Origin of the sequence: Sabulicella flocculans (assembly GCF_045449635.1) — a bacterium.
GTDB lineage: Bacteria > Pseudomonadota > Alphaproteobacteria > Acetobacterales > Acetobacteraceae > Roseococcus.
Window position 1 is genome coordinate 1 of sequence record NZ_JBJJBR010000012.1, and the last position, 108,580, is coordinate 108,580.

The following is a 108,580-nucleotide window of genomic DNA, read 5'->3' on the forward strand; positions in this document are numbered from 1 at the left end:
CCCGCCCCCCGCGCCGCCCGCCCCGCCGGTGGTGCAGGCGCCCGCGCCCCCCGTGCCCGAGGTGCCGGCCCCGCCCACGCCGGCGCCGCCGGTGCAGCAGGCGCTGCCGCTGCCGCCGCCGCCCATCCCGCCGCCGCCCCTGCCCCCACGCCCCGAGCCGCCGCCGCCGATGCTGGCCGAGCGCCTGCCCGGCACGGTGGACCTGCTGCCCGAGACGCCGCTGGAACTGCCGCGCCGCTTCGAGCTGCCGCTGCCGCCCGCCGCGCCGCCGCCGCCGCCGGCCCGGCAGGCCGCCCGCCCCGTCATGCCGCCGGCCACGCTGCCGGAAGGCTTCCAGCTGGGCGGGCGCGCCGCGCCGCCGCCCGGCCGCCCGGCGGCGCGCGGGCTGGACACCACGGTGGACCCGCGCTTCCTGGAAGGCCGCCTGGCGGCGGACCCGATGGCGCGCGTCACCGGCGCCAATGTGGGCGTCGACTGGCGCGCCGCCTTCCGCCGCTGGCTGGACCAGAACATGCGCTACCCGCTGGACGCCGCGGCGCGCGGCGAGGACGGGCGGGTGCGGGTGCTGATCACCGCCAACCCGGACGGCACGGTGCGCGGGGTGCGGATGCTGATGCCCTCCAGCAGCCCCAGCCTGAACAGCGGCACCACCCGGCCCTTCGGCGGCGCCCGCCTGCCCGCCTTCCCGCCGGGGGCGGACCCCAACGGCGTCACCATCGAGCTGACGGTGGACTACGTGCTGATCCGCGGGCGCTGAGCGGCGCAACCGCCGGTGGCGCCGGGCAGTTTCCCCCGCATGCGCCGCCGCCGGAGGCCGCGCCCAGGAGAATGCCACGATGCCCCACACCCCGCCCGCACGGCCCGCCGATGGCCGCGCCGTTCCCTACGACCCCATGGTGGCCCTGCCGGAAGGCGAGCCCGCCCTGCGCTCCCGCGCGTCCTGGGGGGCCATCCTCGCCGGCGCCGTGGTGGCGGTGACGCTGGGCATCATGCTCAACACGCTGGGCGTGGCGGTGGGCGCCGGCACGGTGGACGCCGTGGCGCGCGACACCCCGGACGCCGGGGCCTTCACCCTGGGCGCCGCCGCCTGGTTCGCCGTGTCCAACATCGTGGCGCTGTTCATCGGCGGCATGGTGGCGGCCTGGCTGTCGGGCACCAGCGACCGCAAGGATTCCGCCTTCCTGGGCCTGGGCGCCTGGGCCGTCAGCTTCCTGTTCGCCGCGGTGGTGATGGGCCAGGTGGCCGGCAACGTCGCCGGCCGCGCGGCCGATGCGGCGGGTGCCGCGGTGCGCGGCGTGGCCAGCGCCGCGGCGGGCGCCACCGGCGCCGCCGCCGAGGCCGCCCAGGGCGTCGACCCGCGCGCCGCCGCCGAGCGCCTGCGCGCCACCCTGACCGCGCCGGCCGATGTGGGCCGGATGACGGCCGAGCAGCGCGCGGCGGAGATCGCGGCCATCTCGGCCGACGGGCTGCGCCAGGGCGCGCAGCTGCAGGAGGGCCAGCGCGCCCGCCTGGCCCAGCTGATCGGCGCCGAGGCCGGCATCAGCGAGGCGGAGGCCCGCCAGCGCATCCAGGCCGCCGAGACGCAGGTCCGCCAGACGGCGGAGCAGGCGGCCCAGCGCGCGCGGGAGGCGGCGGATGCCGCGGCCACCGGCGCGGCCCGCAGCGCGCTGTGGTTCTTCGCCACCATGCTGCTGTCGGCCATCGCCGCGGTGCTGGGCGCGCGCGCCGGCACCCGCGGGCTGGTGCTGGCGCACCAGCGCTGACGCCGCACCGCAGTTCCCGCCCGTCGCTGCGCGGCGGGCGGGAACCACGGCGGGGGCCCCGGGTGGCGGGTGCGCCGGTTGCTCGGGGTTGGCCGCCGGATGGGAGGCGGCCGCGCGGCTTCGCGCGCTCCGCGCCTGTCATGTGCCTGGGGGCCTGCTCCGCGCCAGGGCGAAGGCCCGGCGCGACCGCAAGGCGCAGGGCGCCGTGGGCGGGAGCGGGCGCCCGAGGGCGCCGCCGCCGTCCTGTTCGCACCATGGCGCGGCAAGTCAGCGCAACCCGCCGCCCGGAGGCCGCGCCACCCCGCCTCGGGCGGGCGGTGCGCGGCGTAGGCCCGGCGGAGCGGACGCGCCGCAAAGCCCGGGCGCTAGAGCGCCTGGAGGCGGTCGTATTGCTGGCGGCTCCAGCCCACGTTCTCGTTGTGCAGCGGCACGCAGGCGGCGCGGAAGGCGGCGCGGTCGGGCTCCTGCACCACCTTGTTCTGCGCGCGGAACCAGGCCGGCAGCTCGCCCTCCTGCGCGCGGATGCTGGCGGTGCAGCGGTCCGCCGCCTGGGCCAGCACCTCGCGGAAGATGCCGCGCTCGTTCTCGTTCAGCCGGCGCATGGTGCCGGCGCTGACGATGGTCAGCAGGCTCTCGGTGATGTGGCCGGTCAGGCTGATGTGGGTCTGCACCTCGTGGAACTTCTTGGCCTGGATGGTGGGCAGCGGGTTCTCCTGCGCGTCCACCGTGCCGTTCTGCAAGGCCAGGTACACCTCCGCGAAGGCGATGGGCGTGGCGTTCGCCCCGATGCCGCGCGCCAGCATCAGGTAGGACGGCGCCTGCGGCACCCGCAGCTTCAGCCCGCGCGTGTCGGCCGGCGTCATGATGCTCTTGTTCGCCGTCATGTGGCGGTCACCGTAATAGGTCAGCGCCACGGCGGTGTGGGTGGTCTGCCGGTCGTAGCCCGCGACCAGTTCCCGGTGCAGGTCGGAGGCGCGGTACTTCTCGAAATGCGCGAAGTCGCGCAGGGCATAGGGCGCGTGGGTGATCGCCATCGGGCGGTAGGACGCGCCGGCGAAGGCCACGCCGGTGTAGATGATGTCCACCGTGCCCAGCGTCAGCCCTTGGTTGATCTGCGGCTCGTTGCCCAGCGCCGAGGCCGCGAAGACCTCGATGTTCCAGCGGCCATTGGTGCGGCTGGCGATCTCCCGCGCCGCCCATTGCGCCTCGGTGTGGTAGGCCTCGCCCACCTCGTACACGTGGGCCCAGCGCAGGCGCTGCCCCTGGGCATGGGCGGGGCGTGAGACGAAGGGCGCGGCGAGCAGCGCCCCCAGGCCGAGGCCGCGGCGGGTGAGCATGGACGGGAACTCCCTGTGTCGTGTTCTTGTGCGCCCATGCTGGCAAGGCCGCGGCCCCTTCCGCAAGGGCCATGCGCGCGCCACCATGCGCGGCGGAGGAACCCACCATGCACGACGCACCCGTGATCCGCCTGCATGAGGGGGATGGCGTCGTCATCGCCCGCCGCGCCCTGCCGCCCGGCACGCCCGTCGCGCCCAACGTGCTGGCGCGGCAGCGCATCCCGCCCGGCCACAAGGTCGCCACCCGCGGCCACGCGCCGGGCGAGGAAATCCGCCGCTACGGCCAGGTGATCGGCTTCGCCACGCAGCCCATCGCGCCCGGCGAATGGGTGCACGTGCAGAACTGCGCCATGGGCGACTTCGCCCGCGACTACGCCTTCGGCGCCGAGCGCCGCCCCACCGACTACGCACCGGTGCCCGCGCACTTCCTGGGCTTCCGCCGCGCGCCAGGGGATGGTTATGGGCGTGCGGGCACGCGCAACAGCATCGGCATCATCACCTCCGTCAACTGCGCCGCCCACGTGGCCGACCTGATCGCCCGGCACTTCGCGCGCGACCCCTTCGGCGACGGCCCCGGCCGGCTGGACGCCTTCGCCCACGTGGACGAGGTGGTGGCGCTGACCCACAAGACCGGCTGCGGCATGACGGAGGGCGAGCCGCTGCGCGTGCTGCGCCGCACGCTGGCCGGCTTCGCGCGGCACCCCAACTTCTCCCACGTCATCGCCATCGGCCTGGGCTGCGAGGTGAACCAGCTGGGCGGCCTGCTGGAGGAGCAGCGCCTCCTCGGCCGCCTGCGCACGCTGACCATCCAGGAGGAGGGCGGCACGCGGAAGACGGTGGAGCGCGGCATCGCCTTCGTGCGCGAGGTGCTGGCGGAGGCTGACAGCGCGCGGCGCGAGCCGGTGCCGGCGAGCGAGCTGTGCGTGGCGCTGCAATGCGGCGGCAGCGACGGCTATTCCGGCATCAGCGCCAATGTCGCGCTCGGCTGCGCCTCCGACCTCGTGGTGCGGCATGGCGGCACGGTGATCCTGAGCGAGAGCCCCGAGACCTACGGCGCCGAGCACCTGCTGACCCGCCGCGCCGTGACGCGCGAAACCGGCGAGAAGCTGGTGGAGGTGATGCGGTGGTGGGAGGAGTACACGGCGCGCGAGGGCGCGGAGATGAACTCCAACCCCTCACCCGGCAACAAGGCGGGCGGCCTGACCACCATCCTGGAGAAGTCGCTGGGCGCCATGGCCAAGGCCGGCACGACGGAGCTGGTGGACGTGGTGCGCTACGCCGAGCCGGTGACGGCCAAGGGCTTCGTCTTCATGGACACGCCGGGCTACGACCCGGTGGGCGCGACGGGGCAGGTGGCGGGCGGGGCGAACCTGCTGTGCTTCACCACCGGGCGCGGCAGCGTCTTCGGCATGAAGCCGGCGCCGTCGCTGAAGCTGGCGACGAACACGCCGATGTATGACCGGATGCAGGAGGACATGGACATCAACTGCGGCACGGTGCTGGATGGCGTGGAAAGCGTGGAGGAATGCGGGGCGCGCATTTTTTCGCAGATGCTGCGCGTGGCCTCCGGCGAGAAGACCAAGAGCGAGGCTCTGGGGTTCGGGGATGCGGAGTTCGCGCCCTGGGTGCTGGGCGCGACGATGTGAGCCCCTATCGCCCAGCCTTTACCGAAGCCCTGAACCTGCTTGCCCAGGCCTGCGCCATCCTCCGCCGGCAGGGCGTGCCGCCGCCGATCCTGGTGGGCGGCGCGGTGGTGGAGTTCGACACCGCGGGCGACATCCACACCGGCGACCTGGACCTCGTCACCGCATCCGATGATGAGGTCGCCGCCGCGCTCCTGGCCGTCGGCTTCCAGCGCGAGACGGGGCTCCGCCACGGCCTGCACGGCTACTTCCATCCCAGCCTGCCCGTCGCGGTGGAACTGGTTTCAGGCGGCTATTTCGACGGCTTGGCCGACCGCAGCCGCATCCGCATCGTCGAGGTCCCTGGAGGCGAGGTGCTGATGGCGCCCACGGAGGACCTCATCGCCGACCGTGCCAGCCAGTGGTTCGCCTCCGGCAGGCGCGACGCGAAGATGCTGCGGCAGGCGCAAATCCTGCTGGCCCTGGCATCGGCCCTGGACGAAGATTATCTCGAACGGCGTCTCCGCGAGGAGACGATGAACCGGATCGGCCTGGCGGAGCTGCGGAACCATCATGAAACGGACCAGCCTTGAGCAACGCGCGGCGGAGATCGCCGCCAAGCTCGCGTCCGGCGTCGTGCGCCCGCCACCGGAGGCGCTGCGCAACAGCGGCGCCCGCCGCACGCCGCTGAAGCGCGCCCTGCTGGAACGCATCGAGCAAAACCGCCGGAACACCACCCCCGCCGGGGAGTGACGAACCCCGCCCCGCGCGGCAAGCTTCGCCGCGCCATGCACACCGTCCTCGAGCCCGAATCCCTCTACCCCGACACCGCGCTTGAGGAACGCATCCTCGGCCCCGGGGTCCGCATCCTCCGCGGCACCTGCAAGTCCTCGCTGCTGGAACTCCCGCAGCATCTCTGCGACGAGGCCGACGCGCTGATGACGCTGCGCATGGCCGTGCCCAAGGAAGCGCTCGACCGCTTCCCCAAGCTCCGGCTCGTCGTCCGCATGGGCGTCGGCTACGACAAGGTGGACCGCGCCGAATGCGCCCGGCGGGGGATCCTCGTCTGCAACACGCCCGACTACGGCACGCAGGAGGTCGCGGACACCGCCATCACCCTCGCGCTGTCCCTGCGCCGCGGCCTCACCCTCTACCATGACGGCATGCGCGCTTCCCCGCCCATCCCCTGGGGCGTGCAGCCCTCGCGCATCGTGCGGCGGTTCGAGGCGCAGACCTTCGGCATCCTCGGCCTCGGCCGCATCGGCACCGCCGCCGCCCTGCGCGCCAAGGCGCTGGGCTTCCGCGTGGCCTTCTTCGACCCCTACCTGCCCAACGGCGCCGACCGCGCCCTGGGCATCGGGCGGATGGACAGCCTGGAGGCGCTCCTGCGCGCCTCCGACGTCCTGTCCATCCACTGCCCGCTGACGCGCGCCACCCGCGGCCTGGTCGGGGCCGCCGAACTCGCGCTGCTGCCGCAAGACGCCGTGGTGGTGAACACGGCGCGGGGTCCCATCCTGGACCTCGACGCGCTGGAAGCCGCCCTGCGCGAAAACCGCATCGCCGGCGCGGGGCTGGACGTCCTGCCGGTCGAACCCCCCGTGCAGCCCGAGCCCGCCCTGCTCGCCGCCTACCGCGCGGGCGAGGACTGGCTGCGCGGCCGCCTGGTCATCCTGCCGCACATCGCCTTCCACTCCCCTGAGGCCTGGGACGACATCCGCCTGAAGTCGGTGGAAACCGTGCGCGACGTGCTGCTGCGCGGCCTGCGCACCAACGTCATCCCGCCGGAGGCCGATTGATGGGCGGCCTGCTCTGGCCGCGCGCCCGGCAGCGCCGCGCCGCCTACGCGCTGACGGTGCTGGGGCTGATGGTGCTGCTGGCCCTGCTGGGGCTGGGCATGGCGGGCGGCGGGGCGCTGGGGGTGCTGGCCCTGCCGCTGGCGCTGCTGCTGGCCTGGATGGGCGGGGTGAACACGGTGCGCCGCCTGCACGACATGGACCGCACCGGCTGGCACCTGCTGTGGATCGCCGCGCTGTCCGCCCTGGGCAACCTGGTGGGGCAGGCGGGGCTGTCGGGGGTGTCGGCCGTGCTGGGCCTGGCCTCGCTGGCGGTGTTCCTGGGGCTGTGCCTCATTCCCGGCACGCCCGGCCCCAACCGCTACGGCCCGCCGCCACCCTGAGCCAGCAGCGTCGCCAGCGGCACCGACAGGCCGGTGCTGGGCGCACCCTGCATGGGCACCGGCGCCGCCTTCGCCAGCGGCAGCTCGGCCAGCGTCGCCTCCAGGCAATCCAGCACTGGCACGGGCACCAGCGGCCGCAGCCGCGGCGCCAGCCCCACCAGCCCGGCGCCGCCCAGCACCACGCAACGCGCGCCGTGTTGCGCCTCCACCCGCGCGGCCTCAGCCAGCAGGGCCAGGGCGCGCTCCGGCTCGCGGGCGATCATGTCGCCGGTCGGCTGGATGGCGCGCACCCGCACCCGCGCGCCCGGCGGCGTGCGCGGGCGGGCAAATTCCTCCAGCATCGGCACCCAGGCGGCGCCGCCGGTCAGCAGCGACACCACCGGCCCCAGCGCGAAGCCCTGCCGGATGGAGCTATCCGCCAGCCCCAGCACGGGGACGGAGAACATCTCCCGCGCCGCCTCCAGCCCCGGGTCGCCGAAGCAGGCGATGATGGCGGCATCAAAGCCCCCGCCCGGCAGGTGCTCGGCCAGCGCGTCCAGCACCGCATGCGCCGCCACCGCGCTGGCCGCGCGGGTGCTGATGTAGCGCGCCCCGAAGCGCGCCGTGGCCCCAACGACGTCATGCCCGCACATGGCCCGCGCGGCGGCCACCAGGCGGTCGGTGATGGCGGCATCGGTGTTGCCGTTGAGGAGGAGCAGCTTCATCGCGCGCCAGTGATGCCCGCCGCTTGGGCAGAGGCAAGGCCCGGATGGATGAATCCCCGCTCACGTCGCGCTTGCGGTGCCTCCATCTTCCGCGCTCCCATGCGGCGCCTCTGGGAGAGAGAGAAGAACCATGCGTCTGCGCCAATGGCTCCTGGCCGCCCTGCTGCCCGCCGCCCTGTTCGCCGCCCAGCCCGCGCAATCGCAGGGCACCATCCGCATCGGCATGACGGCGGCCGACATCCCGCTGACCCACGGCCAGCCCGACCAGGGCTTCGAGGGCAACCGCTTCACCGGCATCCCGCTGTATGACGGCCTGACCGCCTGGGACCTGTCGCGCGCCGACCGCCCCTCCACCCTGCAGCCCGGCCTCGCCGTCAGCTGGGAAAGCGACGCCAATGACCGCACGCGCTGGGTGTTCCGCCTGCGCCCGGGGGTGAAGTTCCACGACGGCAGCGACTTCAACGCCGACGCCGTGGTTTGGAACGTCCGCAAGGTGCTGGACCGCGAGGCCGCGCATTTCGACCCCCGGCAGGTCGGCGTCACCGCCAGCCGCATGCCCACGCTGCGCCGCGCCGAGAAGATCGACGACATGACCGTCGCGCTCTTCACCTCCGAGCCCGACAGCCTGCTGCCGATCAACCTCACCAACCTGTTCATGGCCAGCCCGGCGCATTGGGAGCGGCTGCGCACGCAGCACCCCAATGCCGAGGCGACCTGGAACGCCTTCGCCGCCAACCCCTCCGGCACCGGGCCCTTCCGGCTGACGCGCTTCGTCCCGCGCGAGCGCGCGGAGATGACCCGCAACGACGCCTATTGGGGTGAGAAGGCGCGCGCCGAGCGCATCGTCCTGCTGCCCATCCCCGAGGCCAATGCCCGCACCGCCGCGCTGCTGAGCGGCCAGGTGGACTGGATCGAGGCGCCCTCGCCCGACGCCGTGCCGCAGCTGCGCGCGCGGCAGATGCAGATCGCCACCAACCCGCAGCCGCATGTCTGGCCCTGGCAGCCCTGCTTCCTGCCCTCCTCGCCGCTGAGCGACGTGCGGGTGCGCCGCGCGCTGAACCTGGCGATTGACCGCGACGGGCTGCGCACCCTGCTGGGCGGCATGATGCAGCCGGCCGTCGGCACCGTGCCGCCGGGCCACCCGTGGTGGGGCAACCCGAGCTTCAACATCCGCACCGACAAGGCCGAGGCGCGGCGCCTGCTGGCCGAGGCCGGCTATGGCCCGCAGCGGCCGGTGACCATCAAGGTGCAGATCAGCGCCTCCGGCTCGGGCCAGATGCAGCCGCTGCCGATGAACGAGTTCATCCAGCAGGACCTGCGCTCGGTCGGCATCAACATCGAGTTCGACGTGATCGAGTGGAACGCGCTGTTCACCAACTGGCGCAATGGCTGCGGCCACGCCAGCGCACGCGGGGCGCATGCCATCAACGTCAGCTTCGCGGCGATGGACCCCTTCTTCGCCATGGTCCGCTTCTGGGACAGCAAGATGGCGGCGCCGGTGTCCAACAACTGGGGCATGTTCAACGACCCGCGCTTCGACGGGCTGGTGGCCGCCGCGCGCAACGCCTTCGACCCCGCCGAGCGCGACGCCGCCCTGGGCCGCCTGCACGCGGCCGGCGTGGACGAGGCGCTGTTCATCTGGATCGCGCATGACGTGGGCCCGCGCGCGATGAGCCCGCGCGTGCGCGGCCACGTGCAGCCGCAGAGCTGGTTCGTGGACCTGCGCCTTCCTTTTGTTCAGTGAGGCCGTGACGAACCGGCGCCGCCCTCCGGGCATCCGTTCGCACGGCGGGCGGCGCCGCCCACTCCACCGACGTGCCGGGCGCGCCCGCGGCGCGGCGGAAGCCAAGCCGGCGCAGCCGGCGCCCGGCGTTTGAGGGCGGAAAGAATCTGATGCTGATCTACCTGTTCAAGCGCGTATTGTATGCGGTGCCGATCGCCCTGGCGGTCGGCTTCGTGTGCTTCATGCTGGTGCAGATCGCGCCCGGCGACCCGATCAACGCCATCGTCCCGCCCGACGCCCCGCAGGAGGTGGTGGAGCAGGTGCGCGCCGATTACGGCCTGGACAAGCCGCTGCCGGTGCAGTTCGCGCTGTGGCTCTCCAAGGTGGTGCAGGGCGACCTCGGGCGCAGCCTCGCCACCGGGCGCCCAGTCTGGGGCGACCTGTCGAGCGCCATCGGCAACACGCTGACGCTGGCGCTGGCGGCCTCGCTGCTCGGCTTCATCCTGGGCTGCGTGCTGGGCGGGCTGGCGGGCACCTTCCGCGGCTCCTTGCTCGACCGCGCGGCGACGACCTTCGCGGTGGCCGGCGTCTCGGTGCCGCATTACTGGCTGGGCATGGTGCTGGTGGTGGTCTTCGCCGTGCAGCTGCCCTGGCTGCCGGCCATGGGGGCGGGGCCGGGCGGCTCCTCCGACTGGGCGTGGGACTGGGCGCACATGCAGCACCTGGTGCTGCCCGCCGTCACCCTTTCCGTCATTCCCATGGGCATCGTGACGCGCACGGTGCGCGGCATCATCGCCGAGATCATGAACCAGGAATTCGTCACCGCCCTGCGCGGCAAGGGGCTGACGCGCTTCTCCATCTTCCTGCACGTGGTCAAGAACGCCGCACCCACCGCGCTGGCGGTGATGGGCCTGCAGCTGGGCTACCTGATGGGCGGCTCCATCCTGGTGGAGACGGTGTTCTCCTGGCCCGGCACCGGGTTGCTGCTGAACAGCGCCATCTTCCAGCGCGACCTGCCGGTGCTGCAGGGCACCATCCTCGTGCTGGCGATGTTCTTCGTCGCACTCAACCTGCTGGTGGACCTGGTGCAGACCGCGCTGGACCCGCGGATCAAGCGCGCATGATCCGCCTCCTCGCCCCCGCGCGCCTTCCGGCGCGACGGATCACGCGCCCGACCACCACCCGCGCCTCGGGGCCCTCCGCATGAGCACCACCACCGCCGCCGCCGCCGAGCTCGCCATCCAGGCCGCGCAGGCCAGCGCCCGCTCCGAGGGCTACTGGGCCGGCGTCTGGAAGCGCCTGCGCCGCGACCGCGTCACCATCGCCTGCGCCGCCATCCTGTTGCTAATGCTGCTGGTGATCGTCTTCGCCCCCCTCGTGGCGCCGCACGACCCCTTCCAGGGCAGCATGATCCGCCGCCTGCGCCCCCTGGGCACCGACAACCACCCGCTGGGCACCGACGAGCTGGGCCGCGACATGCTGACGCGCCTGATCTATGGCGGGCGGCTGAGCTGGTTCATGGGCATCATCCCCGTGGCGCTGGCCTTCGTCATCGGCACCGTGCTGGGCGTGCTGGCGGGCTTCGCCGGCGGGCGCACCAACATGCTGATCATGCGGGTGACGGACGTGTTCTACGCCTTCCCCTCCGTGCTGCTGGCGGTGGCGATCTCCGGCGCGCTGGGGGCGGGCATCACCAACGCCATCCTCGCGCTGACGCTCGTCTTCGTGCCGCAGATCATCCGCGTGGCCGAGAGCGTGACGACGGGCGTGCGCAACCTGGACTTCGTGGATGCGGCACGCGCCTCTGGCGCCAGCGCCTTCACCATCGTGCGGGTGCACGTGCTGGGCAACGTGCTGGGGCCGATCTTCGTCTACGCCACCAGCCTGATCAGCGTGTGCATGATCCTGGCCTCCGGCCTCTCCTTCCTCGGCCTGGGCACGCGGCCGCCGGAGCCCGAATGGGGCCTGATGCTGAACACGCTGCGCACGGCGATCTACGTGCAGCCCTGGGTGGCGGTGCTGCCGGGGGCGTGCATCTTCGTCACCTCCATCTGCTTCAACCTGGTCAGTGATGGGCTGCGCGCGGCGATGGACGTGAAAGGCTGACGAAGTCAGCCTTTCACGTTCCGCCGGGGGCAAGGGGGGCGCAGCCCCCCACCCGTCTCCTTCGACGAAGTCAGCCTTTCACGTTCCGCCGGGGGCAAGGGGGGCGCAGCCCCCCACCCGTCTCCTTCGACCGAAGTCAGCCCTTCACGTTCCGCCGGGGGCAAGGGGGGCGCAGCCCCCCACCCGTCTCCTTCGACCGAAGTCAGCCTTTCACGTTCCGCCGGGGGCCAAGGCGACGCAGCCCCACCCGCCCACTCGCACGGAACTCAGCCCGTCACGTTCCGCCGGGTGCAGGGCAGCGCAGCCCCAGCCGCCCACCCTCCCCGAAGCCAACCCCTCCCGCTCCGCCCGGGGGCAAGGCCCCACGCCAGCGCAGCGCCGGGCGCAACCCACCCCCCACCCCGCCGCGTTCGCCCGGGGCCACTCCCCGGGACGCCGCCATGCCCCGCCTCGCCCGCCGCGTCCTGCCCGTCCTGTTGCTGCTGCTCCCGGCCTGCGACGCCGAGCCGCCGGCGGCGCAGCGCGTGGCCGGGGGCGATGCCGCGCGGGGGCGCACCCTGGTGGCGCAGCACGGCTGCGGCGCCTGCCACGTGGTGCCCGGCGTGGCCGGCGCGACCTCCTGGGCCGGCCCGCCGCTGCATGAATGGTCGCGGCGCGGCTGGCTGGCCGGGCGCTTCCCCAACACCCCCGCCACCCTGGTGGCCTGGCTGCGCGACCCGCAGGCGATGTCGCCCGGCTCGGCCATGCCAGACCTCGGCCTGGCGGAGGACGAGGCGCGCGACATCGCCGCCTTCCTGATGACCCTGGGCGCGAGCCGGGCCGAGCCGGTGCCGGCCGGCATGCCGCTGGGCCCCAATGCCGGCGGCCCTCGCCCCGACCCGCGCCTGCGCCCGCGCGACGGCTGAAGGCGTCGCGCCGGCCAGGGGCAAGGCGCGCCCGCGCGACGGTCCGGGGGCCGCCCGGCCGGGCAAACCGGCCGTCGAAGGCGGGGGCGAGCCGCACGCCCGCATGAGTGTCACGACCACGCAGGGTGGGGCAGGCCGCGCGACGGCCGAGGGGACGCGGTGCGACCCCGGCCATCCGGCGCCGCGCATCCGTGCGACGGCCCGGGGCCGCCGCCCTCCCGCCTCAGCAGCCCGGCACCAGCAGGGCGGGCGCCGCCTGGAACAGCACCGCCACCGCCGCCAGCACCGCCGCCGCCGCCTGGAACCAAGCCAGGAAGCCCGTCTCCGACTCGCCGCCCTCGGCGGGGGCGGCGCGCAGCGCGCCCAGGCCGGGCCAGGCCAGCAGCGCCAGCAGGGCCAGCGCCGCCGCCGTGGCCACCAGCACGGCGACCGGCGCGGACAGCCCGGCCACGCTGCGCTCGCAGGACAGGGCGTGGGCGGCGTAGACGGCGCCGAAATGCCCGCCCCACACCAGCAGCGGCAGGCTGGGCCGCAGCGCCCGCCAGGCCCCGCCGCCCGCCCTCATGGCAGCAGCCGCGGGAAGCCGTGCAGCAGCAGCAGCCCGCCCCAGCCTTGCGCGCAGGTGTAGAGCAGGAACAGCCGCGCGTTGTCGAAGGTGGCGCGGCGCCGGCCATGCAGCAGCCCGCGCCAGTGGCGGGCCAGGGCGTAGCCCAGCATCAGCGCCGCCACCGCCACGTGCAGCCCCTGGTAGGCCAGCAGCGCGTAGTGGGCGGCGCCGTGCGCGTGCTCCTCCGGCCGCAGCCCGGCGCCCCACATCGCCCAGCCCTCGGCCGCCAGCGCCGCCGCCAGCAGCGCCAGCGCCAGCGCGGCCGGCAGCGCGGCCATCCGCCCGTCCCGCGCCAGGGCGCGCGCCGCCCACAGGGCGAAGGCCAGCGCGGCGCCGGCGTACAGCGCGGCCGCCAGCAGCCCCCAGCCGGCGTCGGGCGCGCGCGCGGCCCAGCGGGCGTCGCCGTTCACCAGCCACAGGAACAGGTAGGTGCCGGCGAAGCACGCCCAGCCGGCGCCCGACACCACCAGCAGCGTCCCCACTGCCCACCAGGACAGCGACACCGGCCCGGCGGCGTGGGTGGGCAGCACCAGCCCGCCGCCGATGTCCACCTCCGCCGGCTCCAGCGCGCCCAGGTCGGTCGCGGTCCACAGCCAGTGCAGGAAGCCGCCCAGCGCCAGCACGCCGAAGGCGGCGGCGGGCACCAGCGCCTCCACCGCCAGGGCCAGGAAGAAGCCCGCGGTGCCCAGCGCGGCCACCAGGTGCCCCAGTCCCGGCCCGGGCAGCACCTGCACGTATTGCGGCACCGCGCCAGCGGCGGTGGTCGCCAGCGCCTCGCGCCGGCCGGTGGCGGACATGGGCAGGTAGTGCGCGCCCGCCTCCGCCTCCTCGCGCAGGCCCGGCTGCTGCCACAGCGGATAGCGCGAGGCGACGTGCGGCAGGCTGCGCGGGCCGAAATTGCTGTTCTCCAGCCATTCCAGCGTGCCGGCGCGCCAGGGGTCGCCGCCGCCGCCCGCGCCGCGGCGCATGTGCCGCGCCACGTCCCACAGCAGCAGCGCGCCGCCGGCCAGCACCACCAGCGCGCCGAGGGTGGAGAGCAGGTTCCACACCTCCAGCCCCAGCCCGGCGGGATAGGTGTAGATGCGCCGCGGCATCCCCAGCAGGCCGGAGGCGTGCATGGGGAAGAAGGTGAGGTTGACGCCCAGGAACAGCAGCCAGAACGCCCACTTGCCCAGCCGCTCGCTCAGCGGCGCGCCGATGGCCGGCGCCCAGTGGTACAGCGCGGCCAGCAGCGGGAACACCATGCCGCCGATCAGCACGTAGTGCAGGTGGGCGACGATGAAGTAGGTGTCGTGCGCCTGCCAGTCGAAGGGCGTCACGCTCACCATCACGCCGGTCAGACCGCCCAGGGTGAAGATGAACAGGAAGCCCAGCACGAACAGGCCGGCGGCGTTCAGCCGCACCCGCGCCCCGGCGGCCAGCGTGCCGATCCAGGCGAAGACCTGCAGCCCCGAGGGGATGGAGACGGCGAAGCCCGCCGCCGCGAAGAAGGCGAGGCTGAGGCCGGGGATGCCGGTGGTGTACATGTGGTGCACCCACAGCCCGAAGGACAGGAAGGCGGTGGCCACCAGCGCCAGCACCACCAGCGAGTGCCCCAGCAGCGGCACGCCGGCCATCACCGGCACCACCATGGACACCATGCCCGCCGCCGGCAGGAAGATGACGTAGACCTCCGGGTGGCCGAAGAACCAGAACAGGTGCTGCCACAGCAGCGGGTCGCCGCCGCGCTCGGGCAGGAAGAAGGGCCAGTCGAAGGCGCGCTCCAGCTCCAGCAGCGTCGAGGCGGCGATCACGGCGGGGAAGGCGATGATGACCATGCCGGCGAACACCAGCATGGCCCAGGCGAAGACCGGCATCCGCCCCAGCGTCATTCCCGGCGCGCGGCAGCGCAGGATGCCCACGATCAGCTCGATGGCGCCGGCGATGGCGCTGATCTCGATGAAGCCGATGCCCAGCAGGTACATGTCGGTGTTGACGCCCGGCGAGTGCTCCTTGCTGGTCAGCGGCGGGTACATGAACCAGCCGCCGTCCGGCGCGGCGCCGACGAACAGCGATGCGAAGAAGGCCAGCCCGCCCACCAGGTAGATCCAGAAGGCGTAGGCGCCCAGGCGCGGGGTCGGCATCTCCCGCGCGCCGAGCATGGCGGGCAGCAGGGTGATGCCCACCGCCTCCACCGCCGGCACGGCGAACAGGAACATCATCACCGTGCCGTGCATGGTGAAGACCTGGTTGTAGGTGGCGGCGTCCAGGATGGTCAGCCCCGGCCAGGCCAGCTGGAGGCGAATCAGCACCCCCAGCAGCCCCGCCAGCGTCAGGAACAGCAGCGCCGCGGCGACGAAGAGCGGGCCGATGAGGTTGTTGTTGATCTCGCCCACCGCGCGCCAGCCGCGCGGATAGGCCCAGGCGGCCTCCAGCCGCGCCCGCTCCTCCGGCGGGCGGGGCAGGGGGTTGGGCGTGCTCACCGCAGCCCGTCCAGCCAGGTGGCCAGCGCCAGGATCTCCTCGCCCGACAGGGCGCGGGCGTAGGCGGGCATGGCGTTGCCGGGCTTGATGTCCTGCGGGGCGGCGATCCAGCCCGCCAGGTGGCCCAGCGTGTTGGGCAGCGCCCCCGCCGCCAGCGTGCGGCGGGAGCCGACGCGCGACAGGTCGGGCGCCAGGCGCGCCTCCCAGGGCGTGCCGCGCACGGCGTGGCAGGCGCCGCAGCCGGCGGCGCCGAACACGCGCATGCCCGCCTCCTCCGCCGCGGTGGCGGGGGCGGGCACCGGCGCGGCCTGGCGGGCCAGCCAGGCGTCGAAGGCCTCCGGCTCCTCCACCACCACGGCGAAGGCCATCAGCGCGTGCTGGCGGCCGCAGAACTCGGTGCACTGCCCGCGCAGCTCGCCCGTGCGGTCGGCGCGCAGGCGCTGGCGGTTGGCCCGGCCGGGGATCATGTCCAGCTTGCCGTGCAGGTTGGGGATCCACACCGAATGAATCACGTCGCCCGAGGTCAGCACCAGCTCCACCTCGCGCCCGCGCGGCAGGCGCAGCTCGTTGGCGGTCACCGCGCCGGGGGTGCCGGGGTAGCGCACCTCCCACCAGTACTGGCGGCCGGTGATCTCCACCACCAGCGGCTCCGCCCCCGCGCCGAACAGCGCCAGCGCGCGGGAGGCGCCGAGCGTGTGCACCAGCAGGGCGGACAGGGTGATGGCGGGAAAGGCCAGCCCCATGCCGGCGACGAAGCCCAGGCCCCCCAGCCGCCGCCGCACCGCCGGCGGCGCCCACACCGCCAGCGCGATGCACAGCACCACCAGGGAGAGGATGGCCCCGCCGCCCGCGATCAGCAGCACGGACAGCTCGGCGATGCGCCCCGCCTGCGGGCCCCAGGCGTCCAGCGGCGCCTGCGGCCCGCCGCAGCCGGCCAGCAGCGCGGCCGCCGCCGGGCCGCGGGCGCGCCTCATGCCTCGCGCAGGGCGCGGGCCACGCCGGCCAGGGCCAGGGCGGCGAACAGCACGCCGCCGGGCACCCACATCAGCAGCCCGCCCAGCTGCTGGTCCTCCAGCTGGGTCAGCCCCCAGGGCCAGGTGGAGAGGGCATGGGCGGGGAACAGCGGGCGCGGCGCGAAGGTGAGGAAGGCGCCCAGCCCGCCCATCTGCGCCGCGGTGGCCAGGCCGGCGGCCAGCGCGCCCTCCGGCGGGGCGCGCCACATCGCCTGCGCCAGCGCCACCCCGGCGGCCAGCAGGCTGGCGTGCATGGCCCACCACGCCAGGGGCGAGGCGAAGGTCCAGCCATAGGGCGCGGGCAGGTGCCACAGCCACAGCACGACGGCGAAGGCGGCGGCGGCGGCGGCCACCGGCGGGGCGCGCAGGCGCAGCCCCACGGCCAGCAGGGGCGCCGCCCCCAGCAGGATGAGCAGGTGCTGCCCCACCCGGGCGGAGAACAGCGCCACCGCCAGCGCGCACAGCGGCGTCAGCAGCGCCAGCGCCAGCACCGCCACCCCGCCCAGCAGCGCCGGGCGCGAGGGCGAGCGCCGCCAGCCCAGGGCCAGGATCAGCAGCAGCGCCAGAGCCAGCCCGGCATCCGGGGCCCAGGGAAGCGCCTCCGGGGTGGGCGGCGCGCCGCAATACGGGATGGCCGTCGGCACCTTGATCCCCCAGCACGCCGCCATGGGTGCTTCGGGAGCGAACGCCGGCGCGGCGCGGCGGTCACCATGAAATGCGCGTCATCTTCGGGCCGCCGCCAACGCCGGCGGCGGCGGGCCGTTGGCGGCAGGATGCCCGACCAGGATCCCCCGCCCGGCCCCGCCGACCTCCGCCCGCCGGAACGCATCGCCGAGGCGGCGACCCGCGCGGGCGTGAAGAAGGCCACGCTGGACTGGCCGGTGCTGGCGGTGCTGGGCGTGCTGGCCGGGCTCTACATCGGGCTGGGCGGGCTGTTCTCCACCGTGGCGCTGGCGGGGGCGGAGGGCGCGATGCCCCATGGCGCGGCGCGGCTGCTGGCCGGGCTGGCCTTCAGCCTGGGGCTGGTGCTGGTGGTGGTGGGCGGCGCGGAGCTGTTCACCGGCAACACCCTGCTGGTGGTGGCCTGGGCCGAGGACCGCGCCCGCCTGCGCGACATCGGCGCCGCCTGGGCGCTGGCCTGGGGCGCCAACCTGCTGGGCGCCCTGGCCGCGGTGGGGCTGGCGCTGGCCGCCGGCGTGCCCGCCATGGGCGAGGGCGCGGTGGGCGCGGCGGCGCTGAAGGCGGCGCAGGCCAAGGGCGCCCTGCCCTTCGGCCAGGCCTTCGCCAGCGGCGTGCTGGCCAACATCCTGGTGTGCCTGGCGGTCTGGATGGCCTGGGGCGCGCGCAGCGCCGCCGACAAGGTGCTGGTGGTGGTGCCGCCCGTCGCCGCCTTCGTGGCGCTGAACGTGGAGCACTCGGTGGCCAACATGGCCTTGATTCCGCTGGGCTGGGGCGTGCGCGCCACGGCGGATGCGGGGTTCTGGGCCGCCACCGGCCTGTCGCCCGCCGCCTTCGGCGAGGCCGGGCCCGGCGGGCTGGTGGCCAACCTGGTGCCGGTGACGCTGGGCAACCTGCTGGGTGGGGTGATGGTGGGCGTGGCCTACTGGTTCGCCTACCTGCGGCCGCGGCCAGACGGGTGATTCCGGGCCGTAGCCCCGGGGCGTAACCCCGGGGCCGGCGGGCGCGTTCCGCCCGCGAACCGCCGCAAGGAACCGCCCCGATGCTCAAGCCCTTCGTCCTGGCCGCCGCGCTGCTGGCCCCCCTGCCGCTGCTGGCCCAGGCGCTGCCCCCCGGGCAGATGCGCGCCAAGGCGCTGCTGGACCGCGACGTCCGCTCCTCCGACGGCCACCAGGTGGGCGAGGTGGAGGACATGGTGCTCGACGCCCAGGGCCGGGTGGTCGGCGTGGTGGTGGAGGTGGACCGCGGCCTGCTGCGCGCCGACCGCCACGTAATGGTGCCCTTCGACCAGCTGCGCCTGGGCGCCGAGCGCCGGGTGGAGCTGCCGATGACGCGCGAGCAGGTCCGCGCCATGCCCGGCTTCGACTACCGCGACTGAGCCGCCGCCGGCCCGGCGCGCGATCCCTTCGCGGGGCATCGCGCGCCAGCCCGGCCGGGAGGCCGCTCCGCCGCGACGGCGCCTCCCTCACCGCGAGGCGCGCCCTGGCCCCTGGCTCCGCCTCACCGCCCTGGCGCCTCCGCCGGGGCGGATCGCCCTCCGGCCGTGGCGCGCCAGCCCAGCGCCGCCAGCGCCAGCCCGGCCAGGGCCAGCGCCGCCGCGTCCGCCCACGGGGAGGCGGCGCCGGCCGGCGCTTCCGGCCGCACCACCCACAGCAGGTGCGCCGCGTGGTGCAGCACCAGCAGCGCCGCCACCGCGCCCAGCCGCCAGTCCCGCCACTGCGGCACCAGCGCCAGCGCGATGGCGCCGCCCAGCGCCGGCAGCGCCACCCCCAGCTTCAGCCAGATCCAGGGCGCTTGCTCGCGCCGCAGGTACCACGCGGCCTCGGCCGGGATGTCGGCGGCGTAGACCACCACGTACTGGGTGAACCACAGCCACAGCACGCCCAGCGCCAGGGCCAGCAGGGCGCGCTCCAGCCCGGTGCGCGCCTCCGCCCCGCCCGGGGCGGCGCGGCGGCGCAGCGCGGCCAGCGTGGCCAGGCCCAGGGCGGCGGCGGCCTGCTCCGTCACCAGGGCCACGCCCTGCACGCTGCCGCTCCAGGCCGGGTCGCGCGCCAGGGCCCAGTCCTCCATGGCCAGCGCGCCGGTGGGCAGCAGCAGCAGCAGCGCCGCCCCGCCCCGCCAGCGCCCGCCGCCGGGCGCGGCCAGCCACCACCCGATGCCGCACCACAGCGCCAGCAGCAGCAGGCTGCGCGCCCCCAGGGCGGCCGGCGCCCCCCAGCCGGTGCCCGCGGGCCACAGCAGCGGCGCCAGGGCCGGCAGCGGCAGCGCCAGCAGCAGGGCGGCGGGCAGCGCGCCGCGCGCCAGCGCCGCCAGGCCGGGGTGCAGCGGCGCCAGCCAGTGCTCCTCCAGCAGGCGGCCCAGCGCCAGCGCCAGCGCCGCCCCCAGCCCCAGCCCGGCCAGCAGCAGGAACAGCGGCAGCCACGCCTCGGCCAGGGCGGGCAGGATCATGGGAAGGGGCTCATGGCGGCAGGCGCTCCATGAAGCGGGCGGCGGCCCAGCGCTGGCGCGGGTCCATCCGCCCTTCCACCGGGTGCGCCCCGGCCAGGTTGGCCGCCAGCGCCGCCATGGCGCGGCCGGCATCGCGCGGGACGGGCGGGATGGGCGGGTGGCCGTGCCGGCGCACCACCCCGTCCCCCGCGCCGCCCGGCCCGTGGCAGGCGGCGCAGAACACGCGCCAGGCCTCCGCGCCCTCGGCCAGCAGGGCGGCGTCCACCGGCGGGCCGGGCGGGGCCAGCGCGGCGCGGCGCGCGGCGTGGCCCTGCGGGATGGCGCCCTCCGGCGGCTCGGCCGGGGCGGGGGGCGGGTCGCTGGCGCCCCAGCCGTCGCAGGCGGCCAGCAGCAGCAGCAGCAGCGGCAGCCACCGCGCGCGCCTCACGGCGGCGGCACCGGGTGCAGGGCCAGCGGGCCCTGGGCGGCCAGCAGGGCGCGCGCCGCGGCGGATTCCGCCTCCGCGTGCGGGATGAACAGGAAGAAGCGGTCCTCCGTGGCGCGCAGGAAGGCCGGCACGGCGAACAGCGGGTGGTGCAGGCGCGGCAGCCCGTTCAGCCACAGCATGGCCAGCAGCGCCGCCACCGCCGCCGCCAGCACGCCGACGATGTAGACCGCCGGCAGGAAGGCCGCCCAGGCATGGGGCGGCCGCCCGCCGACGTTGAGGGGATACAGCTGCACCGAGGCCGCCCAGGCCAGCCCCCAGCCGGCCGCCGCCGCCGCCACCCCCGCCCCGGCGGCGATCCAGGCCACCGGGGCGGCGCGGACCCCCAGCGCCTCGGCGGCGTCGGGCACCGGGTGGGGGGCGTGCGCCTCCAGCCCGCGCCAGCCGGAGGCGCGCGCGGCGCGCACGGCGGCGGCCAGCGCGTCGGCATCGGCGAACTCGGCCAGGGTGCCCGGGGCGGCGGGGGGGCTCACCGCTCCTCCTCCGCCGCCTCGGCGGCGCTTTCCTCGTGCCGGGTCTCGAACAGGGAAACGGCGGGCAGGAAGCGCGCGAACACCAGCAGCGCCGCGGTGAACAGCGCCGCCGAGCCCGCCAGCAGCGCCCATTCCGCCGCGCTGGGCACGTAGGCGGGGGCGTGCAGGGGCAGGCGCGGCGGCACCACGCCGTCCACCACCAGCGACCAGCGGTCCAGCAGGGCGCCCAGGGCGCAGGCCACGCCCAGCAGCAGGGGCGCGGCGTCGCCCCGGCGCAGCCGCGCCGCCCACATCGCCTGCGGCAGCAGCCCGCCCAGCAGCACCGCGCCCCACCAGGCCGGGGCGTGCAGCCGCGCCACGAAGGCGGCGCGCGTGGCCGCGTCCTCCTGCAGCAGGGCGGTGGCGGCCTCGTGCGCCCAGGCGCCCAGGGCGCCCAGGCCGGCAGCCGCCAGCAGGCGGGCCAGCAGGTCCATGTCGGCGCGGTCCACCAGCGCCTCCAGCGCCAGGCCGCGCCGCAGCAGCACCGCCAGCGCCAGCACCAGCCCCAGGCCGGAGGGCAGGCCGGTGGCGGCGAAGTGCAGCGGCAGCCGCGCCTGGTGCCAGCCCGCGACGACGGTGACGGCGAATTCCAGCGCCACCACCGTCTGCGCCGAGAGCAGCAGCGGCAGCACCAGCGCCGCCACCATGCGGTAGGCGGCCTGGTGGCGGTGCCAGTGCGCCACCGAGCCGCGCCAGCCCAGCGCCCCCAGCCCGTACAGCCGCGCCAGCCCCCGCCGCCCGCGTGCCCGCGCGCGGTCGCGCAGCGTCGCCAGGTCGGGGATCAGGCCGACGTACCAGAACAGCGAGGTGACCAGCACATGGGCGCTGATGCCCCAGAAATCCCACACCAGGGCCGAGCCGAATTGCGGCCACAGCCCGGTGACGGCCGGGTAGGGCAGCGTCCACCAGAACAGCCAGGGCCGGCCCAGGTGCAGGATGGGATACAGCGCCGCCGCCAGCACCGCGGCCAGCGCCGCCGCCTCGGCGAAGCGGTTGACGGCGGTGCGCAGCCCGTGGCGGCGCAGCACCAGCACGGCGGCGAACAGGCTGGCGGCGTTGGCCACGCCGATCCACCAGGCATAGGCCACCAGGTCGAAGCCCCAGGCGTGCGGGTGGTTGTTGCCCCACACCCCCACGCCGCGCCACAGCAGCACCCCCACCGCGACGGCCAGCACCAGCAGCCCCGCCCCGGCGGCGGCGAAGCCCAGCCGCCCGCCCCGGGCCGAGGGGCGCAGCGCGGCCTCCGCCGCCAGCCCCGCCGCGCCGCTCATCCCGCCGCCCCCCCGTCCTCGACCCGCGCGAGGTAGGAGGTGCGCGGGCGGGTGCCCAGCGCCTCCAGCAGCAGGTAGGCGCGCGGGGCGCGGCGGGCGGCGGAAACCGGGCTGGCGGGGTCGTTCAGGTCGCCGAACAGGATGGCGCCGGTGGGGCAGGCGCGCTGGCAGGCGGTCTGCACCTCCGCCAGCCGGCCATCGGCGCGGGCGGCGGCGATGCGGTGGCTGCAATAGGTGCACTTCTCCATCACGCCGCGCGGGCGGGCCGCTACCTCCGGGTTGCGGGCGGGGCGGGGCAGGGCGCGCTCCTCCCAGTTGAAGCGGCGGACGCCGTAGGGGCAGTTGTTGGCGCAGGTGCGGGTGCCGATGCAGCGCGCCGGCACCATGGCGTTCAGCCCCTCGTGGTCGTGCACCGTGGCGTTGACCGGGCACACCGGCTCGCAGGGCGCCTGCTCGCACTGCATGCAGGGCACCGGCTGGAAGGCGGCGGCCCCGCCGGGGCGGGCGTGGCGGTCCACCCGCAGCCAATGCAGGCCGCGCCCGGCGGCCATCGCCTCCGGCCCCACGGGGGGCACGTTGTTCTCCGCCTGGCAGGCGGCGGCGCAGGCGTTGCAGCCGATGCAGGCGTCCAGGTCCACCGCCATTCCCCAGGCCTGCGCCGGATAGGGCCAGGGCGGGTGCAGCGAGGCCTGCGGGCCGATGGGCGGCAGCGCGGCGCCGGGCGCCAGCACCCGCAGCGCCGGCTCGCCGGCCAGGGGGCGGGCGCCCTCGGCCACCAGCAGGGGGGCGCGGCGGCCGGTGGGGCGCAGCGCCAGCCCCTCCACCGCCCAGGCGCCGGGCGGGCGCAGGCGCTGGGCGTCGAAGCCGCGCGCCGCCTCCGCTACCGGCCCGGCCTGCCCGAAGCCCAGCGGCAGGGTGACGCAGCCCGGCGCCTGCCCGGCCAGCGGCAGCACCGGCGCGCGCGCCGCCGCCCCGCCCAGCGCCAGCTCCACCTCGTCGCCCGCCGCGAGGCCCAGCCGCGCCGCGTCCTCCGGCGCCAGCAGGGCGGCGTTGCCCCAGCTCAGGCGGGTCAGCGGGCGCGGCAGCTCCTGCAGCCAGGCTTCCTGGGCGAAGGCGCCGGCGCGCAGGTGCGGGTCGGGCGCGAACAGGGCGGTCCAGCCGGGCGCCGCCGCCGGCGAGGGGCGGTCCCATCCCGCGCGGGGGGCCAGCCCGTCCAGCGGCGGGGCGGCGGGGCCGGCCACCCCGTCCTCCAGCGCCGCCTCCCAGCGGGCCTCGAAGCCGTCCTCGCCCCAGGCGGCGCGCCAGGTGGCCTGCACGGCGGCGCGCTCGCCCTCCTCCGCGCGGCCCAGCAGGGCCAGCAGGGCGCGCACCGGGCCATGCAGGTCGGGCGCGGCGGGGCGGGCCACCGGCTGGCGCAGGGCGGGGGTGCCGTCGAAGGCGCGGCCGTCGCCCCATTGCTCCAGCGGGTGGGCCAGGGGCACGTGCCAGGGGCACAGCCGCGCCGTGGCCCCCAGGCGCGGGCCCACATGCACGGCGGCCGCCACCGGCCGCGCCCGCAGCGCCGCCGCGAACCCCGCGAGGTCGAAGGCCGGGTCGGCGTCCAGCACCAGCAGGCGCTCCACCGCGCCGGCGCGCAGCGCCTCCAGCAATTCCTCCGCCGGTCGGGCCGTGGCCAGGGGCGGCGCGATCCAGCGCATCGCGCCGCCGCCCAGGTGGTGGCCCAGCGCGTGGGCGATGGCGTGCACCGCCGGCGGCGCCCCGCGCCCGGCCAGCACCGCCACCGGCCCGGCCCCGCGCAGCGCCGCCGCCACCGCCTCCGCCGCCGGGTGCGCGGCCTCCATGGCCAGGCCGGGCAGGCCCAGCCGGGCGGCGACAGTGCGCGCCAGCGCCTCAGCCTCGGCGGGCGGGATGGCCAGGCGCAGGGCGGCGCGGGCGCCGGTCAGGCTGGGCGTCGCTTCCGCCACCACCAGCCGCGGCCGCGCTTCCGCCCAGGCGCGGGCCAGCGCCAGCTGCGCCGGGCCGGGCCCCAGCGGGTCCGCTCCCAGGCACAGCACCGCCCCGGCGCGCCGCAGGTCGGGCAGCGCTTCCGCCGGCTGGCCGAAGGCGGCCAGGGCGCCCGCCGCCGCCGCCGGGTCGGCCATGGGGTCGTGCACGTGCCAGGCGGCGCCGGGAAAGGCGGCCAGCGCCTCGGCCAGCAGGCGCTCCTGCGTGGGCGAGGCGACGGGGCCGGTGAGGATGCGCAGCCCCGGGCCGCGCAGGGCGGCGAAGGCGTCCTCCGGCGCGGCGGGGCGGCCCAGCCGCAGCGCCCGGCGCGACCGCGCGGGGTCATGCAGGGACAGCGGCGCGGATTCCAGGAACACGTCGCTGGCGCCCAGGCTGGCCGGGTGGCGCGGGTTGCCCTCCACCTTGATGGGGTGGCCGTCGCGGGTGCGGACCAGCACCCCGCGCGCCAGCCCGTCGAGGTCCAGGATGGTGGCCCAGCTGGCATCGGCGAAGGCGGTGCCGCGGCCGCGCCCGTGCAGCGGCTGGCCGAACTCGTCCGGCCCGTCGCAGCCGGCCAGGGCCGCGAGCACCCAGGGGGCGGCGAAGGCGTCGCGCCGGGTGGGGCCGCCGCTCACTTGTGGCACACCGTGCAGTTGGCCAGGGCGGGCAGGGTGGCGCCGCCGTGCTGCTGCGCCAGCCGGCCCAGCCCCACCGGCTGGGCGCCGCGCGCCGCCGGGTCGCGGTGGCAGTCCAGGCACCAGCCCATGTGCAGCGGCTCGGCCCGCACCGTGCGCGGCATCTCCTCCACCGCGCCGTGGCAGGCGGTGCAGCCCACCCCGGCGGCGGCGTGGGCGCCGTGGTGGAAGCGCACGTGCTCCGGCAGCCGGTGCACGGAGGACCAGGTGGTGCTGCCCCCGCCCTGCAGCGCCGCGCGCACCGGCGCGAACTGGGCGGACACGTTCCACACCTGCTGGTGGCAGCCCAGGCACAGCTCGCCCGGCGGCATCCCCGCCCCGGCGGCGCGCGCGGCGCCGGCGTGGCAGAAGCCGCAATCCAGCCCCAGCCCGCCGGCATGGATGGCGTGGCTGAACGGGATGGGCTGGGGCGCGGCCTCGCCCACCCGCCAGGTTGAGCCGGAGCGCGCCATGGCGAAGGCGGTGGCGGCCAGCAGGGCGGCCAGCAGCGCCCCCACCACCATCGCCCGGCGCAGCCGCGCATCGGCGCGCGGCGAGAACAGGGGCCGCCCGGATTCCTCAGGCATGGGCCAGGCGGCCGGCGCCGGCGAAGACCTCGAACCCGTCCTCCCGCGCCACCGCCACCAGGGTCAGCCCCGCGGCCTCGGCGGTGCGCACCGCCAGGGCGGTGGGGGCGGACACGGCGACGATGCCCGCCGCGCCGATGCGCGCGGCCTTCTGCACCATCTCCACCGAGACGCGGCTGGACAGCGCCACCAGCCCGCCCGCCCCGCCCGCCCCGCCGGCCCGCGCCAGGGCGCCGGCCAGCTTGTCCAGCGCGTTGTGGCGGCCGACATCCTCGCGCAGGGCGACGCAGCCCTCGCCGGGGCGCCACAAGGCGGCGGCGTGGGCGGCGCGGGTGGCCGCGCCCAGCTCCTGCCGGGCGCCCATGGCGGCCATGGCGGCGGCCACGTCCGCGGCGCGGAAGCGGCCGCCGGGGGGCACGCGCGGCGGCGGGCGCACCGCCTCGGCCAGGCTGGCCACGCCGCACAGGCCGCAGCCGCTGCCCCCGGCCATGGCGCGCCGCCGCGCCTCCGGCGCGCCGTGCCGGCCCTGGCCGAGCCACACCCGCGCCACCAGCCCGTCGCGGCGGGACAGCACCTCCACCCCGCCGATGTCGGCCGCGGTGCGGGCGATGCCCTCCGTCAGGGTGAAGCCCACCGCCAGGTCCTCGATGTCGGCGGGGGTGGCCATCAGCACGGCGTGCACCCGTCCGGCATAGGCGATGGCCACCGGCACCTCCTCCGCCGCCAGGCGTTCGCCGCCCGCGGCGGGGCCGCCGCCGCGCACCGCCAGCCGCGCGACGGGGATGGCGGGGGCGAAGCGCACCTCAGCCGATCCGCGGCTGCGCGAGGCGCGAGGGCGCGACGCGCACCGGCACCGCCTTGTAGGCCGGGGTGTGGGCGCGCACGTCATGGTGGCCCAGCGGCACCAGGGGGTTGGCCTCGGGGAAGTAGGCGCCGCAGCAGCCGCGCGGGATGTCGTAGGGCACGGCGCGGAAGCCCTCCACCCGGCGGGCGTGGCCGTCCTCGATGGCGGTCTCGATGTCCACCGCCGCGTCGGCCTCCAGGCCCAGCGCGGCCATGTCCTCCGGGTGCATGAACAGCACCAGCCGCGTGCCGCGCACCCCGCGGAAGCGGTCGTGGTAGCCGTAAACGGTGGTGTTGAACTGGTCGTTGGAGCGGAAGGTGGTGAGCTGCAGGATGCCCGGCTGGTCCTGCGTGCCGGGCGCGCCGGCGAACAGGCGGGTGGGCAGCAGGAAGTTGGCCTTGCCGCTGCGCGTGGCCCAGCGGCGCTCCCGCGCGCCGAGCGGGCGGGGGAAGCCGCCGGGCTGGCCGATGCGCTCGTTGAAGCGCTCGAAGGTGGCGGGCCAGGTGGCCTCGATGCTGTCGCGCACCGTGGCGTAGTCCGCCACCCAGCCCTCCCACGGCACGCGCGGGTTGGGCGGCAGCGTGGCGCGGGCGATGCCGGCGATGATGGCGGGCTCGGACAGCAGGTGGAGCGAGGCCGGCTTCACCTGCCCGCGCGACAGGTGGAACTGCGCCACGCTGCTTTCCATGGACACGGCCTGCGGGCCGCTCGCCTGCTCGTCCACCTCGATGCGGCCCAGGCAGGGCAGCAGGTAGGCCACCTCCCCGTGCACGACGTGCGAGCGGTTGAGCTTGGTGGCCACCGCCACCGTCAGGCGCTGGCGGCGCCAAGCGGCCTCGATGCGCTCCTGGTCGGGGGCGGCGCGCAGCATGTTGCCGCCCAGCGCCACGAAGCCGCGCACCTTGCCCGCCACCATCGCCTCCAGCGCGGTGACGGTGGTGTAGCCCTCGTGGCGCGGCGCGCGGAAGGCGTACATCTCCTCCAGCCGGTCCAGCGGCGCCAGCTCGGGCTTCTCCGTGATGCCCACGGTGCGCTGGCCCTGCACGTTGGAATGGCCGCGCACCGGGCAGATGCCGGCGCCGGGCTTGCCGATGTTGCCGCGCAGCAGCAGCAGGTTGGCCAGCATCTGCACCGTCTCGACGCCGCCGACGTGCTGGGTCAGCCCCATGCCGTACAGCGCCATGCACGCCTCGGCCTGCGCGTAGCGGCGGGCCAGCGCCTCCATCTCGCCGCGGCCGAGGCCCGAGACGCGCTCCAGCTCCGCCCATTCCGCCGCGCGGCAATGGGCGGCGAACTCCTCGAAGCCGCTGGTGTGGGCGCGGATGAAGTCGTGGTCCAGCACGCGGGCGGACCCCGCCCGCGCCGCCGCCGCCTTGACGGAGAAGCCGGCGTCGTCCTCCGCCGCGCCTTCCAGCGCCGCGCGGTCCATCGGCGCGCCGCCGGCGGCGTCGTCCATCGCCACCAGCGCCTTGCACACGCCGGTCAGCAGCGCGAGGTCGCCGCCCACGCGCACCTGCAGGATGGCCTCGGAGATTTCCGTCTCCTCGCCCGTCAGCATCTCCTTGGGGGATTGCGGGTTGGTGAAGCGCTCCAGCCCGCGCTCGCGCAGCGGGTTGACGCTGATGATGCCCGCCCCGCGCTTCCGCGCCGCCTGGAACTGGTGGAGCATCCGCGGCGCGTTGGTGGCGATGTTGTGGCCGAGGTAGAGGATGAGGTCCGTCTGCTCGAAGTCCTGCAGCGTCACCGTGCCCACCGCCACGCCGATGCTTTCCGGCAGCGCGACCGAGGTCCCCTCGTGGCACATGTTGGAGCTGTCGGGGAGGTTGTTGGTGCCGTACAGCCGCGCCAGCAGCTGGAACATGTAGCACGCCTCCAGGCTGGCGCGGCCGGAGGTGTAGAACACCACCGAATCCGGCTCGCCCGCCATCGCTTGCAGCTCCCGCCCGATTTCGGCGAAGGCGCTTTCCCACGCGACGGGAAGGTAGCGGTCGGTGCCCGGGTCCCAGCGCAGGGGCGCCGTCAGGCGGCCGGCCTCCTCCAGCGCGTGGTCCGACCAGCCTTCCAGCTCGGTCATCGTGTGCTTGCCGAAGAAGTCGGGGTCCACGCGCTTGCGCGTCGTCTCCCACGCGGTCGCCTTGGCGCCGTTCTCGCAGTACTCGAAGGTCAGCGGCTCGGCCGGCTTGGCCCAGGAGCAGCTGACGCACATGAAGCCGTCGGGCTTGTTCTGCTTCTGCAGGGTCAGCGCGCGGGCCGGGATCTCCTCGCGCAGCAGGATCTCGCCCACCGAGCGCAGCGAGCCGTAGCCGCCGGCCGGGCCGTCATATTCCTCGATCTCTGGCTTCGCTTCGGGTCCGGACATCGGGTTGGCGCCCTCCCGAGCGACGTTGCTCGCACGGCAACGCCCCCTGGCCGGATGGGTTGCGGACGGCAACCCGCCGCGCTGGCCGCGCGTTCGCGGGGAAACGCCATCCCGGGAAGCCGAATCATGTCCTTGCTCCGCCGCCGCGCCCTGCTCGCGCTGCCGCTCGCTTGGCCCGCCACGGCCATGGCCGCCTGGGCCGACGCCGCCGCCGTGCTGGTGTTCCCCGGCGCCGCGCCGGGCACCGTGCCCGGCCAGCACGCCGAGGGCGAGGGCCACGCCGCCGGGCGCCCGCTGGGCCGCTTCGCCATCGCCGCCCCGCCGCTGGCGCTGCCCGGCACCCCCTTCGCCGTCGTGCTGCCCGAGGCGGCGCAGCTGCGCCGGCTGCTGCACGCCGGCCGGTGCGAGCTGGCCGCCCCCGCCCGCGCGGTGACGCTGGAAGGCCAGCGGCCGCTGGCGCTGGACGGCGCCTGGCTGCTGCGGCTGGACGCCGGCGCCCGGCCGGCGGGCGCGGCGGCCTGAGCGGCGCAACCGCCCCGCCGCCCGCCACGTTCGCCCGCCATCCTCCACCTCAGCAAGGGAGCCCCGCCATGCCCTGCCTGACCCGCCGCCGCCTCGCCGCGCTGATGCCCGCCATGCTGGGCGCCGCCGCCCTCGCCGCCCCCGGGGAGGCCGCCGCCGCCTCCCGCGCCGAGATCGACGCGGAGGTCGCGGTCGCGCTGCAGCGCCTGCGCGGCATGGACAACGCCGCGCCGCTGTTCCGGCAGGCGCGCTCCATCCTGGTGTTCCCGCGCATCATCCAGGGCGGCTTCATCGTCGGCGGCCAGTATGGCGAGGGCGCGGCCATCCAGGGTGGGCGCACCGTGGGCTACTACTCCATCGCCGGTGCCTCCTTCGGCCTGCTGGCCGGCGCGCAGAGCAGCGGGCTGGCGATGTTCTTCATGACGGACGACGCCATGCAGGCGCTGATGGCGGCCGAGGGCTGGGAGATCGGCACCGGCCCCTCCGTGGTGGTGCTGGACCGCGGCGTGCAGGCCAACGTGACGGCGACCACTCTGGCCGAGCCGGTCTACGCCATCACCTTCAACCAGCAGGGGCTGATGGCCGCGCTGGCGCTGAACGGCACCAAGATCAGCCGCATCCAGCCGGACTGAGGTCAGAAGCGCCAGCCGGCCAGCACGAACACCAGCAGCATGGCGGCCAGCCCCGCCGCGCCCTGGGCCACGTAGCGGCCCAGCGGCGTGCGCGGCGGCCGCGCGGCGCGCGGCGGGGCGAGGGCGTGGCGGCGCAGCGGCGGCCGTTCCGGGCGCGGCCAGCCGGCGCCCGGGCTGAAGGCCAGCGCCAGCGGCGGCGCGGCGGGCAGCGCGGCGCGCCAGCACGCGGCCGCGGCGCGGCGCAGGGCGGAAGCGGCGGCTCGGCGGGGGCTCATGCCGTGGGAACGTGCGCGCGCCATGCAGGTTGGCCCCGGCTCAGCGCAGCCGCGGCGCCACCCAGCGGCGGAAGCCCGGGCGATCGCCCAGCCGGGCGTACCAGGCTTCCAGCCGGGCGAAGCGCGGCATGCCGTCCACCCGCACCTCCTCGCCGAACCAGCGGCGGGCGAAGCAGCCCAGCACGAGGTCGGCCAGGGTGAAGGCGTCGCCGTCCAGGAAGGGGCGGCCATCCGCCAGCCGGGCGTCCAGGATGGCCCAGCAGGCGGCGCTGCCCTCCATCGCCGCGCGCACCGCCGCCATGTCGCGCCCGGCCTCGGGGGTGCGGACCATGCCCCAGAACAGGCCGCGCTCGGCGGGGGACAGGGTGGAAAGCTGCCAGTCCAGCCAGCGCTCGACGGAGGCGCGGGGGCCGGGCTGCGTGGGGTAGAGGCCGCGCGCGTCGCCGCCATGCAGCAGGCAGAGGTAGCGGCAGATGGCGTTGCTTTCCCACAGCTCCACTTCGCCCCCTTCCTCCGATGAATGGCGCAGGCTGGGGATGCGGCCATTGGGGTTCAGCGCGCGGTATTCGGGGGTGTCCACCACGCCGAACTCCATGCCGGCATCCAGGCGCTCATAGGCGGTGCCCAGCTCCTCGGCGCACCACAGCGCCTTGATGACGTTGATGCTGTTGGCGCGGCCGTAGAGGTTGATGGTCATGGCGTTCCCCGCTTCTCGAAGCGCCAGGGTGCCGCGCTGTCCTCGTTGGCGTCCAGCCGCAGCCGGTGCTCCAGCGGCGGGAAGGCGCGGGAGCGGCAGTCGGGCCGCTCGCACAGCCGGCAGCTCAGCCCGATGCCCACCCGGCGCGACAGGTCCAGCCCGTCGCCATAGACCACCTCATCGGCGCGGCCGACGTCGCAGCCCATGGCCACCACCTGCATCGGCGCCGGCTCGCCCCAGCGCGGGGAGGGGCCGTGGGTGGCGCGGGCGAAGCACAGGAAGGCGGCGCCGTCCTCCAGCTCCGCCACCTGCACGCGCACCTGCCCCGGCGTGCTGAAGGCGTGGTGGACCATCCATTTCGGGCAGTTGCCGCCGAAGCGCGCGAAGGGGAAGCCGGCGGCGGAGAAGCGCTTGGTGACGTTGCCCGCCGGGTCCAGCCGCAGGAAGAAGAAGGGCACGCCGCGCGCGCCTTCGCGCTGCAGGGTCGCCATGCGGTGCGCCGCCTGCTCGTAGGAGGTGCCGAAGCGCGCCGCCAGCGCCTCCACGTCGTGCCGCAGCGCGCGGGCGGCCGCCAGGAAGGGGGCATAGGGCATCAGCAGCGCCGCGGCGGCGTAGTTCAGCAGGCCGATGCGGATCAGCGCCGCCGCCTCCGGCGTGGTGGGCGCGTGGCCGGCCAGCGCCTCCTCCATCGCCTCGCGCCCTTCCAGCAGCAGCAGCTGGAAGGCCAGGCGGAAGCCGCGCCCCTCGCGCGGCAGGCTCTCGCTCAGCCACAGGCGGCGGGTGGCGGGGTCGAAGCGGCGGTCGGCCTCGGGCATCGGCACCACCTCCACGCTGACGCCGTGGGTGGTGCGCAGGCGCTGGGCGATGGCGTGGTTCATCTCGGCCGGCGCGGCGCCCATCAGCGCGCCCAGCGCCTCGGCGAAGGATTCCAGGGCGGGGAAGTGGTTCTGCCGCTCATGGAAGAAGTCGCGCGCCTCCTCGTTGGGCAGCAGCAGGCGGCGGCCGGAGGGCAGGGCGATGCCGCTGGCGTCCTCCCGCGCCACCCGCCAGGCGCGGTACAGCGCCAGCACCCCGCGCGCGGCGTTGGGCGCGGCGCCGGCCATCGCGCGCAGCTCCTCCTCCGGCAGGGCGTCCAGGCCCAGCACCGGGTCGCTCAGCACCTCGCGCAGCCCGGCCTCCAATTGCCGTTCCGCCTGCCCGGACAGCGCGGCGAGGTCCACCGCCAGCGCCTCCGTCAGCTTGATGAGGACGGCCGCCGTCACCGCGCGCTGGTCGTGCTCGATCAGGTTCAGGTAGCTCGCGGAGATGCCCAGCCGGGCGGCGAGGCCCTGCTGGGTCAGGCCGCGCTCGGTGCGCAGGCGGCGCAGGGTGCGCCCGATCAGCGGCTTGGACATGCGGCCCCCGGATTTACAGGCTTTACGGATTTGCAGTGCAGCACGTCGCGGGATTGACCATGTTGCGGCGCACACCGGCAGTTTAGGGGCGACATCCCGCGTTGCAATGTCAATTCTTCACCATGCCGATGACGAGCAGCGGCAGCGATTTGGAGACTGGACCATGCGACGCCTTCCCGAGATCACCTTCGCCCCCGATGGCGGTTCCGCCGGCGGCCCGGGCTACGACCCCGCCCGCTTCGAGGGCATCCGCCGCGACTACACCCCGGCCGACGTCGCGCGCCTGTCCGGCTCCTTCCGCGTCCAGCACACCCTGGCCGAGAACGGCGCGCGGCGCCTGTGGAACCTGCTGAAGACCGAGCCGCAGGTGACGACGCTGGGCGCGCTGACCGGCATGCAGGCGCTGCAGCAGGTGAAGGCCGGGCTGAAGGCCATCTACCTGTCCGGCTGGCAGGTGGCGGCGGACGCGAACTCGGCCGGCACCATGTACCCCGACCAGTCGCTGTACCCGGTGGACAGCGTGCCCAAGGTGATCGAGCGCATCAACAACGCGCTGCGCCGCGCCGACCAGATCGCCACGCTGGAGCGCCATGACGGCACCGGCGACGACCGCACCCACTACATGGCCCCCATCGTGGCGGACGCCGAGGCCGGCTTCGGCGGCGCGCTGAACGCCTACGAGCTGATGCGCGCGATGATCGCCGCCGGCGCCGCGGGCGTGCACTACGAGGACCAGCTGGCGAGCGAGAAGAAGTGCGGCCACCTGGGCGGCAAGGTGCTGGTGCCGATCTCCCAGCACATCCGCACGCTCAACGCCGCGCGCCTGGCCGCCGACGTGGAGGGCACCTCCACCGTGCTGCTGTGCCGCACCGACGCCGAGAGCGCGCAGCTGCTGACCTCCGACGTGGACGAGCGCGACCATCCCTTCATCTCCGGCGAGCGCACGCCGGAGGGCTTCCACCGCATCACCAAGGGCAAGGGCAAGGAATACGCCATCGCGCGCTCGCTGGCCTACGCGCCCTACGCCGACCTGCTGTGGTGGGAGACGAGCGACCCCGACCTGCAGGACGCGCGCGACTTCGCCGAGGCCATCCACCGCGAGTTCCCCGGCAAGATGCTGGCCTACAACTGCAGCCCCTCCTTCAACTGGCAGCGCAAGATGGGCGCCGACGCCGCGGCGAAGTTCCAGCGCGAGCTGGGCGCCATGGGCTACAAGTTCCAGTTCGTGACGCTGGCCGGCTTCCACAGCCTGAACCTGTCCATGTTCAAGCTGGCCCGCGGCTACGCCGAGCGCGGCATGGGCGCCTACAGCGAGCTGCAGCAGGCCGAGTTCGCGGCCGAGGCCGAGGGCTTCACCGCCGTGCGCCACCAGCGCGAGGTGGGCGTGGGCTACTTCGACGCCGTGGCCACCGCGGCGAGCGGCGGCCGCTCCTCCACCACCGCCATGAAGGACTCCACGGAGACGGCGCAGTTCCACCACGCCTGACCCGTGTTCCCCGGGGGCGGCGCCGGGCCGCCCCCGACCCCCATCAGACGCAAAAGGAGACGCCCCGATGAACCACGACGACCACGATGACGGCCTGGTGCATTCCCACAACTGGGGCCAGCCGCCCGCCCAGCCCTCCCGCGCGCAGGTGGCGGCGGCGATGAACGCCCACCCCGCCCAGGCGGAGCACGACGAGGGGCTGGACCACGGCCATGGCTGGGCCTGCGGCGAGCGCGGCCAGCCCGGCCACCGCTGAACCGCCGCGCGAAACGAGGCAGGGGAGGCCCCGTCGCCGGGGCCGCCCCTGCCGTGTCATGCCGCCGGGGCGGCGCGCCTCACTCGCCCGGGCGGGCCGCGGCGCCGTGCGCCGCGTGGCCGCGGGTCTTGTAGAGGCTGAACACGATGCCCCCCGCGATCAGCGCCAGGGTGACGCCCAGCGAGATGGCCGGGTCCAGCTTGCCCACGATCTGGTTCCAGAAGATCTTGGCGCCGATGAACACCAGCACCAGGGCCAGGGCGTACTTCAGGTACTCGAAGCGGTGCACCATGGCGGCCAGCGCGAAGTAGAGCGCGCGCAGGCCCAGGATGGCCATGATGTTGGCGGTGTAGACGATGAAGGTGTCGGTGGTGATGGCGAAGATCGCCGGCACGCTGTCCACCGCGAAGATCAGGTCGGCGATGTTGATCACCACCAGCGCCAGGAACAGCGGCGTGGCGGTCAGCGCCAGCTTGCCCGTGCGGCTGTCGGGCAGGCGGACGAAGAACCTCTGGTCGTGCAGCGTGTCCGACACCCGCATGTGCTTCTTCATGAAGCGCACCACGGGGTTCTTGGAGATGTCGGTCTCGCCCTCGGGCACCACCAGCATCTTGATGCCGGTGGCGATCAGGAAGGCGCCGAAGATGTAGAGGATCCAGGAGTACTCCTGCACCAGCGCCGCGCCGACGCCGATCATGACGCCGCGCAGCACGATGACGGCGATGATGCCCCACACCAGCGCGCGGTACTGGTACTTCCGCGGGATGGCGAAGTAGCCGAAGATCAGGCTGATCACGAAGACGTTGTCGATGGACAAGGCCTTCTCGATGAAGAAGCCGGTGAAGTAGGTGATGCCGGCGTGGGTGCCGTCGCTGGTGGTGATGTGGCCGGCATCGTAGGCCCACCAGATGGCGCCGCCGTAGAGCATGGCGAAGCCGATGTAGAAGGCCGAAAGCCACAGGGATTCGCCGATCCCCATCTCCTTGTCGGTCTTGTTCAGCACGCCGAGGTCGAAGGCGAGCAGCGCGACCACGATGGCCAGGAAGCCGCCCCACATCCAGAGCGGCTTGCCGACCCATTCGAGCGCCAGGAACTCCATGGAAGAATCATCCCCTTTTGGCGCACGGACGCGGGATCTCCCGTGCCGCGCGGTGTGGCAGAGAGATCCGACATCGCGCGACGGGCGGCCACGCCACCCGCCGGCGCCAGAGGGGCCCGGATCGAAGGCGGCATATGGAGCATTGCATTCACGCAATCAAGTGGAAATCTGAACCCTGGCTGAACCATTTTCCCCGTTGCGCCGGCAACGGGGGTTTCCCACATCCGGGCGGAACGGACCCTGCGTTTGCGCCCGGCGCGCCGCCGCATTAGGGTCCGGCCAACACCTCCTCACGGGATCGGGGCGCGACGATGGGTTCCTTCAGCATCTGGCATTGGTTGGTCGTCCTGCTGGTCGTCCTGCTGCTCTTCGGCGGCGGCAAGATCAGCGGGCTGATGGGCGACCTGGCCAAGGGCATCAAGTCCTTCAAGCAGAACATCAAGGAGGACGAGAAGGACGCCGCCATGACGGCCGAGGCCGCGCCGCCCGCCGCCGGCACCCTGCCGCCCGCCGCGGCCAGCACCGCCCAGCCGGCCGCGACCGCCACCACCACGGCCGGCACCACCACGCCGGGCCGCCCGGCCGCCTGAGGCCGATGGCCCCGCCGCTGCCCGCGGCGGCGGTGGAGGCCATCCGCGCCGCCGGCCGCCGCCTGGACGCGCGCGGCTGGGTCCCGGCCACCGCCGGCAACATCTCCGTCAGGCTGGGCGAGGGGCGCGTGGCCATCACGCGCTCCGGCTTCCACAAGGGCTTCATCCCCGAGGACGGGGTGATGGCGGTGGACCTGCGCGGCGCCCCGGAGGACCCGGCCCTGCGCCCCTCGGCCGAGACCGGGCTGCATTGCGGCATCTACCGCCGCTTCGCCGCGGCGGGCGCGGTGCTGCACGGCCATTCGGTGCCGGTCACCGTGCTGTCGCGCCTGGCGGGCGAGGCCGTCACCCTGGCCGGGTACGAGCTGCTGAAGGCCTTCCCCGGCCTGGCGACGCATGAATCCGCCATCCGCCTGCCGGTGCTGGACAACGACCAGGACATCGCGCGCCTGCAGTCCCGCGTGGAGGCATGCTGGGATGCCGGGGGCGCATCGGTTCCCGGCTACCTGCTGCGCGGCCACGGCGTATATGTGTGGGGCCGCGACATGCCCGAGGCGCTGCTGCGCCTGGAGGCGCTGGAATTCATGCTCGACTGCGAGCTTCAGCAACGGAGATTGCGATGAGCCGACTGACCGTGTGGGACGCCGCCACCAAGGCCGAGGTGCTGAACACCCAGGACCCGGCGGAGATCGCCGCCACCCTGGCCGGCATCGGCGTGCGCTTCGAGCGCTGGCCGGTGGCCGACATCCCCGCCCGCGCCGCGCCCGAGGCGGTGCTGGAGGCCTACAAGCCCCGCCTGGACGCCTTCCTGGCCGAGACCGCGGCCGGCACGGCCGACGTCATCCAGCTCACTCCCGACCACCCGATGAAGGGCGCCCTGCGGGACAAGTTCCTGAAGGAGCACACCCACACGGAGGACGAGGTGCGCTTCTTCCACTCGGGCGCCGGCAACTTCGTGCTGCACGTGGGCGGCAAGGTGTATGACGCGCATTGCACCACCGGCGACCTGATCTCGGTGCCCGCCAACGTGACGCACTGGTTCGACAGCGGCGACGCGCCGGACTTCACCGTGCTGCGCGTGTTCACCGACACCTCGGGCTGGACGCCGCACTACACCGGCACCGACATGGCGGAGCGCTTCCCGGTCGTCGTGGGCTGATGCCGGCGCGCATCCTCACCGACATCGAGGGCACCACCACCGCCATCGCCTTCGTCCACCGCACGCTGTTCCCCTTCGCGGAACGGGAGCTGGACGGCTTCCTGCGCGCCCACGCGGCGGAGCCCGAGGTGGCGGCGGCGCTGCGCGAGGTGCCGGGCGATGACAAGGCCGCGCAGCTGCGCGCCTGGATGGCCGCCGACGTGAAGGCGACGCCGCTGAAGGCCATCCAGGGCCTGATCTGGCGCCAGGGCTACGCCGAGGGCGCCTTGCGCGGCCACCTGTGGCCCGACGTGGCGCCGGCCCTGCGCGCCTGGCACGCCGCCGGGGTGCCGCTCGCGGTGTATTCCTCCGGCTCGGAGGAGGCGCAGCGGCTGCTGTTCCGCCATTCGGAGGCGGGGAACCTGGAAGGGCTGTTCGCGGGCTTTTTCGACACGCGCATGGGCGCCAAGCGCGAGGCCGCCGCCTACGCCCGCATCGCCGCCGCCTGGGGCGCCGCCCCGGCCGATGTGCTGTTCCTGAGCGACGTGGCGGAGGAGCTGGACGCGGCGCGCGAGGCCGGCATGGCGACCTGCCAGCTGGTGCGGCCGGAGGACGGCACCGCGGCCAGCGGCCGCCACCCCGTCGCCCGGGACTTCACCGAGGTTCCTTTCGCGCCCGCGAAGGGCTAAGCAACCGCCGCCCGCAGCGGAGGCCGCCGACCACATGCTGACGACCTACACCGTGACGGGCGGCGCCCTGTCCGTGCGCGAGGGCGAGCGCGACCCCGCCGCCCTGCGCGAAGCCGTCTGGCTGGACCTGCTGATGCCCAGCCCGGAGGAGGAGCGCGCCGTGCAGGCCGCGCTGGGCCTGGAGATCCCCACGCGGGAGGAGATGCAGGAGATCGAGAGCTCCTCGCGCCTGTACCGCGAGGGCGACGCGCTGGTGACCACGGCGAACTTCCTCTACGGCGCCGATTCCGGCGAGATGGGCTCCACGCCGATCTCCTTCGTGCTGACGCAGCACAACCTGGTGACGGTGCGCTACGCCACGCCCAAGGCCTTCCCGGTCTTCGCCGCGCGCTGCCAGCGCGCCCCCGCCCTGCTGGCGGCGCCCGACGCCACCATGTTCCACATCATCGAGCAGATCGTGGACCGGCTGGCCGACATCCTGGAGAAGGTGGGCGCCGACATGGACCGCGCCTCGCAGGGGGCGTTCCGCACCGCCCGCGGCCGCCGCGCCGTGACCCTGCGCGAGCGCGACCTGAAGGAGGCGCTGCTGACGCTGGGCCAGGTGGGGGAGGTGACGACGCGCGCCTCCGAGACGCTGCTGGGCCTGTCGCGCATCCTCACCTTCCTCACGGCGGAGAAGGCGGTGGCGATCCGCAAGGAGAACCAGGGCGCCATCAAGACCATCGTGCGCGACGTGCGCTCCCTGGTGGACCACGCGAACTTCCTGAACAGCAAGGCGACCTTCCTGCTGGACGCCGTGCTGGGCATGATCAACGTCGAGCAGAACGCCATCATCAAGACCTTCACGGTGGTGAGCGTGGCGCTGATGCCGCCCACGCTGATCGCCTCCATCTACGGCATGAACTTCGCGCACATGCCCGAGCTGTCCTGGCCCGTCGGCTACCCGCTGGCGCTGGGGCTGATGGTGCTGACCGCCGTGGGGCCGGTCTGGTACTTCAAGCGGCGGGGCTGGCTGTAGCGTCCTGCACGATGCGCCCGTCCTCCATCGCCACCACGCGGTCGGCGATGTCGAGGATGCGGGGGTCGTGCGTCACCAGCAGGATGGGCGTGCCCTCCTTCCTGGCGAGGTCGCGCATCAGGTGCACCACCTCCTGGCCGCTGCGCTTGTCCAGCGCCGCCGTCGGCTCGTCGGCCAGCACCAGGCCGGGGCGGCCCACCAGGGCGCGCGCCACCGCCACGCGCTGGCGCTGCCCGCCCGAGAGCTTGGCCGGCACCTTGTCCAGGTGGTCGGCCAGGCCCACGGCGCCCAGCATGGCGGCGGCGCGCTCCATCCGCGCGCGCTCGTCCAGGCTGCCGTCCAGCTCCAGCGCCAGGGCGACGTTCTGCCGCGCCGTCAGGAAGCCCAGCAGGTTGTGGTTCTGGAAGATGAAGCCGATGCGCCGGCGCAGCCGCACCCGCGCCGCCTCCTCCGCCCCGCGCAGCTCCTGGCCGAGCACGCGGGCGCTGCCGTCCTGCATGGCGCGCAGCGCGCCGATCAGCGTCAGCAGCGTGGTCTTGCCCGAGCCGGAGGGGCCGGTGAGGATCACGATCTCCCCCGCGCCGATGGACAGGTCCACCTGCCGCAGCACCTCCCGCCGCAGCTCCCCCTCGCCATAGGCGAAGGTGATGCCGCGCAGTTCCACGGGGTTCATCGCCGCGCGCCTTCCGGTCGCGCCGCAGTGGGCAGGACGCCCGAGGAGCGGCCCGCCAGCGCCGAGGCACCCGCGGGTCGCGCCAAGGCTTCGCCTTGGTGCGGGGAAGGCCACCCAGGACGAAGCCCCGGCCCGGCATGCGCGAAGCGGCATGGCCGCAGGCGGTCCGGCGACAAGGCGCTGGCGGACGGTGCGCCTGCCATCGGGGCCCCCATGGCGGTTTTGCGCAGCAAAACTGGCATGGGGCTAGAACATGTCCGCCGGGTTGGCGTCGCGCAGCTTGCGCATCGCCAGCAGCCCGGCGGCGACGCACATGCCGAAGATGAGCGCCAGCACGCCCAGCGCGCGCTCGGGGTACATCTCCAGCGGCAGGAAGGTGGCGCCGGCCACGAAGTCGTACAGCACCCAGGACAGGGCGAAGCCCGGCACGAAGCCCACCAGCGCCAGGATGACGGCCGCGCCCACCACCACCCGCGCCAGGTGGCCGTTGGAATAGCCCATGGCCTTCATGGTGGCGTACTCGCCCAGATGGCCGGCGATGTCGGCGAACAGGATCTGGTAGACGATGACCATGCCGACCACGAGGCCCATGACGGAGCCGAACACGAAGATGAAGCCGATGGGCGTGCTGTCCTCCCAATAGGCGCGCTCCTTCGCCACCAGTTCCGGGTGGGTCAGCACCAGCACGTCGCCGGGCAGCAGGGCGCGCAGCCGCGCCTGGGCGGCCAGCACGTCCTCGCCCGCGCGCAGCTTCAGCGCGACGAGGTCGGTGTTGGAGGCGGCGCGCGGCACCAGCCGGCGGAAGTTCACCTCGCTCATCACCGCGTTGCCGTCGGCGCCGAAGGAGGGGCCGATCTCCACCAGCCCGACCAGCTGCATCTGCCGGTGGCCGATCTGCACCTCGAAGGGGCCGTCACGCTCGAACAGCGCCGGCAGCGGGCCGAATTCGGGGCGCGAGCGGCGGTCGAAGGCGAAGGTGTCCGGGCGCGTCAGGTCGGCCGCCGCCGCGGCCAGCCCGGGGAAGGCCACCGCGCCCCCCGCGGCGTCGAGGCCGATGAGCTGCACGGCGCGGCGCGAGCCGCCCTCGGGGTTCCGCAGCGTCTGCTGGGCCAGGTAGACCGGCACGGCGCGTTCCACCGCCGGGTCGGCCAGGGTCTGCCAGGCGCGGGCGCGCGGCAGCGGCTCCGGCCGGAAGCTCGCCTGGGTCATCGGGTGCATCAGGAACAGGTCGGCGCGCATGCCGGCCAGCAGGTTGGTGGCGCTGTCGAACAGCGCGCCGCGGAAGCCCAGCTGCATGAACACCAGCACGGCGGCGAACATCACGCCCGCGATGGCGGTGAGGAGCTTGGCGCGGTCGGCGCGCAGCTGCCGCGCGGCCAGGCGCAGCGGCAGCCACAGCGCCGCCAGCGGGCCGGGGCCGCGCGGCGGCGCCGCCGCGGGGGCGGGCGCGGCGCCGGACAGCTCCGGCGCCCAGGGCAGCAGGCGCGGCGGCGAGATCTCGTTCATCGCGCCGCCGCCACGCGGGGCGCGCCCTCGGCCGGGACGTGCACCTGCACCTGCATGCCCGAGCGCCGGCGCAGCAGCGCCACCCCTTCCTCGCCCAGGGTCAGGCGCACCTCCACCGTGCGGGCGTCCACCGCCGCCACCGGGTCGCTGCCGGCCTGGGTGGTGCGGCGCACCGTCCAGCCCAGCTCGCGCACCGTGGCGGGCAGGCGGGCGGCCTCTCCGGGCACGATGACCTCGGCGCGCTGGCCGGGGCGCAGGCGGGGCAGGTCGGTCTCGAAGACGTCGGCCACCACGTCCAGGCGCGACAGGTCCGCCATCTCCAGCAGGCCGTCGCCGCCCACCTGGTCGCCGGGGCGGGCGAAGATGCGCAGCACCGTGCCGTCCACCGGGGCGCGCACGCGGGCCAGGGCGGCGTCGGCGCGGGCCTTGTCCAGCGCGGCCTGCATCTGCGCCACCCGGGCCTCGGCCAGGGCCACGTCCTCCGGGCGCGGGGTGGACAGGGTGGCGAGGTCGGCCTCGGCCTGGGCGCGCTGGCTGGCCAGCTGCAGGGCCAGGTAGCGGTTGCGCTCGGCCACGGCGGCGCTGCCGGCGCCGGTGGGCACCAGGGCGTCGGTGCGGGCGGCGTCGCGGCGGGCGATCTCCTCCTGCGCGGCCAGGGCGGCGATGCGGGCGCGCTGGGCCTGCACCTCGGTGGGGCGGCCCGCGGCGCGGGTGCGCTCCAGGCTGGCGCGGGCCTCGGCCAGCGCGGCCTCGGCCTGGGCGGCGGCGGCGTCCTTCTGGGCGGCATCGGCGAACTCGGCCAGCAGCTGGCCGGCGCGCACCTCCTCGCCCTCCGCCACCAGCAGGCGCTCCAGCCGCGTCACCGCCATGCCGCCGGGCTGGTTGAGCCGGCGGATGCGGCCCTGCGGCTCGACGCGGCCCAGGGCGCCGACGCCGCGCGGGGCTTCCACCACGGCGGCGGGGGCGGCGGGCGGCGCCTCGCGGGCGGTCCACCACCAGCCGCCGGCGCCGATGGCCAGGGCGGCGGCGCCGAGCAGCCAGCGCCGCCTCACAGCAGGGCCTCCAGCGCGGCGCGGATGCCGGGCAGGTCATCGGCCGGGGGCTCGCACAGGCGGAACAGGCGCTCGGCGAACAGGCCGTCGCTGGCGGCCATGATGGCCAGGGCGCGGCCGCGCTCCAGCCCATCGGCGATCATGCGGGCGCGCAGCCGGGCGAAGACGGCGCGCACCGGGTCCAGCAGGGCGGGGTCGTGGTGGAAGGCGGCCAGGAACACCGCCCCGGCGCGGTCATGCTGGGCGCAGACCGCCTCCGGGTGCTCGAAGGTCCAGTTCAGCAGGGCGCGGGTGGCGCGGTTGGGGCCAGCTGGGGTCTCGGCCAGCACGCGCTCGTAGTCGGCCTCCACGTGGTCGGCCAGGCGGTTCAGCGCGCCGGCCAGCAGCGCCTCCTTGGACGCGAAGTGGTAGAGCAGCCCGCCCTTGGAAACGCCGGCCTCGCGCGCCGCCGCCTCCAGCGTCAGGGCCGGCACGCCCTTGGCCATGACGATGGCCTCCACGGCGTCGAGGATGCGGGTGCGCGCGTCGGCGGGAGGGGCCAGTCCGTCCATGGCGCCCCATGTGGACCGGCTGGACGGTAAGTCAACCGTCCAGCCGGTTCATTCGCAGCGCACGGTCAGGCGAAGACGAGCGCGTCCCGCACGGTGGCCCAATCGGCGCCGAACAAGTGCAGCGTGCCCTCCCGGCTGAACAGCGACACCACGCCATTGCCAATGCCCACCCCGGCCAGATCGTCCACGCCCGAAAGCCCGGTGCCGCGCATGTCCAGCACCATGCCGGCCCGCGCATCCAGCACGATGTCCGTGCCCCAGCCGGCGCCGAAGACCAGCCGGTCCCCTCCGCCGGCCATGACCAGCAGGTCGTCGCCGGCGCCCCCCGCCAGCACGTCGTCGCCGGCCGCGCCGAGGAGGGTGTCTTTGCCCTCGCCGCCGGACAGGGTGGAGCCGAAGGCGGCGTTGGCGACCAGGATCTGGTCGCCCGCCCCCGCGGAAAGGATGCGCGCCGCGCCCATCAGCAACGCGGCCTCCAGGTGCTCCGGCGCCACCCAGCCATCCACGGCCACCCCGGCCAGATCCTGCCCGCCGCCGGCCAGCTCCACCACCGCGTCGCCGGCGTCCGCGACGACGTAGAGGTCGTCGCCCGCGCCGCCCTCCATGCGGTCGGCGCCGCCGCCGCCCAGCAGCGTGTCGTCGCCGCCCTGGCCCAGCAACGTATCGGACCGCCCCGCCTGGCCGAACAGCGTGTCGTTCCCGGCCCCGCCGGTGAGGGTGACGCCGGCATCGGCGAAGCTGGCCAGGGTGCGGCCGGCTGCCCCCTGCATGCTGAGCGACTGCGCCGCCCCGGCGAGGATGCCCACCTCGATCTCCGCCGCGAGGGTCCAGGCCGTGCCGCCCTGGAAGAAGGCGGTGTCGTGGCCCGCGGCATCCGTGACGACCGTTCCGGCGCCGCTGACGTAGTAGAGGTCGTCGCCGGCGCCGCCGTCCAGGCTGTCGGTGCCGCCGCCGCCGACCAGGGTGTCGTTTCCGTCGCCGCCCAGCAGCGTGTCGGCGCCGCTGCCGCCCATCAGCGTGTCGGCCGCCGCGGTGCCGACCACGGCAAAGGTGCCAGGGACGAACCAGGAAGTGGCGAAGGCGTCGTCGTCCGGCGTGCTGACATGGATCACCAGGTCGAGCGCGCTGACGGACAGGGAATCATCCAGGTCAAGCACCAGCCACCCGCCGCCCGCCCCGCTGCCCTGCCAGTAGACGCCGAAGGCGGCGAGGCCCGGCGCCAGCTCCGGCAGCGCCAGGCCGATCGCTGGCGGGGAGGCGACCGCCGCCAGCACCCCCGCGACCTTCAGCGCGCTCCCGAGGAAGTCGCCGCGCCCGGGACTGGGCAGGGCCAGCAGGTCGCCCTCGGCAGGCCGGAAATCCATGACGATGCGCGGCAGGGGGGTGGGGGCGAGGAAGCCGGCAAGGGACAGCTGCAGCCCGGCGAGGATGAAGAGATCCGCCCCCGCGCCGCCCGCGGCCAGGAAGCTCCAGGCGCTGACGGTCAGGGTGTCGTCGCCCGCGTCGCCGAACAGCGCCGCCGGCATCATGGGCTGTGCGAGGAGGCCGGTGATGGAAAGCCGGTCGTTGCCCTCGCCGCCGAACAGCGTGTCGCCCTCGTAGCCGGCCAGGGTGTCGTTGCCGCCCCTGCCCATGATCATCTGCGAAGAGGAATCGAAGGGGATGGTGGTGATGTCGTCGTCGCCCTCGGTGCCGAGGGTGAGGGGGGCGAAAACATACTGTGTCATGCGGCGCGTCTTCGGCGATGGGGCGGGGCGCAGCCTAGCCAGCACCCCGGGGGGCCGCCAATTGACGGGCGGTCAACGCCCCTCGTCGCCAGAGCTATCGCCCCAGCGCCCGCCACCGCGCGACATTGCGGTTGTGCTCCTCCAGCGTGCGGGCGAAGGCGTGGCCGCCGGAGCCATCGGCGACGAAATACAGGAACTCGGTGCTGGCCGGCTGGGTGGCGGCCTCCAGCGCGGCGCGGCCGGGCATGGCGATCGGCCCCGGCGGCAGGCCGCGGATGCGGTAGGTGTTGAAGGGGTGGTTGGCGTCCAGCTCGGCGCGGGTGATCGGGCGCTCCAGCGGCAGCCCGCCGGTGGCGGCGTAGACCACCGTGGGGTCGGATTGCAGCGGCATGCCCCGCCGCAGCCGGTTGACGAAGACGCTGCCCACCTGCGGCCGCTCGCCCGCCACCCCGGTTTCCTTCTCGATGATGGAGGCCAGCACCAGCGCCTCGCGCGGCGAGCGCAGCGGCAGGTCGGGGGCGCGCCGGGCCCAGGCCTCGGCCAGGGCGGCCTCCATCGCCGCCTGGGCGCGGCGCACCAGGGCCGCCCGCGCCTCGCCCAGTTGGAAGCTGTAGGTCTCGGGCAGCACGGAGCCCTCGGCGATGGGCGGCACCTCGCCGCCCAGCCCCTCGGCGCGCTCCAGCAGCGCCGCCACCTGCCGGGCGGACAGCCCCTCGGGGATGGTCAGGCGGCGCTGCACCGGGCGCGCCTCGCGCAGGATGGACAGCAGGTCGCGGATGGAGGCGCCGGCCGGCACGGCGAACTCGGCGGCGCGCAGCGGCCCCTCGCCGCGGGTCAGCAGGGCGGCCAGGGCGAACAGCCGCGGCTGGTCCAGCGCGCCGCGCTCGGCCAGGGCGGCGGCGATGACCTCCGTCCCGCCGCGCGGCACGGCGACCGTCGCGGCCTCGCGCAGCGGGCCTGGGGCGTGGACGGCGCGCCAGGCCAGCGCCGCGGCGGCCCCCGCCGCCAGCAGCAGCACCAGCGGCAGGAGCAGCAGCAGCCGGCGCATCAGCCCCGCCGCGTCGCCCCGGTCCAGGCGATCTCGCCCGGGGTGTCGCAGGCCTGGCACAGCGGCTTCCAGCGGTTGTGCTCGGCCCCGCAATGGCCGCAGCGCCACAGCGGCGCGGCGGGGGCGGCGGCGGCCTGGCGCAGCCACTCGCCCTCGCCCTCCTCCACGCCGTCGGCGCGCTCCACCTGCGCCATCAGCTCATGGGCGCGGCGGTCGGCGTCGCCTTCCTCCAGCCAGGCGCCCAGCTCCTGCCGGGCGCGGCCGGTCAGCCCGGCCTGCAGCGCCACCTGGGCGCGCAGCAGCCGGCTCTCGGGGTGGGCGGCGGTGGCGCGGGTCAGCTCCTCCACCAGCTTCACCCGGCGGGTGGGGTCGGCCTCCTCGGCCACCCAGGCGGCGCCCAGGTCGGGGTGGGGCTGGGCGTTCCAGGCCTGCTGCAGGACCGCCCGCGCCCGGCGCGGGCTGCCGGTGTCGGTCAGGCGCCGGGCATGGGCCACGGCGGCGGGGGTGAAGGCGGGGTCGGCCATGAAGGCCTGTCGCTCCAGCTCCGCCGCCTTCAGCGGGTCCTCCTCCTGCCCGGCGGCAGCCAGGGACAGGGCGGCGCGCGGCGCCTCCGGCCCGGCCAGGGCCAGGGCCTCGCGCCAGTCGCGGCGGCGGATCGCCACCTGGGAGCGCTCCTGCGCCAGCCAGGCGGCGCCGGGCTCCAGCGCCTGGGCCTCGGCGGCGATGCGCTGCGCCGCCTCCCAGTCCTGCCGCGCCTCGGCCTGGCGCAGCAGGCCGCGCAGGCCGAGGAACCGGGCGTCGTCGCGCGCCGCCAGCGCCTCGAAGGCCTCCGTCGCCCCGGCTTCGTCGCCCGCCAGCCGCGCCGCCTCGGCGGACAGCAGGAGGAGCTGCGGCGAATCGCCGGCCAGGATGCGGGCGCGGTTCACCTCGATGCGCGCCGCCTCGCCCCGCCCGGCGGCCAGGGCCACCAGCGCCAGGGTGAGGGAGCGGTCGGCCTGCGCGCGGTCGCGTTCGGCCCGGGCGGCGCGGCGGCGCGCCGGCCAGCCGCGCAGCCAGGAGACGGCGCGCAGCAGCGCGTGCAGCAGCGCGAACAGCAGCGCCAGCGCGGCCAGCGCGGCGGGCAGCGAGACCCCCACCACCCAGTCGCGCCAGCGGATCTCCATGGTGCCGCCCAGCCCGGCCAGCCACAGGATGGCGGCGACGCCGAGCGCGAGGACGAGCAGGACCTTGAGGGCGGCGCGCATGGCCGTTCAGCCCTCGCCCAGGCGGCGCAGGGCGCCGCGGGCGGCCAGCAGGGACTGCGCCTCCTCCGTCCAGGGGCGCAGCGCCTGGCGCGTGCCCTCCGGCAGGGTGGCGAGCTGCGCCAGCGCGCCTTCCAGGTCGGCGGCGTCCAGGGCGCGGCGCGCGCGCTCGATCACCGCCTCGGCGGCGTCGCCGAACACCACCTCCTCGCCGCGGCGGATGGTGAGCACGGAGGACAGGCGGCCCAGCGTGTCGGTCGGCGTCACCCGCGCGCGGGCCTCGCGCACCGCTTCCTCGAAGCGGGCGCGCAGGCCGGCCTCCGTCGGCGGCGCGGCCAGGGCGAAGCGCTGCAGCTCCGCCGGCAGGGCGTCGCCCAGCCGGGGCAGGGCGGGCGAGAGCGGGCGGCCAGCATCCAGCAGGCCGCGCGCGGCGGCGACGGCGGCGATGCGCTCGCCGCGCTGCTGCGCCTGCACCACCCGCGCCTCGATGGCGGCGATGCGGCGGGCGGCCTCCTCCTGCGCGGCGCGGGTGGCGGCGGCGCTGGCCTCCGTCACCCGGCGGATCTCGGCGCCCAGCGCCTCCTGGGCGCGGCGGGCCTCGGCGGCGGCGTTCTCCAGCAGCTGGCGGGCGGCGGCCTCGCGCTGGGTGGCTTCGGCGCGCAGGGTTTCCAGGGCGCGGGCGGTCTCGGCGCGGGCGGCGTCCAGCGCGGCGCGCGGCGCCGCTTCCTCGCGCAGGGCGGCCAGGCCGCGGGCGGATTCGGCGCGCACGCCCTCCAGCGCCTCGCGCGCCGCGCGCTCGCGCTGCTCCAGCGTGGCCAGGGCGGCGGGGAGCTGCTGCGCCAGGGTGGCCATCGCCCGCTCCTGCGCGCCCAGCCGCGCCTCGGCGGCCTCCAGCGCGGCGCGGATGCCGGCGTCCAGCTGGCCGAAGCGCTGGGCCAGGGCGTCGCCGGCCTCGCGCAGCACGGAGCCGGTGGCGGCGCGCAGCTCGGCGATGGCCTGGGTGGCCTCGGCGCCGCGGCGCTCCAGCGCCTCCAGCCGGGCGGGGTCGGCCTCCGGGCGGGCTTCCAGGGTGCGCAGCCGCTCCTCCAACAGGGCCAGGCGGTCGGGGGCCGCGGCGGGGGCCAGCGTGGCGACGGCAGGCGCCGCCCCGGGGGGCGCCCCGTTGGGCGCGGTGGAAGGCGCGGCCGCCGTCGGGGCGGCGGGCGCCTCCACGCGCGGGGCCGGGGCCTCGCGGCCCAGCGTCAGCCACAGCAGCGCGGCCAGCAGCACGGCGCCGGCCGCGCCCAGGGCGATCCAGGCCGGGTCGAGGGTGGAGGGCTTGCGGGTCGTCTCGGTCATGGGCGCGGCAGCAGCTCCAGCATCGCATCCGGGTGGGGGCGGGGGGCGACCAGCACCTCCCGCCATGGCACGGTGTTCAACACGGCAGCGACGCGCGGGCTGATGGCGATGGCGGAGATTTCGCGCCCCGCCCCCGCCAGCCCCGCCCCTTCCAGCAGCCGCAAGGCACAGGTGGCGGAACGCGGCGAGAAGAACAAGGCCTGTCCCACCCGCCCCGCCGCCAGCGCGTCCCGCGCCGCCGGGGGCAGCGCCGCCGCCTCCCGCGCCGCGTAGACGGCCCGCCGCACCACCCGGAAGCCACGGGCGCGCAGCGCCGCCGCCAGTTCCAGTGAATAGCCGCGCCCGCAGGCCAGCCCCAGCGCCCCGGCGGCGGGGTCCAGCGCCGCGCCGACCTGCCGGGCCAGGGAGGCGGCGTCGCCCTCCGCCGCCCGGACCCCGGCGAAGCCCTGCGCGCGGGCTTCCGCCGCCGTGCCCTCGCCCACCGCCCAGACCGGGACGGGCCAGGGCGCCAGCGCGCGCGCGGCGGCGCGGGAGGGCAGCAGCAGCGCCTGCACCGGCGGGAAGGGCCGGGCGGGCAGCGGGGCCAGCACCAGGGCGGGCGCGGCGATGGCCGCGCGGCCCAGCGCTTCCAGCCGGGCGCAGGTCTCGGCGCAGCCGGGCTCGGGCCGGGTCACCAGCACCGCGCCGGCGCGGTGCTCAGCCAAAGATGTCGGCGGGGCTGTCGGCGCGCAGCTCCTCGCCCAGGGCGCGGCCGATGCGCGCGGCGTCCGCCGCCAGCCCCCGCACGGAGCGCTTGAGCAGGAAGGTGCCGTCGGCGCGGGCCACCAGCCCGGTGAGGTGCAGCGTGCCGTCGGGCAGCAGCCGCGCATGCCCGCCGATGGGGGTGCGGCAGGAGCCGTCCAGCGCCGCCAGCAAGGCGCGCTCGGCCTGGGAGACGGCCTTGGCCTCCCGGTCCTCGATGCCCGAGAGCAGGTCCAGCAGCTCGCCATCCGCCGCGCGCACGGTGACGCCGACGATGCCCTGGCCGGCGGCGGGCACCATCGCCTCGGGGTCCAGCACCACGGTGGCGCGGTGCTCCAGCCCCAGCCGCCGCAACCCGGCGAGCGCCAGCAGGGAGCCGTCCACCTCGCCCGCCTGCAGCTTGGACAGGCGGGTCTGCACGTTGCCGCGGATGGTGGTGCAGCGCAGGTCCGGCCGCGCCGCCAGCAGCTGCGCCTGCCGCCGCAGCGAGGCGGTGCCCACCAGCGCCCCGGCGGCGAAGGCGCCGAAGGGGGCGGCGGGGTCGCCGGCCTCCGTGCCCTCGGGCAGCACCAGGGCGTCGCGCGCGTCCTCGCGCCGCAGGGTGCAGGCCAGCACGATGCCGGGCGGCAGCTCGGTTTCCAGGTCCTTCAGGGAATGCACGGCGAAGTCCACCCGGCCGTCCAGCAGCGCCTCGTGGATCTCCTTGGCGAACAGGCCCTTGCCGCCGATGTCGGCCAGGCGGCGGTCCTGCACCTGGTCGCCGGTGGTGGCGATGGCGTGCTCCTCGAAGGCGTTGACGCCGCGCAGCACGGGGCAGAACTTGCTGATGATGCCCAGGAAGTGCCGGGTCTGCCACAGGGCGAGGGGGCTCTGGCGGGTGCCGACGCGCAGGGGCAGGGCACGGAGGCCCTTGTGCGGCCGGGCGGTTGCGGTGGACATGCGCGCGTCATAGAGCCACCGCGCGATGAACGAAACCCGACCCCACGCATCGGAGCCTTTCCTGGGCGTCGAGTCCTCCTGCGACGAGACGGCGGCGGCGGTGCTGGACGGGCAGGGCCGCGTGCTGGCCGAGGCGGTGTGGAGCCAGACCGCCGAGCACACCCGCTTCGGCGGCGTGGTGCCGGAGGTGGCGGCCCGCGCCCACCTGCAGCGCCTGCCCGCCATGGTGGCCGGGGTGCTGGCGCAGGCCGGGCTGCGGGTGGCCGACCTGTCGGGGGTGGCGGCCACCGCCGGGCCGGGGCTGATCGGCGGGCTGGTGGTCGGCGCCTCCTTCGCCAAGGGGCTGGCGCTGGGGGCGGGGCTGCCCTTCATCGGGGTGAACCACCTGGAGGCGCACGCGCTGACCGCGCGCCTGCCCGGGCTGTTTCCCGAAGCGCCGGCCTTCCCCTACCTGCTGCTGCTGCTGTCGGGCGGGCATTGCCAGTGCGTGGCGGTGCACGGGCTGGGCCGCTACGAGCGGCTGGGCACCACGCTGGACGACGCGGTGGGCGAGGCCTTCGACAAGTCGGCCAAGCTGCTGGGCCTGCCCTGGCCGGGCGGGCCGCACCTGGAGCGGCTGGCGGCCACCGGCAATGCCAAGGCCGTGCCGCTGCCGCGCCCGCTGCTGGGGCGGCCGGGCTGCGACTTCTCGTTCAGCGGTCTCAAGACCGCGGTGGCGCAGGCGGTGGCCAGGGGGGCCGCCCCGGCCGACGTGGCCGCCGCCTTCCAGGCCAGCGTCGCCGCCGTGCTGGCCGACCGCGCGCGCCGCGCCCACGCGATGCTGCCCGGCGCCACGGCGCTGGTGGTGGCCGGCGGCGTGGCGGCCAACGCGGCGGTGCGCGCCGCGCTGGCCGCCGCCACGCCGCTGCCCCTGCTGGCGCCCCCGCCGGCGCTGTGCACGGACAACGCGGTGATGGTGGCCTGGGCCGGGCTGCTGCGCCTGGCGGGCGGGCAGCGCGACGGCATGGCGCTGGCCCCGCGCCCGCGCTGGCCCATGGCGGAAATGCAACCTCCCGCCGCTTGATGGGCCGTGGCCCCGGCGGGCACCATGCGGCGGCCATGCACACCGCCCGCCGCGACTACGAGACCTGCGCCCTGATCGGCACGGGCCACTTCCTCAGCCATTTCTACATGCTGTGCCTGCCGCCGCTGTTCCTGGCCTGGCGGGCGGAGTTCGGCGTCTCCTTCGCCATGCTGGGGCTGGCGGTGGCGCTGATGAGCGGCACCACCGCCCTGCTGCAGACCCCCGTGGGCTTCCTGGTGGACCGCCACGGCGCGCGGCCCTTCCTGGTGGGCGGCACGCTGCTGATGGCGCTCAGCGTCTCCGCCATGGCCTTCGCGGAGGATTTCCGGCTGATCCTGCTGCTGGCGGTGCTGTCGGGCGTGGGCAACAGCGTCATCCACCCGGCGGACTACGCCATCCTGGCCGGCTCCATCCGCAAGGAGTTCATGGGCCGCGCCTTCGCCCTGCACACCTTCACCGGCAACCTGGGCTTCGCCCTGGCCCCGCCGGTGATCGCCGCCCTGCTGCTGGTGATGGACTGGCGCGGCGCGCTGGGGCTGGTCGGGCTGCTGGGCCTGCCGGTGGTGGCCGCCATCCTGTGGCAGAGCCGCATCCTGGTGGACCAGCCCAAGCGCAAGGAGAAGACGCTGGGCGGCGGGGCGCTGCTGACCTCGCGGCCCATCCTGGCCTTCTTCGCCTTCTTCCTGCTCTCGGCCATGGCGGGCACCGGGGTGCAGGCCTTCCTGATCACCGTGCTGGGCAAGCTGTGGGGCACGCCGGTCGCCGTCGCCTCCCTGGCGCTGACCGGCTACATGGCCGGCGCCACGGCGGGCACGCTGGTGGGCGGCTGGGTGGCGGACAAGCGCGGCTCCAACCTGCTGGGCTTCGTGGTGCTGCTGACGCTGGCCGCGGTGGCGCTGCTGCTGTCCATGGGGCTGGTTCCCTGGCCATCGCTGCTGCTGCCGCTGGTGGCCCTGGTGGCCGGCGGCTGCCTGGGCGCCTCGCGCACGCCGCGCGACGTCATGCTGAAGGAGGCCTGCCCGCCCGGCGAGGTCGGCAAGGTGTTCGGCTTCGTCTCGGCCGGGCTGCCGCTGGGCGGGGCCATCACCCCGGTGCCGCTGGGGCTGCTGCTGGACTGGGGGCATCCGGGGCTGATCCTGCCGGTGGTGGGGGCGCTGCTGGTGCTCTCGCTGCTGTGCGCCGGCGGCGCGCGGGCGCTGGCCGCCACGCCACGGCGCGCCGCCGCCCCGGCCGAATAGGTGCTGCTGGACGCCACGCTGCGCTGGCTGGACATGGCGGGCATCGCGGTGTTCGCCGCCTCCGGCGCGCTGGTCGCCTCGCGCAAGCAGATGGACGTGGTGGGCTTCGTGCTGATCGCCTGCGTCACCGGCTTCGGCGGCGGCACCCTGCGCGACCTGCTGCTGGGCCGCACCCCGGTGTTCTGGCTGCGCGCGCCGGAATTGTTGGGGGTGGCGGCCGCGGCGGCCATCCTGGTGTTCTTCACCGCGCACCTCTTCGCCTCGCGCATGCGGGCGCTGCTGTGGGCGGACGCGGTGGGGGTGTCGCTCTACGCCGTGCTGGGGGCGGAAATCGCGCTGCTGGCCGGCGCCAGCCCCTGGGCCGCGGTGCTGCTGGGGGTGATGACCGCCGCCGGCGGCGGCATCCTGCGCGACGTCATCTGCAACGAGGTGCCGCTGATCCTCCGGCGGGAGATCTACCTGACCGCGGCGGCCGCCGGGGCCGCCGCCTTCGTGCTGCTGCGCCTGGAAGGCGTGTGGCGGGAGCCCGCCTTCGCCCTGGGCGCGCTGTGCTGCCTCGCCATCCGCGGCCTGTCGCTGTGGCGCGGCTGGTCGCTGCCGCCCTACCGCAGCCGGGCGGGGCGGGACTACGGCTGAGCGCTCAGAACAGCAGCGCCGCCTCCACCTGCGCCAGGGACAGGCCGAACAGGCCCAGGGTGCCCTGGGCGGATTCCAGCAGCACCCCGCCGTCGAACGGGTTGAGGCGCAAATCTGCGCGGCCCGCCAGCCCGGTGCCGCGCAGGTCCAGCGTGAAGCCGGCCGCCAGCCCGAAGACGGTGTCCACCCCCCAGCCCGGCCCGCCGGGGCGCAGCACGTCCGCCCCGCCGCCGGCCATCACCAGGTCGTCCCCCGCCCCGCCCACCAGCAGGTCAGCGAAGCGCGAGCCCATCAGCACGTCGTCCCCCGCCCCGCCATCCAGGGTGGAGCCCAGCGCCTCGTTCGCGCCCAGCACCTGCCGGCCGGCGCCGCCCTGCACGGCGCGCGCCGCGCCCAGCAGCAGCGCCGTCTCGATGCCCGCCGCCACCTGCCAGCCATCCAGCGTGACCCAGGCCAGGTCCTCGCCGGAAGCGTCGTCCACCACGTCGCGCAGGTCGGCGATGGTGTAGGTGTCGTCGCCGGCGCCGCCGCGCAGCAGGTCGCCACCGCCCATGCCGGCCAGGGTGTCGTTGCCCTCGCCGCCGTCCAGCGTCTCGCCGCCCGCGGCGCCGCCCTGCAGCACGTCGTCCCCCGCGCCGCCGGACAGGGTCGCGGCCAGGGCGCCGAAATTCACCAGCGTGGCGCCGGTGTCGTTGCCGCGCAGGACCCGCGCCCCGCCCGCCAGCAGGCCGAACTCCACATGCGCGCCCAGCCGCCATTCGCCGGCCAGCAGGAAGCCGGCGATGTCCGTGCCCTCGCCCGCCTGCTCCACCAGCAGGGCGGCGGGGTCGGCGGGGATGAAGAAGTCGTCGCCCGCGCCGCCCTCCATCACGTCGGCGCCGCCATTGCCCAGGAAGGTGTCGTGGCCGCCGCCGCCGCGCAGCAGGTCCGCCGCGGTGCCGCCCATCAGCACGTCGTCCCCCGCCCCGCCATCCAGCGTGGAGGCGAGGGCGGGCTGCGCCCACAGCGTCGCCCCGGTGTCGTTGCCGCGCAGCCAGGTGGCGGCATTGGCCAGGAAGCCGTGCTCCACATGCGCGCCGATGCGCACGCCGTCCACCTGGGCGTGCACGGTGTCCAGGCCGCCGCCGGCTTCCTCCAGCACCGCGGCGTCGGCGTCGGCCACCAGGAAGGTGTCGTCCCCGGCGCCGCCGGCCAGCGTGTCGGCGCCGCCGCCGCCGTGCAGCACGTCGTGGCCCGCCCCGCCCTCCAGCGTGTCGGCCGCCGCGCCGCCCACCAGCACGTCGTGGCCCGCCCCGCCCAGCAGGCGGGAGGCCAGGGCCGCCTGGCCGTAGAGCAGCGCGCCGCCGTCATGGGCGCGCAGCAGGGTGGCCGCGCCGCCCAGCGCGCCGACCTCCAGCGCCACGGGCAGCAGCAGCCCGTCCACCAGGGCCAGCAGCGTGTCCTGCCCGCCGGCGTCGTCGATGACGGAGGTGGCGGAGGACACCAGGTAGATGTCGTTGCCCAGCCCGCCGCGCAGCAGGTCGGTGCCGGCGGTGTCGGCCAGCACGTCGTCGCCCGCGCCGCCTTCCAGCAGGTCGTCGCCCTCGCCGCCGGTCAGGGTGTCGTCACCGGCGCCGCCCCACAGGGTGTCGTCGCCCTCGCGCCCGTCCAGCACGTCGGCGCCGTCCAGGCCCCACAGGCGGTTGGCCCCGGCATCGCCCTCCAGGCGGTCGGCCAGGGCGGTGCCCTCCACGTCCTCGATGCCGCGCACGGCGTCGGAGAAGCCCCAGGGGTCGCGCAGGGTGAAGCGCCACAGCTCCACCTCCACCCCGGCCGGGGCGTCGCCCCAGAACACCAGCAGGTCGCGGCCTGCGCCGCCGTCCAGGATGTCGCTGCCGGCGCCGCCGCCCAGGGTGTCGTCCTGCTGGCCCAGGAACAGCATGTCGTCCTGGTCGGCGCCCAGGAACACCTCGAAATTGGCCAGCACGTCGAAGCCCATGTGCAGGCCGATGGCGTCGGATTTCTGCACCCAGACCGGGAAGGCCGCCGCCGGGCCGCCATCGTGGAACAGCATCAGCCGCACGCCGTCGCCCGCGGCGTAGAGGTCCACGCCGCCCCAGCCGTCATACTGGTCGAAGCCCACGGAGGCGAAGACCGCCTCGTCCGCGTCGGAGAATCCCGCCCCGGCCATGCCGGCGGACACGTAGCCCGGCCCGGCGGCATCCTGCCCCGGCGTCCCGGTGATGTAGGTGAATGAGCGCCCCATCCTGCAGCCCCCGCATGGTCAACGGGGGCTTTATTGGGAACGACCCCTCAAGGAAGGGTTAACACAACCGGCAGGTCATTAAAGGCACGCGCAAATACCTAGGGTAGAAACCATTCCCGTTCATAACAACCGATGGTTGCCGGCGGCGGACCTTACGGAGCGCGCCGGAACACCACGGAAGCGTTGGTGCCGCCGAAGCCGAAGGAGTTGCTCAGCGCCACCTCGATCGGGCGTTGCTGCGCCTGCTTCGCCACCCGGTCGATCACCGTCTCGCGCGAGGGGCTTTCCAGGTTCAGCGTCGGCGGCGCCACGTTGTCGCGGATGGCCTGGATGGAGAAGATCGCCTCCACCGCCCCGGCCGCGCCCAGCAGGTGGCCCACGGCGGACTTGGTGGAGGACATGGCCAGGCCCTTGCCGGCCTCGCCCCACAGGCGCTCGACGGCGGAGAGCTCGATGTCGTCGCCCATCGGGGTGGAGGTGCCGTGCGCGTTGACGTACTGCACGTCGGCCGGCGTCAGCCCGGCGGAGCGCAGCGCCGCCGTCATCGCGCGGAAGCCGCCATCGCCATCCTCGGTGGGGGAGGTGATGTGGTAGGCGTCGCCCGACATGCCGTAGCCCACCACCTCGGCGTAGATGCGCGCGCCGCGGGCCTTGGCGTGCTCCAGCTCCTCCAGCACCAGGACCCCGGCGCCCTCGCCCATCACGAAGCCGTCGCGGTCCTTGTCCCAGGGGCGGGAGGCGGCGGCGGGGCTGTCGTTGAAGGCGGTGGACAGGGCGCGGGCGGCGCAGAAGCCACCGATGCCCAGTTCGCAGATCGCCGCCTCGGCGCCGCCGGCCACCATGGCGTCGGCATCGCCCAGCGCGATCAGGCGCGCGGCGTCGCCGATGGCGTGCACCCCGGTGGCGCAGGCCGTCACGGCGGAATGGTTGGGCCCCTTGAAGCCGTACTTGATGCTCACCTGCCCGGAGGCGAGGTTCACCAGCGCGGAGGGGATGAAGAAGGGCGACAGGCGCCGGGTGCGCCCGGCGGCCACCAGCAGCGACGCCTCCTGGATCGTCTCCAGCCCGCCGATGCCGGAGCCGATCATCACGCCGGTGCGGACGCGGGACCCCTCGTCCTCGGGCATCCAGCCGGAATCCTGGATGGCTTCCTCCGCCGCCACCCAGGCGAGCTGGATGAAGCGGTCCATCTTCTTCTGGTCCTTGACGGGGATCCACTCGTTGAGGTCGAGCTTGCCCTCGGCCCTGGGGCCCTCGGGCACCTGGCCGGCGATGCGCGCCGGCAGGTCCTTCACGTCGAAGTGGGTGATGGGGCCGATGCCGCTCTCGCCCGCGAGGAGGCGCTTCCACACATGGTCCACCCCCAGCCCCAGCGGGCTGGCGATCCCCATGCCGGTGACGACGACGCGCCGCGGCGCGAACCCTTGGGCGAACATCGGCGCTTCCCCGTCAGTCCGGCGTCAGGCGGAGGCCTGGGACTTCTCGATGAAGTCGATGGCGTCCTTCACGGTCTGGATCTTCTCGGCGGCGTCGTCGGGGATCTCCACACCGAAGGCCTCCTCGAAGGCCATCACCAGCTCGACCGTGTCCAGGCTGTCCGCGCCCAGGTCGTCGATGAAGGAAGCCTCCGGCGTCACCTTGGCCTCCTCGACGCCCAGGTGCTCCACCACGATCTTCTTGACCTTGTCGGCGACGGTCTCGCTCATCTCAATCTCCTGCTGGCGGGACCATCCCGCATCGCGGGCGCCGCCTCCTGTGCCTGGCCGCCCGGGTTCAGGCCGGGCGCCCCGCGAATATCACGGAAGTGCGGCGCGCTCTAGGACGGCCCGGGGGCCGTGTCCAGCCCGGCGGGCCTTCACCCTTCCGAAACCCGCGCCGCCGCAGGATGGCGCATCGGCGGCAGGCGGAAGCGGGGCCTTGGCGAAGCGGAAGGGTGAGGGCGGCACCATCGTCCTCAAGCGGATCGAGGAAGGCGGGCACGGGCACCATGGCGGCGCCTGGAAGGTCGCCTATGCCGACTTCGTCACCGCCATGATGGCCTTCTTCCTGCTGATGTGGCTGCTCAACGCCACCACGGAGGAGCAGCGCCGCGGCCTCGCGGATTTCTTCAACCCCACCAACGTGATGGCCACCGGCGCCTCGGGGGTGGGCCTGCCGTTCGGCGGGCGCACGCAGAACTCGGTGGGCAACATGGCGTCCGACGCCGGCACGCTGACGGCCCAGCGCGGCCCCCGCCCCACCATCACCGACCTGGAGGAGGAGGACGACAGCACCACCCCCGCCGAGCCCTTCGCCCGGCGCGAGGGCCCGCGCGGCGAGGAGGAGACGCCGCCCCCGCGCGTGGCCGCGCCCGGCGGGCAGGGGCATTTCGGCCTGGAGGGCAGCGCCCAGGGCCCCGGCGGCGCCGAGGCCGCCCTAGCCCAAGCCCAAGCCCAAGCCCAGGCCCAGGTTCTGGCCCGGCCGCCCGGCGCCGCGGCGGAGGCCGCGCTGAGCGAGAGCGAGGCCGCGCGCCTGACCGACGCCGCCCTGCGCGCCGAGCTGTCCCGGCGGGAGGAGGCGGCGCTGCAGCGCACCGCCGAGCAGCTGCGCGAATCCCTGCGCGGCGACCCCGCCCTGGCCGACGTGGCGCGGCAGCTGATGGTGGAGGTGACGCCGGAGGGGCTGCGCATCCAGCTGCTGGAATCCGACGGCGCGCCGATGTTCGCCACCGGCAACGCCGCGCCCAGCGAGCGCGCGCGCGCCGCCATCCGCGCCGTCGCCCAGGCGGCGCTGCGCCTGCCCAACCCGGTCAGCGTCACCGGCCACACCGACAGCACGCCCTTCCGCGGCGGCGCGCGTTCCAACTGGGATCTGGCGGCGGAGCGCGCCAACGCCGCCCGCCGCCTGCTGACGGAGGCCGGGCTGCCCGAGGCGCGGCTGGCCCAGGTGACCGGCCTGGCCGACCGCGAGCCCCTGCTGCGCGACCGCCCCGAGGCGCCGGCCAACCGCCGCGTCGCCATCACCCTGCTGCGGCAGCTGCCGCCCGGGGCCGCAGCGCCATGACCACCGTCGCCGGCTTCCTGTTCCTGCTGGTGATGGTGTTCGGCGGCTACACCATCGCCGGCGGCAAGTTCGCCATCATCATCGGCTCCCTGCCTTTCGAGATGATGATGATCGGCGGCGCCGCGGTGGGCGCGTTCCTGATGAGCAACTCCATGGCCGGGGTGAAGCACACGCTGCACGCCTTCGGCATCATCCTGAAGGGGGCGAGGTACAAGAAGGAGGACTACACGGCGATGCTCTCGCTGCTCTACTTCTTCGTGCGCCTGGCGCAGACGAAGGGGGCGATGGCGCTGGAGCCGCACATCGAGAAGCCGGAGGAATCCTCCGCCTTCCAGAAGTTCCCCTCCATCCTGAAGGACCACCACGCCGCGACGCTCATCTGCGACTACCTGCGCATGGTCGGCATGAACGCCGACGACCCGCACCAGATCGAGGACATCATGGCGCGCGAGCTGAAGAAGATGAAGGAGGAGGAGCTGCACCCCTCCCACGCCATGCAGAACATCGCCGACGCGCTGCCGGCGCTGGGCATCGTCGCCGCGGTGCTGGGCGTCATCAAGACCATGGGCTCCATCGACCAGCCGCCGGCGGTGCTGGGCAAGATGATCGGCGGCGCGCTGGTCGGCACCTTCCTGGGCGTGCTGCTGGCCTACGGCCTGATGGGGCCGATGGCGGCGCGGCTGAAGGGCATCGTGGAGGAGGAGGCCGCCTTCTACGACGTCATCCGCGCCGTCATCGTCGCGCACCTGCACGGCAACGCCCCGCAGGTGAGCGTGGAGGCCGGGCGCAAGGCGGTGCCCACCGCCCTGATGCCCTCCTTCCAGGAGCTCGAGGCCGCGCTGCAGGACCTCCAGGTGGCCTGAATCCCGCCGCGCGCCTATGTTGCGCGCCATGCAGGCCCCCGGCGCCCCCAACCGCACCGAAACGACCGAGAACTTCCCCACCGCCTCCCTGCTGCTGGCCAGGCCGGTGCGCGCGCAGGTGCTGGCCTTCTACCGCTTCGTGCGCCTGGCCGACGACATCGCCGACAGCCCCGCCCTGGACCCGGCGGAGAAGCTGCGCCGGCTGGACGCGCTGGAGGCCGCGCTGGACGACCCCGCCACCACCCAGGCCGAGGCCGCGGCGCTGCACGCGCGGCAGGTGGGGGTGGAGGAGGCGCGGCGCATGCTCTCCGCCTTCCGGCAGGATGCCGTCCAGGCCCGCTACGCCGACTGGGCGGAGCTGGCCGACTACTGCACCCGCAGCGCCGACCCGGTGGGGCGGATGCTGCTGCGCCTGCATGGCGACCTGGGCGACGAGGCCGCCCACGCGGCGGACGGGCTGTGCTCGGCCCTGCAGGTGCTGAACCACATCCAGGACGCGGGGGAAGACCGCGCCAGCCTGGGCCGCGTCTACATCCCGCAATCCTGGATGGGCGACGAGGACGCCTTCTTCCGCGAGGCCACGCCGCGCCGCCGCGCCGTGCTGGACGCCCTGCTGGACCGGGTGGAGGACTGGCTGGACCAGGCCGCCGCCCTGCCGCGCCTGTGCCGCAACCGGCGCCTCGCCTGGCAATCCGCCATGACGCTGGCCTGCGGGCGGCGGCTGCTGGCCAGGCTGCGCGCCGCCGACCCGCTGGCCGGCCGCGTGGCGCTGGACAAGCGGGACTTCGCCCGCGCCCTGCTGGCGCCGCCGCCCGCCGACGCCGCGCTGGTCGCGGCGCGGGTGAAGCGCGCCGGCTCCTCCTTCGCCGCGGGCATGGCCACGCTGTCGGGGCCGCGCCGCCGCGCGCTGTGGGCCGTCTACGCCTTCTGCCGCGCGGTGGACGACATCGCCGACGGCGAGATGCCCGAGTTCGAGAAGCGCCGCCTGCTGGCCCGCTGGCGCGAGAAGCTGGACGCGCCCGACTGCGCCCTGTCGCGCGAGCTGGACTGGGCCTGCCGCGCCTTCGCCATCCCGCGCGCCGAGTGCGAGGCGATGATCGCCGGCATGGAGACCGACGCCGCCGACGTGCTGCGCCTGGAGGACGAGGCGGCGCTGGACCTGTACTGCCGCCGCGTCGCCGGCAGCGTCGGCGCCATGAGCGTGCGCATCTTCGGCGCCCCGGCCGCGGAGGAATGGGGGCTGGCGCTGGGCCACACCTTCCAGCTCACCAACATCCTGCGCGACGTGGACGAGGACGCGCGGCGCGAGCGCGTCTACGTCCCGCGCAGCCTGCTGCGGGAGGCCGGCATCCCGGACGGCCCGGCCGCCGCCATCGCCGCCCACCCGGCCTTCCCCGCCCTGTGCGAGCGCCTGGCCGGGCGCGCCGTGGCCGGCTACGCCCAGGCCGAGCGCGGGCTGGCGGCGCAGGACGCCCGCGCGCTGAAGCCGGCGCGGGTGATGATGTGGGCCTATCGCGGCATCCTGGACCACATGCTGCGCCGCGGCTGGGAGCCGCCGCGCCCGCGCGCCCGGCTGGCGCCCAGCGAAAAGCTCTGCCTCGCCGCCCTGGCCCTGCTGCCGACGCCGCTGCTGCCGCCGGTGACGCGCGCATGATCCACGTGGTCGGCGCCGGCGTGGCCGGGCTGGTGGCGGCGCAGGCCCTGCTGAAGGCCGGCCGGCCGGTGACGCTGCACGAGGCCGCGCCCGGCGCCGGCGGCCGCGCCCGCGCCCTGCCGGACGGCACGGACAACGGCACCCACGCGCTGATCGGCGCCAACCGGGCCGCGCTGGGCTTCCTGGACGCCATCGGCGCCCGCGCGGGCTGGGTGGAGCCCGAGCCCGACGGGCTGCCGGTGCTGGACCTCGACGACGGCTCGCGCCGGCTGGTGGCGCTGTCGCCGCTGGGCTGGTGGCGGCGGGACCGGCGGCCGGCCGGGGTCTCGCCCGCGGCGGTGGCGGCGCTGGCGGCGCTGGCCCTGCCGGGGCGGGACCGCACGGTGGCGCAGGCCATGGCGCGCCACCCCGCCTTCCTGCGCGGCTTCGTGGACCCGCTGGTGATCGCCGCGCTGAACACCCCCACGGCGGAGGCCGGCACGCGCCGCCTGGCCCAGGTGCTGCGCCGCCTCGGCGCGCCCGGCGCCACCCGCCTGTTCGTGGCGCGCAACGGCCTGGGGCCGGACATGGTGGAGCCAGCGCTGGCCGCCATCCGCGCCCTGGGCGGCACGGTGGTGCCGGATGACCGGCTGCGGAAGCTGGACCGCACCAACTCCCGCGCCACCGCGCTGCACCTGCATTCCGGCACCGTCGCCCTGGCGCCGGAGGACCGCGTGGTGCTGGCCGTGCCCCCGTGGGAGGCCACCCGCCTGCTGACCCATGTGGAGGCGCCGATGGAGCACGCCCCCATCGTCAACCTGCACTTCGCCCGCACCGGCCCGGGCCCGGTGCGCTTCGTCGGGCTGCTGGGGGCGCTGTGCCAGTGGGTGCTGGTGCGCCCGGACGGCGTGGCGGTCACCGTCAGCGCCGGCGACGCCGAGGCGCGGGAGGAGGCGGACAGCCTGGCCCCGCGCGCCTGGCGGGAGATCCGCGCCGCCGCCCAGGCCTTCGCCCTGCCCGGCGAGTGGCCCGAGGCCCCGCCGCCCTGCCGCGCGGTGAAGGAGCGCCGCGCCACCCCGCGCCAGCGCCCCGGCCCCATCCCCGCCCCGCGCCGCCGCCACCTGGAGAACTTGGTGCTGGCCGGCGACTGGACTTGGCCGCACCTGCCCGCGACCATCGAGGCCGCGGCGCAATCCGGCCTCGCCGCCGCGCGGGAGGCGGCGTGACGGCGGGACGCGGCGGGCAGGCCGCGCCCCTTCCCCGCGGCGGCATGGGCGCCGCCCGTCCCGGCCCCCGCCGCCGGGCCCTTGCCCGCCCGCACCCGGGGGCGGCATGACCCCTGCCGAGGCCCTGGCGGAGCTGCGCGCCGCCGGTCCCGCGCCGAGCCTGCCCGAGCGCCGCGCCGCCCTGCTGGCGCTGCGCCGCGTCATGCTGGCCCGCGCCGAGGCGGTGGCCGCCGCGGCGGCGGCCGACTACGGCGGGCGCGACCCGGTGGACACGCTGCTGGCCGACGTGCTTCTGGTGGCCGACGCCGCGCGCTTCGCCGCCCGCCGCCTGCGCCGCTGGGCCCGGCCGCGCCGCGCCGCCGTGCCGCTGCCCTTCTGGCCGGCGCGGGCCTGGAGCGAGCCGGTGCCCAAGGGGGTCATCGGCATCATGGCGCCGTGGAACTACCCCTTCCAGCTCTCGCTCGGCGTGGCGGTGGACGCCGTGGCCGCCGGCAACCGCGTCGTCCTCAAGCCCTCCGAGGCGACGCCCGCCTGCGCCGCCCTGGTGGCGGACATCGTGGCCGAGGCCTGGCCCGGCCTGGCCCGGGTGGTGCAGGGCGGCCCGGAGGTCGCCGCCGCCTTCGCCGCCGCGCCGTGGGACCACCTGGTGTTCACCGGCGGCACCGAGACCGGGCGCAAGGTGATGGCCGCCGCCGCCCCGCATCTGACGCCGCTGACGCTGGAACTGGGCGGCAAGTGCCCGGCCATCGTGCTGCCCGGCGCCGACCTCGGCCGCGCGGCGCGCGACATCCTGGCCGCCAAGGCGGTGAATGCCGGGCAGACCTGCATCGCCCCCGACACCGTGCTGCTGGTGGGCCACCCGGCCGCCGCCTTCGCCCGCGCCGCCCGCGCCGCCGGGCTGGGGGGGCTGGGCACGCGGGTGGTGAACGCGGCGCAGCAGGCCCGGCTGGACCGCCTGGCCGGGGATGCGGCGCGGGAGGAGGCCGGCGGCATCGCCCTGCTGCCCGCCGCCGGCGCGCTGGCGGAGGAGGAAATCTTCGGCCCCCTGCTGGCGCTGGCCGAATGCGCCGACCTGCCGGCCGCCCTGGCCTGGATCAACGCCCGCCCGGCGCCGCTGGCCATCTCGTTGCACGGCGCCACCCGCGCCGAGGAAGCGGCGGTGGCGGCCGGCACGGTGTCCGGCGCGCTGGTGTCCGGGCGCGCGCTGGAGCACGCCGCCATGCCCGGCCTGCCCTTCGGCGGGGTGGGCGCCTCGGGTTTCGGCCGGCGCGGCGGCGAGGCCGGCTTCGCCGAGTTCAGCCACTGGCGCGCCCGGGTGCGGCACGGCCCCTGGAGCCTGTCGCGCCTGCTGGACCCGCCGCGCGGCGCCTTCGCCCACCGGCTGGCGCGGCGGCTGGTCGGCCTGCCGCCGGAATAGGCCGCGGTCAGCGCGCTCCGCCGCGCGGCATGCCCCCGGGCGGCCCGCCGCCGAAGCCGCCCGGCGGGGCCCCGCCGAACCCTCCCGGTGGCGCCCCGCCGAACCCGCCCGGGGGCGCCCCGCCCAACCCTCCGGCCGGCCCGCCGCGGAAGCTTCCCGGCGGATGCCCCGCCCCGCCGCCCAGGGCGGGCCAGGCCCCGGCGCCCACCGGCCCGGCCCCCCAGGAGCCGGCGCCGGACAGCACGAAGCGCTCCACCCCGCGGCCGAACCAGGCCGGCGGGTCGCGGGTCAGCAGGTCGGCGCGCAGCGTCTCCACCAGCAGCACGCCGTCGCGCAGCCGGCCGGTGGCGATGGCCGCGCCCTCCGGCGGCGGCACCAGCCCCGGCGGCAGGCGCAGCGGCATGCTGCCCAGCATCCAGCCGCCCGGGCCGCGGCGCAGCGTGCCGTAGCTGCTCACCTGGTCCGGTGCCGGCAGGGGGTCCAGCCGGGTGGCGGCGATGGTGCCGTCGGCCCGGCGCAGGCCGGAAACGCGCACCCCCTCGCCCGGGCGCCAGTCGCGGCGGCCGCGCGTCTCGGGGGTCAGGGCCACCGCCTGGCCGGCGACGCGCAGGGTGGTGCTGCCCACCGCCTCCACCGGGCCGCTGGCCTCGAAGCGGATGGTGACGCGCCGGGCGCGCAGCGCGCCCTCGCCCCCCGCGGCCTCCACCGCCAGCACCTGGCCGCCGCGCAGCGCCGCCAGCCCCACCGGCCGGCCGTCCAGCAGGATGGGCGTGCCCGGCGGCAGCGCCACCCGCTGCCCTTGCAGGCACAGCGAGCCGAAGCCGGTCAGCACGCCCCAGATGCCCGTGCCGCCGATGCCGCGCTCGCCTTCCGCCTCGGCCAGCATCCCGGTGCCGCCGATGCCGCGCTCGCCCTCGGCGGCCAGCAGCTCGGCCGGCGGCCCGTCCTCCGGGCCCAGGCGGCAGGTGGCGGCGGGCGTCGGGGCGGGGGCGCGGCCGCAGGCGGCCAGCGCCAGCAGCGCGAGCAGCAGCAGCCGGCTCACCGGCCGTCCTCGCGCAGCAGGAACACGCCCAGGTTCACCCGCGCCTCCCCCTCGCCCTCCGCCGACAGCCGCCGCGCGAGGTGGGACAGCTCCAGCAGCATGGCCATGGCGGCCTCGCGGCCGGCCTCCTCCAGCCGGGCGGCGGCGGCGGGGGTCAGCCCGTCCCAGTGCAGGGCGCGCTCCAGGAAGGGCGGCGCCTCGGGCGCGAGCAGGTTGGCGCAGGCGGCGCGCAGGTGGTCATGGAGGTTGCGGCCGAAGTAGTGCAGCCGCCCCCCCTCGTCGGCGCGGGGGATGTGCGCGGCGTCGGCCAGGCGCAGCCGGCCATCCTCCAGGCGCTCCAGCATGCCGGCCTCCGCCCAGGCATCCAGCACGGCGCGCGGGCGCAGGTCGGTGGTGATGCCGGCCACCAGCGCGTCGAAGGCGGCGCGGTCCAGCGGCGCGGGGAAGTCCGGCCGCGCGGTCCAGCGGGCCAGGATGGCGCCGTTCAGCGTCACCACCGCCGGCACGGCGTCGGGCGCCGGCGGCGGCATGGCGCGCAGCCGGCGGATTTCCTTGCGGTGGATGCCGGTCAGCAAGGTCAGCCGGCTGTCGGTGGTGGCGCCCGTCGCCAGGGCGGCATCGAGGTAGAGGCGGCGCAGCTCCTCCTCCAGCAGCGGCAGGGTGACGCCGGCGCGCACCAGCAGCGCCACCAGGGGGCGCAGCAGGCGGCGCAGCGGCCGCAGCAAGGTGTTGGGGGAAGGCAGGGCAGGCACCGCGTCCTGTTACCGAAGATTACGTGGGAAATCCACCCACACCCGGCTTGACGTGGGAAATCTTCCCACGCACTGTGGCGCCATGAGCACGACCACCCTCCCCGACGACGCCCTGGCGCTGCGGCAGCTGCGCCACCAGTCGCGCAATGCCCTGCAGCGCATCCTGGCCGACCTGTCGCGCCTGGCCGGCATCCAGAAGTCGCGCAACGGCCAGCGCCTGCTGCGGGAGGCAGAGCGGCGCATCCTCGCCTCCGCCGCCCTGTCCGACGCGCTGTTCGGGCTGACCCGCGCGCCGGGGCCGCTGGAGGAGCGCCTGCGCGCCCTGGCCGCCGCCACCGTGCGGCTGATGGCCGACCCCGACCAGATTGTGGACTGGACGGTGGAGGCGCCGGTGCCGGTGCCCGCCGCGCTGGAGGAGGCGGTGTTCGGCGCCGCGCACGAATTGCTGGCCAACGCCGTCAAGCACGGGCTGCGCGGCCGCATGCTGGGCCGGCTGGCGCTGCGCCTGCGCGCCCAGCCGGGCATCCTGCGGCTGGAGGTGGAGGATGACGGCTGGGGCCTGGCCGCCCCGGACGGCGACGGCGAGGGGCTGGCCCTGGTGCGCCGCCTGCTGCTGCCCCACCACGGCCGCCTGCTGCTGCGCCGGCGCGAGGCGGGCACCCTGGCCCTGGTGGAGCTGCCCCTGCCCTGACCCCTTGCGGGCCGCCGACCCCCCCCCGGCGGGCGGCCCGTGCCCCGGCCGCCCCCCCGGCCGGGCGGGGCCGCCGCCGCGCACGCCCCCCCGCCGCGGCGGCGGCCTGGCCACCGGACGCGGCGGATTCATCCCGCCGTCACGCCCCTGTCGCATCCGCGGCCCATACCGCGCCGCAGCACGGCTCGGGACACAGGCATGACGCGGCGCTACCGCACCGTCTTCCTCTCGGACATCCACCTCGGCACCAAGGACTGCCGCGCCGACTTCCTGGCGGAGTTCCTGCGCGACGTGGAGTGCGAGCACCTCTACCTGGTGGGCGACATCGTGGATGGCTGGCGCCTCCGCCGCTCCTGGTTCTGGGACCGCCACCACGACGAGGTCATCCGCCTGGTGCTGCGCCTCGCCCGGCACGGCGCGCGCGTCACCTACGTGCCCGGCAACCACGACGAGATGTTCCGCGACTGGCTGGGGCTGGAGGTGGCGGGCGTGCGCCTGGCCGCCGAGGCGGTGCACGAGACCGCCGACGGCCGCCGCCTGCTGGTGGTGCACGGCGACGAGTTCGACAGCGTGGTGCGCTACGCCCGCGTCGTCGCCCTGCTGGGCGACCGCGCCTACGACGCCGCGCTGGCCGGCAACCGCTGGTTCAACGGCATCCGCCGCCGCCTGGGCTATCCCTACTGGTCGCTCTCGCAATGGCTGAAGCGGCAGGTGAAGGGCGCGGTGGCCGCCATCGACCGCTTCGAGCAGGCGCTGGCCGGCGAGGCGCGCGCCCGCGGCCTGGACGGCGTGGTCTGCGGCCACATCCACCACGCCGAGATGCGCGAGGTCGGCGGCGTGCTCTACCTCAACGACGGCGATTGGGTGGAAAGCTGCACCGCCCTGGTGGAGCACCCGGACGGCCGGCTGGAGCTGCTGGACTGGGCCGCCGAGCGCCGCCGCTCGCACGCCGCCATGCGCCGGGCCGTGCCGGCCTGATGCGCGTCGCCATCGTGTCCGACGCCTGGCGGCCGCAGGTGAACGGGGTGGTGCGCACGCTGGAGGCGACGGCCGCGGGCCTGCGCGCGCGCGGCCACGCGGTGGAGGTGATCGGCCCCGAGGGCTTCCGCAGCTGGCCCGCCCCCACCGAGCCGGCGCTGCGCCTGGCGCTGGCGCCCGGCCGCGCCCTGGCGGCGCGGCTGGACGCCTTCGCCCCCGACGCGCTGCACCTGGCCACCGAGGGGCCGCTGGGCTGGGCGGGGCGGCGCATCGCCCGGCGGCGCGGCTGGCGCTTCACCACCTCCTTCCACACCCTGTTCCCCGACTACCTGAAGGCGCGGCTGGGCGTGCCGCGCCGCTGGTCCTGGGCGGCGCTGCGCCGCTTCCACGCCGCCGCCGGCGCCGTGCTGGTCGCCACCCCCTCGCTGGAGGCGCTGCTGGGCAGGCGCGGCATCGCGCATGTCGCGCGCTGGGGCCGCGGGGTGGATTTGGCGCTGTTCCGCCCGCACGCCTCCGGCGCCTTCGCCGGGCTGCCGCGCCCGGTCTGGCTGTCCGTCGGCCGGCTGGCGCCGGAAAAGAACCTGCCCGCCTTCCTGGCGCTGGACCTGCCCGGCAGCCAGGTGGTGGTGGGCGAGGGGCCGGACGGCCCGGCGCTGCGCGCCCGCTTTCCCCGCGCCCACTTCCTGGGCCACCGCGCCGGCGCGGCGCTGGCCGCCTGCTACGCCGACTGCTTCGTCTTCCCCTCGCGCACCGACACCTTCGGCCTGGTGCTGCTGGAGGCGCTGGCCTGCGGCACGCCGGTGGCCGCCTTTCCCGTGCCCGGCCCGCGCGACGTGCTGGGCGCCGCCCCGGTGGGCGCGCTGGACGAGGACCTGCGCGCCGCCTGCCTCCGCGCCCTGGGCGCCGACCGCGCCCGCTGCCGCGCCCACGCCGCCGCGCATGGCTGGGACGTCGCCACCGACCGCTTCCTGGACCTGCTGGTCCCGCTGCACGAGAAGGTTTCTGCCTGATGGATGGCTTCCCCGCCGCCCCGCCGCGCCCCGCCCGCCAGGGCGGCGCCTGGCTGTTCCTGCGCCGCTGGGCGCGCGACCCGCTGCAGATGGGCTCCATCATCCCTTCCTCGCCCGCGCTGGGGCGGCGGGTGGCCCGGGCCAGCGACTGGTCGGGCGATGGCTGCGTGGTGGAGCTGGGGGCGGGCACCGGCGCCATCTCCCGCGCCTTGCTGGGTGCCGGGCTGCCGCCGGAGCGCCTGTGCCTGGTGGAGATCGTGCCCGAGATGGCCGAGCACCTGCGCGCCGCCCTGCCGGGGGTGGAGGTGGTGACCGGCGACGCCTTCGCCCTGCCCGACATCCTGCCGCGCCGCCTGCGCGGGCGCGTGCGCACCGTCATCTGCGGCATCCCGCTGGTGCTGCTGCCGCTGGAGCGCCAGCGCGCCTTCGCCGCCGCCGCCGAGGGCGCGGCGCCGGGGCGCGGCTTCCTGCTCTACACCTATTGCGCCACCTCGCCGCTGCGGCACCGGGCGCTGGGGCTGGCGGCGCGGCGCGAGGCCTTCACCCTGCTGAACTTCCCGCCCGCCAGCGTCTGGCGCTACTCGCCCGGGGGCTGAGCCTCACTCGGCCGGCTGCGCGCCGGGCGGCGCGGCCTCCGGCGCGCGGGCCCACAGCTCGGGGCGCAGCTCCTCCGGGCGGTTGGGGAACAGCAGGGCGCAGCCCAGCGTCACCGCCGCCACCCCGGCCAGCACCAGCATGGCCACCGCCATGGAGCCGGTGGCGCCGTGCAGCCAGCCGATGAGCGGCGAGGCCAGCGCCGCCCCCATGAAGCCGACCGTGAAGCGCACCGAGTACAGCTTGGCCCGCAGCGCGGGGGCGACGTAGCGCGCCGTCATCGTCTCGTTCACCGTCACCTGGCCGAAGATGGCGGCGGCCACCAGGGCGGAAACCGGCAGCACCGCCCAGCCATCCAGGAAGCTCAGCGCCAGCAGGGCGGGCACCAGCACGCAGGCCAGCGGCATGAACACCGACTTCAGCGTGTGCCGGTCGATCAGCCGGCCCACGGTGAACTGCGTCAGCCCGCCGCAGATCGTGGCCAGGAAGGCCAGCGCCCCCACCACCGGCAGCAGGTCCGGGCTGGAGGCCAGGCGCTCCTCCATCAGCTTGGGCAGCAGCAGGGTGAAGGCGTTGAACACCAGCCCCGACACCGCGGCGATGGCCATGAGGATCAGCACGGCGCGGCGCACCACGGCGCGCGGGATCTCCGGGAAGGGGCGGGCGCCGCCGCCGGCCTTCACCGCGTCGAACTCCGGCTCGCGCAGGTAGAGCAGGCCGAGCAGGAAGAAGGCGGCGCCCGGCAGCAGGAAGGCCCAGCGCCAGCCCAGCGTGGCCGCCAGCAGCGCCGTCGCCACCGGGGCGGAGGCCACGCCCAGGTTGCCGAACACGCCGTTGATGCCGATGGCCCGGCCGACGCGCTCGCCCCCCGCCTCGGCGATGATGGCGGTGCCGATGGGGTGGTAGATGGCGGCGAAGGCGCCGAAGCCGGCCAGCGCCAGCGCGAGGCTCAGCGGCCCCTGCGCCAGCCCGGCCAGCGCCATGGCGGCGCCGGCGCCCAGGAAGAAGGCCGCCATCAGCGCCTTGCGCCCCCAGCGCGCCGCCAGGTGGCCCATGGGCAGCGCGCCCAGGCCGTAGACCACGAACATGGCGGTGCCCAGCGCCAGCACCGGCCCGTATTCCCCGCCGAAGCGCGCCGCGTCCTGCTGGGTCAGCGCCAGCACGGCGGTGGCCAGCACCAGCAGCCCGTAATGGGTGTAGAAATGCGCGGCGTTGACGAAGCAGATCTGGCGGGTCGTCGGGCTCATGGCGGGCATCCTGGCATGTCCGGCCGGCCGCGTCCCGCCGTTCAGGGCGCGGTGGCGGGCGGCGCGTCCAGCGGCTCCAGCAGGCCCAGCCGCCACAGCCTCTCCGCCAGGGCGGCATCGGCCGGCTCCGCGCCCTCGGCCAGGCGCTCCACCTCCGCCGCCTGCGCCGCGTCCAGCGGCAGGGCGCCGCCGGCCCAGTGCAGGGTGGCGCTGCCATCCGGCGCGCGGGCCAGCAGGTGGTGCATGCCGTCCGCCAGGGCCAGCGGGCCGGCGGGCAGCGGCGCGAACAGGCCGCGGCCGGGCAGGGGCTGGCGGTCGCGCGCCAGCCCTTCCAGCAGCAGGTTGGCCAGGCGCTCGGCCTGGGCGGGGCCGGACAGCCGCGCCAGCTTCGCCGCCAGGGCCGGCGCCAGGTCGGCCTCGCCGATGCGCCAGCTGGGCACGGATTCGCGCAGGGCGGCGTCGTCCAGCTCCGCCGCGTCCACCAGCAGGCGGATGGCCTGCGCCCAGGACGCCTCCAGCAGGCCCACGGTGACGTGCAGCGAGCGCTCGCCCTGCGTGGCGGCGTCGTGCATCACCCCGCGCGGGATGTAGAGCGCGTCGCCGGGCTGGAGCACCAGCAGGTGCGGCTCGCCCAGCGGCTCCATGGCGCCGGGCCAGGGGGTGCGGCGGGTCGGGCGCTCCACGCGCTCGCCGTCCCACACGCGCCAGCGCTTGGCGCCCTCCAGCTGCAGCACCAGCACGTCGTGGGTGTCGTAATGGGTGCGGAAGCCCTGCGCCCCCGGCGGGGTGAGGTAGATGTTGGCCTGCACGGCATGCAGGAACAGCTTCTCCAGCCCGCGGCAGAAGCGCTGCAGCGGCGGGTGCGTCTCGTGGAACTGCGACACCACCAGGGAGGCGCCGGCGTCGAAGCGGCCCAGCAGGCGCGGCAGGTCCACCCGGCCGTCGGGCAGGGTGAACTCGTGCTCCGGCACGCCGGCGCTGCCCTCGCGCGCCTCGTCGGCCATGCTCACGCGCGGGGAGCGCGCGGCGTCGGTGCGCAGGTGGGCGTCGAGGTCGGCGACGGCAAGCAGCGGGGCGAAGCGCGCCGGGTCGTTGCCGGCGAAGTGGCGCCAGGCCCGGCCCTCGCGCAGGGCGAAGGCCTCCTCCACCGACAGGCCGGGGAAGGCGGTGGCGAAGGCGGCGGCGGCCAGGCTCACCAGCGGCGGCCCCGGCCGGGGGCGTCGCGCGGGTCGGCGTCGGTGGGCCCGGCGCGATAGCCGCCGCGGCCCTGGCCGGGCGCGTCCACCGGGTCGGAATCGCTGCGCCCGGCGGGGCGGTAGCCGCCGCGGAAGCCACCGCGGCCGTTGCCCGGGCCGTCGCTGGGGTCGGCGTCGGTCAGGCCGGTGCCGCGATAGCCGCCGCGCCCGTTGCCGGGCCCGTCGCTGGGGTCGCGGTCGGTCAGGCCGGTGCCGCGGAAGCCGCCCCGGCCGGCGCCCGGCGCGTCCACCGGGTCGGCGTCCGAGCGGCCGGTGCGCAGCGGCGCCACGGGCGCGACGTAGGCGGCCGGCACCGGCGCCACGCAGCCCGCCGCGAGGACGGGCGCGGCCAGCACCAGCAGCCGCCGGCCCAGCCGGGAATCGCCGCCCATCAGCGCCGCCCCCGGCCGACGCCGTCCGTCGGGTCGTTGTCCGTGCGGCCGGAGCGGCCATAGCCCGCGGCGTCGCGCGGGTCGTTGTCCGAGCGCCCGGTGCCGGCGCCGCGCCCGCGCCCGGCGCCGTCCGTCGGGTCGTTGTCCGTGCGGCCGGTGCGCGCCGCCGCCCCGCCGCGGCCGCGGCCGGCGCCGTCCGTCGGGTCGTTGTCCGAGCGGCCGGAGCGGCCATAGCCCGCGGCGTCGCGCGGGTCGTTGTCCGAGCGGCCGCTCTGCGCCGCCGCGCCGCCGGCCAGCGCGGCGCCGGCCGCCCCCAGCCCCAGCGTGGCGCGCCGCACCAGCAACCGCCGGCCCAGCCGCGCCTGCCCATCCCCCTGCGACATGGCGTTCGCCCTTTCTGTCCCTCTCCGCAACGACAATGCGGCCGCCATTTGAGTCCGCGCAAGGGCGGGCTATGCTCCGCGCGCCAGAACCCGCGGATTTTCCTGCATGACCGATGCCGTCGCCTCCAACGGGGCCGTCCAGATGCCGCCGCTCTACGGCCGGCTGGAGCCCCTGACGCTGGAGGCGCACCGGGAGCTGCGCATCAGGGATGCCGGGTTCGGCTTCGCCGCCGGGCTGACCGCCGTGCCGCTGGCGGCGGAGGAGTTCATCTCCGCCGCGCGCCACCTGCCCATCGTCTTCGCCGACCAGGCGCCGCACATGCCGGTGGCGCTGACGGCGCTGCGGCCCGGCACCTCCCTGTTCGTTGAGGACGGGGCCTGGCGCGAGGGCGCCTACGTGCCCGCCTACCTGCGCCGCTTCCCCTTCTTCCTGGTCCGCGTGCGCGAGGGCTCGGAGGAGCTGGCGCTGTGCCTGGACCCCGCCGCCCCGCAGGTGGCCACGGATTCCGGCAACCCGCTGTTCGAGGCCGGCCAGCCGACGGAGGCCGCTCGCCGCGCCTTCGAGTTCACCCGCGCCGTGGAGGGCGCCTTCGTCAAGACGCGCGAGATGGTGACCCGCCTGGGCGAGCTGGGCCTGCTGGCGCCGGCCAAGGCCGAGGTGCAGCAGAACGGCCGCCCCCTGCGCCTGGACGGCTTCCACGCCGTGCAGCGCGAGGCGCTGGGCCGCCTGTCGCCCGAGGACCTGGCCGCCCTGCGCGACAAGGGCTGGCTGGACTGCATCTACGCGCACCTCTTCTCCATGGGGGCCATCCCCGAACTCGCCGCGAGGACCGCATGAGCACCCCCCGCCGCGCCGCCCTGGCGCTCCCCTTCCTCGCCCCCTGGCTCGCCGCGCGGCCGGCGGCGGCGCAGGCACGGCTGAACAGCCTGCACATGTTCATCCCCGCCGGCCCCGGCGGCGGGTGGGACGGGCTGGGCCGCGCCATCGAGCAGGTGGCCCGCCCCGCCGGGCTGGTCGGCAACATGCAGTTCGAGAACGTGGGCGGCGCCGGCGGCACCGTGGGCCTGCCGCGCTTCGTCGGCCAGCGGCGCGGCCGCGGCGACGCGCTGATGGTCGCGGGCTCCGTCATGGTGGGCGCGGTGCTGACCAACCGCGCCCCCGTGGGCATCAAGGACGTCACGCCCATCGCGCGCATGACGCAGGAGGTGGGCGTGGTCGTCGTCCCCGCCTCCTCCGACATCCGCGACATCGCCGGGCTGCTGGCGGCGATGCGCGCCAACCCGGGCGCCGTCTCGGTGGCCGGCGGCAGCGCGGGCGGCACCGACCACATCACGCTCGGCCTCATGCTCAAGGCGCTGGGCCGCAACGCGCGGGAGGCCAGCTACGTCGCCTTCGCCGGCGGCGGGCCGGCCAACGCCGCCATCCTGGGCGCGCAGGTGCGCGCCGGCATCTCCGGCTACTCCGAATTCGCCGAGCAGATCCGGGCCGGGCGGATGCGCGCCCTGGCCACCACGGGCGAGACGCGCGCCGACCCCGCCATCCCCACCCTGCGCGAGGCGGGGCTGGACGTGGTGATGGCGAACTGGCGCGGAGTCTTCGCCCCGCCGGGCATCCAGCCGGCGGCGCGCGAGGCGCTGACGCGCTTCGTCACCGAGCTGCACGCTTTGCCCGCCTGGAAGGAGCTGCTGGCCACCCGCGGCTGGGACGACGCCTTCCTGCCCGGCGAGGCCTTCGAGCGCTTCCTGGCCGCAGACATCGCGGCGACCGAGGCTGTGCTGAAGGAGCTGGGCCTGGCCTGAGCGGCCGCAACCGGGGCCGCCGGCGCGCCGTTGGGCGCGGCATGATCCTTCCCCCGCTCGACCGGCAGCGCATCGTGCTGACCGGCGCCACCTCCGGCATCGGCCTGGCCACCGCGCGCATGGCGGCGGCCGCGGGCGCGCGCCTCATCCTCGTCGCCCGCAACGAGGCGGCGCTGGACAAGCTGGCCGAGGAGCTGGGCGGCCCCGCCGTGGCCCGCCCCTGCCCCGGCGACGTGGCGGAGGCCGCCACCCACGCCCGCGCCGCCCGCCTGGCGCAGGAGGCGTTCGGCGGCTTCGATTCCTGGGTGAACGACGCGGGCGCCTTCATCTACGGCCGGGTGGACGAGGTGAGCGAGGCCGACCAGCGCCGGCTGTTCGACGTCACCTACTGGGGCGTGTTGCATGGCTCGCTGGAGGCGCTGCGCGGGCTGCCGGCCTCCGGCGGCTCGCTGGTCAACATCGGCTCGGTGCTGTCGCTGCGGACCATCGCGCTGCAGGGGCCCTACTGCGCCGCCAAGCACGCGGTGAAGGCGCTGACCGACGCGCTGCGGATGGAGGCGCGCATGGCCGGGCGCCACGTCAACGTCGCGCTGGTGAAGCCCGCCGCCATCGACACCCCCTACATGGAGCACGCGCGCACCTACCTGGACGCGCCGGGCACCCGCAACCCGCCGCCTTCCTACCACCCGCGGCTGGTGGCGCAGGCCATCCTGCACGCCTGCACGCACGAGGTGCGCGACATGACGGTGGGCGGCGCCGGGGCGATGATCGCGGTGATGGGCCAGTTCGCCCCGGCGCTGACCGACCGGGTGATGGAGCTGCTGGCCCGCCCCATGCAGGAAAGCGACCAGCCCGGCCGCGCCGCGCGGCGCGACAACCTGTGGCACCCGCGCGAGGACCTGGCCGAGACCTCCTCGCTGCAGGGGCCGCCGCCGCGCCGCACCTCCCTGCTGCTGCAGGCGCAGATGAACCCGCTGGCCACCGCGGCGGCCGGGGTGGCGGGGCTGGCGGCGCTGGCGCTGCTGGCGCGGCCGCGGCCCCGCCGCGCCTCCGGCCCTGCCCAGGCGGCCCTGCCGCGGATGCGCCGCCCGGGCTGAAGGGCGCGCCTCACTCGGCGCGGCGCAGCCCGGCGAAGAAGGCGCCCAGCAGCGCCGCCGCCTCGCCCGCGCGCACGCCGCCCACCACCTCCGGCGCGTGGTGGCACTGCGCGCGCTGGAACACCCGCGCGCCGTGCTCCACCCCGCCGGATTTCGGGTCATAGGCGGCGAAGACCACGCGCCGCACCCGGAACAGGCTGGCGGCGGACGCGCACAGCGCGCAGGGCTCCAGCGTCACCGTCAGGGTGCAGCCCTCCAGGTGCTTGGCGCCGCGCGCGGCGGCGGCGGCGCGCAGGGCCAGCATCTCGGCATGCGCGGTGGGGTCGCGCCGGGCCTCCACCTCGTTGCCGGCGCGGGCCAGCACGCGGCCGCGGGCGTCGCTCACCACCGCGCCCACCGGCACCTCGCCGCGCGCCGCCGCCGCGCGCGCCTCCTCCAGGGCCAGCTCCATCATGGCCGCGCTTGTGCCGCGATGCTGGACGGCGGGAAAGGCCGCGCGTAAGCCGGGCGGGATGACGCGCCCCCTGATCGGACTGACGCTGGACTGCGAACCCGCCGGCGGCTGGTCCAGGCTGCCCTGGTACGCGCTGCGGCAGAACTACTTCTCCGCCGTGGCGCAGGCCGGGGGCCTCCCCGTGGCGCTGCCGCACGAGCCCGCCCTGGCGCTGGACTACCTGGGTCGCCTGGACGGGCTGCTGGTGACCGGCGGCGCCTTCGACGTGGACCCGGCGCTGTGGGGGAGCGAGGCGCTGCACCCCAAGGCGACGCTGAAGCCCGGCCGCACCGATTTCGAGGTGGCGGCCACCCGCGCCGCCCTGGCGAAGGACATGCCGGTGCTGGGCATCTGCGGCGGGCAGCAATTGCTGGCGGTGGCGCTGGGCGGCACGCTGATCCAGCACATCCCCGACGAGGCGCCGAGCGCCATCGCGCACGAGCAGCCCAACCCGCGCACCGAGCCGGGGCACGAGGTCCTGCTGGAGCCCGGCACGCTGCTGGCCCGCGTGGCGGGCACCGCGCGCATGGCGGTGAACAGCGCCCACCACCAGGCGGTGCGGGCGGTGCCGGATGGCGTGGTGGTGAACGCCCGCGCCCCCGACGGGCTGGTGGAGGGCATCGAGAGCGCGCGCCACCGCTGGGCGCTGGGGGTGCAGTGGCACCCGGAATACGCGGTTGACCCGGCGGACCCGCTGATCCTGCGCGCCTTCGTGGAGGCCTGCCGCCATGTCTGACACCCCGCCCGATCGCCGCAAGGCGCAGCCCGGAGGCGCGGACCGGCTGGGCGCCGCGCCCGATCGCCGCAAGGCGCAGCCCGGAGGCGTGGACCGGCCGGGCACCGCGCCCGGTCGCCAGAAGGCGCAGCCTGGGGGCGCGGACCGGCCGGGCGCCCCGCCCGATCGCAGCAAGGCGCAGCCCGGAGGCGTGAATCAGCCGGGCGATGACGCCGCCGCCGCCGCGGCGCGCGGCGGCGAGCGCATCGCCAAGTGGCTGGCCCGCGCCGGCGTGTGCTCGCGCCGGGACGCCGAGAAGCTGGTGGCCGAGGGGCGCATCGCGCTGAACGGCGCGCCGGTGGCGCAGCCCGCCACCTTCGTCGGCCCGGAGGACGTGGTGCAGGTGGACGGCCGCGCGGTGCACGAGCCCGAGCGCACCCGCCTGTTCCGCCACCACAAGCCCGCCGGGCTGATGACCACCCACAAGGACCCCGAGGGGCGGCCCACCGTGTTCGACCGGCTGCCGCCCGGTCTGCCGCGCCTCATCAGCGTCGGTCGGCTGGACCTGAACTCGGAGGGGCTGCTGCTGCTGACCAATGACGGCGCGCTGTCGCGCCGGCTGGAGCTGCCGGAGAACGGCTGGACCCGCCGCTACCGCGTGCGGGTGTTCGGCGCGGTGGACGCCCGGGCCCTGGCGGCGCTGGCCAGGGGCGTGACCATCGAGGGCGTGCGCTACGGCGCCATCGAGGCCGGGCTGGACAGCCGCAAGGGCGACAACGCCTGGCTGACCGTGGCCCTGCAGGAAGGCAAGAACCGCGAGGTGCGCCGGGTGATGGCGCATCTGGGGCTGGAGGTGTCGCGCCTGATCCGCGTGGCCTACGGGCCGTTCCAGCTGGGCACCCTGCCCAAGGGTGCGGTGGAGGAGGTGAACCCCAAGGTCCTGCGCGAGCAGCTGGGCCTGGCCGCCCCGAAGCGGAGGGGCGGGTGAACATCCTGGCCGGGCGCTGGAAGGGCCGCAAGCTGCAGGCCCCGGAGGGCGCGGCCACCCGCCCCACCGGCGCCCGCGCCCGCCAGGCGCTGTTCGACATGCTGTGGCACGCCTCCTGGGCCGGGCGGGAGCGCGTGGAGGGCGCCCGCGTGCTGGACGCCTTCGCCGGCACCGGCGCGCTGGGGCTGGAGGCGCTGAGCCGCGGCGCCGCCCATGCCGACTTCCTGGAGAACCAGCCCGCCGCCCTTGCCGCCCTGCGCGCCAACCTGCGCGCCTGCGCCGGCGCCGAGGGCCGTGTGTGGCCCGCCGACGCGCTGCGCCCGCCGCGCGCCCCGCAGCCCTGCACCCTGGCCTTCCTGGACCCGCCCTACGGCCAGGACCTGCTGCCCCGCGCCCTGGCGGCGCTGGCGGCGGCGGGCTGGCTGGCCCCGGGCGCGCTGCTGTGCTGCGAGCTGGGGCCCAGGGACGCCCCGCCCGCCGAGGGCTTCGACACCCTGGCCACCCGCGCCCACGGCCCGGCGACGTGGCACATCCTGTCGCCCCGCTGACGCTGGACCGCCTGCTGGTGGTGCTGCCGGCGCCCGAGCTGGGCGGGGCGGAGCGGGTGGCGCTGCGCCAGGCCGCCGGGCTGCGCGCGCGCGGGACGCGGGTAGAGGTGCTGGCCGACCGCCGCCTGGGCGTGGCCAGCCCCGGCCTCGCCCTGCCCTTCGCCCATGACCCGCACCGCCCGGCGGCCGAGGCCCGCGCCGGGCAGCGCGCCCTGCTGGACGCCCTGCTGCGCCGCCGCCGCTGGGACGCCGCCCTGGTGCATTGCCCGCTGCCCGGCGAGGGGCTGGGCGCGCTGGAGGCGCTGGCCGCCGCCGGGGTGCCGGCCCTGGCGCACCACCACCTGGTGCGCCGCGACCTGGAGCTGCCGCCGGGCGAGCGCACGGCGCTGGCGGCGCTGCCCGGCGGGTTCTCCGCCGTGTCGGACCCGGCGGCGGCGCGGCTGGGGGCGCTGCTGGGGCGCCCCGTCGCCGTGCTGGGCAACGCCGCGCCGCCGCCGGTGGCGCGGGTGCCCGCCGCCCGGCCCTACGCGCTGTTCCTGGGCCGGCTGGACGGGCGTAAGGGCGCCGACCTGCTGCCGGCGGTGGCGCGGCTGGCCGCCCCGCTGCGGGTGGTGGCGGCCGGCGCCGGCCCCCTGGCCGGCACCCTGGCCCCGGCGGAGGAGGCGGGCTTCGTGGCCGACCCCCGCCCCCTGCTGGCCGGCGCCACCGCCCTGCTGATGCTGGGCGAGCACGAGGGGATGCCGCTGGCGGCGCTGGAGGCCCTGGCCGCCGGCTGCCCGGTGGTGGGCCGCCCCGAGGCGATGGAGGCCTGGGCCGGCGCCCCCTGGTGGGTGCCGGTGGGCCGGGACCCCGCCGCCATCGCCGCCGCGCTGCGCCGCCCGCTGCCCCGCCCCGGCCCCGGGGCCCTGGCCCCCCACGCCGAGGCGCCGCTGCTGGACCGGCTGGAAGCGCTGCTGCTGGCGGAACGGGCGCGATGAGCCCGCTGGGCGAGACCGCCGCCCCCTGGACCGGCCCGCTGCCGCCCGCCGCCGCCCTGGCGGTGCACGCCGCCGCCCCCGGCGCGGTGGAGCTGCGCTGGCCCGGCGGCCGGCTGGCGCTGCCGGGCGGCGCCGGCTGGCGCTTCGTTGCGCTGCCGGCGCAAGCGGGGCTGGTGCTGCACGCCGCCGCCCCGCTGACCCGGGCGCGCGGCGCCGCGCGGCCGCTGCTGCGCCTGTTCCCCGGCCCGCTGCCGCCCTGGTGGGGCTGGGCGCTGCCCGCCGGGGCACGCTGGGCGGGGCTGCCGCCGCGCCCGCTGCTGCGCGGCCCGCTGGACTGGCCGCTGCCGCCGCTGCCCGGCTGGCGGGTGAGGGCGCACACCCTGCGCGGCCACGCGGTTCTCCAGGGCGGCGTGCTGCGCGCGGCCGCCGGCTGGGAAGGCGTGCTGCAAGCGGAACCCGGGCCGGACGGGCGCGCCGCCGCGGCGGCGCCCGGCGCCTGAAGGCCGGAAGCCCCGGCCCTCAGCCCCGCCCGAACAGCCGGGCGAAGTCGGACGGGCCCAGCTTCAGGAAGGTGGGCCGCCCGTGCGAGCAGGTGGCGGCGCGCGGCGTGCGCTCCATGGCGCGCAGCAGCGCGTCCATCTCGGCGGGCGACAGGCGGCGGCCGGCGCGCACCGAGCCGTGGCAGGCCAGCCGCGCCACCGCGGCGTCCAGCCGGTTGGCCAGGGCCAGCCCCTCGCCGGAATCGGCCAGCTCCTCGGCCAGCTCGGCCAGCAGGGGGGCGGGGTCGGGGGCGCCCAGCAGGGCGGGCAGGGCGCGCACCAGCACGGCGCCGGGGCCGAAGCCCTCCAGCTCCACCCCCAGCCGCGCCAGCTCCGGCGCGGCCTCGGCCAGCAGGGGGGCGTGGCGGGTTTCCACCACGGCGGGCAGCAGCAGGGGCTGCGTCGCCACCGCGCCGTCCAGCAATTGCGCGCGCAGGCGCTCATGGGTCAGGCGCTCATGGGCGGCGTGCTGGTCCACCAGCACCAGGGCGCCATCCGGGGCTTCGGCCAGGATGTAGCAGTCCAGCACCTGGGCCAGGACGCGGCCCAGCGGGTGGTCGGCCGGGGCGGGGGCGGGGCCGGCCAGCGGCGGCGGGGCGGCCCAGCCCAGGGGCAGCGCCGCCTCCTGCACCTGGGCCGGGCGCGGGGCCGGGGCGTGGAAGGCCAGGGGCGGCGGGGCGGCCTGCACCGCCCCGGTGCCCAGGGCGCGCCGCAGGGCCGAGATGACGGCGCCGCGCACCCGGGCGGCGTCGCGGAAGCGCAGCTCGGTCTTCATCGGGTGGACGTTCACGTCCACCTCCGCCGGCGGCACCTCCAGGAACAGGGCGCAGGCGGGGTGGCGGCCGGGCGCCATCACCTCGCGGTAGGCGGCGCGCAGGGCGGCGCGCAGCACCGGGTCCTTCACCGGGCGGCGGTTCACCACCAAGTGCTGGTCGGCCATGGTGGGGCGGCCCCAGGCCGGGCCGCCGGCCAGCCCGCGCAGGGCGACGTCGCCCCCGGCTTCCACCGGCAGGCAGGCGGCGGCGAAGCCGGGTCCCAGCAGGTCGCGCACGCGGCCCTGCCAGTCGGCGGGCTCCAGCCGCAGGGCGGAGCGGCCGTCCAGCACCGCCTCGAACGCCACCTCGGGCCAGGCGATGGCCAGGCGGCGCAGCGCCTCCAGCGCCGCCTCGCCCTCGCGCGCCGGCGAGCGCAGGAACTTGCGCCGGGCGGGGGTGGCGAAGAACAGGTCCGCCACCTCGACGCGCGTGCCGGGCGGGCCGGCGGCGGGCTGCACCGCGCCCTTGCGCCCGCCCTCCACCGCCAGGGCGTGCGCCTCGCCGCCGCGCGGGCGGGTGGTGATGCCCAGCCGCGCCACCGCGCCGATGGAGGGCAGCGCCTCGCCCCGGAAGCCCAGCGTGCCGATGGAGAACAGCATCGCCTCCTCCGGCAGCTTGGAGGTGGCGTGGCGCTCCACGCACAGCGCCAAGTCCCCGGGGGCCATGCCGGCGCCGTCATCCTCCACCAGCACGCGGGCGATACCGCCGCCCTCCAGCTCCAGCCGGATGCGCCGGGCGCCGGCGTCCAGCGCGTTCTCCACCAGCTCCTTCACCACGGCGGCCGGGCGCTCCACCACCTCGCCGGCGGCGATGCGGTCGGCGGTGGCGGGGGGGAGGAGGCGGATGGGCATGCGCGGGCCCACCCTAGCAGGAAACGCCCTACTTCTGCAGCCGCAGCACCTCGGCCAGCAGCCCCTCGGTGGAACTGTCATGCGCCACCTTGCGGCCGTCCGTCAGCTCGCGCAGCAGGGGCGTGGCCAGCACCTTGCCCAGCTCCACCCCCCATTGGTCGAAGGGGTTGATGTCCCACAGGCAGCCCAGGCAGAACACCTTGTGCTCGTAGAGCGCGATCAGGCTGCCCAGGGACTGCGGGTCCAGGCAGGGCATGATGATGGTGGTGGAGGGGCGGTCGCCCGGCGCGGCGCGGTGCGGCGCCAGGCGGGCGATGGCGGCCTCGTCGGCGCCGGCCTCGCGCATGTCGGCGGCGATGGCGTCGGCGTCGCGGCCCACCATCAGCGCCTCGGCCTGGGCCAGGCCGTTGGCCAGCAGGATGCGGTGGTTCTCCTCGTGCCGGTGGTCGGCCTTGGCCACCAGGATGAAGTCCACCGGCACCGGGCGGGCGCCCTGGTGGATCAGCTGCATGAAGGAATGCTGGGCGCTGGTGCCCGGCTCGCCGAACACCACCGGGCCGGTGGCCCAGGGGGTGGGGCTGCCGTCGCGCCGCACCCCCTTGCCCAGCGATTCCATCTCCAGCTGCTGCAGGTGGGCGGGCAGGCGGCGCAGGCGCTCGTCATAGGGCAGCACGGCGCGGCGGTGCCAGCCCAGCGCGCCGACGTGCCACGCCTCCACCAGCGCCAGCAGCATGGGCAGGTTGTCCGCCAGCGGCGTCTGCAGGAAGTGGCGGTCCATCTCGCGCGCGCCGGCCAGCAGCGCCTCGAAGCGCTCCCACCCCAGGCACAGCGCCAGCGACAGCCCCATCGCCGACCACAGCGAGAAGCGCCCCCCCACCCAGTCGCGGAAGGGGAAGACCCGGTCGGCGGCGATGCCGAAGGCCTCGCAGGCCGCGAGGTTGGTGGACAGCGCGGCGAAGTGCGCCGAGGCGCCGTTGCGCCCCACGCTGGCCTCCATCCAGGCGCGCACCAGCCGGGCGTTGGCCATCGTCTCGGCGGTGGTGAAGGTCTTGGAGCCGACCAGCACCAGGGTGCGGCGCGGGTCCAGCATGGGCAGCACGGTTTCCCAGCCATGCCCGTCCACGTTGCCCAGGTGCACCGGGCGCATCGGGTCGCCGGCGCGCCACAGCGCGCGCGTGACCATGACGGGCCCGAGGTCGGAGCCGCCGATGCCGATGCTCAGCACCGTGTCGAAGCGCTGGTTGGTGGCGCCGCGGATCTCGCCGCGGTGCACGCTCTCGGTGAAGGCGCGCATGTAGGCCAGGGTGCGCAGCGCGTCCTCGTGCGCGCTGCCGCCGGCGCCGGGCAGCGGGCCGCGCAGCGCCATGTGCAGGGCGGCGCGGCCTTCCGTCTCGTTCACCGCCTCGCCGCGCGCCATGGCGTGGCGCTGCTCCTCCAGCCCCGCCGCGCGGGCCAGCGCGTGCAGCGCGCCCAGCACCTCGTCCGAGATGGCGGTCTTGGAGATGTCGAGCAGCAGCCCGGCGCCGCGGCGGTGGTAGCGGGCGAAGCGCCCCGGATCGGCGGCGAAGAGCGGGCGGATCGCGGTGGCGCCGGGCCGGCGCCCGAATTCCTCCACGGCCCGCCAGGCCTGCTGCAGCGCGTCGTCCATCGTGGGGCCCGAATCCGTGTGTGTGGCGGCGCGGAGGTTAGCGGAGGGCTGGGGGGGCGGGAAGGACGCCCGCCCTCACCAGTTCTGCACGGTGCGCGCGGCGAAGGCCGCCTGGAACACCAGCGCCGAGAAGTCGGAGGCGAGCTGGAACAGCTTGGGGTCCAGCCGCGGCAGGGCGATCAGCTCGTCGCCCGGGCGCGGGCCCTCGGAGGGGTCGAGCACCAGCTCGCCCGAGGCGCGGCGGATCATCATGCTGCGCGAGGAGCCACGCGCGGTGAAGCCGCCGGCCTGGCGCACGTAGTCGTTGATGGACAGCCCGCGGTCCCACACCACGGCGCGCGGCATCCCCACCTCGCCCGAGACCAGCACGGTGGAGGAGCGCTCGGGGATGACGATGACGTCCTCGTTCTCCAGCCGCACCGGCGAGCAGCGGCCGTTGGAATCGAACACCACCACCCGCCCCTCCGGCTGGGTGCGCCGGGCGCGCTGGAGGTAGGAGGCGACGAGCTGCGCCTCGGCCGAGCGGATGCCGGCCACGCCGGTGGTGGCGGCGGTGGCGGTGAACAGCTGGCGCTCCAGCCGCTCGGCCGCCTCCTCCATGGCGCGGCGCTGCTGCTGGGCCACGCGCGGGCGCAGCAGGTAGATGCTGTTGGTGTCGGCCAGGCCGGGGTCCACCGCGATGTGGTCCAGCGCCTGGCACAGCGTCACGTCGCGGTCGGTCACCAGCACGGAGGGGCCGATGCGGCTGCCCTCCACCATCACGCGCACGGTCTGGGCCGGGCGGTCGGTGATGAAGGTCACCACGTCCTGGTCCGACAGCGGCAGGTTCTGCAGCTCGGCCAGCGTGGCGTAGCGCGAGAAGGGGCGGCCGTCGCGGTTGCCGGTGATGATGGCGTTGGTGGCGCTCGGCAGCGGGCGGGCGTAGGCGATCAGGTCGCGCCCGCCCATCACCGCGCCCGGCACCTCGAACAGGAAGTTGTTGCGCACCGCGCCGTCGGCCTGCACCAGCGCGCGCTGGCGGCCGACCAGGATGGTGTCGCCCTCCTGCAGGCGCACCGCGGGCAGCTGGCCGTCCAGCAGGAAGCGGTAGAGGTCCACCTGCGCCACGCGCCCGCCGCCGCGCAGCACGCTGATCTCGCGGTAGGAGCCGCGGGTGGGGTCCACCCCGCCGGCGCGCACCAGGAAGTCCAGCACGGAATCCGCCGCCGAGCCGCCGAAGCGCCCGGGCGTGCGCACGAAGCCGGTGACGAAGACGCCGATGCGCTGGGTGGAGATCAGCACGGCGTAGACCTGCACCTGCTGGGTGTAGATGCGCCGCACCTCCGTCTCGATCACGCGCTGCACGTCGCCCGCGCGGGTGCCGGCCAGCCGCACCGGGCCGACCTGCGGCAGGAACAGGTTGCCCTGCGGGTCCACCGGCACGATGCCCTCGCTCTCCACCGCGCCCCAGACGCGCACGGAGACGCGGTCGCCGGGCTGCACGATGTAGTTGGGGTTGGGCGCGTCGGAGGCCGCGGTGGCGTCGCGCGTGAACAGTCCGGCGCCGAAGATGGCGCCCGGCCCGGCGGCGTTGCGCGGCCCCTCGCCCAGGGCGGTGGCGGTGCCCGCGCCGGCCTCGGCCTCCGTCGCCTCGCCCACCCGGGCGCGGGCGGGGGCGCCGGGCGGGGCGCGCAGCTGCCCGCCCAGCTGGGCCTGCAGCGCCTGGGCCTGGGCGGGCGTCAGGTTGGGCGGAATCAGCCCCTGGAGGTTCTGGGCGGCCGCGCCCGACACCAGCGCCAGCAGCGCCCCGACCACGACCACAGACCGCATGAAACCCCCGAACCCCGTCCCCGTCACGCCGCGTGCTCGCGCACGCCGGCCACCAGCAGCCAGCCCAGACCATACACCAGCGACAGCCCGGCGAACACGTAGAGGGTGGTCAGCGCCGGGCGCGGGTAGAGCGAGCGCTCGGCCAGGTTGGGCTCCACCACCCGCACCAGGAACAGCGCCTGGCGCTGGGCGTCGCTCAGCGCGCGCTCGTACTGCGCGGTGGCGGCGGCCAGGCTGCGCGCGGCGAACTCGCCTTCCAGGCGCAGGCGCTCGAAGTCGCCCAGGCGCTCCGTCACGCCGGTGCCGGCGGCGGCGACGCGGCGGCGCTCCTCCGCCAGCTGGGTCTCCGCGCCCTCGATGCGCGAGCGCAGGGACTGCACCTGCGGCGCGTTGGGTCGGGCGAAGGCCAGGGCCTGCTGCAGCTCGGTGCGCAGGCGCGTCAGCTCCGCCTCCAGCCGGCCCAGCGTCTCCACGTTGATGGCGGCGGCGCGGGCGGGGTCCACCGCCTGCTCGCGCTGGCGCAGGGCGGTGACCGCCGCCTGGGCGTCGCGCGCGCGGCCCTCGGCGCGCTCCAGCTCGGCGCGGGCGATGCGCAGGCTTTCCTCGCGCAGGCGGGCGTTCAGCTCGTTCACCCGCTCCTCGCCCAGGGCCAGCAGCGCGCGGGACAGCTCCAGGCTGTCGGCGGGGCGGAAGGTCCGCACCTTCACGGCGGTGATGCCGCTGTCGTGGTCCACCACGGCGCTGACCTGGCTGCGGTAGAAGGCCAGCAGGCGCTCGGCCTCCGGCTCGCTCCACCACAGGCGCAGCAGCGGGTCGGCCTCCGGGCGGCGGAACATCCCCACCAGGTCCAGCCGCTGCCGCAGCAGCCGCACCGCATCGTGCGAGAGCAGGAAGTCGCGCAGCCCGGCGGTGTCCTCGCCCGCCGCGCGGAAGCCGGCTTGGTTCAGCGCCTCGCCCAGCAGGGAGGTGGCGGAGCGCTGCTGCCCGCGCAGCAGGTAGCGGGATTCGCTGACGTATTGCGGCGCGGCCACCACGAACAGGTACAGGGCGGTCAGCAGGGTGGGCAGCAGCACGGCCAGGGCGAAGGGGTGGCGGCGCAGCACCCCCGCCCCGCCGGGCGCGGGGCGCAGCACCGGGCGGGCGTCGCCCTCGTCGCGCAGCCGCGCGGCGCCCTCGCGCTGGCGCGCGGGCAGCGGCAGGCGCCGCAGCAGCGAGGGCGGCGGCGCCGCCTGCTCCGCCTGGCCCTCAGAGGGCGCGGTAGGCGGCGAAAGCTTGGTCCATATCTTCATGGAAATGGAGCCTTCCCTCGGTGAGCACCGCGGCGGAGGTGCAATAGGACCGCACCAGCTCCTCGGCGTGGGAGACGAAGATCAGCGCGGCGCGGCCGCGGCGGGCCATCAGCTCCTCCCGCGCGCGGGCGGAGAAGCGGCTGTCGCCCGCGGCCACGATCTCATCCACCAGGTAGCAGTCGAAGTCCACCGCCAGCGACAGCGCCAGCGCCAGGCGCGACTGCATGCCGGAGGAGTAGGTGCGCACCGGCTGGCGCATCGCCGGGCCCAGCTCGGCGAATTCCTCGCAGAAGCCGATGGTCCAGCCGGCGGGGCGGCCGTAGATGCGCGCGACGAAGCGCACGTTGTCGGCCCCCGTCAGCGCCGGGTGCAGCGCCCCGCCATAGCCCAGCGGCCAGGAGATGCTCATGCCGCGCACGATGCGCCCGGCCGTCGGCGGCTCCACCCCCGCGATCAGGCGCATCAGCGTGGACTTGCCGGCGCCGTTGCGGCCCAGCACGCCGATGGCGTCGCCCCGGCGCACCCGCGCGTCCACCCCGCGCAGCACCTCGCGCCGCTGCCCGCCGCGCAGGTGGTAGCTCTTGTGCACGCCCTCCACCGACAGCACGCTCAATGCTCCCGGTAGGGCTCGGCCGCGCGGAGCGCCAGCAGCCCGAAGGCGTTGGCCACCAGGATGGCGGCGGCCACGTAGCCCAGGTCGTGGTGGTAGGGCACGATGGGGCCGTAATACGCCTCGCGGATGAACTCGAACACGTGCACGGTGGGCACGTGCAGCAGCAGCTCCTGCCCGCGCTGCGGCAGCCACCACACCATGAAGAAGGCGCCGAACACCGGGATGCCCAGGTAGGTGGCGGGGTGCACCACGCGGTCCACCGGCTGCTCGCCCGCCACGGCGGCGAGGGCGGAGATGGCGCAGGCCACGCCGTGCATCATCAGCCCCATCATGATGACGGCCAGCGCCACCCCCAGCGGGTCCTGCGGCCATTCGCCGGTGGCGATGCCCACCCCGCCCAGGAACACCAGCATCGCCACGATCACCGCCGCGACGTCCAGGATGCTGCGCGCGAGGATGACGTCGTGCAGGCGCACCCGCGCGTGGTAGAACAGCGGCAGGTTCGCCTCCGCCGTGGTGGCCGCGCGCGAGACGATGGAGCGCAGCAGGTAGTAGGGCATGTAGGACAGGATGTAGAACGGGAAGGTAGACATGCCCCCCGGCATCCGGTGCCCGATGGCCAGCTGGAAGCCGGCGATGGAGCCGGCCAGGATCATCGGCTCGATGAACAGCCACACGTAGCCCAGGTTGTCCCGCCCGAAGCGCGTGTGCAGCTCCCGCAGGATCAGCGCGCCCAGCACGTCGCGCTGCACGCGCAGGGCGGCGCGGAAGCCGCCGCCGGGCAGGATGGGGCGGTCGGACATGGCCGGCCCGGTCAGCGCCCCCCGCCGGCCAGCAGGGCGCGCGCGGAGGCGAAGGAGCCGTCCGGCTGGCGGCACGCCACCTGCGCGCGCTCGTTGAAGCCGGTGCCCAGGATGACCTCGCGGCATTCGCGGCCGGAGGCGGCGTGGTAGGCCCGGCCCAGCCGCGCCACCTCGGCCCCCGCCATGCCGGACTGGCCGGGCGCGGCGGCGGCGGCGAACTGCGCCACCGCGTCGCCCGCCGGGGCGGCGGTGGCGGCGGGCAGCGGCAGCGGCGCGGCGGACATGGTTCGCCCCGGGTCGGGCTGGAAGGCGGCCGCCAGCCCCGCCGCCCCGGGCACGGAGCCGCAACCGCCCAGCGCCAGCAGCCCCAGCGCCGCCCATGCCTTGGTGCCCCGTGCCATCGGTCCCTTCCGGTGCTGCATCGCGGCAACCTACACTCTGCCGGTGCAGGCAACAAACATCCGGCGCTGCGTGGTGATCACCGGCGCCTCGCGCGGGCTGGGGGCGGCGCTGGCGCTCCACCTGGCCGGGCCGGGCACCGCCCTGCGGCTGGTGGGGCGCGACGCCGCGGCCCTGGCCGAAGTGGCCGGCGCCTGCGCCGCCGCCGGCGCGGAGGTGGCGCACGCCCCCTGCGACGTGACGGACGCCCCGGCGCTGGCCCGGCTGCTGCGCGGCTGGGACGCGGCGCGGCCGGTGACGCACGTGGTGGCCAATGCCGGCGTCACCTCCGGCACGCCGGAGGATGGCGGGCTGGAGGACCCGGCCGCCGCCCGCCGCACCCTGGAGGTGAACCTGCAAGGGGCGATCAACGCGGTGGAGCCGCTGCTGCCCGCCTTCCGCGCCCGGCGGGCGGGGCAGGTGGCGCTGGTGTGCTCCGTCGCCGCCTTCCGCGGCCTGCCGGACAGCCCGGCCTACTGCGCCGCCAAGGCCGGGCTTTGGGCCTGGGGCGAGGGGCTGCGCGCCCGGCTGGCGCCGGAGGGGGTGCGGGTCAGCGTGCTGGCGCCCGGCTTCTTCCGCAGCGCCATGAGCGCGCGCTTCACCGGCGCCCACCCCGGCGAGCGCGACGCGGCGGCGATGGCCGCGGCGCTGTGGCGCGGGGTGGAGCGCGGCCGGGGCCGGGTGGTGGTGCCCGGCTGGCTGGGGGCGGGGCTGCGGCTGCTGGCCCTGCTGCCCTCCCCCCTGTCGGACCGGCTGGTGCGCCTGCACCGCTTCCGCATCACGGCAGCACGCTGACGCGCCCCGCCGCCTGCCGCGCGAAGGTGGAGGGGCGGTACATGTCCGCCACCTCCGCGCCCGGCAGCTCGAAGCGGCCGGCGGTGACGGCGCGCAGCCGCGCCGCCAGCCGGAACTCCCGCGCCTCCGGCGTCAGGGTGACGGCGGCGGCCAGGCGGTCGTCCAGCGCCGGCAGGGCGTCGGCCTCGCCCAGCTCGCCCAGGGCGGGGAAGCCGGGAGCGGCGCCGGGGCCCAGCCGCGCCACCACCTCCCACCCCGCTGGCAGGCCCTGCTGGATCATCGCCAGGTGGCGCTGGCCGGTCTCGGCGCGGGCCTCCAGCACCAGCAGGAAGTCCTGGCCCTGGCGCAGCGCGTCCAGGTTCAGCGGCGTGCCGTCCAGCGCCAGGAAGCGGCGGCGCACCGTCATGCCGCTGCGCCCGGCCGGCGGCGCCTCGGCCGGGATGCCGGTGACGGAGAGCAGCACGGGCAGCGGCGCCTCGCCGGCGTTGCGCAGCGTCGCGGGGCCGGCGAGGTCGAGCCGGCGCGGGGCGGGGGCGCCGTCCAGCGTGGCGCGCGGCGGCCGGGCGTCCTGGCCCAGCGCCGCCGCGGCCAGCACCGCCCAGGCGGCCTCCTGGGTGGAGGCCAGCGCCGGGGTCAGCTCCGGCCCCGGCAGGCGGGCGCGGGCGGCGGGCAGGTCCAGCCCGGCCTCGCGCGCCAGGGCGGCCACCGCCAGGGCGTCGCGCGCGGCCGAGCCGAAGTCATAGGCCCAGTCGCGCCGGGCCGGGGCGGCCAGGGCGGCGGCGAAGGCGCGGCGGGCGCGGGCCTCGTCGCCCGCGCGGGCCAGGGCGGCGCCCAGCTGGGCGCGGGCCAGCGGGGTGGGCAGGCTGTCCAGCTCCTCCGTCAGCCGCCGCGCCGCGCCCAGCCGGGGACGGCCGGCCAGCGCCAGCGCGTGCAGCCGCGCCGCCTGGGCGGCCCATTCCTCCGGCGTGTCGGCCGAGGTGTCCTCCAGCGCCTGCGACAGGTGCTCCAGCGCCGCCTCCAGCGCCGCCTCGGGCACCGCGGCGCCGGCGGCGCGGGCGCGCAGCAGCGCCTCCGTGGCGAAGGCGCCGGCCCAGTACTCCGGCTCGCCCTGCGCGCTCCACATCCCGAAGGAGCCGTCGTAGCGCTGCCGGGCCAGCACCGCCTCCACCACGCCCTGCATCAGCGGCTGCGGCGCGCCTTCCGCCGTCGCCGCCGCCAGCGCCAGCAGGCGGGAGGAGGATTGCTCCAGGCAGGCGAAGGGATATTCCGCCAAGGCGCGCAGCATCCCCGGCGCGTCGTAGCGCACGGGCGAGCCCAGCCGGGCGGTGGCGCGCCAGGTGCCGGGCAGGAAGCGCGCGGTGTCGGGCGCCAGCCGCGCCTCGGCGCCCGGCGCCACCTCCAGCGCGGCGGCGACGCTGCCCAGCGCGCGGGCGGGGCGCACGGTGATGCGCGCCTCCCGCGTCGCGCTGAAGCCCGCCGGCCCGGCGATGGCCAGGCGCAGCACGCCTTCCCCCACGCCGGTGGCGCGCAGGGCCAGGCTGGGCAGGGCGCGGGCGCCGGTGGCCAGGGTGGCCGCCACCCGCGCCGGGCCGGCCAGGGCCAGCGGCCCTTCCAGCGTGACGCTGGCCGCCACCTCGCCCGCCGGCAGTTCCAGGTTGTGCAGCAGCACCGGCACCGCGGCCTCGTCGCCCGGGGCCAGGAAGCGCGGCAGCACCGCCTCGGCCAGCACCGGGTCGCGCACCACCAGGGCGCGGGAGGCGGCGCCCAGCCTGGGGCCGGACCACGCCACCGCCATCAGCCGCAGCTCCCCCGCGAAGTCCGGCAGGTCCAGCGGCACCTGCGCCACCCCGTCCGGCCCGGCCTCCACCACGCCGGAGAACAGGGCGACGTTGCGCTGGGGGATGCGCAGGGCGCCCAGCGCGCCGAACTCGTCGCCGCCCTGGCGCAGCGCCGCCGCCGGGGCATCGGTGGGGGCCAGCAGGCGGCCGTAGTCGTCGCGGATGTCCACCCCCAGGGCGCGGCGGGCCATCAGCTGCGCCAGCGGGTCGGGCGAGCGGAAGCGGGTGAGGCGCAGGATGCCCTCGTCCACTGCCGCCAAGGTCAGGCGCACCGGGCCCTCGCCGCCGGCCACCCGCACCGGCACGGTGAGGCGGGTGTTCGGGCGGGCGCGCTCCGGGGCCTCGATGGCCACCTCCAGCCGGCGCGGCGCCGGGTCCAGCGCCAGCCAGGCCAGGCCCAGGGCGCGGGCGGGCTCGCCGGGGCGGTGCACGGTGACGGCGACGTGCGCGCCGGCGCCCCAGGCGGGGTCCACCGGCACCTGGATCTCCGTGCCCTCGGCGCGCACCTCCACCTCGCGCAGGCTCACCACGCGGTCGGTCAGCACCGCCACCGCGGCGATGCCGGCGAAGGGCGGCGAGAGGCGCAGCGTGGCGGTGGCGCCGGGGGCGTAGGCGGCGCGGTCGGCCGCCACGTCCACCTTGTCGGGCACCTCCGCGCTCTCGCTGCCCACCCAGCCGGCACGGAAGCGCAGGGAGGCGATGGCCAGCCCGCCTTCCTCGCGCGCTTCCAGGCGGTAGCGGCCGAAGGGCAGGGTGCGGGCGAAGCGCGCCGGGGCGCCGGGCGCGGCGCGGGCGGCGGCGGCATCCACCGCCTCGTCCGTCCACACCGTCTCGTAGCGCGCGGCGCCGCCGCGCAGCACGATGCGCCAGTCCGGCCGCTCCCGCACCAGGCGCAGCCGCAGCGCCATGGCCACCGGCTCCCCGGCGGCGTCGGTGGCCAGCACCTCGAAGGCGGCCTCCGCCCCCGCATCCACCGCCTGCGGGCCGCGGATGCCGATGAGGCGCGCCGGGGCGGCCACCGGCACCTCCAGCGTCGCCGTGCTGGCGCGGCCGCCGGGCTCCTGCACCGTCACCGCCAGGCTGCCCGACAGCGGGCGCGTCACGTCCGGGGCGCGCGGCAGCGCCAGGGACAGGGTGGCGCGGCCCTCGCCATCGGTTTCCGGCAGCTCCGCCGTCAGCAGGTCGGGGGCGAAGTCCTCGTCCTCCAGGCCGAACAGCACGCCGCGGTGGCGCGCCATGGTGCGGGAGGTGGACAGGCGCAGCTCCGCCCCGCCCGCGAGGCCGGAGCCGGGCGCGCCGTACAGGAAGCGCGCGGCAACCGGGATGTCCAGCGGCGTGCCGGGGCGCAGCGGGCCGGGGGCGGGGCCGGCCTCCACCGCCAGGCGCTCGGGCACGAAGCTGTCCACCCGGAAGCCCACGCTGCCGATGGGCGGGCGCTGCGGGTCGGCCAGCGCCTCCAGCGTCCAGGCGCCGGCCTGGGCGGCGGCGGGGAGGGCGATGGGCCAGTGGCCGCCGTCGCGCAGCACGTGCTCGGCCGCCACCTGGCCGTTGGGGCGGCGCAGGCGCAGGCGCAGCGGCAGGTCCTGCGGCAGCCCCGCCGCGTCGCGCAGCAGGGCCATGGCGTGCACCGTCTCGCCGGGGCGGAAGATGCCGCGGTCCAGCCACAGCAGCGCCTCCAGCGGGCCGGGGTGGGGCTGGCCCCCGGCGCCGCGGTCGGACAGGTCGAAGGCGGCCGCCGTCAGGTCCAGCGGCACCAGCTCCTGCGCCGTCTCGGCGTGCAGGGCCACCGGCTCCTGCGCGCCCTCGCCGCGCAGCAGCGGGGCGGCGAAGCGCACCAGCCCGTCGGCGTCGGTGCGCGCCTCGGCCAGCACCTCGTTGGAGCGCGCCAGCAGCGCCACCCGCACCCCGGCCTCGGCGCGGGCGGTGGACAGGCGGCGCGCCTGGGCGGCCAGCCCGCCCGGCCCGCGCCAGGCCGTCAGCGCGATGTCCGTCACCACCACCGGCTGCGCGGCGGTGACGGCGCGCCCGCCATCGGCCGAGCGCACCAGCAGGATGTAGAGGCCCGGCTGCTCCAGCCCCGGCGGCAGCGGCAGGGCCAGGCGCTGCGGCTGGTTGGCCGGCGCGCGCGGGATGTCCACCGCGCCGGACCACACCTCGCGGCCCCATTGCTCCACCAGGGATTCGGCGGTCCAGGATTCCAGCGCCTCCTGGCCCAGGCGCCATTCGCGGCCCAGCGGCACCAGGGCGCGCTCCGTCACCCGCAGCACCTGCAGGCGCGCGGCGGCCACGTTCACCACCCCCAGCGGCACCTGGGCGCGCTGGCCGCGCGGCAGCAGGAAGGCGCGCCCGTCCAGCGCCAGGCGCGGCGCGCGGTCGGGCATGCGGATGCTGAAGGCGGTGTCGCGGTTCAGCCGCAGCCCGTCCTCGCCCGGCAGGCCGGCGCGCAGCACCACCCGGGTGGACGCGCCGTGCGGCAGCCCGGCGAGGCAGATCTGCTCGCCCTCCCGCGTCACCGCCAGGCCGGGCAGCGGCGGCTCGGTGCGCACCCAATCGGCGGGGGTCCAGCCGTCGCGGCGGGCGGGGGGCACGGTGAAGCCCAGGCAGGCGCGGGCGGGCTCGCTCTCGGGCTCGGTGTTGATGCGGGCCAGCAGCACGCCGGCGGCGCGGCGGGCGGCGGCCAGGGCCTCGGCGTGCCCGGGGTTGCCCGGCGCGCGCTCCACCACCGCCTGCAGGGCGGCGATCTGCTGCGCCGGGCGCTCCAGCCGCGCCAGCGCCTCGGCGATGACCAGCAGGGAAGGGATCTCCGCCTCGCCGCCGGGCACCGCCAGGAAGTTCTGCCAGGCGGCGTGCAGGGCGCGCTGCGCCTCGGGCGGGGTGCGGCGCAGCTGGGCGCGGGCCAGGGCCAGCCATTGCGCGGGGCTGGCCTCGCCCATCGCCACCCGCTCCTCCAGCGCGGCGGCCAGGGCGGCGGCGTCCGGGCGGCGCTCGGCGGCGGCGATGCGGGCCTCGGCGGCGGCGCGCTGCTGCGGCGTGGCCCCGGCGGGGAAGCGGCGCTCCAGCCCCTCGCGCCAGCCCTGGCTGTCGCGCGACAGGCCGGGCAGGTCGAAGGCGCCGGCGGCCAGCGGCCACAGCAGGCACAGGGCCAACACCCACCAACGCCGCATCGCCGCGCCCTTCCCCAAGCTCCGGCGCCAGCATAGCCGCTTCGCCGTGACGAAGGGTAACGTGGAGGGCTTGTCATTTGGCGTCCCGCCGCGCCACCCCTTCTATGGTGCAGACGCCCCCGCTGCGCCCCGCGCCCGGGCGGCCTGCCCTGCCGGAGTGCCGATGCGCCGCCTGTTCCTGCTGCTGTCCCTGCTGACCACCCTGCCCGCCCTGGCGCAGCAGGGCGCCATCCCCGTGACGACCGAGCCCGCGCGGGTGGGCCGCGTGCCCATCGAGGTGCTGGCCAACGGCACGGTGGTGGCGGAATCGGTGGTGACGGTCCGCACCCGCGTGGACGGCCAGATCACCGAGGTCCACGTGGCCGAGGGGCAGATGGTGCGGCGCGGCGACCGCCTGTTCACCCTGGACAGCCGCATCAACCAGGCGCTGCTGGCCCAGCAGGAGGCGCAACTGGCCGCCCTGCGCGCCCAGGCCACCCGCACCCAGGCCGACGCCGTGCGCTACCAGTCGCTGCGCGGCGAGGGCTTCGCCGCGGTGCAGCGCTTCGAGCAGGCCACCGCCGACGCCCAGGCGGCGGCGGCCAACGCCCGCGCCATGGAGGCGCAGATCGCCCAGACCCGGCTGAACCTGGAATTCGCCCAGCTGGTGGCGGAGGCGGACGGCAAGCTGGGCGCCCTGCCGCTGCGCGTGGGCAACTTCGTGCGCGCGGCGGAGAACACCCCGCTGGCAACCATCACCCAGATGGACCCGGTGCTGGTGCAGTTCGCCGTGCCCGAGCGCTGGCTGCCGCAGCTGCGCGCCGCGCTCTCGGCGCCCGAGCCGCTGCCGGTGCGCGCCACCCCGGACGGCGACGGCCAGGCCACCAGCGAGGGGCGGCTGGTGTTCGTGGACAGCGCGGTGGACGTGCAGACCGGCACCATCCAGCTGCGCGCGCGCTTCGCCAACCCCGCGGGGGCGCTGTGGCCCGGGCAGTACGTGCGCGTCACCCTGTCCCCCGCGGCGGAGGAGAACGCGGTGAGCGTGCCCGCCGCCGCCGTGCAGGCCGGGCAGAACGGCCGCTACCTGTTCGTGCTGGCGCCCGACGGCACGGCGCGGCGGCGCGGCGTGACGCTGGTGCGCACCCTGCGCGACCGCGCCATCGTCCGCGGCGAGGTGGCGGACGGCGAGAAGGTGATCGTGGACGGCGCCCAGCGCGTGACCGACGGCGCCCGCGCCGCCGAGCGCGCCCCGCAGCCCGCGCCCCAGCGCGTCTCCCAGGCGGGCTGAGGCCATGCACGTCTCCGAGCTCTGCATCCGCCGCCCGGTGATGACCATCCTGCTGTCGCTGGCCGCCATCGCGGCGGGGATCGTCGCCTACACCCGCCTGCCGGTGGCCGCGGTGCCGCGGGTGGACTTCCCCGTCATCTCCGTCTTCGCCTCCTTTCCCGGCGCCAGCCCGGAAACGATGGCCACCTCCGTCGCCCTGCCGCTGGAGCGCGAGTTCTCCACCATCGCCGGGCTGGAAAGCATGAACAGCACGTCGGGGCAGGACACGCTGAACCTGACGCTGCAGTTCCAGCTGGGCCGCAACATCGACAGCGCGGCGCAGGACGTGCAGGCGGCGCTGACGCGCGCGCAGCGGCGCCTGCCGGTGGACATGACCATCCCGCCCTCCTACCGCAAGGTGAACCCGGCGGACGCGCCGGTGCTGCTGCTGACGCTGGGCGGCGGCGACGTGCCGCTGTACCGCTTGCAGGACGTCGCCTCCACCATCATCGCGCCCGCGCTGTCGCGCGTGGCGGGCGTGGCGCAGGTGACCACCTTCGGCGAGCAGATCTTCTCCGTGCGCGTGCGCCTGGACCCCGACCGCATCGCCGCCATGGGCATGGCGTTCGACACGGTGGGCCAGGCCATCCAGGCCGCCAACAGCAACGCCCCCGTCGGCCTGCTCACCGGGCGCCAGCAGCAGCTGACGCTGCGCGCCAACGACCAGCCGCAGGACGCGGCGGCCTTCTCCAACCTGGTGGTGGCCGGGCGGGCCAACGCCCCGGTGCGCCTGGGCGAGATCGCGGAGGTGGCGGACGGCGTGCAGAACGAGCGCGTCGCCTCCTGGCGCGACGGCCAGCGCGCCCTGGTGCTGGCGGTGTTCCGCCAGCCCGACGCCAACACGGTGGACGTGGTGGACGGCGTGCTGGGCAACCTGGACGCCATGCAGTCCGCCCTGCCGCCCGGCGCGCGGCTGGGGGTGATGCTCGACCGCTCGAAGTCCATCCGCGCGGCGGTGCACGACGTGCAGGAATCGCTGGTCATCGCCATCGGGCTGGTGGTGCTGGTGTGCTTCCTGTTCCTGCGCCGCGTGACGGCGACGCTGATCCCCTCGGTGGCGGTGCCGATCAGCCTGTGCGTCACCTTCGGGCTGATGTACGCGCTGGGCTACGGCATCGACAACGTGACGCTGCTGGGCCTGACCATCGCGGTGGGGCTGGTGGTGGACGACGCCATCGTGGTGCTGGAAGCCATCGTCCGCCACGTCGAGGAAGGGATGCGCCCGCTGGAGGCCGCCATCCGCGGCGCGAAGGAGGTGGGCTTCACCGTGCTCTCCATCACGCTGTCGCTCATCGCGGTGTTCCTGCCCATCCTGCTGATGGGCGGCGTGGTGGGGCGGGTGTTCAACGCCTTCGCCGCCACCGTCTCGCTCGCGGTCATCGCCTCGCTGGTGGTCTCGCTGACGCTGACGCCGCTGATGGCCAGCCGCATGCCGGCGCGGCACGGCCAGCCCGGCTGGCTGGACCGCACGCTGGAGCGCGGCTTCGTGGCGGTGGAGCGCGGCTACGCCTGGATGCTCGACCTGTCGCTGCGCTTCCGGCTGGTGGTGTGGGCGCTGTTCGTCGCCTCGGTGGTCGGCGCGGGGTGGATGGCGGTGAAGATGCCCAAGGGCTTCTTCCCCATCGAGGACACCGGGCTGCTGCAGGTCTCCACCGAGGGGCCGCGCGGCTCCTCCATCCTGGCGATGAGCGAGATGCAGGCGCGCGTGGCCGGCATCTTCGAGCGCAGCCCGCACGTCACCTCCGTGGTGTCCTCCGTCGGCGCCACCGGCGGCTCGGCCTCCATCAACCAGGGCCGGCTGTTCGTGGAGCTGAAGGAGCGCGGCGACCGCCCGCCGGTGGAGCAGGTGATCCAGGAGCTGCGCCGCCAGGCCAGCGGCGTGCCGGGGATGCGCGTGTTCATCCAGCCGATCCAGAACATCTCCTTCGGGGCGCGGCAGGCGCGCACCCTCTACATCTACACCATGCAGGGGCTGCGGCTGGACGAGCTGTACGACTGGGCGCCGCGGCTGGAGCAGCGCCTGGCCCGGCTGCCGCAGTTGCAGGACGTCAACACCGACCTGCAGCTCGACAGCCCGGTGGTGATGGTCAACGTGGACCGCGACCGCGCCACCAGCCTGGGCGTCTCGGTGGACCAGGTGCGGCAGGCGCTCTACTCCGCCTTCGGGGCGCGGCAGATCTCCACCATCTACGGCCAGGCCAACGCCTACCCGGTGATCCTGGAGGCGCTGCCGGAGGACCAGCGCGACGAGACGGGGCTGGCCAAGCTCTACCTGCGCGCCAACACCGGGCGGCTGGTGCCGCTCTCGGCGCTGGCCACCATCGAGCGGCGCTCCGGCCCGCTGACGGTGGGCCACCAGGGGCAGCTTCCCGCCGTCACCATCGGCTTCAACACCGCGCCCGGCGTGGCGCTGGGCGACGCGGTGAACGCCATCCGCGCCGTGGAGCAGGAGATGGGCATCCCGCCCACGGTGGTGACCGGCTTCAGCGGCTCGGCGCAGGTGTTCCAGCAGGCGCTGGCCGGGCAGGGCTGGCTGGTGCTGGCCGCGGTGCTGATCATGTACGTGGTGCTGGGCGTGCTGTACGAGAGCTTCATCCACCCGCTCACCATCCTGTCCGGCCTGCCGGCGGCGGCACTCGGCGCCTTCGGCACGCTGTGGCTGTTCGGCATGGACCTGAGCGTGATCGCGGTGATCGGCGTGCTGCTGCTGATCGGGCTGGTGAAGAAGAACGCCATCATGATCGTGGACGTGGCGCTGCACCGCCAGCGCCAGGGCGCGCCGCCCCTGCAGGCGGTGCGCGAGGCCTGCGTGGTGCGCTTCCGCCCCATCCTGATGACGACGCTGGCCGCCGCCGCCGGCGCGGTGCCTATCGCCGCCGGCTGGGGCGCGGCGGCCGAGCTGCGCCAGCCGCTGGGCATCGCGGTGGTCGGCGGCCTCGCCGTCTCGCAGGTGCTGACGCTGTTCGTGACGCCGGTGCTGTTCCTGGGCTTCGAGGGGCTGGCGCGCAAGCTGTCGCGCGGGCGCGGCGCGGTGGGCCAGCAGCCGCCGGGCGCGCCGGCGGAGTGACCGGGGCGCTGATTCCGTTCGGCGGAACCAGGGTCCGGCACGTCGAGGGCGCGAGCGGATCGCGCCCTACCGCCTGACGACCGCCACCACGTAGCGGCACGGCGTCGTGGCGCTGGGATTCTCCATGGCGCAATCGCGCGGCGTCGAGAGGTCATAGGCCAGGCAATCCCCGGCGCGCAGGCTGTGGCGTTCCTCGCCCTCCTCCACCTCCAGCCGGCCGCTGCGCACCCACAGCACCTGCCCGCGCAGGAAGCGGTAGCTCTCGGCCGGATAGGGCACGCGGGCGCCGGGCGGCAGCTCCACCTCCACCAGCTCGGGCTCGGCGCCGGGGGGCGAGACGGCGCGGCGCAGGTAGCCGGTGCCGGGGTCGGTCCAGCGCGGCTGCTCGGCGGCGCGCAGCACCCGGCCCGGCCCGCCATCGGCCTCCGCCCGCGCCAGCAGCGCGGAGACGGTGAGGCCCAGCGCGCCCGAGAGCCGCCCCAGCAGCGCCGCGGTGGGCGAGGATTCCGCACGCTCCACCTTGGAGATCATGGCGCGCGACACCCCCGACTGCGCGGCCAGTTCCGCCAGGCTCCAGCCGCGCGCCTCGCGCTCCCGCCGGATGCGGGCGGCGAGCAGCGCGTCCATGCCGTCGTTCATCATGATGGACATATCCGCACTTTAGTGGAATCCTGCGCCCATGGCGAGCACCGGACACAATGGCGGCCCCCCGCTGGATCCCGACGGGTCCTGGCGCCTGTTCTGCTGGCGCCAGGCGCATCGCCGCGCCTGGAAGCAGCCGGGGCGCGAGGTGGTGCTGCGAAGGCTGGCGCGGGCCGAGGAGCTGGGCATGAGCCATCGCGACTACACGCTGGAGATCATGGAGCGGGGCCGCTACCTGTGACGATCGAGGAGATCACCGCGCCCGAGCCGGCCCTGGCCGAAATCCTGGCCGCCTGCGTCGCCGATGGGGCCAGCGTGAACTTCCTGCAGCCCTTCACCGTGGCCGAGGCCGAAGCCTGGTGGCGCGCGAAGCTGGCCGCGCCCGGCGCGCGGTACCTGCTGGTGGCGCGGGTGGAGGGCGTGGTGCGCGGCACCGTCATCCTCGAACCCGCCCCGCAGCCCAACCAGCGCCACCGCGCCGACATCACCAAGATGCTGGTGCATCCCGGCTTCCGCCGCCGCGGCCTGGCGCGCGCCCTGCTGGGGGCCGCCGAGGCCAAGGCCCGCGCCCTGGGCCACACCCTGCTGACGCTGGACACGGAGGCGGACAGCCCGGCCCGCGCGCTCTACGAGGCGATGGGCTACCGGCTGGCCGGGGTCATCCCCGGCTACGCCATGCGCGCCGATGGCTCGGGGCTGGCGGGCGCGGCCTTCTTCTACAGGATGGCCTGAAGGTCGCCCTCATGCGCCGCCACGCGGCGGCCGCCCTGCTGCACCAGCTGCAGGCCGATGTCGGCATAGACGCGCGCATGCGCCTCGCCCACGTCCAGGAAGGCGGGGCGCACGCCGTTGCGCTCGCACAGGTCGCGGAAGCGCCAGATGGCCGAGACGGCGTCGCGCCGCGGCCCCAGCGGGTCGCCCTGCGCGGCCCACACCGCCTCGCCGCGGGTGAACACCAGCGTGGCCTCGCCGCGCTCGCCGGTGATGGCGGCGTCGCCGGCATGGGGCGCGCTGCCGTGCGCGGCGCGCAGGGCGGCGGCGGCGGCGGCGTCATAGGGCGCGGGGCGGATGCGCACCGGGCGCAGCAGGCGGAAGGCGCCCAGCAGCAGCAGCAGCGCGGTGACGCCCACGGTGAAGCGCAGCTGCGCGGGCGCGAGGCGGGAGAAGGGCACCTCCCACCAGAAGGCGTCGGCCACGCGGCCGGCATAGGCCACCAGCGCCAGCGTGACGCCGCAGAAGCCCACCGCCACCAGCGGCAGCGCCATGGTGGCCGAGAGCGGTTCGCTCAGCAGCCGGCTGTCGCGGTAGAAGGCGCCGCGCATCGTCGCCAGGAAGCCGGCCACCAGCAGGAAGGCGCCGATCACCCACCAGGCTTCCTCGCGCAGCAGGGCGATCAGCGCGCCGTTCAGCAGCAGGAAGATGGCGGCCCCCCAGGCGATGGTCAGCCGCCGCGCCAGCCCGAAGGCCATCACCAGCAGCAGCGAGCCGACGACGGAGGCGGCGAATTGCGACGCCACCGCGGCCTCGGTCCCCGCCCATTCCACCAGCACGGAAGGGCGCACCGGCAGCGCGCCCAGGAACACCAGCAGCCCGCCGCCCAGCGCCACCAGCCCGGCCAGCGCCGGCACCTCCAGCGGCATGGCGCCGCGGCCCAGGGCCGAGAAGGCGCCGCGGCGCTGCCCCAGCTCGAACCCCGCGAACAGGAAGCCGGAGATGAACAGCGGCACGATGTAGTAGAACAGCCGGAACACCAGCAGCGCCCCCACCACCTCCGCCGTGCCCAGGTAGGGCGACAGGCCGATCATGATGGCGCCGTCGAACACCCCCAGGCCGCCGGGCACGGAGGCCGCGATGCCGGCGGCGTAGGCGGCGAGGTAGATGCCGACGAACTTCAGGAAGGTCAGCCCCTCGGAGGGCGGCAGCAGCACGAAGAAGATCGCCGCCGTCACCGCCACGTCCACCGTCGCCAGCGCCACCTGCGCGAAGGCCAGCGGCGTGGAGGGCAGCTCCACCTCATGCCCCCACAGCCGCACCGAGCGGCGGAAGCGCGACACCAGGATGTAGGCCAGCACGATGCCGAACAGCGGCAGCGACAGCGCCTGGAAGGCCCAGCGCGGCAGCAGGTCGTTGAAGGGCAGCACGTCGGGCTCGAAGGCCAGCACCGCGCCGCCCAGCGCCATGCCGCCCAGCCCGAAGGTGAGTGAGGTGAAGCCGATGACCTTGCCGATCTCGACCGGGGTGTAGCCCCAGGCGGAATACAGCCGGAAGCGCACGGCGGCGCCCGACACCGCCGCGAAGCCCAAATTGTGCGCCAGCGCGTAGCCGCAGAAGGAGGCCAGCAGCGCCCGGCCGAAGGAGGATGGCTTGCCGGCGTAGCGCGCGCCCAGCCAGTCGTAGAGGCCCAGCACCGCATAGGCCAGCACCGTCAGCCCGGCGCCCCACCACAGGGCGGAGGCCGGGATGGCCTCCATCGCCGCCGTCACCTGCGCCACCGACAGGTTGCGGAACTCCCGCTGCACCACCCAGACGGCGCCGACCAGCAGCAGCAGGCCGAACACCGTCGGCCCATGGCGCTTCAGCAGGGGCAGCCAGCGCGCCACGTCAATCCCGCGCGAGGGCGGCTTCGATGAGCCGCACCGTCTCCTCCACCCCCGTCACCGCGACCGTGCCGCCGAAGCGCGGGCCCTCGCTCTTGCCCAGCAGCACCTCGTACAGCGCCTGGAACCAGGCGCGGCCGACGCCGTCGCTGCCATCCTTGTTCTTCGTCAGGAAGGGGCCGAAGCGGCCGGCGTCATAGACCACGTCCTGCAAGGCCCTTTCCTTGTCCGGGCCCGGCGGCATGGCCAGGAACTCCACCTCGCGCTCGCGCAGCAGGGCGGCGAGGCGCGCCAGCCCCTCCCGCTCGTCGGGTGTGGGCGCGCGGAAGGCGCGGGCGGGGGCGATGAAGTCGCGCCAGAAGGCGCAGGCGTGGCGCACCAGCTTGTCCAGCAGCGGCTGGTTCTCCGGCGTCGCGCCGGGCAGGTACTTGGCCACATAGGCCCAGAGCTTCGCCGGGTCGTCGGTGTTGGCGATGCCGGCGAGGTTCAGCAGCGTGGCGAAGGAGACCGGCGGCGGCTGCGGCGCCGCGCCGTCGGGGTGGATGAACCAGGCCGGGCTGGCGGGGTCCGCCACCTTGGCGGTGCCGGCCAGCCAGTCATCCACCGCCCGCGGGATCACGCCCTTGTGCAGCCGCTTGGCCGAGCCGGGCGAGGCGAACATGAACCAGGCGAGCGATTCCGGCGGGCCGTAATCCAGCCACTCCTCGATGCTCAGCCCGTTGCCCTTGCTCTTGCTGATCTTCTGGCCGAGCTCGTCGTTGAACATCTCGTAGGTGAAGGTGACCGGCGGCTCCTTGCCCAGCACGCGGCAGATGGCGCTGCTGAGCTTCACGCTGTCGATCAGGTCCTTGCCCGACATCTCGTAGTCCACGCCCAGCGCGTACCAGCGCAGCGCCCAGTCGGCCTTCCACTGCGCCTTGCAATGGCCGCCGGTGACCGGGGTCTCCCAGCGCTTGCCGTCCTCGTCCGTCCAGACCAGCGTGCCGTCGGCGCGCACCTCCTCCATCGGCACCTGCATGACGATGCGGCTGACGGGATGCACCGGCAGGAAGGGCGAGTAGGTGGCGCGGCGCTCGGCGCCCAGGGTGGGCAGGATCACCTGCCGCACCTCCTCGTGCACCTCGGCCATCCGCAGCAGCGCGGCGTCGAAGGCGCCGGAGCGGTAGACGTCGGTGGAGGAGGCGAATTCGTAATCGAAGCCGAAGGCGTCCAGGAAGGCGCGCAGCCGGGCGTTGTTGTGGCGGCCGAAGCTGTCATGGGTGCCGAAGGGGTCGGGCACCTCGGTCAGCGGCTTGCCCAGGTGCGGGCGCAGCACCTCGGGGTTGGGCACGTTGTCGGGCACCTTGCGCAGCCCGTCCATGTCGTCGCTGAAGGCCAGCAGTCGGGAGGGCAGGCCGGTCAACGCCGTGAAGGCGCGCCGCACCCAGGAGGTGCGCGCCACCTCCCCGAAGGTGCCGATGTGCGGCAGGCCCGAGGGGCCGTAGCCGGTCTCGAACAGCGCCTCGCCTTTGCCCTGCGCCTGGAGGCGGTCGCGCAGCTTGCGCGCCTCCGCGAAGGGCCAGAGGGGGATGCTCTCGAAATCCGCCATGCCGGGGGAGGTGCCATCGCCCCCCGCCCGGGTCAATCTCGTGCCCATGGAAACCGACATCCCCGCGGTGGTGGCCGAGGTCACGGCCGCCTTCGAACGCTACGAGACGGCGCTGGTCACCAACGACGTCGCCACGCTGGACGCGCTGTTCTGGCGCGACCCGCGGGTGCTGCGCTACGGCGCCACCGAGGTGCTGCATGGCTGGGAGGAGCTGGCGGCCTTCCGCGCGTCGCGCCCCTCCAAGGGCCTGGCGCGCACGCTCGGGCGCACGGAGATCCACAGCTTCGGCCGGGATTTCGCCGTGGCCAACACAACCTTCACCCGCGAGGGGCAGGCGCGGCTGGGCCGCCAGTCGCAGACCTGGGTGCGCATGCCCGAGGGCTGGCGCGTGGTGGCCGCCCACGTCTCCTGGATGGATTGACCGGCCCTGCGGCGCGCGCAACGGTGCGGCACAGGATTCCGGAAGAGGAAACGAACCATGCAGGGTGAAGACGAGGCGCTGTTCCAGAAGGGCCTGCCGATCCGCCGCGAGGTGCTCGGCGCCGACTACGTGGATGGCTCGCTGGCCAGGGCCGACGACTTCATGATGGCCTTCCAGCGCATCACCACCTCCTGGGCCTGGGGCATGGCCTGGGGCGACCCGACGCTGGACCGCAAGACGCGCTCCATCATCAACCTCGCCATGCTCACCGCCATGGGCAAGATCCCCGAGGTGAAGCTGCACGTGAAGGGCGCGCTGAACAACGGCGTTTCCGTGGACGAGATCAAGGCCACGCTGTCCCACGCCTCGGCCTATTGCGGCATCCCGGCGGCGCTGGACGCCTTCAAGGCGGCGCATGAGGTGCTGTTGGCCGAGGGCGCCATCATCCCGGCCGCCGCCGCCGCGCCGGCGCCGGATGCGCCGAGGAAGGACAAGGGCAAGAAGAAGAAGTGACCGCCATGCGCCTCGCCTTCGCCGGCATCGGCAACATGGGCTGGCCCATGGCCGCCAACCTGGTGAAGGCGGGCCACGCCGTCACCGCCTGCGACCTCTCGGCCGGGCGCGCCGCCGCCTGGGCGGCCGAAACCGGCGGGGCCGCCGCCGCCAGCCCCGCCGAGGCGGCGCGCGACGCCGAGGCCTTCCTGTGCATCCTGCCCACCTCCAGGGAAGTGGCGGTGGTGGCGGAGCAGGTGGCGCCGGTGCTGGCGCCGGGCGCGCTGTTCGTGGACCTCACCTCCGGCAACCCGTCCCGCACCGCCGAGATCGCGGCGATGCTGGCCGGGCGCGGGGTGCGGGTGGTGGACGCCCCGGTGTCCGGCGGCGTCTCCCGCGCGAGAACGGGCGAGCTGGCGATCATGCTGGGCGGGGCGGAGGCCGACATGGACGCCGCCGAGCCCATCCTGCGCGCCATGGGCACCTCGCTCCATCGCTGCGGCCCGGTGGGCGCCGGGCAGGCGATGAAGGCGCTGAACAACCTCTCCTCCGCCGCCGGCTTCCTGATCGGCATCGAGGCGCTGCTGATCGGCCAGAAATTCGGGCTGGAGCCGGGCAAGATGGTGGACGTGCTGAACGCCTCCACCGGCATGAACAACTCCACCCAGAAGAAGTTCCGGCAGTTCGTGCTGAGCCGCCGCTTCGACAGCGGCTTCGGGCTGGAGCTGATGGTGAAGGACCTGGGCATCGCGCTCGACGTGGGGCGCGAGAATGGCGTCCCCACCCCCTTCGCCGCCCTGTGCCGGGAGCTGTGGGCCAGCGCGTCGAGCCACCTCGGCCCGGGCGAGGACCACACGGCGGTCGCCAAGTTCAGCGAGGCGCTGGCGCGGCAGGTCCTTGCCTCCAACTGACCTGGGCCGCTTCCTCGCCGCCCAGGCGCCGGCGGTGCTGGCGGCGGTGGAGGCGGAGCTGCGGGCGGGGCGCAAGCGCACGCACTGGATGTGGTTCATCTTCCCGCAGCTGCGCGCCCTGGGCCGCAGCGAGACGGCGCGCTTCTACGGCCTGGCCGACGTGGCGGAGGCGCGGGAGTTCTGGGCGCACCCGGTGCTGGGGCCGCGGCTGGCCCACCATGCCGGGCTGGTGCTGGCCGCGCCCGGGGCGGACGCCACCGCCATCATGGGCACCCCGGACGACCTGAAGCTGCGCTCCTGCGCCACCCTCTTCGCCCTGGCCGCGCCGGGGGAGGCGGTGTTCCCCGCCATCCTGGCGCGCTTCTTCGGCGGCGCTGGCGACCCGCTGACGCTCAGTGGTGCTTCCAGATGATCTCCGCCGGGTGATCCTCGGTGGGGTTCACCTCCAGCATCTGGCCGTTGTTCACGCTCTGCCCGGTGAAGGCCAGGATGAAGCCCCAGTGGGAGACGACCAGCGTGTGCGCCCAGTCGTCCAGCGCCGCCATCTCGGCGCGGAACAGGCGGGCGCGGGCCTCCACCTGCTCGGCGGGCTCCTCCACCGCCGGCCACCACATCTCCCCCAGGGCGGGGAAGTCCAGCCCGGGGAAGCTGGCGCGCAGCCGGCTGAGCGGGGAGCCGACGTCGCAGGTGAAGGCGTAGCGCTCCCGCACCGTCGGCGTGATGGTCAGCGGCACGCCCAGGCGGCGGGCAGCCGGCAGCGCCGTCTGGATGGCGCGGGTGTAGGGGGAGGCGATGATGCGCCGGATGTCCCGCCCGGCCAGCGCCGCCGCCGCTTCCTCCGCCTGCTGGTGGCCCAGCGGGGTCAGGGCGGGGTCCTTGATGCCGGGGTCCTTCCGCGTCCGCGTGAAGTGGAGGTTGAACTCGCTCTGTCCGTGGCGCAGCAGGATCATGCGCGCAAGCTGGGGGCCCCTGTGCCCGCTGTCCAGCATCGGCGCGCGAACATTGCGCCCCTGCCATGCCGTGCCTAAGTAGGGGTCTTCCCGGAGGTCCCGATGCAGGGCGGTTTCCCGATTGACCTGATCCTCTTCGCCATGGTGGCGGCGTTCCTGGTGCTGCGGCTGCGCTCCGTGCTCGGCAAGCGCACCGGATTCGAGCGCCCGCCCCAGGCGCCCGGCGTGCCCGGCGCCGAGGCGCGCACCGCCCGCGCCGAGGGCGTGCAGGAGGAGGTGATGCCCGCCCGCCGCGACGGCGCGCGCCGCGCCATCCCCGACGCGCGCGGCCCGGTGGGGCAGGCGCTGTCGCGCATCGCCGCGGCCGACCGCAGCTTCACGCCCGACGCCTTCCTGGACGGCGCGGAGGGCGCCTTCCGCATGATCGTCGCCGCCTTCGCCCAGGGCGACCGCCAGACCCTGCGCGCCCTGCTGGACGACGCCACCTATGCCGGCTTCGAGGGCGCCATCTCCGCGCGCGAGAACGCGGGCGAGAGCCAGCGCACCGAGATCCGCCACATGCACGAGATGGCGATCGAGGGCGCCGACCTGCGCGGCCACACCGCCGAGGTGACGGTGCGCTTCACCTCCGATCAGGTGAACATGACCACCGGCCGCGACGGCGCCATCGTCGCCGGCTCGGACGCCATCACCGAGGTGGTGGACGTGTGGACCTTCCAGCGCGACGTTTCCAGCGGCGACCCGGCCTGGAAGCTGGTGGCGACGCGCAGCGTGTGACCTGCGGCGGCCGGCGCCCGCGCCGCCGCCTCATGGTTGCTGCAGCAGCGAGGCCAGGGCCGCGCGGCTGGTGTCCACCAGGCCGCGTGCGTCGGCGAACAGGGTGGCCGCCTGGAAGGTCGCCAGGAACAGCACCCCGTACAGCACCCCCGGATGCAGCCGCGCCGCGGTCTCCACGCCCTGTGTCAGGCGGCGCGGCAGGCGGGCACCCGAGGCCAGCACCGCGATCGCGGCCCCGATCATCGCGCCGCCCAGAATGTCCGACGGGTAGTGCAAGCCGAAATACACCCGCGGCAGGCAGACCACCACCAGCGCCCAGGCCAGCGCGAACAGGCCGGCACGGCGATGCACGAGGAAGACGGAGGTCGCCAGCACGAAGGCCAGCACGGCATGGTCGCTGGGAAAGCTTCCCCAGTCGCGCAGGGTGTGGGGGTCCAGCCCAGGGGACAGCCGGAAGCCGGCGGCGATGATCTCCGGGTCGTGCAGGGGCCGGACGCGCGGCGGCAGCAGGTTCTGCAACGCCCGGGCCAGGCCGACCGCGGCCACCGTCGCGACGATCGCCCGCAGCGCCGGCAGGGCCACGGCCGGGAAGCCGCGCCGGCCCCAGGCCCACCACAGCAACGCGACCGGCAGGCCCAGCTTGATCAGCGAGGAACGGATGGCCTCGAGCAGGACGCGGTCCACGATCCATTCGCGCCCGACCTGCCTGTTCAGGAACAGCAGGATTTCGTTGTCCAGCCCGCCCATCGCCACCGCACTATTTGCTTATTCATATTCCTTCGGCTGGGATGGTGCCAAGACGGATCGTCGTGATTCGGCAACGCATTCGTCACATGGCGGTCGCCGGCGGATGGGCGCGGCTCAGCACGCCTTCCAGGTCAGCACCAGCACGTCGCGGCGGCTCGGCAGCGCCGGGTCGGCCGGTTCCACCGGCGTCACGCCGTGCATCACCCGGCGGTCATCCATCACCGCCAGGTCCAGCAGCCCGTCCAGGGTGAAGCGCGCCAGTTCGCCGCGCGCCGCGTCGGTCACCAGCGTCTCGCCGCCGCGCAGGTTGGTGCGGGCCACCATGGCGATCAGCACGCAGTCCACGCCGTCCTGGTGCACCCCTTCGGGCGTCGGCAGGCCGGGCGCGCCGGGGGCGGCCTCGATGCGGAACTGGTGCATCTCGGCGAAGAAGGGCGTGGCCGGGCGCAGCGCGGCGGCGACGCCGTGGCCCAGCGCCAGCAGCGCCCGCGTGGCCGGGTGGGCGGCCACCGCATCCTCAACCGGGGCGAACCAGCGGTCCACGCCGCCGTTCAGGCTGTTGTGCACCGTAGCCTGGAAATGTGGCCGGTGCAGGCCGCGCAGGTGGCCCGGCACGCCGGGCAGCGCGGCGAAGTTGGCCAGGCGGCGGCGGCGGTAGCGCCCGCCATCGGCCATGAAGCCGTCCGTCTCCAGCCGGTCCCAGCTCGCGGCCCAGCCGGCCAGGGCGGCGGCGTCCAGCCCGATGGCGGCCTGGGCCTCCGCCGGCCGCAGCCGGGCGAAGCCCGCCTGCCGCACCCGCGCCGCCAGGGTCACGGCGCGGCGGCGCCGATGGGCGGCGCGTCCTCCGTCAGCCCGGCCAGCACCTCGGCCACGTGGCGCACCTTCACCGCGCTGCCCTCGCGCGACAGGCGGCCGGCCATGTTCAGCAGGCAGCCCATGTCGCCGGCCAGCAGGGTGTCCGCGCCCGTCGCCGCCACGTCCGCCGCCTTGTCGCTGACCATGCGGGTGGAGATGTCGGGATACTTCACGCAGAAGGTGCCGCCGAAGCCGCAGCAGATCTCCGGCTCGCGCATCTCCTTCACCGCCAGGCCGGCCACGCCGTCCAGCAGGCGGCGCGGCTGCGCCTTCACCCCCAGCTCCCGCAGGCCGGAGCAGGAATCATGGTAGGTCACCACGCCCTCGTAGCGGGCCGGCACGTGGCGCACCCCCAGCACGTCCACCAGGAAGGCGGTCAGCTCGTGCGTGCGCCCGGCCAGGGCCTGGGCGCGCGGCTTCCAGTGCGGGTCGTCGGCCAGCAGGGCGGGGAAGTGGTGCGCGATCATCGCGGCGCAGGAGCCCGAGGGCGCCACCACGTGGTCGTAGCCGCCGAAGGCCGCGACGACGTCGCGCGCGATCCGCTGGGCGGTGCGGCGGTCGCCGCTGTTGTAGGCCGGCTGGCCGCAGCAGGTCTGCGCCGCCGGCACCTCCACCGTGCAGCCGGCCTCCTCCAGCAGCTTCACCGCGCTCCAGCCCACGACGGGGCGGTGCAGGTCCACCAGGCAGGTGACGAACAGGGCGACGCGCGGCTTCATGGCGGCCAATCTAGAGCACGACGGGTTCCGGCGAAATCGCCGCCCCGGCGAATCCTCCGCCGCCGCATGTCAGGATGTTCATGCGCGCGTGACCCTGGGTTCACGTCCCGGGCCGCAGCATCCCCGCCGTCGCCCCACCGCCCATCCTGGGCAGGGGCGGGCGGCATCAGGCGGCGGCCATTTCCCGGCAAGCCGCCGCCAGACTGCCCCGCAGGGGGCGAGGCCCGGCCGGTTCACTCCGGCCGGGCTTCTTTTTGCCCCCGCCAGCGGCGCAGCGCCGCGCGCAGGCCGCGCGCCTCCTCCAGCGCCGCCAGCCGTTCCCGGCATTCGGCCCGCAGCGCCTCCAGCGCCGCGTGCAGCGCCGCCACCTCCGCCCACACCTCCGGGCCCGGGCCGGCCGGGCGCTCCCGCAGGGCCGCGATCTCGGCGCGCAGGGCGGCGCAGCGCCAGGCGGCCAGGGCGGCGGCGGCCTCGGCGGCGGTGCAGGGGCCGGCCTCGCGCAGCGTGGCGCCGCGGCCGCGCGCCTCCTCCGAGCCCAGCACCTCCGTCAGCGCCCCGGCGCGGCCGTGCTCGGCGAGGCGGGGCAGGAAGTGGTGGAAGGCCATCTCGTCCGGGAAGCGGCCCAGCAGGCCCAGGAACAGGCGCTCCACCACCTCGGCGTCCGTGCCGTGCAGCAGCAGGGCGGCGGTGGGCGTCACCCGGCCAGCCCCAGGCGGCGGTGCACCGCCAGCAGCCGCGCCTGGTGGCGCTCCGGGCTGAAGGTCGCCGCCTGGGTCGGGCCGGCGGCGCCCAGCCGGCCGCGCAGCGCGTCGTCCGCGTCCAGCGCGCGGATGCCCTCGGCGATGGCGCGGGTGTCGGTGGGGTCCACCAGCAGGGCGGCGTCGCCCGCCACCTCGGGCAGGGAGGAGGTGGTGGAGGCCAGCACCGGCGTGCCCAGCTGCATCGCCTCCGCCACCGGCAGGCCGAACCCCTCGTGCAGCGAGGGGAACAGCAGGGCGCGGGCGTGGCGCAGCAGGGTGTCCACGTCCAGCCGCGGCAGGTAGCCCAGGTGGCGCACCATGCCGTCCGGGGTGCGGGTGCCGCCCGCCTCCGTCAGCAGGCGCAGCTGCTCCTCGTGGAACAGGCCCTTCTGGCCGACGATCACCAGCGGCCGCGCGCTGCCGGAGGCGTAGTAGGCGTCCAGCAGGCGGGGGATGTTCTTGCGCGGCTCCACCGTGGACAGGAACAGCCAGTAGCCCCCGGGCTCCAGCCCCAGGGCCTGCCGCAGCCGCGCCAGCCCCAGCCCGCCCCCCGCCATCGGCAGCGGCGGCGGGATGGCCTGCCAGGTGGTGGTGATGCGCTCCTCCGCCACGCCGAGCAGGGAGATGGCCTCGCGCCGCGTGTGCTCGCTCACGGCCAGGATGTGGTCGGCGTGGCGGGCGATGCCGCGCACGGTGCGCAGCCACAGCCGCTTGTGGTCGGTGTTGGACCAGGGCAGGCGCAGCGGGATCAGGTCGTGCAGGGTGTGGATGTTGGGCACGCCGGGCACCGCCAGCGGGTGCGGCTGCATCCAGTGCATCGCCGCCGGGGCCGGCCCGCGCACCCGCACCGGCAGGAAGCGCCCGGTCAGCGCCAGGTGCAGCCAGGACCGCCCGAAGATGTCCGGCGCGTTCCACAGCTCCGCCCCGCGCGGCAGGCTGCCGGGGGTGAAGTGGCGGATGGCCCCGGCCGGCGCGGTGGCGCGGTCCACCACGC

General features: G+C 76.0%; 107 protein-coding genes (1 of these 107 cut by a window edge). 52 read left to right on the forward strand and 55 right to left on the reverse strand.

Annotated features, from left to right (window positions below; translation table 11 throughout):
- Both ACI6QG_RS12115 and ACI6QG_RS12120 read left to right on the forward strand, forming a co-directional pair.
- Positions 1-757 (forward strand): energy transducer TonB (locus ACI6QG_RS12115; protein WP_407024823.1); only part of this gene is annotated, 757 nt, incomplete at its 5' end.
- Positions 758-836: 79 nt separating this feature from the next.
- Positions 837-1,763: a hypothetical protein gene (locus ACI6QG_RS12120; protein ID WP_407024824.1), complete on the forward strand. Its 927-nt coding sequence runs from the start codon at positions 837-839 to the stop codon at positions 1,761-1,763.
- Positions 1,764-2,128: 365 nt separating this feature from the next.
- Here the strand turns inward: ACI6QG_RS12120 and ACI6QG_RS12125 are convergent, their stop codons facing one another.
- Positions 2,129-3,100: a sialic acid TRAP transporter substrate-binding protein SiaP gene (locus ACI6QG_RS12125; protein ID WP_407024825.1), complete on the reverse strand. Its 972-nt coding sequence runs from the start codon at positions 3,098-3,100 to the stop codon at positions 2,129-2,131.
- A 107-nt stretch (positions 3,101-3,207) separates the two neighbouring features.
- Between ACI6QG_RS12125 and ACI6QG_RS12130 the strand changes: the two genes are divergently transcribed.
- From ACI6QG_RS12130 to ACI6QG_RS12150, 5 genes are read left to right on the forward strand one after another with little or no spacing between them, the layout of a single operon-like run.
- The gene (locus ACI6QG_RS12130) at positions 3,208-4,746 is read left to right on the forward strand and encodes a UxaA family hydrolase (RefSeq protein ID WP_407024826.1); all 1,539 of its coding nucleotides are present in this window, start codon (positions 3,208-3,210) and stop codon (positions 4,744-4,746) included.
- Positions 4,743-5,315, forward strand: coding sequence for a hypothetical protein (locus ACI6QG_RS12135; protein ID WP_407024827.1), 573 nt, complete (start codon positions 4,743-4,745; stop codon positions 5,313-5,315). The genes ACI6QG_RS12130 and ACI6QG_RS12135 overlap by 4 nt, the downstream gene beginning before the upstream one ends.
- A complete protein-coding gene (locus tag ACI6QG_RS12140) occupies positions 5,296-5,475 on the forward strand; it encodes a hypothetical protein (protein WP_407024828.1) in 180 nt (59 codons plus the stop codon). The genes ACI6QG_RS12135 and ACI6QG_RS12140 overlap by 20 nt, the downstream gene beginning before the upstream one ends.
- A 35-nt stretch (positions 5,476-5,510) precedes the next feature.
- On the forward strand, positions 5,511-6,518 hold the full coding sequence (locus tag ACI6QG_RS12145; RefSeq protein ID WP_407024829.1) for a C-terminal binding protein: 1,008 nt from the start codon (positions 5,511-5,513) through the stop codon (positions 6,516-6,518).
- Complete coding sequence (locus ACI6QG_RS12150) at positions 6,518-6,898, forward strand: DUF805 domain-containing protein (protein WP_407024830.1); 381 nt, start codon at positions 6,518-6,520, stop codon at positions 6,896-6,898. Before ACI6QG_RS12145 ends, ACI6QG_RS12150 begins: the two co-directional genes overlap by 1 nt.
- Here ACI6QG_RS12150 and ACI6QG_RS12155 read toward each other — a convergent pair.
- The gene (locus tag ACI6QG_RS12155; RefSeq protein ID WP_407024831.1) at positions 6,877-7,602 is read right to left on the reverse strand and encodes an aspartate/glutamate racemase family protein; all 726 of its coding nucleotides are present in this window, start codon (positions 7,600-7,602) and stop codon (positions 6,877-6,879) included. The two genes, ACI6QG_RS12150 and ACI6QG_RS12155, sit on opposite strands and share 22 nt — an antisense overlap.
- A gap of 130 nt (positions 7,603-7,732) precedes the next feature.
- Here ACI6QG_RS12155 and ACI6QG_RS12160 point away from each other — a divergent pair, with 130 nt between their 5' ends.
- The 4 genes from ACI6QG_RS12160 to ACI6QG_RS12175 all read left to right on the forward strand — a co-directional run bounded on the left by ACI6QG_RS12160 (position 7,733) and on the right by ACI6QG_RS12175 (position 12,336).
- The gene (locus ACI6QG_RS12160; protein ID WP_407024832.1) at positions 7,733-9,346 is read left to right on the forward strand and encodes an ABC transporter substrate-binding protein; all 1,614 of its coding nucleotides are present in this window, start codon (positions 7,733-7,735) and stop codon (positions 9,344-9,346) included.
- 149 nt (positions 9,347-9,495) lie between these two features.
- Positions 9,496-10,449: an ABC transporter permease gene (locus ACI6QG_RS12165; protein WP_407024833.1), complete on the forward strand. Its 954-nt coding sequence runs from the start codon at positions 9,496-9,498 to the stop codon at positions 10,447-10,449.
- Between the two features lie 79 nt (positions 10,450-10,528).
- Entirely contained in the window at positions 10,529-11,431 is a 903-nt protein-coding gene (locus ACI6QG_RS12170) for an ABC transporter permease (RefSeq protein WP_407024834.1), read from the forward strand.
- Between the two features lie 440 nt (positions 11,432-11,871).
- On the forward strand, positions 11,872-12,336 hold the full coding sequence (locus tag ACI6QG_RS12175; RefSeq protein ID WP_407024835.1) for a c-type cytochrome: 465 nt from the start codon (positions 11,872-11,874) through the stop codon (positions 12,334-12,336).
- 223 nt (positions 12,337-12,559) lie between these two features.
- Here the strand turns inward: ACI6QG_RS12175 and ACI6QG_RS12180 are convergent, their stop codons facing one another.
- From ACI6QG_RS12180 to ACI6QG_RS12195, 4 genes are read right to left on the reverse strand one after another with little or no spacing between them, the layout of a single operon-like run.
- On the reverse strand, positions 12,560-12,901 hold the full coding sequence (locus ACI6QG_RS12180) for a hypothetical protein (RefSeq protein WP_407024836.1): 342 nt from the start codon (positions 12,899-12,901) through the stop codon (positions 12,560-12,562).
- Positions 12,898-15,405: a cbb3-type cytochrome c oxidase subunit I gene (locus ACI6QG_RS12185; protein WP_407024837.1), complete on the reverse strand. Its 2,508-nt coding sequence runs from the start codon at positions 15,403-15,405 to the stop codon at positions 12,898-12,900. Before ACI6QG_RS12185 ends, ACI6QG_RS12180 begins: the two co-directional genes overlap by 4 nt.
- Complete coding sequence (locus ACI6QG_RS12190) at positions 15,402-16,379, reverse strand: cytochrome c oxidase subunit II (RefSeq protein WP_407024838.1); 978 nt, start codon at positions 16,377-16,379, stop codon at positions 15,402-15,404. Before ACI6QG_RS12190 ends, ACI6QG_RS12185 begins: the two co-directional genes overlap by 4 nt.
- The gene (locus ACI6QG_RS12195; protein ID WP_407024839.1) at positions 16,376-17,062 is read right to left on the reverse strand and encodes a cytochrome c oxidase assembly protein; all 687 of its coding nucleotides are present in this window, start codon (positions 17,060-17,062) and stop codon (positions 16,376-16,378) included. The genes ACI6QG_RS12190 and ACI6QG_RS12195 overlap by 4 nt, the downstream gene beginning before the upstream one ends.
- Positions 17,063-17,191: 129 nt before the next feature.
- Between ACI6QG_RS12195 and ACI6QG_RS12200 the strand changes: the two genes are divergently transcribed.
- A complete protein-coding gene (locus ACI6QG_RS12200; RefSeq protein ID WP_407024840.1) occupies positions 17,192-18,058 on the forward strand; it encodes a formate/nitrite transporter family protein in 867 nt (288 codons plus the stop codon).
- Between the two features lie 80 nt (positions 18,059-18,138).
- Entirely contained in the window at positions 18,139-18,474 is a 336-nt protein-coding gene (locus ACI6QG_RS12205; RefSeq protein WP_407024841.1) for a PRC-barrel domain-containing protein, read from the forward strand.
- 122 nt (positions 18,475-18,596) lie between these two features.
- On the opposite strand, the gene ACI6QG_RS12210 is transcribed toward ACI6QG_RS12205, so the two are convergent.
- From ACI6QG_RS12210 to ACI6QG_RS12245, 8 genes are read right to left on the reverse strand one after another with little or no spacing between them, the layout of a single operon-like run.
- Positions 18,597-19,544, reverse strand: coding sequence for a hypothetical protein (locus ACI6QG_RS12210; RefSeq protein ID WP_407024842.1), 948 nt, complete (start codon positions 19,542-19,544; stop codon positions 18,597-18,599).
- A gap of 10 nt (positions 19,545-19,554) precedes the next feature.
- On the reverse strand, positions 19,555-19,971 hold the full coding sequence (locus tag ACI6QG_RS12215; RefSeq protein ID WP_407024843.1) for a c-type cytochrome: 417 nt from the start codon (positions 19,969-19,971) through the stop codon (positions 19,555-19,557).
- Entirely contained in the window at positions 19,968-20,501 is a 534-nt protein-coding gene (locus ACI6QG_RS12220; RefSeq protein WP_407024844.1) for a quinol:electron acceptor oxidoreductase subunit ActD, read from the reverse strand. The genes ACI6QG_RS12215 and ACI6QG_RS12220 overlap by 4 nt, the downstream gene beginning before the upstream one ends.
- Positions 20,498-21,811, reverse strand: coding sequence for an NrfD/PsrC family molybdoenzyme membrane anchor subunit (gene nrfD / locus ACI6QG_RS12225; RefSeq protein ID WP_407024845.1), 1,314 nt, complete (start codon positions 21,809-21,811; stop codon positions 20,498-20,500). The genes ACI6QG_RS12220 and nrfD overlap by 4 nt, the downstream gene beginning before the upstream one ends.
- The gene (locus ACI6QG_RS12230) at positions 21,808-24,429 is read right to left on the reverse strand and encodes a 4Fe-4S dicluster domain-containing protein (protein ID WP_407024846.1); all 2,622 of its coding nucleotides are present in this window, start codon (positions 24,427-24,429) and stop codon (positions 21,808-21,810) included. The genes nrfD and ACI6QG_RS12230 overlap by 4 nt, the downstream gene beginning before the upstream one ends.
- The gene (locus ACI6QG_RS12235; protein ID WP_407024847.1) at positions 24,426-25,055 is read right to left on the reverse strand and encodes a cytochrome c3 family protein; all 630 of its coding nucleotides are present in this window, start codon (positions 25,053-25,055) and stop codon (positions 24,426-24,428) included. Before ACI6QG_RS12235 ends, ACI6QG_RS12230 begins: the two co-directional genes overlap by 4 nt.
- A complete protein-coding gene (fdhD, locus tag ACI6QG_RS12240; RefSeq protein ID WP_407024848.1) occupies positions 25,048-25,857 on the reverse strand; it encodes a formate dehydrogenase accessory sulfurtransferase FdhD in 810 nt (269 codons plus the stop codon). The genes ACI6QG_RS12235 and fdhD overlap by 8 nt, the downstream gene beginning before the upstream one ends.
- Position 25,858: 1 nt before the next feature.
- Positions 25,859-28,258, reverse strand: a complete 2,400-nt coding sequence (locus tag ACI6QG_RS12245; protein WP_407024849.1) for an FdhF/YdeP family oxidoreductase — start codon at positions 28,256-28,258, stop codon at positions 25,859-25,861.
- A 126-nt stretch (positions 28,259-28,384) separates the two neighbouring features.
- Between ACI6QG_RS12245 and ACI6QG_RS12250 the strand changes: the two genes are divergently transcribed.
- A complete protein-coding gene (locus ACI6QG_RS12250; protein WP_407024850.1) occupies positions 28,385-28,780 on the forward strand; it encodes a hypothetical protein in 396 nt (131 codons plus the stop codon).
- Positions 28,781-28,848: 68 nt separating this feature from the next.
- Positions 28,849-29,412 (forward strand): lipid-binding SYLF domain-containing protein, encoded by a 564-nt coding sequence (locus ACI6QG_RS12255; protein ID WP_407024851.1) that lies wholly within the window; start codon positions 28,849-28,851, stop codon positions 29,410-29,412.
- A gap of 2 nt (positions 29,413-29,414) precedes the next feature.
- Here the strand turns inward: ACI6QG_RS12255 and ACI6QG_RS12260 are convergent, their stop codons facing one another.
- From ACI6QG_RS12260 to ACI6QG_RS12270, 3 genes are read right to left on the reverse strand one after another with little or no spacing between them, the layout of a single operon-like run.
- Entirely contained in the window at positions 29,415-29,687 is a 273-nt protein-coding gene (locus tag ACI6QG_RS12260; protein ID WP_407024852.1) for a hypothetical protein, read from the reverse strand.
- Between the two features lie 40 nt (positions 29,688-29,727).
- Positions 29,728-30,384, reverse strand: coding sequence for a glutathione S-transferase family protein (locus ACI6QG_RS12265; protein WP_407024853.1), 657 nt, complete (start codon positions 30,382-30,384; stop codon positions 29,728-29,730).
- Positions 30,381-31,778, reverse strand: a complete 1,398-nt coding sequence (locus tag ACI6QG_RS12270; RefSeq protein ID WP_407024854.1) for a helix-turn-helix domain-containing protein — start codon at positions 31,776-31,778, stop codon at positions 30,381-30,383. The genes ACI6QG_RS12265 and ACI6QG_RS12270 overlap by 4 nt, the downstream gene beginning before the upstream one ends.
- Before the next feature lie 163 nt (positions 31,779-31,941).
- Here ACI6QG_RS12270 and aceA point away from each other — a divergent pair, with 163 nt between their 5' ends.
- Together aceA and ACI6QG_RS12280 are read left to right on the forward strand one after the other, a co-directional pair.
- Positions 31,942-33,264 carry an isocitrate lyase gene (aceA, locus tag ACI6QG_RS12275; RefSeq protein ID WP_407024855.1) on the forward strand — a complete coding sequence of 441 codons (1,323 nt, stop codon included), beginning with the start codon at positions 31,942-31,944 and terminating at the stop codon, positions 33,262-33,264.
- A 67-nt stretch (positions 33,265-33,331) separates the two neighbouring features.
- Complete coding sequence (locus ACI6QG_RS12280; RefSeq protein WP_407024856.1) at positions 33,332-33,520, forward strand: hypothetical protein; 189 nt, start codon at positions 33,332-33,334, stop codon at positions 33,518-33,520.
- A gap of 79 nt (positions 33,521-33,599) precedes the next feature.
- Here the strand turns inward: ACI6QG_RS12280 and ACI6QG_RS12285 are convergent, their stop codons facing one another.
- Complete coding sequence (locus ACI6QG_RS12285) at positions 33,600-34,619, reverse strand: TerC family protein (RefSeq protein ID WP_407024857.1); 1,020 nt, start codon at positions 34,617-34,619, stop codon at positions 33,600-33,602.
- 311 nt (positions 34,620-34,930) lie between these two features.
- On the opposite strand from ACI6QG_RS12285, the gene ACI6QG_RS12290 reads away from it, so the two are divergent.
- The 5 genes from ACI6QG_RS12290 to ACI6QG_RS12310 are packed head-to-tail and all read left to right on the forward strand — an operon-like array spanning position 34,931 to position 38,054.
- Positions 34,931-35,209 (forward strand): twin-arginine translocase TatA/TatE family subunit, encoded by a 279-nt coding sequence (locus ACI6QG_RS12290; RefSeq protein ID WP_407024858.1) that lies wholly within the window; start codon positions 34,931-34,933, stop codon positions 35,207-35,209.
- A gap of 5 nt (positions 35,210-35,214) precedes the next feature.
- Positions 35,215-35,832: a methylthioribulose 1-phosphate dehydratase gene (locus ACI6QG_RS12295; RefSeq protein ID WP_407024859.1), complete on the forward strand. Its 618-nt coding sequence runs from the start codon at positions 35,215-35,217 to the stop codon at positions 35,830-35,832.
- Positions 35,829-36,368: a 1,2-dihydroxy-3-keto-5-methylthiopentene dioxygenase gene (locus tag ACI6QG_RS12300; protein WP_407024860.1), complete on the forward strand. Its 540-nt coding sequence runs from the start codon at positions 35,829-35,831 to the stop codon at positions 36,366-36,368. The genes ACI6QG_RS12295 and ACI6QG_RS12300 overlap by 4 nt, the downstream gene beginning before the upstream one ends.
- Entirely contained in the window at positions 36,368-37,036 is a 669-nt protein-coding gene (gene mtnC, locus ACI6QG_RS12305; RefSeq protein WP_407024861.1) for an acireductone synthase, read from the forward strand. Before ACI6QG_RS12300 ends, mtnC begins: the two co-directional genes overlap by 1 nt.
- A gap of 34 nt (positions 37,037-37,070) precedes the next feature.
- Positions 37,071-38,054: a magnesium transporter CorA family protein gene (locus tag ACI6QG_RS12310; RefSeq protein ID WP_407024862.1), complete on the forward strand. Its 984-nt coding sequence runs from the start codon at positions 37,071-37,073 to the stop codon at positions 38,052-38,054.
- Here the strand turns inward: ACI6QG_RS12310 and ACI6QG_RS12315 are convergent.
- From ACI6QG_RS12315 to hemC, 10 genes are all read right to left on the reverse strand, one after another.
- Positions 38,032-38,727: an ATP-binding cassette domain-containing protein gene (locus ACI6QG_RS12315; protein ID WP_407024863.1), complete on the reverse strand. Its 696-nt coding sequence runs from the start codon at positions 38,725-38,727 to the stop codon at positions 38,032-38,034. The genes ACI6QG_RS12310 and ACI6QG_RS12315 overlap by 23 nt on opposite strands.
- A 246-nt stretch (positions 38,728-38,973) precedes the next feature.
- Complete coding sequence (gene devC / locus ACI6QG_RS12320) at positions 38,974-40,233, reverse strand: ABC transporter permease DevC (protein WP_407024864.1); 1,260 nt, start codon at positions 40,231-40,233, stop codon at positions 38,974-38,976.
- A complete protein-coding gene (locus ACI6QG_RS12325) occupies positions 40,230-41,285 on the reverse strand; it encodes an efflux RND transporter periplasmic adaptor subunit (protein WP_407024865.1) in 1,056 nt (351 codons plus the stop codon). The genes devC and ACI6QG_RS12325 overlap by 4 nt, the downstream gene beginning before the upstream one ends.
- Positions 41,282-41,836: a TetR/AcrR family transcriptional regulator gene (locus tag ACI6QG_RS12330; RefSeq protein ID WP_407024866.1), complete on the reverse strand. Its 555-nt coding sequence runs from the start codon at positions 41,834-41,836 to the stop codon at positions 41,282-41,284. Before ACI6QG_RS12330 ends, ACI6QG_RS12325 begins: the two co-directional genes overlap by 4 nt.
- 65 nt (positions 41,837-41,901) lie before the next feature.
- Positions 41,902-43,563, reverse strand: coding sequence for a hypothetical protein (locus ACI6QG_RS12335; RefSeq protein WP_407024867.1), 1,662 nt, complete (start codon positions 43,561-43,563; stop codon positions 41,902-41,904).
- Positions 43,564-43,657: 94 nt separating this feature from the next.
- On the reverse strand, positions 43,658-44,611 hold the full coding sequence (gene mltG / locus ACI6QG_RS12340) for an endolytic transglycosylase MltG (RefSeq protein ID WP_407024868.1): 954 nt from the start codon (positions 44,609-44,611) through the stop codon (positions 43,658-43,660).
- Positions 44,611-45,855: a heme biosynthesis HemY N-terminal domain-containing protein gene (locus ACI6QG_RS12345; protein ID WP_407024869.1), complete on the reverse strand. Its 1,245-nt coding sequence runs from the start codon at positions 45,853-45,855 to the stop codon at positions 44,611-44,613. The genes mltG and ACI6QG_RS12345 overlap by 1 nt, the downstream gene beginning before the upstream one ends.
- Positions 45,856-45,861: 6 nt before the next feature.
- Positions 45,862-47,190: a hypothetical protein gene (locus tag ACI6QG_RS12350; RefSeq protein ID WP_407024870.1), complete on the reverse strand. Its 1,329-nt coding sequence runs from the start codon at positions 47,188-47,190 to the stop codon at positions 45,862-45,864.
- Entirely contained in the window at positions 47,187-47,894 is a 708-nt protein-coding gene (locus ACI6QG_RS12355) for a uroporphyrinogen-III synthase (protein WP_407024871.1), read from the reverse strand. Before ACI6QG_RS12355 ends, ACI6QG_RS12350 begins: the two co-directional genes overlap by 4 nt.
- Positions 47,887-48,870, reverse strand: a complete 984-nt coding sequence (hemC, locus tag ACI6QG_RS12360; RefSeq protein ID WP_407024872.1) for a hydroxymethylbilane synthase — start codon at positions 48,868-48,870, stop codon at positions 47,887-47,889. Before hemC ends, ACI6QG_RS12355 begins: the two co-directional genes overlap by 8 nt.
- Before the next feature lie 25 nt (positions 48,871-48,895).
- Between hemC and tsaD the strand changes: the two genes are divergently transcribed.
- From tsaD to ACI6QG_RS12375, 3 genes are read left to right on the forward strand one after another with little or no spacing between them, the layout of a single operon-like run.
- Positions 48,896-49,933 carry a tRNA (adenosine(37)-N6)-threonylcarbamoyltransferase complex transferase subunit TsaD gene (gene tsaD, locus ACI6QG_RS12365; RefSeq protein ID WP_407024873.1) on the forward strand — a complete coding sequence of 346 codons (1,038 nt, stop codon included), beginning with the start codon at positions 48,896-48,898 and terminating at the stop codon, positions 49,931-49,933.
- Between the two features lie 35 nt (positions 49,934-49,968).
- A complete protein-coding gene (locus tag ACI6QG_RS12370) occupies positions 49,969-51,171 on the forward strand; it encodes an MFS transporter (protein WP_407024874.1) in 1,203 nt (400 codons plus the stop codon).
- Entirely contained in the window at positions 51,172-51,807 is a 636-nt protein-coding gene (locus ACI6QG_RS12375; RefSeq protein ID WP_407024875.1) for a trimeric intracellular cation channel family protein, read from the forward strand. It begins immediately after the preceding gene.
- Positions 51,808-51,811: 4 nt separating this feature from the next.
- On the opposite strand, the gene ACI6QG_RS12380 is transcribed toward ACI6QG_RS12375, so the two are convergent.
- The 3 genes from ACI6QG_RS12380 to ACI6QG_RS12390 form a co-directional block, all read right to left on the reverse strand.
- On the reverse strand, positions 51,812-54,052 hold the full coding sequence (locus ACI6QG_RS12380; RefSeq protein ID WP_407024876.1) for a calcium-binding protein: 2,241 nt from the start codon (positions 54,050-54,052) through the stop codon (positions 51,812-51,814).
- Between the two features lie 152 nt (positions 54,053-54,204).
- Entirely contained in the window at positions 54,205-55,488 is a 1,284-nt protein-coding gene (gene fabF, locus ACI6QG_RS12385; RefSeq protein WP_407024877.1) for a beta-ketoacyl-ACP synthase II, read from the reverse strand.
- Between the two features lie 24 nt (positions 55,489-55,512).
- Positions 55,513-55,758 carry an acyl carrier protein gene (locus ACI6QG_RS12390; RefSeq protein WP_407024878.1) on the reverse strand — a complete coding sequence of 82 codons (246 nt, stop codon included), beginning with the start codon at positions 55,756-55,758 and terminating at the stop codon, positions 55,513-55,515.
- A 211-nt stretch (positions 55,759-55,969) separates the two neighbouring features.
- On the opposite strand from ACI6QG_RS12390, the gene ACI6QG_RS12395 reads away from it, so the two are divergent.
- The 5 genes from ACI6QG_RS12395 (at position 55,970) to ACI6QG_RS12415 (ending at position 62,233) form a co-directional block, all read left to right on the forward strand.
- Positions 55,970-57,094 (forward strand): flagellar motor protein MotB, encoded by a 1,125-nt coding sequence (locus ACI6QG_RS12395; protein WP_407024879.1) that lies wholly within the window; start codon positions 55,970-55,972, stop codon positions 57,092-57,094.
- Positions 57,091-57,957, forward strand: a complete 867-nt coding sequence (motA, locus tag ACI6QG_RS12400; RefSeq protein WP_407024880.1) for a flagellar motor stator protein MotA — start codon at positions 57,091-57,093, stop codon at positions 57,955-57,957. Before ACI6QG_RS12395 ends, motA begins: the two co-directional genes overlap by 4 nt.
- Before the next feature lie 28 nt (positions 57,958-57,985).
- Complete coding sequence (locus ACI6QG_RS12405; protein ID WP_407024881.1) at positions 57,986-59,611, forward strand: squalene/phytoene synthase family protein; 1,626 nt, start codon at positions 57,986-57,988, stop codon at positions 59,609-59,611.
- Positions 59,608-60,816 carry a hydroxysqualene dehydroxylase gene (locus ACI6QG_RS12410; protein WP_407024882.1) on the forward strand — a complete coding sequence of 403 codons (1,209 nt, stop codon included), beginning with the start codon at positions 59,608-59,610 and terminating at the stop codon, positions 60,814-60,816. The genes ACI6QG_RS12405 and ACI6QG_RS12410 overlap by 4 nt, the downstream gene beginning before the upstream one ends.
- A 106-nt stretch (positions 60,817-60,922) precedes the next feature.
- Positions 60,923-62,233, forward strand: a complete 1,311-nt coding sequence (locus ACI6QG_RS12415) for an aldehyde dehydrogenase family protein (RefSeq protein ID WP_407024883.1) — start codon at positions 60,923-60,925, stop codon at positions 62,231-62,233.
- Between the two features lie 7 nt (positions 62,234-62,240).
- Here ACI6QG_RS12415 and ACI6QG_RS12420 read toward each other — a convergent pair whose 3' ends face one another.
- Together ACI6QG_RS12420 and ACI6QG_RS12425 are read right to left on the reverse strand one after the other, a co-directional pair.
- Positions 62,241-63,275 carry a DUF5666 domain-containing protein gene (locus ACI6QG_RS12420; RefSeq protein WP_407024884.1) on the reverse strand — a complete coding sequence of 345 codons (1,035 nt, stop codon included), beginning with the start codon at positions 63,273-63,275 and terminating at the stop codon, positions 62,241-62,243.
- Positions 63,272-64,027 carry a DUF6502 family protein gene (locus ACI6QG_RS12425; protein ID WP_407024885.1) on the reverse strand — a complete coding sequence of 252 codons (756 nt, stop codon included), beginning with the start codon at positions 64,025-64,027 and terminating at the stop codon, positions 63,272-63,274. The genes ACI6QG_RS12420 and ACI6QG_RS12425 overlap by 4 nt, the downstream gene beginning before the upstream one ends.
- Before the next feature lie 82 nt (positions 64,028-64,109).
- On the opposite strand from ACI6QG_RS12425, the gene ACI6QG_RS12430 reads away from it, so the two are divergent.
- From ACI6QG_RS12430 to ACI6QG_RS12445, 4 genes are all read left to right on the forward strand, one after another.
- Positions 64,110-64,718: an ATP-binding protein gene (locus ACI6QG_RS12430; protein ID WP_407024886.1), complete on the forward strand. Its 609-nt coding sequence runs from the start codon at positions 64,110-64,112 to the stop codon at positions 64,716-64,718.
- Between the two features lie 198 nt (positions 64,719-64,916).
- Positions 64,917-65,696: a UDP-2,3-diacylglucosamine diphosphatase gene (locus ACI6QG_RS12435; RefSeq protein WP_407024887.1), complete on the forward strand. Its 780-nt coding sequence runs from the start codon at positions 64,917-64,919 to the stop codon at positions 65,694-65,696.
- Positions 65,696-66,706, forward strand: coding sequence for a glycosyltransferase family 4 protein (locus tag ACI6QG_RS12440; protein WP_407024888.1), 1,011 nt, complete (start codon positions 65,696-65,698; stop codon positions 66,704-66,706). Before ACI6QG_RS12435 ends, ACI6QG_RS12440 begins: the two co-directional genes overlap by 1 nt.
- Positions 66,706-67,302, forward strand: coding sequence for a class I SAM-dependent methyltransferase (locus tag ACI6QG_RS12445; protein WP_407024889.1), 597 nt, complete (start codon positions 66,706-66,708; stop codon positions 67,300-67,302). Before ACI6QG_RS12440 ends, ACI6QG_RS12445 begins: the two co-directional genes overlap by 1 nt.
- Before the next feature lie 3 nt (positions 67,303-67,305).
- On the opposite strand, the gene ACI6QG_RS12450 is transcribed toward ACI6QG_RS12445, so the two are convergent.
- From ACI6QG_RS12450 to ACI6QG_RS12465, 4 genes are read right to left on the reverse strand one after another with little or no spacing between them, the layout of a single operon-like run.
- Positions 67,306-68,547, reverse strand: coding sequence for an MFS transporter (locus ACI6QG_RS12450; RefSeq protein ID WP_407024890.1), 1,242 nt, complete (start codon positions 68,545-68,547; stop codon positions 67,306-67,308).
- A 41-nt stretch (positions 68,548-68,588) separates the two neighbouring features.
- Positions 68,589-69,743 carry a cupin domain-containing protein gene (locus ACI6QG_RS12455; protein WP_407024891.1) on the reverse strand — a complete coding sequence of 385 codons (1,155 nt, stop codon included), beginning with the start codon at positions 69,741-69,743 and terminating at the stop codon, positions 68,589-68,591.
- Positions 69,740-70,174 (reverse strand): hypothetical protein, encoded by a 435-nt coding sequence (locus tag ACI6QG_RS12460; protein WP_407024892.1) that lies wholly within the window; start codon positions 70,172-70,174, stop codon positions 69,740-69,742. Before ACI6QG_RS12460 ends, ACI6QG_RS12455 begins: the two co-directional genes overlap by 4 nt.
- Positions 70,174-70,557, reverse strand: coding sequence for a hypothetical protein (locus ACI6QG_RS12465; RefSeq protein WP_407024893.1), 384 nt, complete (start codon positions 70,555-70,557; stop codon positions 70,174-70,176). The genes ACI6QG_RS12460 and ACI6QG_RS12465 overlap by 1 nt, the downstream gene beginning before the upstream one ends.
- Positions 70,558-70,663: 106 nt before the next feature.
- Between ACI6QG_RS12465 and ACI6QG_RS12470 the strand changes: the two genes are divergently transcribed.
- From ACI6QG_RS12470 to ACI6QG_RS12480, 3 genes are read left to right on the forward strand one after another with little or no spacing between them, the layout of a single operon-like run.
- Positions 70,664-71,395 carry a SapC family protein gene (locus ACI6QG_RS12470; protein WP_407024894.1) on the forward strand — a complete coding sequence of 244 codons (732 nt, stop codon included), beginning with the start codon at positions 70,664-70,666 and terminating at the stop codon, positions 71,393-71,395.
- Positions 71,392-72,357 (forward strand): Bug family tripartite tricarboxylate transporter substrate binding protein, encoded by a 966-nt coding sequence (locus tag ACI6QG_RS12475; protein ID WP_407024895.1) that lies wholly within the window; start codon positions 71,392-71,394, stop codon positions 72,355-72,357. The genes ACI6QG_RS12470 and ACI6QG_RS12475 overlap by 4 nt, the downstream gene beginning before the upstream one ends.
- Positions 72,358-72,398: 41 nt before the next feature.
- Entirely contained in the window at positions 72,399-73,454 is a 1,056-nt protein-coding gene (locus ACI6QG_RS12480; protein WP_407024896.1) for an SDR family oxidoreductase, read from the forward strand.
- Positions 73,455-73,464: 10 nt separating this feature from the next.
- On the opposite strand, the gene ACI6QG_RS12485 is transcribed toward ACI6QG_RS12480, so the two are convergent.
- Positions 73,465-73,905: a nucleoside deaminase gene (locus ACI6QG_RS12485; RefSeq protein ID WP_407024929.1), complete on the reverse strand. Its 441-nt coding sequence runs from the start codon at positions 73,903-73,905 to the stop codon at positions 73,465-73,467.
- A 61-nt stretch (positions 73,906-73,966) separates the two neighbouring features.
- On the opposite strand from ACI6QG_RS12485, the gene ACI6QG_RS12490 reads away from it, so the two are divergent.
- The 5 genes from ACI6QG_RS12490 (at position 73,967) to ACI6QG_RS12510 (ending at position 77,675) form a co-directional block, all read left to right on the forward strand.
- Complete coding sequence (locus ACI6QG_RS12490) at positions 73,967-74,683, forward strand: gamma-glutamyl-gamma-aminobutyrate hydrolase family protein (protein WP_407024897.1); 717 nt, start codon at positions 73,967-73,969, stop codon at positions 74,681-74,683.
- 190 nt (positions 74,684-74,873) lie between these two features.
- Positions 74,874-75,650, forward strand: a complete 777-nt coding sequence (locus tag ACI6QG_RS12495) for a pseudouridine synthase (RefSeq protein WP_407024898.1) — start codon at positions 74,874-74,876, stop codon at positions 75,648-75,650.
- Positions 75,647-76,198 (forward strand): RsmD family RNA methyltransferase, encoded by a 552-nt coding sequence (locus ACI6QG_RS12500; protein ID WP_407024899.1) that lies wholly within the window; start codon positions 75,647-75,649, stop codon positions 76,196-76,198. Before ACI6QG_RS12495 ends, ACI6QG_RS12500 begins: the two co-directional genes overlap by 4 nt.
- A complete protein-coding gene (locus ACI6QG_RS12505) occupies positions 76,174-77,175 on the forward strand; it encodes a glycosyltransferase (protein ID WP_407024900.1) in 1,002 nt (333 codons plus the stop codon). The genes ACI6QG_RS12500 and ACI6QG_RS12505 overlap by 25 nt, the downstream gene beginning before the upstream one ends.
- Positions 77,172-77,675, forward strand: coding sequence for a hypothetical protein (locus ACI6QG_RS12510; protein ID WP_407024901.1), 504 nt, complete (start codon positions 77,172-77,174; stop codon positions 77,673-77,675). Before ACI6QG_RS12505 ends, ACI6QG_RS12510 begins: the two co-directional genes overlap by 4 nt.
- A gap of 19 nt (positions 77,676-77,694) precedes the next feature.
- On the opposite strand, the gene mutL is transcribed toward ACI6QG_RS12510, so the two are convergent.
- From mutL to ACI6QG_RS12545, 7 genes are all read right to left on the reverse strand, one after another.
- Positions 77,695-79,380 carry a DNA mismatch repair endonuclease MutL gene (mutL, locus tag ACI6QG_RS12515; RefSeq protein WP_407024902.1) on the reverse strand — a complete coding sequence of 562 codons (1,686 nt, stop codon included), beginning with the start codon at positions 79,378-79,380 and terminating at the stop codon, positions 77,695-77,697.
- Between the two features lie 28 nt (positions 79,381-79,408).
- The gene (pgi, locus tag ACI6QG_RS12520) at positions 79,409-81,028 is read right to left on the reverse strand and encodes a glucose-6-phosphate isomerase (protein ID WP_407024903.1); all 1,620 of its coding nucleotides are present in this window, start codon (positions 81,026-81,028) and stop codon (positions 79,409-79,411) included.
- Between the two features lie 75 nt (positions 81,029-81,103).
- Positions 81,104-82,837, reverse strand: a complete 1,734-nt coding sequence (locus tag ACI6QG_RS12525; protein ID WP_407024904.1) for a polysaccharide biosynthesis/export family protein — start codon at positions 82,835-82,837, stop codon at positions 81,104-81,106.
- Positions 82,838-82,860: 23 nt separating this feature from the next.
- Complete coding sequence (locus tag ACI6QG_RS12530; protein ID WP_407024905.1) at positions 82,861-84,126, reverse strand: KpsE/RkpR family capsule polysaccharide export protein; 1,266 nt, start codon at positions 84,124-84,126, stop codon at positions 82,861-82,863.
- Positions 84,083-84,733 carry an ABC transporter ATP-binding protein gene (locus ACI6QG_RS12535; protein WP_407024930.1) on the reverse strand — a complete coding sequence of 217 codons (651 nt, stop codon included), beginning with the start codon at positions 84,731-84,733 and terminating at the stop codon, positions 84,083-84,085. Before ACI6QG_RS12535 ends, ACI6QG_RS12530 begins: the two co-directional genes overlap by 44 nt.
- A 2-nt stretch (positions 84,734-84,735) precedes the next feature.
- The gene (locus ACI6QG_RS12540) at positions 84,736-85,542 is read right to left on the reverse strand and encodes an ABC transporter permease (protein ID WP_407024906.1); all 807 of its coding nucleotides are present in this window, start codon (positions 85,540-85,542) and stop codon (positions 84,736-84,738) included.
- Between the two features lie 11 nt (positions 85,543-85,553).
- Positions 85,554-85,943 (reverse strand): RT0821/Lpp0805 family surface protein, encoded by a 390-nt coding sequence (locus tag ACI6QG_RS12545; RefSeq protein ID WP_407024907.1) that lies wholly within the window; start codon positions 85,941-85,943, stop codon positions 85,554-85,556.
- Between the two features lie 73 nt (positions 85,944-86,016).
- Between ACI6QG_RS12545 and ACI6QG_RS12550 the strand changes: the two genes are divergently transcribed.
- The gene (locus ACI6QG_RS12550) at positions 86,017-86,775 is read left to right on the forward strand and encodes an SDR family NAD(P)-dependent oxidoreductase (protein ID WP_407024908.1); all 759 of its coding nucleotides are present in this window, start codon (positions 86,017-86,019) and stop codon (positions 86,773-86,775) included.
- Here the strand turns inward: ACI6QG_RS12550 and ACI6QG_RS12555 are convergent.
- Positions 86,759-91,777 carry an alpha-2-macroglobulin family protein gene (locus tag ACI6QG_RS12555; protein WP_407024909.1) on the reverse strand — a complete coding sequence of 1,673 codons (5,019 nt, stop codon included), beginning with the start codon at positions 91,775-91,777 and terminating at the stop codon, positions 86,759-86,761. The genes ACI6QG_RS12550 and ACI6QG_RS12555 overlap by 17 nt on opposite strands.
- A 163-nt stretch (positions 91,778-91,940) precedes the next feature.
- Here ACI6QG_RS12555 and ACI6QG_RS12560 point away from each other — a divergent pair, with 163 nt between their 5' ends.
- On the forward strand, positions 91,941-93,044 hold the full coding sequence (locus tag ACI6QG_RS12560; protein WP_407024910.1) for an efflux RND transporter periplasmic adaptor subunit: 1,104 nt from the start codon (positions 91,941-91,943) through the stop codon (positions 93,042-93,044).
- A 4-nt stretch (positions 93,045-93,048) separates the two neighbouring features.
- Positions 93,049-96,150 carry an efflux RND transporter permease subunit gene (locus ACI6QG_RS12565; RefSeq protein ID WP_407024911.1) on the forward strand — a complete coding sequence of 1,034 codons (3,102 nt, stop codon included), beginning with the start codon at positions 93,049-93,051 and terminating at the stop codon, positions 96,148-96,150.
- Positions 96,151-96,216: 66 nt separating this feature from the next.
- Here ACI6QG_RS12565 and ACI6QG_RS12570 read toward each other — a convergent pair whose 3' ends face one another.
- Positions 96,217-96,801 carry a helix-turn-helix domain-containing protein gene (locus ACI6QG_RS12570; protein WP_407024912.1) on the reverse strand — a complete coding sequence of 195 codons (585 nt, stop codon included), beginning with the start codon at positions 96,799-96,801 and terminating at the stop codon, positions 96,217-96,219.
- Between the two features lie 28 nt (positions 96,802-96,829).
- Here ACI6QG_RS12570 and ACI6QG_RS12575 point away from each other — a divergent pair, with 28 nt between their 5' ends.
- On the forward strand, positions 96,830-97,033 hold the full coding sequence (locus ACI6QG_RS12575) for a hypothetical protein (protein WP_407024913.1): 204 nt from the start codon (positions 96,830-96,832) through the stop codon (positions 97,031-97,033).
- Positions 97,030-97,524: a GNAT family N-acetyltransferase gene (locus ACI6QG_RS12580; RefSeq protein WP_407024914.1), complete on the forward strand. Its 495-nt coding sequence runs from the start codon at positions 97,030-97,032 to the stop codon at positions 97,522-97,524. The genes ACI6QG_RS12575 and ACI6QG_RS12580 overlap by 4 nt, the downstream gene beginning before the upstream one ends.
- Here ACI6QG_RS12580 and ACI6QG_RS12585 read toward each other — a convergent pair.
- Both ACI6QG_RS12585 and ACI6QG_RS12590 read right to left on the reverse strand, forming a co-directional pair.
- A complete protein-coding gene (locus ACI6QG_RS12585) occupies positions 97,509-99,392 on the reverse strand; it encodes a lysylphosphatidylglycerol synthase domain-containing protein (protein ID WP_407024915.1) in 1,884 nt (627 codons plus the stop codon). The genes ACI6QG_RS12580 and ACI6QG_RS12585 overlap by 16 nt on opposite strands.
- Before the next feature lies 1 nt (position 99,393).
- A complete protein-coding gene (locus ACI6QG_RS12590; protein ID WP_407024931.1) occupies positions 99,394-100,977 on the reverse strand; it encodes a lysine--tRNA ligase in 1,584 nt (527 codons plus the stop codon).
- Between the two features lie 46 nt (positions 100,978-101,023).
- Here ACI6QG_RS12590 and hpxZ point away from each other — a divergent pair, with 46 nt between their 5' ends.
- From hpxZ to ACI6QG_RS12610, 4 genes are read left to right on the forward strand one after another with little or no spacing between them, the layout of a single operon-like run.
- Positions 101,024-101,398: an oxalurate catabolism protein HpxZ gene (hpxZ, locus tag ACI6QG_RS12595; RefSeq protein WP_407024916.1), complete on the forward strand. Its 375-nt coding sequence runs from the start codon at positions 101,024-101,026 to the stop codon at positions 101,396-101,398.
- Positions 101,399-101,455: 57 nt separating this feature from the next.
- Positions 101,456-101,911 (forward strand): carboxymuconolactone decarboxylase family protein, encoded by a 456-nt coding sequence (locus ACI6QG_RS12600; protein ID WP_407024917.1) that lies wholly within the window; start codon positions 101,456-101,458, stop codon positions 101,909-101,911.
- Positions 101,912-101,916: 5 nt separating this feature from the next.
- The gene (locus tag ACI6QG_RS12605; protein WP_407024918.1) at positions 101,917-102,801 is read left to right on the forward strand and encodes an NAD(P)-dependent oxidoreductase; all 885 of its coding nucleotides are present in this window, start codon (positions 101,917-101,919) and stop codon (positions 102,799-102,801) included.
- A complete protein-coding gene (locus ACI6QG_RS12610) occupies positions 102,788-103,213 on the forward strand; it encodes a DUF1810 domain-containing protein (protein WP_407024919.1) in 426 nt (141 codons plus the stop codon). Before ACI6QG_RS12605 ends, ACI6QG_RS12610 begins: the two co-directional genes overlap by 14 nt.
- Here the strand turns inward: ACI6QG_RS12610 and ACI6QG_RS12615 are convergent.
- Positions 103,194-103,751, reverse strand: a complete 558-nt coding sequence (locus ACI6QG_RS12615; RefSeq protein ID WP_407024920.1) for a histidine phosphatase family protein — start codon at positions 103,749-103,751, stop codon at positions 103,194-103,196. The genes ACI6QG_RS12610 and ACI6QG_RS12615 overlap by 20 nt on opposite strands.
- A 102-nt stretch (positions 103,752-103,853) precedes the next feature.
- Between ACI6QG_RS12615 and ACI6QG_RS12620 the strand changes: the two genes are divergently transcribed.
- Entirely contained in the window at positions 103,854-104,528 is a 675-nt protein-coding gene (locus ACI6QG_RS12620; protein ID WP_407024921.1) for a Tim44/TimA family putative adaptor protein, read from the forward strand.
- Positions 104,529-104,558: 30 nt separating this feature from the next.
- Here the strand turns inward: ACI6QG_RS12620 and ACI6QG_RS12625 are convergent, their stop codons facing one another.
- The 5 genes from ACI6QG_RS12625 to ACI6QG_RS12645 all read right to left on the reverse strand — a co-directional run.
- Positions 104,559-105,275, reverse strand: coding sequence for a phosphatase PAP2 family protein (locus ACI6QG_RS12625; protein WP_407024922.1), 717 nt, complete (start codon positions 105,273-105,275; stop codon positions 104,559-104,561).
- Positions 105,276-105,389: 114 nt separating this feature from the next.
- Positions 105,390-106,088 carry a 2OG-Fe dioxygenase family protein gene (locus ACI6QG_RS12630; protein ID WP_407024923.1) on the reverse strand — a complete coding sequence of 233 codons (699 nt, stop codon included), beginning with the start codon at positions 106,086-106,088 and terminating at the stop codon, positions 105,390-105,392.
- Positions 106,085-106,846, reverse strand: coding sequence for a (Fe-S)-binding protein (locus ACI6QG_RS12635; protein ID WP_407024924.1), 762 nt, complete (start codon positions 106,844-106,846; stop codon positions 106,085-106,087). The genes ACI6QG_RS12630 and ACI6QG_RS12635 overlap by 4 nt, the downstream gene beginning before the upstream one ends.
- A 233-nt stretch (positions 106,847-107,079) precedes the next feature.
- Entirely contained in the window at positions 107,080-107,544 is a 465-nt protein-coding gene (locus ACI6QG_RS12640; RefSeq protein ID WP_407024925.1) for a hypothetical protein, read from the reverse strand.
- Positions 107,541-108,580, reverse strand: partial view of a glycosyltransferase family 4 protein gene (locus ACI6QG_RS12645; protein WP_407024926.1) — the 3' portion only. The gene runs 280 nt beyond the window's last position; the window shows 1,040 of its 1,320 coding nt (coding positions 281-1,320); the start codon falls outside the window, past its right edge; the stop codon is at positions 107,541-107,543. Before ACI6QG_RS12645 ends, ACI6QG_RS12640 begins: the two co-directional genes overlap by 4 nt.

What these genes read in the sequence shown, in the direction of transcription:
- ACI6QG_RS12120 (WP_407024824.1), top strand. Translation starts at nt 837, where the DNA reads ATGCCCCACACCCCGCCCGCACGGCCCGCCGATGGCCGCGCCGTTCCC.
- ACI6QG_RS12125 (WP_407024825.1), bottom strand. Translation starts at nt 3,100, where the DNA reads ATGCTCACCCGCCGCGGCCTCGGCCTGGGGGCGCTGCTCGCCGCGCCC.
- ACI6QG_RS12130 (WP_407024826.1), top strand. Translation starts at nt 3,208, where the DNA reads ATGCACGACGCACCCGTGATCCGCCTGCATGAGGGGGATGGCGTCGTC.
- ACI6QG_RS12140 (WP_407024828.1), top strand. Translation starts at nt 5,296, where the DNA reads ATGAAACGGACCAGCCTTGAGCAACGCGCGGCGGAGATCGCCGCCAAG.
- ACI6QG_RS12145 (WP_407024829.1), top strand. Translation starts at nt 5,511, where the DNA reads ATGCACACCGTCCTCGAGCCCGAATCCCTCTACCCCGACACCGCGCTT.
- ACI6QG_RS12150 (WP_407024830.1), top strand. Translation starts at nt 6,518, where the DNA reads ATGGGCGGCCTGCTCTGGCCGCGCGCCCGGCAGCGCCGCGCCGCCTAC.
- ACI6QG_RS12155 (WP_407024831.1), bottom strand. Translation starts at nt 7,602, where the DNA reads ATGAAGCTGCTCCTCCTCAACGGCAACACCGATGCCGCCATCACCGAC.
- ACI6QG_RS12160 (WP_407024832.1), top strand. Translation starts at nt 7,733, where the DNA reads ATGCGTCTGCGCCAATGGCTCCTGGCCGCCCTGCTGCCCGCCGCCCTG.
- ACI6QG_RS12165 (WP_407024833.1), top strand. Translation starts at nt 9,496, where the DNA reads ATGCTGATCTACCTGTTCAAGCGCGTATTGTATGCGGTGCCGATCGCC.
- ACI6QG_RS12170 (WP_407024834.1), top strand. Translation starts at nt 10,529, where the DNA reads ATGAGCACCACCACCGCCGCCGCCGCCGAGCTCGCCATCCAGGCCGCG.
- ACI6QG_RS12175 (WP_407024835.1), top strand. Translation starts at nt 11,872, where the DNA reads ATGCCCCGCCTCGCCCGCCGCGTCCTGCCCGTCCTGTTGCTGCTGCTC.
- ACI6QG_RS12180 (WP_407024836.1), bottom strand. Translation starts at nt 12,901, where the DNA reads ATGAGGGCGGGCGGCGGGGCCTGGCGGGCGCTGCGGCCCAGCCTGCCG.
- ACI6QG_RS12190 (WP_407024838.1), bottom strand. Translation starts at nt 16,379, where the DNA reads ATGAGGCGCGCCCGCGGCCCGGCGGCGGCCGCGCTGCTGGCCGGCTGC.
- ACI6QG_RS12200 (WP_407024840.1), top strand. Translation starts at nt 17,192, where the DNA reads ATGCCCGACCAGGATCCCCCGCCCGGCCCCGCCGACCTCCGCCCGCCG.
- ACI6QG_RS12205 (WP_407024841.1), top strand. Translation starts at nt 18,139, where the DNA reads ATGCTCAAGCCCTTCGTCCTGGCCGCCGCGCTGCTGGCCCCCCTGCCG.
- ACI6QG_RS12210 (WP_407024842.1), bottom strand. Translation starts at nt 19,544, where the DNA reads ATGATCCTGCCCGCCCTGGCCGAGGCGTGGCTGCCGCTGTTCCTGCTG.
- nrfD (WP_407024845.1), bottom strand. Translation starts at nt 21,811, where the DNA reads ATGAGCGGCGCGGCGGGGCTGGCGGCGGAGGCCGCGCTGCGCCCCTCG.
- ACI6QG_RS12235 (WP_407024847.1), bottom strand. Translation starts at nt 25,055, where the DNA reads ATGCCTGAGGAATCCGGGCGGCCCCTGTTCTCGCCGCGCGCCGATGCG.
- ACI6QG_RS12245 (WP_407024849.1), bottom strand. Translation starts at nt 28,258, where the DNA reads ATGTCCGGACCCGAAGCGAAGCCAGAGATCGAGGAATATGACGGCCCG.
- ACI6QG_RS12250 (WP_407024850.1), top strand. Translation starts at nt 28,385, where the DNA reads ATGTCCTTGCTCCGCCGCCGCGCCCTGCTCGCGCTGCCGCTCGCTTGG.
- ACI6QG_RS12255 (WP_407024851.1), top strand. Translation starts at nt 28,849, where the DNA reads ATGCCCTGCCTGACCCGCCGCCGCCTCGCCGCGCTGATGCCCGCCATG.
- ACI6QG_RS12260 (WP_407024852.1), bottom strand. Translation starts at nt 29,687, where the DNA reads ATGAGCCCCCGCCGAGCCGCCGCTTCCGCCCTGCGCCGCGCCGCGGCC.
- ACI6QG_RS12265 (WP_407024853.1), bottom strand. Translation starts at nt 30,384, where the DNA reads ATGACCATCAACCTCTACGGCCGCGCCAACAGCATCAACGTCATCAAG.
- ACI6QG_RS12270 (WP_407024854.1), bottom strand. Translation starts at nt 31,778, where the DNA reads ATGTCCAAGCCGCTGATCGGGCGCACCCTGCGCCGCCTGCGCACCGAG.
- aceA (WP_407024855.1), top strand. Translation starts at nt 31,942, where the DNA reads ATGCGACGCCTTCCCGAGATCACCTTCGCCCCCGATGGCGGTTCCGCC.
- ACI6QG_RS12280 (WP_407024856.1), top strand. Translation starts at nt 33,332, where the DNA reads ATGAACCACGACGACCACGATGACGGCCTGGTGCATTCCCACAACTGG.
- ACI6QG_RS12285 (WP_407024857.1), bottom strand. Translation starts at nt 34,619, where the DNA reads ATGGAGTTCCTGGCGCTCGAATGGGTCGGCAAGCCGCTCTGGATGTGG.
- ACI6QG_RS12290 (WP_407024858.1), top strand. Translation starts at nt 34,931, where the DNA reads ATGGGTTCCTTCAGCATCTGGCATTGGTTGGTCGTCCTGCTGGTCGTC.
- ACI6QG_RS12295 (WP_407024859.1), top strand. Translation starts at nt 35,215, where the DNA reads ATGGCCCCGCCGCTGCCCGCGGCGGCGGTGGAGGCCATCCGCGCCGCC.
- ACI6QG_RS12300 (WP_407024860.1), top strand. Translation starts at nt 35,829, where the DNA reads ATGAGCCGACTGACCGTGTGGGACGCCGCCACCAAGGCCGAGGTGCTG.
- mtnC (WP_407024861.1), top strand. Translation starts at nt 36,368, where the DNA reads ATGCCGGCGCGCATCCTCACCGACATCGAGGGCACCACCACCGCCATC.
- ACI6QG_RS12310 (WP_407024862.1), top strand. Translation starts at nt 37,071, where the DNA reads ATGCTGACGACCTACACCGTGACGGGCGGCGCCCTGTCCGTGCGCGAG.
- ACI6QG_RS12315 (WP_407024863.1), bottom strand. Translation starts at nt 38,727, where the DNA reads ATGAACCCCGTGGAACTGCGCGGCATCACCTTCGCCTATGGCGAGGGG.
- devC (WP_407024864.1), bottom strand. Translation starts at nt 40,233, where the DNA reads ATGAACGAGATCTCGCCGCCGCGCCTGCTGCCCTGGGCGCCGGAGCTG.
- ACI6QG_RS12330 (WP_407024866.1), bottom strand. Translation starts at nt 41,836, where the DNA reads ATGGACGGACTGGCCCCTCCCGCCGACGCGCGCACCCGCATCCTCGAC.
- ACI6QG_RS12335 (WP_407024867.1), bottom strand. Translation starts at nt 43,563, where the DNA reads ATGACACAGTATGTTTTCGCCCCCCTCACCCTCGGCACCGAGGGCGAC.
- mltG (WP_407024868.1), bottom strand. Translation starts at nt 44,611, where the DNA reads ATGCGCCGGCTGCTGCTGCTCCTGCCGCTGGTGCTGCTGCTGGCGGCG.
- ACI6QG_RS12345 (WP_407024869.1), bottom strand. Translation starts at nt 45,855, where the DNA reads ATGCGCGCCGCCCTCAAGGTCCTGCTCGTCCTCGCGCTCGGCGTCGCC.
- ACI6QG_RS12350 (WP_407024870.1), bottom strand. Translation starts at nt 47,190, where the DNA reads ATGACCGAGACGACCCGCAAGCCCTCCACCCTCGACCCGGCCTGGATC.
- hemC (WP_407024872.1), bottom strand. Translation starts at nt 48,870, where the DNA reads ATGTCCACCGCAACCGCCCGGCCGCACAAGGGCCTCCGTGCCCTGCCC.
- tsaD (WP_407024873.1), top strand. Translation starts at nt 48,896, where the DNA reads ATGAACGAAACCCGACCCCACGCATCGGAGCCTTTCCTGGGCGTCGAG.
- ACI6QG_RS12370 (WP_407024874.1), top strand. Translation starts at nt 49,969, where the DNA reads ATGCACACCGCCCGCCGCGACTACGAGACCTGCGCCCTGATCGGCACG.
- ACI6QG_RS12380 (WP_407024876.1), bottom strand. Translation starts at nt 54,052, where the DNA reads ATGGGGCGCTCATTCACCTACATCACCGGGACGCCGGGGCAGGATGCC.
- fabF (WP_407024877.1), bottom strand. Translation starts at nt 55,488, where the DNA reads ATGTTCGCCCAAGGGTTCGCGCCGCGGCGCGTCGTCGTCACCGGCATG.
- ACI6QG_RS12390 (WP_407024878.1), bottom strand. Translation starts at nt 55,758, where the DNA reads ATGAGCGAGACCGTCGCCGACAAGGTCAAGAAGATCGTGGTGGAGCAC.
- motA (WP_407024880.1), top strand. Translation starts at nt 57,091, where the DNA reads ATGACCACCGTCGCCGGCTTCCTGTTCCTGCTGGTGATGGTGTTCGGC.
- ACI6QG_RS12405 (WP_407024881.1), top strand. Translation starts at nt 57,986, where the DNA reads ATGCAGGCCCCCGGCGCCCCCAACCGCACCGAAACGACCGAGAACTTC.
- ACI6QG_RS12410 (WP_407024882.1), top strand. Translation starts at nt 59,608, where the DNA reads ATGATCCACGTGGTCGGCGCCGGCGTGGCCGGGCTGGTGGCGGCGCAG.
- ACI6QG_RS12415 (WP_407024883.1), top strand. Translation starts at nt 60,923, where the DNA reads ATGACCCCTGCCGAGGCCCTGGCGGAGCTGCGCGCCGCCGGTCCCGCG.
- ACI6QG_RS12430 (WP_407024886.1), top strand. Translation starts at nt 64,110, where the DNA reads ATGAGCACGACCACCCTCCCCGACGACGCCCTGGCGCTGCGGCAGCTG.
- ACI6QG_RS12435 (WP_407024887.1), top strand. Translation starts at nt 64,917, where the DNA reads ATGACGCGGCGCTACCGCACCGTCTTCCTCTCGGACATCCACCTCGGC.
- ACI6QG_RS12440 (WP_407024888.1), top strand. Translation starts at nt 65,696, where the DNA reads ATGCGCGTCGCCATCGTGTCCGACGCCTGGCGGCCGCAGGTGAACGGG.
- ACI6QG_RS12445 (WP_407024889.1), top strand. Translation starts at nt 66,706, where the DNA reads ATGGATGGCTTCCCCGCCGCCCCGCCGCGCCCCGCCCGCCAGGGCGGC.
- ACI6QG_RS12450 (WP_407024890.1), bottom strand. Translation starts at nt 68,547, where the DNA reads ATGAGCCCGACGACCCGCCAGATCTGCTTCGTCAACGCCGCGCATTTC.
- ACI6QG_RS12460 (WP_407024892.1), bottom strand. Translation starts at nt 70,174, where the DNA reads ATGGGCGGCGATTCCCGGCTGGGCCGGCGGCTGCTGGTGCTGGCCGCG.
- ACI6QG_RS12465 (WP_407024893.1), bottom strand. Translation starts at nt 70,557, where the DNA reads ATGTCGCAGGGGGATGGGCAGGCGCGGCTGGGCCGGCGGTTGCTGGTG.
- ACI6QG_RS12470 (WP_407024894.1), top strand. Translation starts at nt 70,664, where the DNA reads ATGACCGATGCCGTCGCCTCCAACGGGGCCGTCCAGATGCCGCCGCTC.
- ACI6QG_RS12475 (WP_407024895.1), top strand. Translation starts at nt 71,392, where the DNA reads ATGAGCACCCCCCGCCGCGCCGCCCTGGCGCTCCCCTTCCTCGCCCCC.
- ACI6QG_RS12480 (WP_407024896.1), top strand. Translation starts at nt 72,399, where the DNA reads ATGATCCTTCCCCCGCTCGACCGGCAGCGCATCGTGCTGACCGGCGCC.
- ACI6QG_RS12485 (WP_407024929.1), bottom strand. Translation starts at nt 73,905, where the DNA reads ATGGAGCTGGCCCTGGAGGAGGCGCGCGCGGCGGCGGCGCGCGGCGAG.
- ACI6QG_RS12490 (WP_407024897.1), top strand. Translation starts at nt 73,967, where the DNA reads ATGACGCGCCCCCTGATCGGACTGACGCTGGACTGCGAACCCGCCGGC.
- ACI6QG_RS12510 (WP_407024901.1), top strand. Translation starts at nt 77,172, where the DNA reads ATGAGCCCGCTGGGCGAGACCGCCGCCCCCTGGACCGGCCCGCTGCCG.
- mutL (WP_407024902.1), bottom strand. Translation starts at nt 79,380, where the DNA reads ATGCCCATCCGCCTCCTCCCCCCCGCCACCGCCGACCGCATCGCCGCC.
- pgi (WP_407024903.1), bottom strand. Translation starts at nt 81,028, where the DNA reads ATGGACGACGCGCTGCAGCAGGCCTGGCGGGCCGTGGAGGAATTCGGG.
- ACI6QG_RS12525 (WP_407024904.1), bottom strand. Translation starts at nt 82,837, where the DNA reads ATGCGGTCTGTGGTCGTGGTCGGGGCGCTGCTGGCGCTGGTGTCGGGC.
- ACI6QG_RS12530 (WP_407024905.1), bottom strand. Translation starts at nt 84,126, where the DNA reads ATGAAGATATGGACCAAGCTTTCGCCGCCTACCGCGCCCTCTGAGGGC.
- ACI6QG_RS12540 (WP_407024906.1), bottom strand. Translation starts at nt 85,542, where the DNA reads ATGTCCGACCGCCCCATCCTGCCCGGCGGCGGCTTCCGCGCCGCCCTG.
- ACI6QG_RS12545 (WP_407024907.1), bottom strand. Translation starts at nt 85,943, where the DNA reads ATGGCACGGGGCACCAAGGCATGGGCGGCGCTGGGGCTGCTGGCGCTG.
- ACI6QG_RS12555 (WP_407024909.1), bottom strand. Translation starts at nt 91,777, where the DNA reads ATGCGGCGTTGGTGGGTGTTGGCCCTGTGCCTGCTGTGGCCGCTGGCC.
- ACI6QG_RS12560 (WP_407024910.1), top strand. Translation starts at nt 91,941, where the DNA reads ATGCGCCGCCTGTTCCTGCTGCTGTCCCTGCTGACCACCCTGCCCGCC.
- ACI6QG_RS12565 (WP_407024911.1), top strand. Translation starts at nt 93,049, where the DNA reads ATGCACGTCTCCGAGCTCTGCATCCGCCGCCCGGTGATGACCATCCTG.
- ACI6QG_RS12570 (WP_407024912.1), bottom strand. Translation starts at nt 96,801, where the DNA reads ATGTCCATCATGATGAACGACGGCATGGACGCGCTGCTCGCCGCCCGC.
- ACI6QG_RS12575 (WP_407024913.1), top strand. Translation starts at nt 96,830, where the DNA reads ATGGCGAGCACCGGACACAATGGCGGCCCCCCGCTGGATCCCGACGGG.
- ACI6QG_RS12590 (WP_407024931.1), bottom strand. Translation starts at nt 100,977, where the DNA reads ATGGCGGATTTCGAGAGCATCCCCCTCTGGCCCTTCGCGGAGGCGCGC.
- hpxZ (WP_407024916.1), top strand. Translation starts at nt 101,024, where the DNA reads ATGGAAACCGACATCCCCGCGGTGGTGGCCGAGGTCACGGCCGCCTTC.
- ACI6QG_RS12600 (WP_407024917.1), top strand. Translation starts at nt 101,456, where the DNA reads ATGCAGGGTGAAGACGAGGCGCTGTTCCAGAAGGGCCTGCCGATCCGC.
- ACI6QG_RS12605 (WP_407024918.1), top strand. Translation starts at nt 101,917, where the DNA reads ATGCGCCTCGCCTTCGCCGGCATCGGCAACATGGGCTGGCCCATGGCC.
- ACI6QG_RS12615 (WP_407024920.1), bottom strand. Translation starts at nt 103,751, where the DNA reads ATGATCCTGCTGCGCCACGGACAGAGCGAGTTCAACCTCCACTTCACG.
- ACI6QG_RS12620 (WP_407024921.1), top strand. Translation starts at nt 103,854, where the DNA reads ATGCAGGGCGGTTTCCCGATTGACCTGATCCTCTTCGCCATGGTGGCG.
- ACI6QG_RS12625 (WP_407024922.1), bottom strand. Translation starts at nt 105,275, where the DNA reads ATGGGCGGGCTGGACAACGAAATCCTGCTGTTCCTGAACAGGCAGGTC.
- ACI6QG_RS12635 (WP_407024924.1), bottom strand. Translation starts at nt 106,846, where the DNA reads ATGAAGCCGCGCGTCGCCCTGTTCGTCACCTGCCTGGTGGACCTGCAC.